At 59.7% G+C, this 112,206-nt stretch carries 115 protein-coding genes (1 of these 115 only partly in view); 61 read left to right on the top strand and 54 right to left on the bottom strand.

Annotation, left to right across the window (positions count from 1 at the left end; all coding sequences use genetic code 11):
• Positions 1-388 precede the first annotated feature (388 nt).
• The 6 genes from B5477_RS07195 to B5477_RS07170 all read right to left on the bottom strand — a co-directional run bounded on the left by B5477_RS07195 (position 389) and on the right by B5477_RS07170 (position 6,722).
• Positions 389-1,012 (bottom strand): flavodoxin family protein, encoded by a 624-nt coding sequence (locus tag B5477_RS07195; RefSeq protein ID WP_079699054.1) that lies wholly within the window; start codon positions 1,010-1,012, stop codon positions 389-391.
• Complete coding sequence (locus B5477_RS07190) at positions 1,009-1,854, bottom strand: carbohydrate ABC transporter permease (protein WP_079699053.1); 846 nt, start codon at positions 1,852-1,854, stop codon at positions 1,009-1,011. The genes B5477_RS07195 and B5477_RS07190 overlap by 4 nt, the downstream gene beginning before the upstream one ends.
• Complete coding sequence (locus B5477_RS07185) at positions 1,851-2,732, bottom strand: carbohydrate ABC transporter permease (protein WP_079699052.1); 882 nt, start codon at positions 2,730-2,732, stop codon at positions 1,851-1,853. Before B5477_RS07185 ends, B5477_RS07190 begins: the two co-directional genes overlap by 4 nt.
• A 128-nt stretch (positions 2,733-2,860) precedes the next feature.
• The gene (locus tag B5477_RS07180) at positions 2,861-4,222 is read right to left on the bottom strand and encodes an ABC transporter substrate-binding protein (RefSeq protein ID WP_079699051.1); all 1,362 of its coding nucleotides are present in this window, start codon (positions 4,220-4,222) and stop codon (positions 2,861-2,863) included.
• Between the two features lie 12 nt (positions 4,223-4,234).
• Complete coding sequence (locus tag B5477_RS07175) at positions 4,235-5,539, bottom strand: family 4 glycosyl hydrolase (RefSeq protein ID WP_079699050.1); 1,305 nt, start codon at positions 5,537-5,539, stop codon at positions 4,235-4,237.
• A gap of 232 nt (positions 5,540-5,771) precedes the next feature.
• Positions 5,772-6,722 carry an AraC family transcriptional regulator gene (locus B5477_RS07170; RefSeq protein WP_079699049.1) on the bottom strand — a complete coding sequence of 317 codons (951 nt, stop codon included), beginning with the start codon at positions 6,720-6,722 and terminating at the stop codon, positions 5,772-5,774.
• A 509-nt stretch (positions 6,723-7,231) separates the two neighbouring features.
• On the opposite strand from B5477_RS07170, the gene B5477_RS07165 reads away from it, so the two are divergent.
• From B5477_RS07165 to B5477_RS07135, 6 genes are all read left to right on the top strand, one after another.
• Positions 7,232-7,546 carry an ArsR/SmtB family transcription factor gene (locus B5477_RS07165; protein WP_079699048.1) on the top strand — a complete coding sequence of 105 codons (315 nt, stop codon included), beginning with the start codon at positions 7,232-7,234 and terminating at the stop codon, positions 7,544-7,546.
• Between the two features lie 95 nt (positions 7,547-7,641).
• Entirely contained in the window at positions 7,642-8,643 is a 1,002-nt protein-coding gene (locus B5477_RS07160) for a permease (RefSeq protein ID WP_079699047.1), read from the top strand.
• A gap of 16 nt (positions 8,644-8,659) precedes the next feature.
• Positions 8,660-9,001 (top strand): thioredoxin family protein, encoded by a 342-nt coding sequence (locus B5477_RS07155; RefSeq protein WP_015544478.1) that lies wholly within the window; start codon positions 8,660-8,662, stop codon positions 8,999-9,001.
• A gap of 3 nt (positions 9,002-9,004) precedes the next feature.
• Positions 9,005-9,415, top strand: a complete 411-nt coding sequence (locus B5477_RS07150) for an arsenate reductase ArsC (RefSeq protein WP_079699046.1) — start codon at positions 9,005-9,007, stop codon at positions 9,413-9,415.
• Between the two features lie 148 nt (positions 9,416-9,563).
• Positions 9,564-9,986 (top strand): RNA polymerase sigma factor, encoded by a 423-nt coding sequence (locus B5477_RS07140; protein WP_079699045.1) that lies wholly within the window; start codon positions 9,564-9,566, stop codon positions 9,984-9,986.
• Positions 9,979-10,176, top strand: a complete 198-nt coding sequence (locus tag B5477_RS07135; protein ID WP_079699044.1) for a helix-turn-helix domain-containing protein — start codon at positions 9,979-9,981, stop codon at positions 10,174-10,176. The genes B5477_RS07140 and B5477_RS07135 overlap by 8 nt, the downstream gene beginning before the upstream one ends.
• Here the strand turns inward: B5477_RS07135 and B5477_RS07130 are convergent.
• Positions 10,154-10,399, bottom strand: coding sequence for a hypothetical protein (locus B5477_RS07130; RefSeq protein ID WP_242942144.1), 246 nt, complete (start codon positions 10,397-10,399; stop codon positions 10,154-10,156). The two genes, B5477_RS07135 and B5477_RS07130, sit on opposite strands and share 23 nt — an antisense overlap.
• Before the next feature lie 3 nt (positions 10,400-10,402).
• Positions 10,403-10,900 (bottom strand): hypothetical protein, encoded by a 498-nt coding sequence (locus B5477_RS15040; protein WP_159448964.1) that lies wholly within the window; start codon positions 10,898-10,900, stop codon positions 10,403-10,405.
• A gap of 102 nt (positions 10,901-11,002) precedes the next feature.
• Between B5477_RS15040 and B5477_RS07125 the strand changes: the two genes are divergently transcribed.
• The 7 genes from B5477_RS07125 (at position 11,003) to B5477_RS07095 (ending at position 17,005) form a co-directional block, all read left to right on the top strand.
• Positions 11,003-11,401 (top strand): plasmid mobilization protein, encoded by a 399-nt coding sequence (locus B5477_RS07125; RefSeq protein ID WP_066522956.1) that lies wholly within the window; start codon positions 11,003-11,005, stop codon positions 11,399-11,401.
• Positions 11,373-12,989, top strand: coding sequence for a relaxase/mobilization nuclease domain-containing protein (locus tag B5477_RS07120; RefSeq protein WP_066522957.1), 1,617 nt, complete (start codon positions 11,373-11,375; stop codon positions 12,987-12,989). Before B5477_RS07125 ends, B5477_RS07120 begins: the two co-directional genes overlap by 29 nt.
• Positions 12,979-13,365 (top strand): cysteine-rich VLP domain-containing protein, encoded by a 387-nt coding sequence (locus B5477_RS07115; protein ID WP_079699043.1) that lies wholly within the window; start codon positions 12,979-12,981, stop codon positions 13,363-13,365. Before B5477_RS07120 ends, B5477_RS07115 begins: the two co-directional genes overlap by 11 nt.
• A gap of 15 nt (positions 13,366-13,380) precedes the next feature.
• The gene (locus B5477_RS07110; RefSeq protein ID WP_232818859.1) at positions 13,381-14,232 is read left to right on the top strand and encodes a replication initiator protein A; all 852 of its coding nucleotides are present in this window, start codon (positions 13,381-13,383) and stop codon (positions 14,230-14,232) included.
• On the top strand, positions 14,229-15,071 hold the full coding sequence (locus B5477_RS07105; RefSeq protein ID WP_066522962.1) for an ATP-binding protein: 843 nt from the start codon (positions 14,229-14,231) through the stop codon (positions 15,069-15,071). The genes B5477_RS07110 and B5477_RS07105 overlap by 4 nt, the downstream gene beginning before the upstream one ends.
• A gap of 14 nt (positions 15,072-15,085) precedes the next feature.
• On the top strand, positions 15,086-15,274 hold the full coding sequence (locus B5477_RS07100; RefSeq protein ID WP_066522963.1) for a transposon-encoded TnpW family protein: 189 nt from the start codon (positions 15,086-15,088) through the stop codon (positions 15,272-15,274).
• Between the two features lie 111 nt (positions 15,275-15,385).
• Complete coding sequence (locus B5477_RS07095) at positions 15,386-17,005, top strand: recombinase family protein (protein ID WP_079699042.1); 1,620 nt, start codon at positions 15,386-15,388, stop codon at positions 17,003-17,005.
• 73 nt (positions 17,006-17,078) lie between these two features.
• Here B5477_RS07095 and B5477_RS14860 read toward each other — a convergent pair whose 3' ends face one another.
• Positions 17,079-18,080 carry a Gfo/Idh/MocA family protein gene (locus tag B5477_RS14860; RefSeq protein ID WP_159448963.1) on the bottom strand — a complete coding sequence of 334 codons (1,002 nt, stop codon included), beginning with the start codon at positions 18,078-18,080 and terminating at the stop codon, positions 17,079-17,081.
• A complete protein-coding gene (locus B5477_RS07085; protein ID WP_079699041.1) occupies positions 18,077-18,865 on the bottom strand; it encodes an HpcH/HpaI aldolase family protein in 789 nt (262 codons plus the stop codon). Before B5477_RS07085 ends, B5477_RS14860 begins: the two co-directional genes overlap by 4 nt.
• A 181-nt stretch (positions 18,866-19,046) precedes the next feature.
• Between B5477_RS07085 and B5477_RS07080 the strand changes: the two genes are divergently transcribed.
• The 5 genes from B5477_RS07080 to B5477_RS07060 all read left to right on the top strand — a co-directional run bounded on the left by B5477_RS07080 (position 19,047) and on the right by B5477_RS07060 (position 25,102).
• Positions 19,047-20,117, top strand: coding sequence for a mandelate racemase/muconate lactonizing enzyme family protein (locus B5477_RS07080; RefSeq protein ID WP_079699040.1), 1,071 nt, complete (start codon positions 19,047-19,049; stop codon positions 20,115-20,117).
• Between the two features lie 349 nt (positions 20,118-20,466).
• On the top strand, positions 20,467-21,897 hold the full coding sequence (locus B5477_RS07075) for an aldehyde dehydrogenase family protein (protein WP_079699039.1): 1,431 nt from the start codon (positions 20,467-20,469) through the stop codon (positions 21,895-21,897).
• A 54-nt stretch (positions 21,898-21,951) separates the two neighbouring features.
• Positions 21,952-23,286 (top strand): ABC transporter substrate-binding protein, encoded by a 1,335-nt coding sequence (locus B5477_RS07070; protein WP_079699038.1) that lies wholly within the window; start codon positions 21,952-21,954, stop codon positions 23,284-23,286.
• Positions 23,287-23,343: 57 nt separating this feature from the next.
• Positions 23,344-24,243 carry a carbohydrate ABC transporter permease gene (locus B5477_RS07065; protein ID WP_242942143.1) on the top strand — a complete coding sequence of 300 codons (900 nt, stop codon included), beginning with the start codon at positions 23,344-23,346 and terminating at the stop codon, positions 24,241-24,243.
• Positions 24,244-24,274: 31 nt separating this feature from the next.
• Positions 24,275-25,102: a carbohydrate ABC transporter permease gene (locus tag B5477_RS07060; RefSeq protein WP_079699037.1), complete on the top strand. Its 828-nt coding sequence runs from the start codon at positions 24,275-24,277 to the stop codon at positions 25,100-25,102.
• A 69-nt stretch (positions 25,103-25,171) separates the two neighbouring features.
• Here the strand turns inward: B5477_RS07060 and B5477_RS07055 are convergent, their stop codons facing one another.
• Together B5477_RS07055 and B5477_RS07050 are read right to left on the bottom strand one after the other, a co-directional pair.
• The gene (locus B5477_RS07055) at positions 25,172-26,089 is read right to left on the bottom strand and encodes a carbohydrate kinase family protein (RefSeq protein ID WP_079699036.1); all 918 of its coding nucleotides are present in this window, start codon (positions 26,087-26,089) and stop codon (positions 25,172-25,174) included.
• Between the two features lie 72 nt (positions 26,090-26,161).
• A complete protein-coding gene (locus B5477_RS07050; protein WP_159448962.1) occupies positions 26,162-27,016 on the bottom strand; it encodes a class II fructose-bisphosphate aldolase in 855 nt (284 codons plus the stop codon).
• A gap of 265 nt (positions 27,017-27,281) precedes the next feature.
• Between B5477_RS07050 and B5477_RS07045 the strand changes: the two genes are divergently transcribed.
• From B5477_RS07045 to B5477_RS07035, 3 genes are all read left to right on the top strand, one after another.
• Positions 27,282-28,655 (top strand): L-fucose/L-arabinose isomerase family protein, encoded by a 1,374-nt coding sequence (locus tag B5477_RS07045; RefSeq protein WP_079699034.1) that lies wholly within the window; start codon positions 27,282-27,284, stop codon positions 28,653-28,655.
• A gap of 68 nt (positions 28,656-28,723) precedes the next feature.
• Positions 28,724-29,752, top strand: a complete 1,029-nt coding sequence (locus tag B5477_RS07040) for a LacI family DNA-binding transcriptional regulator (protein ID WP_159448961.1) — start codon at positions 28,724-28,726, stop codon at positions 29,750-29,752.
• A 247-nt stretch (positions 29,753-29,999) separates the two neighbouring features.
• A complete protein-coding gene (locus B5477_RS07035; RefSeq protein ID WP_159448960.1) occupies positions 30,000-31,253 on the top strand; it encodes a helix-turn-helix domain-containing protein in 1,254 nt (417 codons plus the stop codon).
• An 89-nt stretch (positions 31,254-31,342) separates the two neighbouring features.
• Here B5477_RS07035 and B5477_RS07030 read toward each other — a convergent pair whose 3' ends face one another.
• The 7 genes from B5477_RS07030 to B5477_RS07000 all read right to left on the bottom strand — a co-directional run bounded on the left by B5477_RS07030 (position 31,343) and on the right by B5477_RS07000 (position 39,399).
• A complete protein-coding gene (locus B5477_RS07030; RefSeq protein ID WP_079699031.1) occupies positions 31,343-32,569 on the bottom strand; it encodes a metal-dependent hydrolase family protein in 1,227 nt (408 codons plus the stop codon).
• 16 nt (positions 32,570-32,585) lie between these two features.
• Positions 32,586-33,812, bottom strand: coding sequence for a metal-dependent hydrolase family protein (locus B5477_RS07025; RefSeq protein ID WP_079699030.1), 1,227 nt, complete (start codon positions 33,810-33,812; stop codon positions 32,586-32,588).
• Between the two features lie 74 nt (positions 33,813-33,886).
• Complete coding sequence (locus B5477_RS07020) at positions 33,887-35,113, bottom strand: metal-dependent hydrolase family protein (RefSeq protein ID WP_159448959.1); 1,227 nt, start codon at positions 35,111-35,113, stop codon at positions 33,887-33,889.
• Positions 35,114-35,216: 103 nt separating this feature from the next.
• Entirely contained in the window at positions 35,217-36,065 is an 849-nt protein-coding gene (locus B5477_RS07015; protein WP_079699028.1) for a carbohydrate ABC transporter permease, read from the bottom strand.
• A gap of 5 nt (positions 36,066-36,070) precedes the next feature.
• The gene (locus tag B5477_RS07010) at positions 36,071-36,961 is read right to left on the bottom strand and encodes a carbohydrate ABC transporter permease (protein ID WP_079699027.1); all 891 of its coding nucleotides are present in this window, start codon (positions 36,959-36,961) and stop codon (positions 36,071-36,073) included.
• 86 nt (positions 36,962-37,047) lie between these two features.
• Positions 37,048-38,394 (bottom strand): ABC transporter substrate-binding protein, encoded by a 1,347-nt coding sequence (locus B5477_RS07005; RefSeq protein WP_079699026.1) that lies wholly within the window; start codon positions 38,392-38,394, stop codon positions 37,048-37,050.
• 414 nt (positions 38,395-38,808) lie between these two features.
• Entirely contained in the window at positions 38,809-39,399 is a 591-nt protein-coding gene (locus B5477_RS07000; RefSeq protein ID WP_079699025.1) for an MBL fold metallo-hydrolase, read from the bottom strand.
• Positions 39,400-39,531: 132 nt separating this feature from the next.
• Here B5477_RS07000 and B5477_RS06995 point away from each other — a divergent pair, with 132 nt between their 5' ends.
• Entirely contained in the window at positions 39,532-40,653 is a 1,122-nt protein-coding gene (locus B5477_RS06995) for a M20 metallopeptidase family protein (protein ID WP_079699024.1), read from the top strand.
• Between the two features lie 22 nt (positions 40,654-40,675).
• Positions 40,676-41,086, top strand: a complete 411-nt coding sequence (gene mscL / locus B5477_RS06990; RefSeq protein WP_079700416.1) for a large conductance mechanosensitive channel protein MscL — start codon at positions 40,676-40,678, stop codon at positions 41,084-41,086.
• A 79-nt stretch (positions 41,087-41,165) separates the two neighbouring features.
• On the opposite strand, the gene B5477_RS06985 is transcribed toward mscL, so the two are convergent.
• Genes B5477_RS06985 through B5477_RS06970 form a run of 4 tightly spaced genes read right to left on the bottom strand, consistent with a single transcriptional unit; the run spans position 41,166 to position 45,871 of the window.
• Entirely contained in the window at positions 41,166-42,050 is an 885-nt protein-coding gene (locus B5477_RS06985; protein ID WP_079699023.1) for a flavin reductase family protein, read from the bottom strand.
• 18 nt (positions 42,051-42,068) lie between these two features.
• Positions 42,069-43,229 (bottom strand): sugar ABC transporter permease, encoded by a 1,161-nt coding sequence (locus tag B5477_RS06980; protein WP_079699022.1) that lies wholly within the window; start codon positions 43,227-43,229, stop codon positions 42,069-42,071.
• Between the two features lie 3 nt (positions 43,230-43,232).
• Positions 43,233-44,738 (bottom strand): sugar ABC transporter ATP-binding protein, encoded by a 1,506-nt coding sequence (locus B5477_RS06975; RefSeq protein ID WP_079699021.1) that lies wholly within the window; start codon positions 44,736-44,738, stop codon positions 43,233-43,235.
• A 23-nt stretch (positions 44,739-44,761) separates the two neighbouring features.
• Positions 44,762-45,871, bottom strand: coding sequence for a sugar ABC transporter substrate-binding protein (locus B5477_RS06970; protein WP_079699020.1), 1,110 nt, complete (start codon positions 45,869-45,871; stop codon positions 44,762-44,764).
• Positions 45,872-46,100: 229 nt separating this feature from the next.
• Between B5477_RS06970 and B5477_RS06965 the strand changes: the two genes are divergently transcribed.
• From B5477_RS06965 to B5477_RS06935, 7 genes are all read left to right on the top strand, one after another.
• Positions 46,101-47,675 (top strand): response regulator, encoded by a 1,575-nt coding sequence (locus B5477_RS06965; protein WP_159448958.1) that lies wholly within the window; start codon positions 46,101-46,103, stop codon positions 47,673-47,675.
• Between the two features lie 13 nt (positions 47,676-47,688).
• Positions 47,689-48,723: a sensor histidine kinase gene (locus tag B5477_RS06960; protein WP_079699018.1), complete on the top strand. Its 1,035-nt coding sequence runs from the start codon at positions 47,689-47,691 to the stop codon at positions 48,721-48,723.
• A complete protein-coding gene (locus B5477_RS06955) occupies positions 48,713-50,176 on the top strand; it encodes an ATP-binding cassette domain-containing protein (RefSeq protein WP_079699017.1) in 1,464 nt (487 codons plus the stop codon). Before B5477_RS06960 ends, B5477_RS06955 begins: the two co-directional genes overlap by 11 nt.
• A gap of 175 nt (positions 50,177-50,351) precedes the next feature.
• The gene (locus B5477_RS06950; protein WP_079699016.1) at positions 50,352-51,062 is read left to right on the top strand and encodes a response regulator transcription factor; all 711 of its coding nucleotides are present in this window, start codon (positions 50,352-50,354) and stop codon (positions 51,060-51,062) included.
• Complete coding sequence (locus B5477_RS06945; RefSeq protein ID WP_143533559.1) at positions 51,025-53,298, top strand: sensor histidine kinase; 2,274 nt, start codon at positions 51,025-51,027, stop codon at positions 53,296-53,298. Before B5477_RS06950 ends, B5477_RS06945 begins: the two co-directional genes overlap by 38 nt.
• Before the next feature lie 285 nt (positions 53,299-53,583).
• On the top strand, positions 53,584-53,901 hold the full coding sequence (locus tag B5477_RS06940) for a hypothetical protein (RefSeq protein ID WP_079699014.1): 318 nt from the start codon (positions 53,584-53,586) through the stop codon (positions 53,899-53,901).
• Positions 53,898-54,332, top strand: coding sequence for an RrF2 family transcriptional regulator (locus B5477_RS06935; protein ID WP_079699013.1), 435 nt, complete (start codon positions 53,898-53,900; stop codon positions 54,330-54,332). The genes B5477_RS06940 and B5477_RS06935 overlap by 4 nt, the downstream gene beginning before the upstream one ends.
• Before the next feature lie 61 nt (positions 54,333-54,393).
• Here B5477_RS06935 and B5477_RS06930 read toward each other — a convergent pair whose 3' ends face one another.
• Positions 54,394-54,831, bottom strand: a complete 438-nt coding sequence (locus tag B5477_RS06930) for a bactofilin family protein (RefSeq protein ID WP_079699012.1) — start codon at positions 54,829-54,831, stop codon at positions 54,394-54,396.
• Positions 54,832-54,912: 81 nt separating this feature from the next.
• Complete coding sequence (locus B5477_RS06925) at positions 54,913-55,773, bottom strand: transglutaminase domain-containing protein (RefSeq protein ID WP_242942214.1); 861 nt, start codon at positions 55,771-55,773, stop codon at positions 54,913-54,915.
• Between the two features lie 282 nt (positions 55,774-56,055).
• Here B5477_RS06925 and B5477_RS06920 point away from each other — a divergent pair, with 282 nt between their 5' ends.
• Positions 56,056-57,291, top strand: a complete 1,236-nt coding sequence (locus B5477_RS06920; RefSeq protein ID WP_079699010.1) for a S1C family serine protease — start codon at positions 56,056-56,058, stop codon at positions 57,289-57,291.
• 85 nt (positions 57,292-57,376) lie between these two features.
• Here B5477_RS06920 and B5477_RS06915 read toward each other — a convergent pair whose 3' ends face one another.
• Positions 57,377-58,696, bottom strand: a complete 1,320-nt coding sequence (locus B5477_RS06915; RefSeq protein WP_079699009.1) for a transglutaminase-like domain-containing protein — start codon at positions 58,694-58,696, stop codon at positions 57,377-57,379.
• Positions 58,697-58,915: 219 nt separating this feature from the next.
• Between B5477_RS06915 and B5477_RS15035 the strand changes: the two genes are divergently transcribed.
• Entirely contained in the window at positions 58,916-59,089 is a 174-nt protein-coding gene (locus tag B5477_RS15035; RefSeq protein ID WP_159448957.1) for a hypothetical protein, read from the top strand.
• A 76-nt stretch (positions 59,090-59,165) separates the two neighbouring features.
• On the opposite strand, the gene B5477_RS06910 is transcribed toward B5477_RS15035, so the two are convergent.
• The gene (locus B5477_RS06910; protein ID WP_143533558.1) at positions 59,166-60,092 is read right to left on the bottom strand and encodes a hypothetical protein; all 927 of its coding nucleotides are present in this window, start codon (positions 60,090-60,092) and stop codon (positions 59,166-59,168) included.
• Positions 60,093-60,456: 364 nt separating this feature from the next.
• Here B5477_RS06910 and B5477_RS06905 point away from each other — a divergent pair, with 364 nt between their 5' ends.
• The 7 genes from B5477_RS06905 (at position 60,457) to B5477_RS06875 (ending at position 67,418) form a co-directional block, all read left to right on the top strand.
• Positions 60,457-61,545: a putative NPN-dependent ornithine cyclodeaminase gene (locus B5477_RS06905; RefSeq protein ID WP_079699007.1), complete on the top strand. Its 1,089-nt coding sequence runs from the start codon at positions 60,457-60,459 to the stop codon at positions 61,543-61,545.
• Positions 61,546-61,629: 84 nt separating this feature from the next.
• On the top strand, positions 61,630-62,784 hold the full coding sequence (locus B5477_RS06900; RefSeq protein ID WP_079699006.1) for an aldo/keto reductase: 1,155 nt from the start codon (positions 61,630-61,632) through the stop codon (positions 62,782-62,784).
• Positions 62,785-62,814: 30 nt separating this feature from the next.
• Positions 62,815-63,786 (top strand): PHP domain-containing protein, encoded by a 972-nt coding sequence (locus tag B5477_RS06895; RefSeq protein WP_079699005.1) that lies wholly within the window; start codon positions 62,815-62,817, stop codon positions 63,784-63,786.
• Between the two features lie 50 nt (positions 63,787-63,836).
• A complete protein-coding gene (locus B5477_RS06890; RefSeq protein WP_079699004.1) occupies positions 63,837-64,352 on the top strand; it encodes a GNAT family N-acetyltransferase in 516 nt (171 codons plus the stop codon).
• 182 nt (positions 64,353-64,534) lie between these two features.
• On the top strand, positions 64,535-65,473 hold the full coding sequence (locus B5477_RS06885) for an alpha/beta hydrolase (RefSeq protein ID WP_079699003.1): 939 nt from the start codon (positions 64,535-64,537) through the stop codon (positions 65,471-65,473).
• Positions 65,470-66,741 (top strand): hypothetical protein, encoded by a 1,272-nt coding sequence (locus tag B5477_RS06880; protein ID WP_079699002.1) that lies wholly within the window; start codon positions 65,470-65,472, stop codon positions 66,739-66,741. Before B5477_RS06885 ends, B5477_RS06880 begins: the two co-directional genes overlap by 4 nt.
• Before the next feature lie 11 nt (positions 66,742-66,752).
• Positions 66,753-67,418 (top strand): DUF6320 domain-containing protein, encoded by a 666-nt coding sequence (locus tag B5477_RS06875; protein ID WP_079699001.1) that lies wholly within the window; start codon positions 66,753-66,755, stop codon positions 67,416-67,418.
• A gap of 66 nt (positions 67,419-67,484) precedes the next feature.
• Here the strand turns inward: B5477_RS06875 and B5477_RS06870 are convergent, their stop codons facing one another.
• Positions 67,485-68,447, bottom strand: coding sequence for an SIS domain-containing protein (locus B5477_RS06870; RefSeq protein WP_079699000.1), 963 nt, complete (start codon positions 68,445-68,447; stop codon positions 67,485-67,487).
• 237 nt (positions 68,448-68,684) lie between these two features.
• Here B5477_RS06870 and B5477_RS06865 point away from each other — a divergent pair, with 237 nt between their 5' ends.
• Positions 68,685-69,443: a GntR family transcriptional regulator gene (locus B5477_RS06865; RefSeq protein ID WP_079698999.1), complete on the top strand. Its 759-nt coding sequence runs from the start codon at positions 68,685-68,687 to the stop codon at positions 69,441-69,443.
• Positions 69,444-69,585: 142 nt separating this feature from the next.
• Here the strand turns inward: B5477_RS06865 and B5477_RS06860 are convergent, their stop codons facing one another.
• From B5477_RS06860 to B5477_RS06820, 9 genes are all read right to left on the bottom strand, one after another.
• Positions 69,586-70,167: an ATP-binding cassette domain-containing protein gene (locus B5477_RS06860; RefSeq protein ID WP_079698998.1), complete on the bottom strand. Its 582-nt coding sequence runs from the start codon at positions 70,165-70,167 to the stop codon at positions 69,586-69,588.
• A gap of 4 nt (positions 70,168-70,171) precedes the next feature.
• Positions 70,172-70,939: an ABC transporter permease gene (locus B5477_RS06855; protein WP_341455986.1), complete on the bottom strand. Its 768-nt coding sequence runs from the start codon at positions 70,937-70,939 to the stop codon at positions 70,172-70,174.
• Positions 70,914-71,978 carry an ABC transporter substrate-binding protein gene (locus tag B5477_RS06850; protein WP_079698997.1) on the bottom strand — a complete coding sequence of 355 codons (1,065 nt, stop codon included), beginning with the start codon at positions 71,976-71,978 and terminating at the stop codon, positions 70,914-70,916. Before B5477_RS06850 ends, B5477_RS06855 begins: the two co-directional genes overlap by 26 nt.
• A gap of 124 nt (positions 71,979-72,102) precedes the next feature.
• Positions 72,103-73,383 carry a DUF6273 domain-containing protein gene (locus tag B5477_RS06845; protein WP_079698996.1) on the bottom strand — a complete coding sequence of 427 codons (1,281 nt, stop codon included), beginning with the start codon at positions 73,381-73,383 and terminating at the stop codon, positions 72,103-72,105.
• 218 nt (positions 73,384-73,601) lie between these two features.
• Complete coding sequence (locus B5477_RS06840; protein ID WP_079698995.1) at positions 73,602-74,414, bottom strand: energy-coupling factor ABC transporter ATP-binding protein; 813 nt, start codon at positions 74,412-74,414, stop codon at positions 73,602-73,604.
• The gene (locus B5477_RS06835) at positions 74,407-75,267 is read right to left on the bottom strand and encodes an energy-coupling factor ABC transporter ATP-binding protein (protein WP_079698994.1); all 861 of its coding nucleotides are present in this window, start codon (positions 75,265-75,267) and stop codon (positions 74,407-74,409) included. Before B5477_RS06835 ends, B5477_RS06840 begins: the two co-directional genes overlap by 8 nt.
• Positions 75,255-76,031, bottom strand: a complete 777-nt coding sequence (locus B5477_RS06830) for an energy-coupling factor transporter transmembrane component T family protein (RefSeq protein ID WP_079698993.1) — start codon at positions 76,029-76,031, stop codon at positions 75,255-75,257. Before B5477_RS06830 ends, B5477_RS06835 begins: the two co-directional genes overlap by 13 nt.
• Positions 76,032-76,206: 175 nt before the next feature.
• Entirely contained in the window at positions 76,207-76,815 is a 609-nt protein-coding gene (locus B5477_RS06825; RefSeq protein ID WP_079698992.1) for an ECF transporter S component, read from the bottom strand.
• Between the two features lies 1 nt (position 76,816).
• Positions 76,817-77,566, bottom strand: coding sequence for a nucleoside phosphorylase (locus tag B5477_RS06820; protein WP_079698991.1), 750 nt, complete (start codon positions 77,564-77,566; stop codon positions 76,817-76,819).
• A 225-nt stretch (positions 77,567-77,791) separates the two neighbouring features.
• Here B5477_RS06820 and B5477_RS06815 point away from each other — a divergent pair, with 225 nt between their 5' ends.
• The 3 genes from B5477_RS06815 (at position 77,792) to B5477_RS06805 (ending at position 81,251) form a co-directional block, all read left to right on the top strand.
• Complete coding sequence (locus B5477_RS06815) at positions 77,792-79,027, top strand: HD-GYP domain-containing protein (protein WP_079698990.1); 1,236 nt, start codon at positions 77,792-77,794, stop codon at positions 79,025-79,027.
• A gap of 95 nt (positions 79,028-79,122) precedes the next feature.
• A complete protein-coding gene (locus B5477_RS06810) occupies positions 79,123-80,439 on the top strand; it encodes a putative DNA modification/repair radical SAM protein (RefSeq protein ID WP_079698989.1) in 1,317 nt (438 codons plus the stop codon).
• A complete protein-coding gene (locus B5477_RS06805; protein ID WP_079698988.1) occupies positions 80,421-81,251 on the top strand; it encodes a TIGR03915 family putative DNA repair protein in 831 nt (276 codons plus the stop codon). Before B5477_RS06810 ends, B5477_RS06805 begins: the two co-directional genes overlap by 19 nt.
• An 81-nt stretch (positions 81,252-81,332) precedes the next feature.
• Here B5477_RS06805 and B5477_RS06800 read toward each other — a convergent pair whose 3' ends face one another.
• From B5477_RS06800 to B5477_RS06785, 4 genes are all read right to left on the bottom strand, one after another.
• A complete protein-coding gene (locus B5477_RS06800) occupies positions 81,333-81,674 on the bottom strand; it encodes a hypothetical protein (RefSeq protein ID WP_079698987.1) in 342 nt (113 codons plus the stop codon).
• The gene (locus B5477_RS06795) at positions 81,674-82,036 is read right to left on the bottom strand and encodes a PqqD family protein (protein WP_242942142.1); all 363 of its coding nucleotides are present in this window, start codon (positions 82,034-82,036) and stop codon (positions 81,674-81,676) included. Before B5477_RS06795 ends, B5477_RS06800 begins: the two co-directional genes overlap by 1 nt.
• A 64-nt stretch (positions 82,037-82,100) precedes the next feature.
• Entirely contained in the window at positions 82,101-83,969 is a 1,869-nt protein-coding gene (locus tag B5477_RS06790; RefSeq protein ID WP_207739311.1) for an OPT family oligopeptide transporter, read from the bottom strand.
• 307 nt (positions 83,970-84,276) lie between these two features.
• Entirely contained in the window at positions 84,277-84,660 is a 384-nt protein-coding gene (locus tag B5477_RS06785) for a M20/M25/M40 family metallo-hydrolase (protein WP_079698985.1), read from the bottom strand.
• Between the two features lie 144 nt (positions 84,661-84,804).
• Here B5477_RS06785 and B5477_RS06780 point away from each other — a divergent pair, with 144 nt between their 5' ends.
• From B5477_RS06780 to B5477_RS06760, 5 genes are all read left to right on the top strand, one after another.
• Positions 84,805-85,437: a hypothetical protein gene (locus B5477_RS06780; RefSeq protein ID WP_079698984.1), complete on the top strand. Its 633-nt coding sequence runs from the start codon at positions 84,805-84,807 to the stop codon at positions 85,435-85,437.
• Positions 85,438-85,691: 254 nt separating this feature from the next.
• Positions 85,692-86,324 (top strand): flavin reductase, encoded by a 633-nt coding sequence (locus tag B5477_RS06775; protein ID WP_079698983.1) that lies wholly within the window; start codon positions 85,692-85,694, stop codon positions 86,322-86,324.
• A gap of 211 nt (positions 86,325-86,535) precedes the next feature.
• Positions 86,536-86,844, top strand: coding sequence for a thioredoxin (gene trxA, locus B5477_RS06770; RefSeq protein ID WP_079698982.1), 309 nt, complete (start codon positions 86,536-86,538; stop codon positions 86,842-86,844).
• A gap of 83 nt (positions 86,845-86,927) precedes the next feature.
• On the top strand, positions 86,928-87,614 hold the full coding sequence (locus B5477_RS06765; protein WP_079698981.1) for a TlpA family protein disulfide reductase: 687 nt from the start codon (positions 86,928-86,930) through the stop codon (positions 87,612-87,614).
• Between the two features lie 37 nt (positions 87,615-87,651).
• The gene (locus B5477_RS06760) at positions 87,652-88,968 is read left to right on the top strand and encodes a redoxin domain-containing protein (RefSeq protein ID WP_079698980.1); all 1,317 of its coding nucleotides are present in this window, start codon (positions 87,652-87,654) and stop codon (positions 88,966-88,968) included.
• A gap of 110 nt (positions 88,969-89,078) precedes the next feature.
• Here the strand turns inward: B5477_RS06760 and B5477_RS06755 are convergent, their stop codons facing one another.
• On the bottom strand, positions 89,079-89,279 hold the full coding sequence (locus tag B5477_RS06755; protein WP_132084230.1) for a hypothetical protein: 201 nt from the start codon (positions 89,277-89,279) through the stop codon (positions 89,079-89,081).
• A gap of 194 nt (positions 89,280-89,473) precedes the next feature.
• Here B5477_RS06755 and B5477_RS06750 point away from each other — a divergent pair, with 194 nt between their 5' ends.
• Complete coding sequence (locus B5477_RS06750; RefSeq protein WP_079698978.1) at positions 89,474-89,719, top strand: hypothetical protein; 246 nt, start codon at positions 89,474-89,476, stop codon at positions 89,717-89,719.
• Here B5477_RS06750 and B5477_RS06745 read toward each other — a convergent pair whose 3' ends face one another.
• Both B5477_RS06745 and B5477_RS06740 read right to left on the bottom strand, forming a co-directional pair.
• The gene (locus tag B5477_RS06745) at positions 89,720-89,863 is read right to left on the bottom strand and encodes a molecular chaperone GroEL (RefSeq protein ID WP_079698977.1); all 144 of its coding nucleotides are present in this window, start codon (positions 89,861-89,863) and stop codon (positions 89,720-89,722) included. It abuts the gene before it with no gap.
• Positions 89,864-89,992: 129 nt separating this feature from the next.
• A complete protein-coding gene (locus tag B5477_RS06740; RefSeq protein ID WP_079698976.1) occupies positions 89,993-90,430 on the bottom strand; it encodes a hypothetical protein in 438 nt (145 codons plus the stop codon).
• A 195-nt stretch (positions 90,431-90,625) separates the two neighbouring features.
• On the opposite strand from B5477_RS06740, the gene B5477_RS06735 reads away from it, so the two are divergent.
• The 5 genes from B5477_RS06735 (at position 90,626) to B5477_RS06715 (ending at position 96,316) form a co-directional block, all read left to right on the top strand.
• A complete protein-coding gene (locus tag B5477_RS06735; RefSeq protein WP_079698975.1) occupies positions 90,626-91,429 on the top strand; it encodes an alkaline phosphatase family protein in 804 nt (267 codons plus the stop codon).
• Positions 91,426-92,223 (top strand): HAD family hydrolase, encoded by a 798-nt coding sequence (locus B5477_RS06730; RefSeq protein WP_079698974.1) that lies wholly within the window; start codon positions 91,426-91,428, stop codon positions 92,221-92,223. The genes B5477_RS06735 and B5477_RS06730 overlap by 4 nt, the downstream gene beginning before the upstream one ends.
• A 423-nt stretch (positions 92,224-92,646) precedes the next feature.
• The gene (locus B5477_RS06725; protein ID WP_079698973.1) at positions 92,647-94,311 is read left to right on the top strand and encodes a type 2 periplasmic-binding domain-containing protein; all 1,665 of its coding nucleotides are present in this window, start codon (positions 92,647-92,649) and stop codon (positions 94,309-94,311) included.
• Between the two features lie 98 nt (positions 94,312-94,409).
• Positions 94,410-95,408: an ABC transporter permease gene (locus B5477_RS06720; protein ID WP_079698972.1), complete on the top strand. Its 999-nt coding sequence runs from the start codon at positions 94,410-94,412 to the stop codon at positions 95,406-95,408.
• A gap of 17 nt (positions 95,409-95,425) precedes the next feature.
• Positions 95,426-96,316: a carbohydrate ABC transporter permease gene (locus tag B5477_RS06715; RefSeq protein WP_079698971.1), complete on the top strand. Its 891-nt coding sequence runs from the start codon at positions 95,426-95,428 to the stop codon at positions 96,314-96,316.
• Here the strand turns inward: B5477_RS06715 and B5477_RS06710 are convergent.
• Complete coding sequence (locus tag B5477_RS06710) at positions 96,313-98,634, bottom strand: AraC family transcriptional regulator (RefSeq protein ID WP_159448956.1); 2,322 nt, start codon at positions 98,632-98,634, stop codon at positions 96,313-96,315. The two genes, B5477_RS06715 and B5477_RS06710, sit on opposite strands and share 4 nt — an antisense overlap.
• Before the next feature lie 278 nt (positions 98,635-98,912).
• On the opposite strand from B5477_RS06710, the gene bilS reads away from it, so the two are divergent.
• Positions 98,913-99,416 (top strand): flavodoxin family protein BilS, encoded by a 504-nt coding sequence (gene bilS, locus B5477_RS06705; RefSeq protein WP_079698969.1) that lies wholly within the window; start codon positions 98,913-98,915, stop codon positions 99,414-99,416.
• Between the two features lie 46 nt (positions 99,417-99,462).
• Here bilS and rapZ read toward each other — a convergent pair whose 3' ends face one another.
• The 4 genes from rapZ to B5477_RS06685 all read right to left on the bottom strand — a co-directional run bounded on the left by rapZ (position 99,463) and on the right by B5477_RS06685 (position 102,115).
• Complete coding sequence (gene rapZ / locus B5477_RS06700) at positions 99,463-100,332, bottom strand: RNase adapter RapZ (protein WP_079698968.1); 870 nt, start codon at positions 100,330-100,332, stop codon at positions 99,463-99,465.
• Between the two features lie 84 nt (positions 100,333-100,416).
• Positions 100,417-101,118 (bottom strand): cysteine hydrolase family protein, encoded by a 702-nt coding sequence (locus B5477_RS06695; protein WP_079698967.1) that lies wholly within the window; start codon positions 101,116-101,118, stop codon positions 100,417-100,419.
• Positions 101,119-101,259: 141 nt separating this feature from the next.
• Positions 101,260-101,649, bottom strand: a complete 390-nt coding sequence (locus tag B5477_RS06690; RefSeq protein WP_079698966.1) for a metal-dependent transcriptional regulator — start codon at positions 101,647-101,649, stop codon at positions 101,260-101,262.
• A 91-nt stretch (positions 101,650-101,740) separates the two neighbouring features.
• On the bottom strand, positions 101,741-102,115 hold the full coding sequence (locus B5477_RS06685; protein ID WP_079698965.1) for a metal-dependent transcriptional regulator: 375 nt from the start codon (positions 102,113-102,115) through the stop codon (positions 101,741-101,743).
• A gap of 247 nt (positions 102,116-102,362) precedes the next feature.
• Here B5477_RS06685 and B5477_RS06680 point away from each other — a divergent pair, with 247 nt between their 5' ends.
• The 6 genes from B5477_RS06680 to B5477_RS06655 all read left to right on the top strand — a co-directional run bounded on the left by B5477_RS06680 (position 102,363) and on the right by B5477_RS06655 (position 106,100).
• Positions 102,363-102,572 (top strand): FeoA family protein, encoded by a 210-nt coding sequence (locus B5477_RS06680; protein ID WP_181966696.1) that lies wholly within the window; start codon positions 102,363-102,365, stop codon positions 102,570-102,572.
• 12 nt (positions 102,573-102,584) lie between these two features.
• Positions 102,585-102,806 (top strand): FeoA family protein, encoded by a 222-nt coding sequence (locus tag B5477_RS06675; RefSeq protein ID WP_079698963.1) that lies wholly within the window; start codon positions 102,585-102,587, stop codon positions 102,804-102,806.
• 96 nt (positions 102,807-102,902) lie between these two features.
• The gene (gene feoB / locus B5477_RS06670) at positions 102,903-105,062 is read left to right on the top strand and encodes a ferrous iron transport protein B (RefSeq protein WP_079698962.1); all 2,160 of its coding nucleotides are present in this window, start codon (positions 102,903-102,905) and stop codon (positions 105,060-105,062) included.
• Between the two features lie 26 nt (positions 105,063-105,088).
• On the top strand, positions 105,089-105,244 hold the full coding sequence (locus B5477_RS06665) for a FeoB-associated Cys-rich membrane protein (protein ID WP_079698961.1): 156 nt from the start codon (positions 105,089-105,091) through the stop codon (positions 105,242-105,244).
• A gap of 113 nt (positions 105,245-105,357) precedes the next feature.
• Positions 105,358-105,708: a DUF4234 domain-containing protein gene (locus B5477_RS06660; protein WP_079698960.1), complete on the top strand. Its 351-nt coding sequence runs from the start codon at positions 105,358-105,360 to the stop codon at positions 105,706-105,708.
• On the top strand, positions 105,705-106,100 hold the full coding sequence (locus B5477_RS06655; protein ID WP_079698959.1) for a DUF2752 domain-containing protein: 396 nt from the start codon (positions 105,705-105,707) through the stop codon (positions 106,098-106,100). Before B5477_RS06660 ends, B5477_RS06655 begins: the two co-directional genes overlap by 4 nt.
• Positions 106,101-106,177: 77 nt before the next feature.
• Here B5477_RS06655 and B5477_RS06650 read toward each other — a convergent pair whose 3' ends face one another.
• From B5477_RS06650 to B5477_RS06630, 5 genes are all read right to left on the bottom strand, one after another.
• Positions 106,178-107,236, bottom strand: a complete 1,059-nt coding sequence (locus tag B5477_RS06650; RefSeq protein ID WP_117507805.1) for a galactose ABC transporter substrate-binding protein — start codon at positions 107,234-107,236, stop codon at positions 106,178-106,180.
• Entirely contained in the window at positions 107,193-108,146 is a 954-nt protein-coding gene (locus tag B5477_RS06645; RefSeq protein ID WP_159448955.1) for a substrate-binding domain-containing protein, read from the bottom strand. Before B5477_RS06645 ends, B5477_RS06650 begins: the two co-directional genes overlap by 44 nt.
• Entirely contained in the window at positions 108,143-109,957 is a 1,815-nt protein-coding gene (locus B5477_RS06640; RefSeq protein ID WP_079698957.1) for a sensor histidine kinase, read from the bottom strand. The genes B5477_RS06645 and B5477_RS06640 overlap by 4 nt, the downstream gene beginning before the upstream one ends.
• A gap of 36 nt (positions 109,958-109,993) precedes the next feature.
• On the bottom strand, positions 109,994-111,604 hold the full coding sequence (locus B5477_RS06635; RefSeq protein ID WP_079698956.1) for a response regulator: 1,611 nt from the start codon (positions 111,602-111,604) through the stop codon (positions 109,994-109,996).
• A gap of 137 nt (positions 111,605-111,741) precedes the next feature.
• Positions 111,742-112,206: the end of a galactose/methyl galactoside ABC transporter permease MglC gene (locus tag B5477_RS06630; protein ID WP_079698955.1), read on the bottom strand. Its footprint extends 597 nt past the window's final position; only the last 465 of its 1,062 coding nucleotides appear in the window; its start codon lies beyond the right edge, outside the window; the stop codon is at positions 111,742-111,744.

The following is a 112,206-nucleotide window of genomic DNA, read 5'->3' as shown; positions in this document are numbered from 1 at the left end:
CATCGTACGATTCTGTTTAGTCGAATTGGAGGAATTACTGAACGAAAGAATAAATCTGCTTGATTGTGATTGTCTCAGTATGCTCTGCATGGAGTGTCATCGCTTCGGCTGCTTCGTTAATAAAAATCCCCCTCTTTATTCTTGTCTGACTATGGGAACGTCCTTTCGATTATTACTTGATCTTATCATCTCCGTTCCTCCTTTTACTTTTTCAGTACTTTTGTTTAAAGCTTAAAAGCCACGTCTGTTCAGACTGTACTTAAAAAAATTTCCAGGTTAGAATACATCTTACCTTTCCTATTTATAGCTTTAATGCAGACTATAGCAGCAAATCAAAGAATCCCCCAAGGGACCATACGTCCCTTGGGGGATTCCCGCGATCGGGCCATTACCGATAATGATTTCCGATCTCCCGTCCGCCGCTGCGTGCCAAATTACCACACAGGCCGACCATCCTCCGGGCAACGATAGGCAGGCGGGCAAGCAGAGTGGGATCATTGTCGGCCTCCGGTCCGCCATAGAGAGCATGGTGCCCCGGATCCGCTTCCCGGGCGCCGTCACCGATAATAATCATTCCATGCACAAGCATCATGGCATGCAGCGATGCAGCGGTATTCTCCTGTCCCCCGTAAGTAGCGCCTCCCGTGACGAGGACGGCGCCCAACAAGTCTGTAAATGCACCGGAGAGGCGCCAAAAGCGGGATTTGTCGAAAAAAGCCTTGAGCTGCGCACTGACATTGGAATAATACACCGGCGTGCCGATCATGACGGCATCGGAGCTGGCAAGCAATTCGTAGGCCTCTTCCAGTCTGGTGCCGCGGGTACATTGCCCGAGGCAAGGGGAAGAGCAGGCGGTGCAGAAGGGTACGCGCTGTTGACGCATAAGCGCTCCGACATGGAGAAGATGCGTTTCGGCCCCCAATTTTTCGCACTCATCCAGGAACCGCGAAAGCAGCTTGGCGGTAGCACCGTTTTGACGTGCCGAGCCGTTGACGGCGATAATCCGGCTCATCCCTTGATCCCGCTCGCGGCGATGCCCTGCACGAAAAAGCGCTGGAAGCAGGCAAATACCACAACCATGGGCAGGATGCAGACCAAGGACGCGCTCATTACGCTTGACCAGTCCACATACTGATAGCTCTGCATCACCTTGAGCCCCAGCTGTACGGTGTAATGCGCCTGATCCTTCACCACAATGAGGGGCCACAAAAAGTCGTTCCAGCGCCACATGAACGTGAAGATGACAAGCACGCCGATGAGCGCATGGCAATTGGGAACAATGACCGAGAAAAAGATGCGCAATTCCCCCGCCCCGTCCACCCGGGTGGCTTCAATAAGTTCGTCAGGAATTTCACTGATGAACTGGCGCGCCAGGAACAGCCCAAACGCTTCCGCACAGGAAGGGATGATGAGTCCGACGAGGCTATTGAGCCAACCCAGCTTTGAAAGAATGATGAAATTGGGGACCATGGTAATCTGCATTGGAATCATCAGGGTGGACAGAACGACCAAAAACAGCGCGTTCTTACCGGGAAACGAATATTTTGCAAAGGAAAACCCGGCCAGCAGATTGATAAATACGGTGATGATCACCGCGGTCACCGTGACAATCGAACTGTTGAGAAAGTAGGTGCCAAACGGGGCCATGGACAAGGCCTTGGAGATGTTCTCAAATTGCAGCGACGAGGGGAAAAACTTGGGCGGCACGACGAGAATCTCCGAGGCGGGCTTGAGTGCGGTGGTAATCATCCAGTAAAAAGGGAACAGCGTATACAGCGTGAAGAGCACCAGCAGCACGATGAGGAATACATCCACCACCCTGGAACCGTCGAGGGTCCTTCTGTGTTTTCTCATTTTGCTCCCTCCTCCCCGCGCAGCTGAAGCAGCGTAAATGCGACCATAAAGAGAAGCAGCAGCACTCCCACCGCGGAAGCGCGGCCCATTTCCCCCGTTTGAAAGCCCAGCTCATAAATATACTGTACCATGGTCGTCGTGGCCTTCGCGGGTCCGCCGCCGGTCATCACATAAATGATATCGAACGACTTGAAGCTGTAAATCATCGACATGATGAGCACGAACACATGGGTGTTGCGCAGCAGCGGCAGGGTGATATAGCAAAACTGCTGCCAGCCGTTGGCTCCATCCACCCGCGCCGCTTCATAAAAGCTGGGCGATAAGCCCTGCAGCGCGGACAGATAGATGATCATATTGTATCCCACCCTGAACCAAAGCGTGGCGACAATGATGGGGATCATGGCCGTGGCAGGCTCAATGAGCCACCCCACCGGATCGAGTCCGAGCAGGGAGAGGAGATAATTCAGTATGCCGTAGTCGGCGTTGAAAATCCATGACCAGAGAATACCGGTGACCACCATGGAGATAACGACCGGAATGAAAAGCGCACTGCGAAAAAAGACCCGAAACGGAATACGCTTATTCAAAATTACAGCCAGCCCGAGCGCCAGCACCATGCTGGTGGGAACAGTGCCCAGCGTATAATAAACCGTATTCCAAACGCTGCGCCAGAACACCTTGGACGTGAGCAGCTTCTGATAGTTTTCCAGCCCGATGAAAACCGGCGTACCCAGTATGTTCCACTTGGTCAGACTGATATAAATGGTGTAAAACAGCGGCACGATCATAAAGGTCAAAAACAAAATCATATTCGGCGCAATAAACAGATAAGGGATCAGAGAGATTTTTTTACGCCTCTTCAAAGTGGTAGCTGCCATTTTGCCTCCTGTCGCCGCCAAAACGGCGGCGGCCACCTCCTTTTGGCGGGCGGCTCGCCAGATTCCGGATGATTCAAGTGGCTCCCCCCTGCTCGCTGAGGGAGGAGCCACCAGTGGTGTTTGTATCCTTACTCGGCCAGCGCCTCCTCGACGGCGGCGTCAAAGTCGGCAGCGATGGTGGCGGTCGGGGTGTCCTCCAGAACGACGCGCTCGATGGTCTCGCTGAAGAGCTTGGAAACCTTGGAAAAACCTTTGCTCGTCTGGCAGGCAACCATAGCGGGGGCCATCGTACCGGCCTGCTTGACGAAGTAGTTCATTTCGTCGGAATAGGTCTGATAGGTGATCCCCTCCTCGGAAAGGGAGGTGCGCACCGGCAGGAAATTGGCGTTCTCACAGAAGTATCTGGAGCTCTCCTTGCTGGTCATGAACTGCACAAATTTTGCCGCTTGCGCGGGATGCTCGCCGGCGCTGGTGATGCACAGCTCGCCGCCGCCCAGATCGGAACCGATTTTCCCATCGCGCTGGGGCATATAGGTGACGCCCCATTTGTCCTTGAGGTTTTGATCATACTGGGACATCATCCAGTTGCCGGAAATAATCATCGCAGCCTGGCCGGTGGAGAAGATATCGTCCACCCCTTCGGAGCTCTCGGGGCTGATGGGTGCGAGGAGGCCGTCGCCGACCCATCCGTCGATCATATCGAGAACCTCCAGGCACTTCGGATCAGACAGGTTCCCGCGGGTGTAGTCCGCATTCACCACGCTTCCTCCATTGGCATAGATCCAGGGGAAAAGGGCGTAAGACTTCGTTTTGGTCCAGCGATAGACAAAGGAATATTTAACGCCGTTGTCCTCCTTGACCTTTTTGGCGATGTCGCCGAATTCCTCCCAGCTCCATGCCTCCTCCATCGTGGTGGGCGGCGTGATCTGGGACTTTTGGAACATATCCTTGTTGTAGAAAATGAGATAGGTATCCGTCTGCAGCGGGAACGCGACGAGCTTACCGTCTACCACCGCGGCCGCCTTGAACGCCGGCAGCAGGTCGTCGACCTCGCTCTGATCGATGTAAGGGCTCATATCGCCCAATATTCCGGCGTCCACATAGGTACCGGCCTGCTGATAGAGCATTTTGCACACATCCGGCGCCTGGCCGCCCGCAATCCGGGTATCCAGCGAGGTGTAGTAGTCAGCATAGGAGAGCATCTGTTTTTCGATCTTGATGTTTGGATTTTCCTCCATAAAGCGGTCGATCAGGGTATTGTAGGCGTCCTCCTCGGGACCCGCCCCCGCCCAGAAGGCGAATTCCAACGTAACGGGTTCCCCTCCCGCTTCACTGGACGGGGCCGTGGAGGAGGCCTCCGATGCAGGTTCGGACGTGGGAGCCCCGGCGGCGGAGCTGGCAGATCCACCCGAGCCCGCGCAGCCCGGCAACAGGCCGCAGAAAACCGACAGGGTCAGAAGAGCGGATAATGTCTTTTTACCGTGTTTCATGATTGTTCCTCCTTATTTTAACGTAACGATGTAGTCCCGGTCAGCCTCCAGGAGCTCCTCGAACATGCCGCGTATTTCAGCGGGCGAGCATACGGCCGCACTCAGGGGATCGAGCATCAGCGCATGCTCCGCCATGTCCCGGCTGCCCTCCAATACGGCGCCCACTGCCAGGGAAAAGAAATCCATGTTGGAACGGTTCAGCGCCGCCAGGTGTTCCGGCAGCTTGCCGAAGCGGCAGGGCGTCACCCCGTTGTGGTCGCACAGGCAGGCCACCTCCACCACGCCGTCGCTCCGCAGGTTTTCGATCAGGCCGCGGTTGGGAACGTTGCCGTAGATTACGGCCGGCTCGTCCTTGACGACGGCCCCAATGATAACAGGGGCATATTCCTCAGAGGACTGAATGACGATGTCCTCTTCACCCGCCAGCTGCTTTCTGATCATTTCGTCACGGTTTTTACGCCACTCGGGCCAGCCGTAGGCATAAAAGCCGGTACCGCCATTGTAGCCGAGCGAGCAATGCGCGTCGATGAGGTCCTGGCGCTTGCGGTAATAGGGAATGTATTCGGAGAAATGGCCTGAGGATTCTGTGACAAAATAGCCGCAATACCTAAGAAAATCCAGCCGGACCGGATCGTTTTTGACAAATTCCGGATCCTCGGCGCGGCGCTTGAGCTCGGGGTAAAGATCGCGTCCCCGATGGGTGAGCGTCGTATACCAGGACATGTGATTGATCCCCGCGCAGCTGTACTTTAGCTCCTCATACGGGACCTCCAGCAGTTCGGCCAGTTTGCGCGCGGTGTACTGGACGGAATGGCACAGGCCCACGACGGGAATATCGGTGACGAGCGAGGTTGCCAGCGTAACGGCCGACATCGGATTGGAATAGCTCAAAATCAACACCTCGGGACAAAGCTCCTCGATAACCTTTACGATCTTCAGCCACTGGGGCACGAGACGCAGCGTCTTGAAGAGGCCGCCGGGTCCCATCGTGTCGCCGATACACTGTTTGACACCGTATTTGAGCGGAATTTCAAATTCGTTTTTGACCGTTTGAAGTCCCATGACCTCGATCTCATTGATAACGAATTTTGAACCGCCGATCACCTCTCTCAGATCGGTGGAAGCGCTCACGCTCCATTTCCCGGTTTTTTTCGTCTTATCGATGGTCATTTCCACAATGCGGCGCGCCAGATCGAGCCGTTCGGCATTGGTATCCACCAGCGCCAGCTCGCCGCCCTCCAGGCCTTCGATACGCAGGATGTCAATGACAATTTTCTGAGTAAAAGCGCTTCCGGCGCCAATGATCGAAATTTTCACAGGCAAAGCCTCCCAACAAAATGTTGCATATTCAATAAATTAAAGCCGATCCATAGCTAAATTATAGTGCTATATGCAACACTGTTGGAGAGATGGGTTGACTGTTCATTCGGATATTTTGACTTCAAAATTCTGAAATCCAACACCAATTACTCAGAAATATTGATCTTTTCTCTCTTCCACCATATAAAAAAAGCAGCGCCGTAAGGCGCTGCCCGAAGTGCAATGAGCATTATTTTATAACAGGAGCCTGCGGCTCCAATACATAGTGACGGGCCTCTCCCAAAAGGTCGCCTTCCAAACTGGTGCCGTATGTGATATGCCTGAACTGGCGGCGGTAAGTGTTGGGGCTCATGTCCATGAGCTTCTTGAAGGCCCAGTGAAAGTTGGTGACATTGTTATATCCGCAAAGAGAGGCAATTTCTGTAACAGGGCGGTCGCTGTCCCGCAACAGGCTCCGCGCGGCGCTGATACGGCGCATCATAATAAACCTGTTGACAGAATAGCCCGTTTCTTTTTTAAATTCCCGGCTTAGATAAGAAGGATTGACAAAGACCTGGGCGGCAATGCCTCCCAGCGTCAGCGCATCCGTATAATTGGCGTTGATGTAGCTCATGGCGGACATGACTGCGCGGCGGAATTTGGCGCCTCTCGGAAGCTCAATGACGTCGCTGGCGCCGCTGTCCTGTACGGCAAAGAGCCGCGCCACCTCGATGAGCAGCGCATGCATGAGGCACGAGACGATCTCAACCGAATGGCTGTCTTCCATCGAATATTCATCGCGCAGCCGTTCCAAATAGCCGACAATCCGCCGGCGGGACTCGGGAAGCGTGCGCGCATGATGACAAAATCCAGACGACTGTACCGTCAACGCCGGAGGGATGAGGCTTTCGTTCTCGCAGGGCCGCATGAGCTCTAAAATCTTTTCATCAAACAGAATGACGAACGCCGCAAAGGGTTCGCCGTTAAACGACTGGCATTTATGCAGCTCGTCACTGCGAATAAAAAGCAGGTCCCCCGCTTCAAATGAATAATAACGGTTGGCAACAAAGTAAAATCCTCGTCCAGTAAGCGCATAAAAAAGCTCATACTCGCTGTGGAATTCCACCGGCATTTTCCAGTCGCCTTCATTGCGGTTGACAAAGAAGCGAAATCCATATTTGTCAATCCCAAGCTGATTCAAAGCACTCCCCCCTCTCTTAAAAGCATTCTATCATTACTTTCGATTAAAATCAACAAATTCCCCATTATTATGCGGTTTACAGGTTGAAACAAAAAATGGAATTCTTGCCCGAGCGAACCGTCCATAAGAATCCCCTGAGGAAACATTTGATTCCTCAGGGGATTCTTTTAAGACAGCCACTGCGATACCTTGACATTTCCAGGAGTGATATATAAATTACACCTCGACCCATTGTCCCGAGTAGGCGCTTTGGAAGGCGGCCTCGCAGAGCTCCATGTCCCGCGCCCCCGCCGCAAAGTCCGCGTAGTCCCGCCGCGCCCCGGGCTCCGACAGCGATCGGTAAAACTGCTTAAACCCCTGGTAGAAAGCTCATGTGCCGTAAAGTAACACAAGAAAACTTGATAGACATCAGTCTCCTATTCCGTGAAAATTTGCAGAATGGTATTGACAGATTGCGTAATGCGGCATATACTAAGTCGTATCAAAATAATTTGATATGAGGTGAGTACATGAGGACAGAGTATCAGGAGCAAGCGAAGGTGTTTAAGGCTCTCTGTGACCCCAAGCGTCTTTCAATCTTGGAACAGCTAAGAAGCGGTGAAAAGTGCGCTTGCGTCTTACAAGAGCCATTAGATTTAACGCAATCTGGTCTTTCATACCACATGAAAATCCTCTGTGACTCTGGAATTGTTGTCAGCCGTCAGGAGGGGAAATGGACACACTACCGCCTGAGCACTTCCGGCAGGGAGTACGCGGTGGAGCTGTTGAAAAAGTTGACAACCCCGGACACAGAGGAAAAACGCACTTGTCCAAAGTGCGGATAAAAAACGCCATCTACAAGGAAAAGGATGGCGTTTTCTAAGCCACATCATATCAAATATTTTTGATATATTGTTATAAATGAAAGTGAGGTTTTTGCATGGGAGTCTGGGACTTTATTCAAGACCAAGTGCTTGGCATGAAATGGCTAAACGGACTGATCGGGAGAGGTTTGTCTGTACTTGGTTTGGACGTGAATGGACGTATTGGTGGCAGTGTGCAATTTTTTATTTACGATGTTTTGAAGATCACAGTGCTGCTCTGCGTACTGATTTTTATAATTTCTTATATCCAAAGTTACTTCCCGCCGGAGCGTAGCAAGCGTATTTTAGGACGCTTCCATGGAATCTGGGCGAACATTGTGTCTGCCTTGCTGGGAACCGTGACACCATTTTGTTCCTGTTCATCTATACCACTGTTTATCGGTTTTACAAGTGCAGGATTGCCTTTGGGTGTAACATTTTCGTTCCTGATTTCATCTCCTATGGTAGATTTGGGAAGTCTCGTCCTGCTGATTAGTATTTTTGGCGCAAAAGTTGCCATTGTCTATGTGATTTTAGGGCTTATTATCGCCGTTGTCGGAGGTACAATCATCGAAAAATTACGCATGGAAAAGTATGTGGAAAGTTTTGTGCTGTCTGCGGGAAAGGTAGATATTGAATCTCCTGATTTGACGAAACGGGAGCGGCTTACTTATGCAAAAGAACAAATGCTTAGCACCTTCAAAAAAGTGTTTCCCTATATTCTGATTGGTGTCGGTATCGGTGCGTTGATACACAACTGGATACCGGAAAGCTGGATTGTTACGGTTCTGGGAAGCAACAATCCCTTTGGCGTAATCATTGCCACGATTGTAGGCATCCCCATGTATGCAGATATTTTTGGCACAATTCCCGTTGCGGAAGCACTTCTTTCCAAGGGCGCTCAGCTGGGTACGGTTCTGTCCTTTATGATGGCGGTTACAACCCTGTCGCTGCCTTCCCTGATTATGCTTCGCAAGGCTGTAAAACCCAAACTGCTGTCGCTGTTCATCGGAATTTGTGCGGTTGGAATTATTTTAGTGGGCTATTTATTTAATGCGTTTCAGATCATTTTGATTTAATAGGAGGTATTGAACTATGGGATTGTTTAACAAAAAGAAAGCGGAAAAAAATTGCTGCTGCGGAAGTAGCTGCACACCCGAAAAGATGGAGCAGGCAGAGACAGTCAAAACGGCTGCCGGCGTGAAAGTGCTGGGGTCTGGCTGTGCCAAGTGCCACGCACTGGAAGATGCTGCGAAAGCAGCACTGGAAGAACTGAACATGGATACAACCATAGACCATGTAACGGATTTCGCCCAAATTGCTGCATACGGCGTGATGACTACCCCTGCCCTTGTTGTGGATGGCAAGGTTGTATCCTATGGTAAGGTTTTGAAAAAGGACGAGGCAAAAGCCCTCATCCAAAAAGTCAGAGGGTAAAGTATGAAAGAAAAGCCAAAAGTAGCATTTATCTGTGTTCACAATTCCTGTCGCAGTCAAATTGCAGAAGCACTTGGGAAATATCTGGCCGCTGATATTTTTGAAAGTTACTCTGCCGGTACAGAAACTGTACCGCAAATCAATCAGGAAGCGGTTCGGTTGATGAAACAACTCTATAACATTGACATGGAAAAAACGCAATACAGTAAACTGTTGAGCGCACTTCCTCCTGTTGATATTGTTGTAACAATGGGGTGTAATGTAAACTGTCCTTATCTACCTTGCAAATATCGGGAAGATTGGGGGCTGGAAGATCCCACAGGAAAAGACGAGGGAGAGTATCGGGAAACCATATCAGCGATTGAGCAAAAAATAACAGCATTAAAGAAATTTATTCAGACTAATTTCAAATAGCAAAGCCAGCCGAGCCAGTCAACGGTCAAGATGAACGGCGCATACGCGCCGCCGTTGACAGCCCCGCCCGCTTTTGCAAACAGGCAATCAAGGGGCGACAGCAAGGAGTGCTGCCGCCCCGCACTATTATCAGAGAGGGGGAATTTCCATGACCGAAGATGAAGCCTACAAGGTGCATATCCAGTACACCTTTAACGCCTTTTGCAAGGTTGTCATTCGTCATGCAGCCATAGATAAAGTTATCAATCTGCGCCGGAGGTGGGAACGGGAAGTTTCCCTTGACTATCTGATGAATGAGAAGTTTGTCCAGTTTGCCGAGCCGGAGCAGCTTGAAGAATATCTTTTTACCGCCTGCGGACAGACCGCCGTTCTGTACCATGCGGAACTTGCCGCTGCCCTTGCCCTCTTGCCGGAGCAGACGCAGGAAGAAATTTTCCGCTACTATTTCATGCGCCAGCCGCAGCGCGTGATCGGCGTACATATCGGCCGGACACGCAGCACAGCGGGGCGGCATATCCAGCTTGCCTTGAAGCGGCTCCGGCGGCTTATGGAGGGAAAACGCTATGAGTAAACTTCTCCCCTATGAAACAATCGTCAAGGCGCATGAGGGCGACCCGGACGCAATCGACACCGTTCTTTCCCACTACGCCGGATATATCCGCTACTGTTCCAAAGTACACGGGAAAGTCAACGCCGAGGTTGAGGAATATGTGAAGCAGAAGCTAATTGCTGCTTTATTCAAATTTCGTTTTGACCGATAAACTTTACAACTGAATACCCGCCGCCCACCGGCGCGGCCAGTGAAAGCAGTAAGTCTGAAAAAGATTTGCTGCTTTTTTTGTTGCCCAGCTCCGTTTCCGGCCATTTTGCCCTGTTTGGATTGTAGTAGTAAGTGAGAGGGAAATTTTTTGCCCCGGCGTTTGGCATTTCTGATTTTTGTCCGTAGTAAGAAGCAAAGAGAAAATAAGCCGTTTTGTTTGGCAAATTTCAAAACGCGGTGGTGTAGGGAGTGAAAGGAAAAATTTTCTGCCCCGCCGGTTGCCAAAAACCTGTTGCCCGGATTACTAAGGCAAAAGAAATTTTGAAAAATCTTCTTTCAGCGGGTAGCTGGCGGCCTTTGAAATGTATCTTTAGCGAAAAGGAAAAAAGACCGTACACAGCGAGCCGGAAGCCCCGCCCTGTCCGTTCTATGTACGCAAAAACCAGACAGGGGCAGTTTGCGGCAGTTACAGAGCAAGTTTCTACCACGGTGCCAAAATCCGCAATTCTGCGGTTTTGCCCCTCGCGGGAAACTTGTTGGGGAGTGCCTTCCCCAAACCCTGCTTTGCGCCCTTGCGGGCGAAAAAACTGAAAACAGTTTTTGTTATTTTCCAAAAAGTTGCCCAATGGGAGAAGTAGAGAGTTTTTTACCCCAAACGCAAAAAAATTTTTGTTATTTCCCGAAAAGTTCAGCAATGAAAGGGGTAGAGAGATTTCTCCGCCCAAAGTAGAAAAAAGTTGCCCAATAGGAGGAGTGAGGGGAAAAATTCTCCGCCCAAAATCCGAAAAAATTCAGCAATAGGAATAGTGAGAGGAGGTTTTCAGCCTATGCCGAAGCGATACAACACACCCCACCGCAGCCGCGTTGTGAAAACCCGGCTGTCCGAAGATGAATACGCCGACTTCACAGCGCGGCTTGCGCCCTATGGTATCAGCCAGTCCGAATTTCTCCGGCAGGCGATACGGCGCACCGCCATACGCCCCGTTATCCATGTATCAGCGGTCAATGACGAGCTGCTTTCCGCTGTCGGGAAACTCACAGCCGAGTACGGCAAAATCGGCGGCAACCTTAACCAGATAGCCCGGTGTCTGAACGAGTACGGCGCACCCTACAACGCGCTGTCCGGCGAGGTACGCGCCGCCATAGCCGACCTTGCCGCCCTCAAGTATGAAGTCTTACAGAAAGTAGGTGACGCGGTTGGCAACACTCAAGCATATCAACTCTAAAAACGCCGACTACGGAGCCGCCGAACAGTATCTGCTGTTTGAGCATGACGAGTTTACCATGAAGCCCGTCCTTGATGAAACCGGCAGGCTTATCCCCCGCGAGGACTACCGGCTGTCCACGCTGAACTGCGGCGGGGAGGATTTTGCCGTTGCGTGTATGCGGGCAAATCTCCGCTATGAGAAAAACCAGCGGCGGGAAGATGTGAAAAGCCACCACTATATCATCAGCTTTGACCCACGGGACGGGCCGGACAACGGCTTGACCGTAGACCGGGCGCAGGCATTGGGCGAGAAGTTTTGCGCCGAACATTTCCCCGGCCACCAAGCCCTTGTATGCACTCACCCGGACGGGCATAACCACAGCGGCAATATCCATGTGCATATCGTCATTAACAGCCTGCGGATTGAGGAAGTGCCGTTCCTGCCCTACATGGACAGGCCAGCCGACACGAAAGCCGGGTGCAAGCACCGCTGTACCGACGCGGCCTTGCGCTACTTCAAGTCCGAAGTCATGGAGATGTGCCACCGGGAGGGGCTTTATCAAATCGACCTCTTGAACGGCAGCAAGAACCGCGTCACAGACCGAGAGTATTGGGCGCAGAAAAAGGGACAGGCCGCGCTGGATAAGCAGAACGCCCCCATGATTGCAGGCGGTATCACGCCCCGGCAGACCAAGTTTGAAACGAACAAGGAGAAGCTGCGGCAGACCATACGCGCCGCGCTGTCTGCGGCGGCCTCATTCGAGGACTTTTCCTCTCTGCTGCTGCGGGAGGGCGTGGCCGTCAAGGAGAGCCGGGGGCGGCTTAGTTACCTCACGCCAGACAGGACAAAGCCCATTACCGCCCGCAAGCTGGGCGACGATTTTGAACGCGCCGCTGTCCTTGCCGTTTTGGAACAGAACGCCGCCAGAACCGCAGAAAAGGCCGCAGCTATATCCAGTACGCCGCCCTCTATCAAAGACCAACTGCGGGCAGACAGAGCCGCCCGAACCGCCCCGAATGTGCAGCGGCTTGTGGACATTGAGCAGAAGAAAGCCGAGGGCAAAGGCCGGGGCTATGAACGCTGGGCGACCATGCACAACCTCAAACAGATGGCCGCGACGCTGAATGTGTATCAGGAATACGGCTTTACTTCCCCGGAGCAGTTAGAAGCCGCCGTTGATACTGCCTATCAGGAAATGCGCCAGACCAGCGGCGAACTGAAAGCACTGGAAACGAAGCTACAAGGGAAAAAGGAGTTGCAGCGGCAGGTGCTTGCCTACGCCAAGACCAAGCCCGCCCGCGACGGGCTGAAAGCGCAGAAATCCGAGAAAGCCCGCGCCGCATACCGGCAGGCGCATGAGAGCGACTTTATCATAGCCGACGCAGCCGCCCGGTATTTCAAGGCGCATGGTATTACCAAGCTGCCCGCCCGGAAAGCGTTGCGGGACGAGATCGAGCAGCTTGTTTCCAAGAAATCCGGCCTGTATAACACCTACCACGAACAGAAACAGCGGTATGCGGAGTTGCAGACCGTCAAGCGGAACATCGACCAGATTTTGCGCCGGGAGGAACCCCGCCGCAGAAAGGAGCAGAGCCATGAACGATAAGCTGCCCCGCATGGACTACCGACAGCACCGGCGGGCGCGGCGGCTGGTGCATGAGTGCTGTAACTACGATGGAGGGAACTGTCTGCTGTTAGATGACGGGGAGCCTTGCGTGTGCGTCCAGAGCATTTCCCTTTCCCTCATGTGCCGGTGGTTCCGTGTGGCTGTCCTGCCCCTTGACGGGGAACTGGCCGCAGCCCTCTTGTACCGGGGGAGCCGGAAACGGTGCGCCGTCTGCGGCGCGGCCTTTGTCCCCAAATCCAACCGGGGAAAATACTGCCCCGACTGCGCCGGACGCATGAAGAAAATCAAAGCCGCCGAGCGAAAACGGAAACAAAGGCATAAATGTCACGCTTTAGAGCCTTTCAAACCCGCATAAATCAAGGCTTTTTTCGTGGGTGTCAAAGGGTGTGCGATACATTTATCCTTTTCCTCCGGAAACGGCGTTCTAAATGCGTACAAACCGCCAAAATCAACCCGAACACAGGGAGGTGATACTATCGCTGATTATATCACGGCAGACACGAAGCTGCCCGCCTATCTGCCCTATCCCCGTTTCCTGTTCAAAATGGAGATTTCCCAGACCGCCAAGCTGCTCTATGCGCTGCTGTTAGACCGCTCCACCCTCTCCCAGAAGAACAAGTGGCAGGACGACGAGGGCAGGATTTATATTATCTATCCCATCGCGGAGATAGCCGAAATACTGGATAAAGGCAGCACCACCATAAAGGGGGCGCTTAACGAACTGGACATGGCGGGGCTTTTGGAACGGGAACGGGGCGGCTTCTCCGCACCGAACCGGCTATATGTGAAAGTGCCGCGTGTGCCACAGGTACAGTTTTCCGACCAACTGATGGCCGGAAATCCGACCCTCACAGAGCCGGAAAACCGACCTACTGATGGTCAGAAAACCGACCTTATGATGGTCGGAAAACCGTCCCCTAACCAAACTACTATAAACAACCTTACAGAGAACCAAACAATGGGAGCGAGTGGGGAGCCGCCCGCAGCTTTTGGCAGATACCAGAATATTTTTCTGTCACAGACCGAATACGACGAGTTGCAGGCAGAGTACCCCGACAGGCTGGAACGGTTCATCGAGGAATTGAGCCAGTATATCGCCGCCACCGGGAAAGATTACCGCAACTATGCCGCCGCTGTCCGTATGTGGGCAGACCGGGACAGAAAGGGAGCCGCAAAACAGGGCGTCCCCGATTACTCATTCAAGGAGGGAGAGAGCCTATGAACACCACATTTTCAGAAATGATTGACAGATTGACCGCCACCACCCCGGAGCAGGAGGACTACACCGGCGAGGACGGTTTACTGTACTGCGGCAAGTGCCATAAGCCGAAAGAAGCCTATTTTGCGCCGGACAAGGCCGCTATCTTTGGCCGTGACCGCCACCCGGCAGAGTGCGACTGCCAGAGAGCCGCCCGCGAGGAACGGGAAGCCGCCGAGAAACGGCAAAAGCACCTTGACACCGTAGAGGACTTGAAACGCCGGGGCTTTACCGACCCCGCCATGCGGGACTGGACTTTTGAGAACGACAACGGCCAGAACCCGCAGGCAATCCGGGCGCGCAACTATGTGAAGAACTGGGAACGGGCTTACGCCGGGAATGTGGGCTGCCTGTTCTGGGGGAGCGTCGGCACCGGCAAGAGTTACCTTGCGGGCTGTATCGCAAACGCCCTCATGGAGAAAGAAATCCCCGTCTATATGACGAATTTTGCCCTTATCCTCAATGACCTTGCCGCCAGCTTTGAGGGCAGGAATGAATATATTTCCCGTCTTTGCCGCTATCCGCTGCTAATCCTTGACGACTTCGGTATGGAGCGCGGGACAGAATACGGGCTGGAACAGGTTTTCCATGTGATTGACAGCCGTTACCGCAGCCGCAAGCCGCTGATCGTCACGACCAACCTCACGCTTTCAGAGTTGCAGCACCCAAAAGACACCGCCCATTCCCGGATTTATGACCGGGTGCTGGAAATGTGTCCCCCGGTGTGCTGTACCGGCGGCAATTTCCGCAAAAAGGCCGCACAGGACAAGCTGGGGCTTTTGAAAGAACTGATGAACGAGTGAAAGGAGTATTGCCTATGGCAGATAACAAGCAGCCCGACACCCGCACCGCCCGCCGCCCCGACTGTGTGACGGAAATCCGCATGGGCAATTCCGTCCTTGTCGTGTCCGGCTATTTCAAGAAAGACACTACCACCACCGCCGCCGACAAAATGGCGCGGGTACTGGAAGCGGAAGCCGCTGCTACACAAAAACCGGCGATTTGACAAGCTGTAAAGAAGCAGATTTGACACTTTTGCCGCTATACAACCAGCCCTGTTCCGTGGTACAATGAAACCACGGAATAGTGGGGCTGGCTGTCGGAAACGGAGGATTTTATGTTAAGACAAGCCACCCAAAACCTCATTACCGCCCTTTATCCGAGATTGTCCCATGAGGACGAATTGCAAGGCGAGAGTAATTCCATATCGAACCAAAAACGGATACTCGAAACCTTTGCAAAACAGAATGGCTTTACCAACCTGCGCTGGTACACCGACGACGGCTATTCCGGCGCGAACTTTCAAAGGCCCGGTTTTCAAGCCATGCTTGCAGACATTGAAGCCGGGAAAGTGGGTACGGTCATCGTCAAGGACATGAGCCGGTTAGGGCGTAACTACTTGCAGGTGGGATTTTACACGGAAATGCTGTTCCCTCAAAAGGGAGTGCGTTTTATCGCTGTCAACGACAATGTGGACAGCGCAAACGGCGGCATGGACAACGATTTTACCCCTCTGCGAAATCTGTTCAACGAATGGCTGGTGAGAGATACGAGCAAGAAAATCAAGGCAGTAAAACGAGCAAAAGGCATGAGCGGCAAGCCCGTTACCAGCAAGCCGGTGTATGGCTACCTCATGGACGAGGACGAGAACTATATCGTTGACGAGGAAACCGCGCCGGTAGTCCGGCAGATATACCAGCTTTGCCTTGCCGGGAACGGCCCGACCAAGATTGCCCGTATGCTTACGGAGCAGCAAATCCCCACGCCGGGGACGCTGGAATATCAGCGGACTGGCAGCACACGCCGCTATCACCCCGGCTATGAGTGCAAATGGGCGACAAATACCGTTGTCCACCTGTTGGAAAACCGGGAGTACACCGGCTGTCTGGTAAACTTCAAGACGGAGAAGCCCTCTTACAAGACCAAGCACAGAGTAGAGAACCCCATCGAGAAGCAGGCCATTTTCCCGAACCACCATGAGCCGATTATCGACACGGAAACATGGGAGCGCGTGCAGGAGTTACGCAAGCAGCGCAAACGCCCGAACCGCTATGATGAAGTGGGGCTGTTCTCCGGTATGCTGTTCTGCGCCGACTGCGGCCATGTGATGTACCAGCAGCGGTATCAGAACAAGAACCGCAAGCAGGACTGTTACATCTGCGGCAGCTACAAGAAGCGCACCAGCGACTGTACGGCGCACTTTATCCGCACCGACCTGTTGACCGCCGGTGTCCTCTCCAATCTCCGGCAAGTGACCGAGTATGCCGCCAAGCATGAGAGCCGCTTTGTGAAGCTGCTTATCCAGCAGAACGAGATCGGCGGCAAGAGAAAGACCGCCGCAGCCACGAAGCAGCTTGAACAGGCACAGGAGCGCATTTCTGAAGTGAGCCGCATAATCAAGCGGCTGTATGAGGACAATGTGAACGGCAAAATCAGCGACGAGCGTTTCATGGAACTGTCGGCAGACTATGAGCAGGAACAGCGGGAACTGAAAGACCGCGCCGCCGCTTTGCAGGAGGAACTTTCCAAGTCGCAGGCCGCCACCGTCAATGCGGAAAAGTTTATGGGTATCGTCCGAAAGCACCTTGCCTTTGAGGAATTGACCCCCACCCTCTTGCGGGAGATGATTGAGAAAATCGTCGTGCATGAGTGCAGCTATGACGAGAACGGCACCCGCAGGCAGGACATTGAGATTTATTACAGCTTTGTCGGCAAGATTGACTTGCCCGAAGCCTAACGCCCGACCTATCCGACACAACGCGCGAGTGCCGGATAGGAACGGCAAAATTTTTTACACTTCTATTACTTCTTTATCGCACATCAGTAAACGCCCCCGGAAACCCCTCGCCGTGCCCCGCAGGGTAGGAGATCAGCTCCGCCGTCTCCCTATCGCAGTCCGACGGGTCCTTTTGCAGCAGCAGATTGCCCCCCTCCCGGCGCCCCAGCTCCAGCTGGTCCGGCCGTTCCAGCTCCCACTGCGCCGACTGTTTCGTCCCCGAGACCTGCAGCCGCAGGCTGTTCTTCCTCCCCGCGCACATCTGCGAGAAGCAAGCGCTCCCCACCGCTCCTCCCTCAAAACGCAGCAGCACGCTCGCCAGGTCCTCCGTCTCGACCGGCTCCTCAACGTACCCGGTATCCGGCCCCGCCTTCGCAAAGGTCGCAAGCTCCCCCTTCGCCCGCTTTCGCACCGGGTACCAGGTTTTAAATTGCGCCATCACGCCCGTGATCCGCTTCCCCGTCACATACTCCGCCAGGTCCAGCCAGTGCGAGCCAATGTCCGCCACCGTGCGCGTGCACCCCGACTGCTCCTTCGACAGCCGCCAGCTGTAGTCCGTCTGGTAGAGCAGCCAGTCCTGCAAGTAGGCTCCGTCCACCGAGATGACCTCCCCCAGCTCCCCTCCCAGGCAGAGGGTGCGCAGCCGGTGGGTCATGGGATAGAAGCGGTTGTGGAAGTTGACCATGTTGCCGTTCCCCCGCTCCTTCGCCAGCGCGGCGAGCTCGCGGGCTTCCTCCACCGTGCGGGTGAAGGGCTTCTCGCAGACGACGGCGAGCGAGCGCTCAATCGCCGCCTTGGCGATGGGGTAATGCAGGTGGTTGGGGGTGCAGATATGCACCGCGTCTAAGGTCTCCTGCGCCAGCAGCTCCTCCCAGTCCTCGCACCAGAACGGGACATGGTACCGTTCGGCGATCTCCTGCGCCCCCACCGGGGCGCAGACGGCGGCCACCTCCACCCCGGGCAGGCGGCGCAGCGCGTCGATATGCGCCATCCCGACGAAGCCCAGGCCGATCACCCCGACTCGGCAGCGTTTCATCGCGCCACCTCCTTTTGAAACAGCTCCTTCATCCCTTTCAGGGTGGCGGTGCCCTGCTTGACCAGGAACTCCTCGTCGCCCCCCACCGAGATCAGCCGCGCGCCCCGCGCCATCCATTCCTCCACAATCTCCGGCATGTATCCCATCGACACCCCGAACGGCCGCCCGTCCGCGCGGCACTTCTCCCCGATCTCATCGAGCAGCCCCAGCAGCTGCGGATCGCGCAGCTGCCCGATCTTCCCGATCGAGGCCGACAGGTCCATCATCCCCACCACGAACGCGTCGATCCCCGGCACGCTGAGGATCTCATCCAGGTTGCGCACCGCGTCGATGTGCTCGAGCTGCGCGATCACCCAGGTCTTCTTCGCCTGCTCGAAGTACTCCTCCATCGGGGTGAGCCCGTACCGGATCGCCCGCCCCGGCGCATAGCCACGGATCCCCTCGGGCGGGTATTTGCAGGCCGCCACCGCGGCCGCCGCCTCCTTCGCCGTGCGGATGAAGGGGAAGATGACCCCGTCCATCCCGATCTCCAGCACAGGCTTTACCAGCACCGGGTCGTTCCAGGGCACGCGGTAGAAGGCCGCCGCGCCGTTCGCCTGCGCGGCGCGCACCTGCGCGGCCACCATGTCGAGCGTCAGGGCGCTGTGCTCCCCGTCGATCCAGATATAGTCGTACCCCTCCATCGCGAACAGCTCGCTGAAGCTCGCCTCCCGCCACTTCACATGCGTCCCGATGGCCAGGCCACCGTTTTCCAGCTTCTTCTTTAACTCGTCAATTCGGAACATTTCGTCCCCTCCAAAGTATATTAACGTTAATATAACTGATCATCTTTATCTTACCCACCCCTCCCCAACTTGTCAAGCACGGCGCAATAAATTTATTTTTTATCTTTACAGAATAGATTTTATCCACTATAATAGCAACAGAAGAGTATATTAACGTTAATATAATGGAGGTATTCCCAATATGAAAATTACCGATATAAAGTGCCACCGCCTCAAGGAAACCACTCTGCTGCCGGCCATCCCCCGCAACCTGATCGAATACACCCTGGTAAGGGTGCTGACCGACGAAGGGATCGAAGGCGATTACATCATCTGGTCCGAAGTCCCCTCATCCCGGCCCGGCGCGGTGGCCGAAGCCCTGCGCCAGATGCGCCCTTACCTGCTCGGGGAGGACCCGCTGCTCATTGAACGCCACTGGCAGCGCCTGGGCAAAATGTGGTATGCCGAAAAGGGGCCGGCCTTCGCCGCTATCGATTGCTGCCTATGGGACATCGCCGGCAAGAAAGCCGGGCTGCCGCTCTACAAGCTGCTCGGCGGCGCGCGGGATAAGATCCTCGCCTACGCCAGCGGCGAGCCGCCCAAGTCCCGCGAGGAGAAGGCCGAGCAGGCCGCCGAGCTGCGCGAGCGGGGCTACCGCGCCAGCAAGGTCCATCCCTTCAGCATGGAGGACTGCCGCGCGGTACGGAAGGCGGTCGGTGATGAAATGATCCTGATCCACGACGCGATCTTCGCCCTGGACGTGCCCGAAGCGCTGCGGGTGGGGCGGGTACTGGAGGAGCTCAGATTCCACTGGTACGAGGCCCCCCTCCCCGCCGAGGATATCGACGGCTACGCCTATTTGACAAAAAAGCTGGACATCCCGGTGACGGTGGAACTGCGCGGGGACTACCGCACCTATCTCGAGAGGCGTGCGGTCCGGATCTTCCGCACGATCAGCGATTTCACCGGCGGGATCACCGAAATGAGAAAGCTCGCCACCCTATGCGGAATGTACGGCCTCAATTTTGAACCGCACTCGTTCGGCGGGACCTATACGCAGGCCGCGAATTTGCATTGCATGCTCTCGATCACCAATTGCGAGTTCTTCGAGCTGCCGCTGGTGCGGGGAAAGGAAGGGGCCTTCGACGTCGGCGTGCAGAAGGGACTCCGCATCGACTCCGAAGGCTATGTCCATGCCCCGGAAGGGCCGGGACTGGGGCTAATGCTCGACTGGGATGTGGTCAAGGCCGGGGAAGAATATTGTCTAGACTGAGCCATGAGACGGGCCCGAAGCGTACGCTTCGGGCCTTTTTTGTCCCCTTCCCCTGTTTTTGAGAAGCAGTAATATGGATCATATCCCATGACCATCAGCTTCGTGACCGGTTTTTGTCCAAATTACGGGTTGGGCTTCTGCCCGATTTTATGAAGCGCTTTCGGCAAAGACAGGATAATTCATACTAATGTACAAAGATTTCTTGTTATCTTTGTATAGTTCAACATCGCTTTTCTCTTGACATTAACGTTAATATAGATTATATTGATATTAACGTTAATATACAACTGAAAATCAATATCCGCCCGCGCCTCGGTGCGGCGGAAGCAAAACAAAGGAGCCGTGAGAGATGGTCAAACAGTACATAGACGGTATGCTGGTGGACGGCCTCGGCGAACCCTTCGGGGTGTGCGACCCGGCCACCGGGGAGGAGATCGCCACGATCGGCGCGGCCACCGCGCAGCAGGCCGAGGCGGCCCTCCTGGCCGCGCAGCGCGCCTTTTCATCCTGGTCAAAAACCACCATGGACGAACGGGTGGCCTGGCTGCACAAATTCCGCGACGCCCTGCTGGCGGAGAAGGACTTCATCTGCGACCTCCTCTCCCGCGAGACCGGAAAGCCCTTCCGGGTGGCGGTGGAGGATTTCGACTGGTGCACCGACTGCCTGCAGTTTTATGCCGAGGAGGTGCGCCGGGTCTACGGCACCTCCCTCCCCTGCTACAACCGCCCCTACGGGAACACCTACCACATCGTGGAGAAACGCCCGCTGGGCGTGATCGTGGGGCACCTGGCCTGGAACTACCCGCTGGGCAACGCGGGCTTCAAAATCGGCCCGACAATCGCTTCGGGCTGCACCTGCGTGCTCAAGCCCTCCTCCGACGCGCCGCTGGCCACCCTGTATATGGGCGAAATCGCACATCGGATCGGGCTGCCGGCGGGAGTGCTCAACATCCTGGCGGGCCCGGTCGAGGAGCTGGGGCCGGCGCTCAACTCGAGCACCATCCCCAAGATGATCACCCTGATCGGCTCGTCCCGTTCCGGGCGGATGGTGATGGCCCAGGGCGCGACCTCGATCAAGCGCTACTCGCTCGAGCTCGGCGGCAATGCGCCGTGTATAGTGATGGAGGACGCCGACCTCGCGCTCGCGGCCAAGTCGATCGTCGACAAGAAGACCTCGAATTCCGGGCAGATGTGCACCGACTATAACCGCATCTATATCCACGAGAGCATCTATGAAAGGATGACCGGACTGGTGCTCGAAAACCTGCGGCAGGTCAAACTCGGCAAACACCGCGAGGAGGGCAACACCATGGGCCCGATGATCACACGGGCCGCCCGCGACCGGATGTTTGAGCTGCTCGCGGACGCCAAGCAGCGCGGCGCCAGGCTCCTCTGCGGCGGCGAAACCCCCGCCGGATACGAGCAGGGCAACTGGATCACCCCCGCCCTGCTGGCGGACGTCACCGAGGATATGCGCGTCTCCCGGGAGGAGATCTTCGGGCCGATCATCGCGCTGCGCCCCTACCGGGACCTCAGCGAGGTGCTGCGCCTGGCGGTGGACACCGAATACGGCCTGGCCTCCTATCTCTTTGGGCACGATGCGCGCAAGCTCTCACAGGCCTTTGAGGCGCTGGAGTTCGGCGAGGTCTTTGTCAACGACGCGGGCGGCGGCCCGCAGCTGCCCCATGTGGGGGTCAAGCAGTCCGGGATCGGGTGCGATTCCTCCGCCTGGAGCCTCGACGAATACTACGAGCTGCGCCGGATCGCCATGATCCCCTGACCAAAAATCAAACGGCCAAACCTTTAAGACAACAAAAAGGAGTGCATTCAAACGATGAAAAAGACACTTTCCTTCCTGCTGATCGCAGGGATGGTCCTCGCCTCTTTTGCGGGCTGCTCCGGCGGCCAGAGCGAAGCCCCCGCAGAGTCCCAGACACCCGCCTCCTCTGAAGCCGCCCCCTCCTCCGGGGCGCCCGCCCCGGGCGAGCAGACGGTGATCGAATACATCGACCACTTCAACGAGGAGACCAAGGTCAACGGCGTCACCGCGGTGATCGAAAAGTTTGAAGCGAAGTATCCGCAGTACAAGGTCGAAGCGGCCCATACCAGCTCGGACACCTTCCTCGACCAGATCCGCACCCGCGTGGCGGCGGGCGACCCGTACGATGTGTTCATGGGGATCCTGACCGACTTCTCCGAGCTGGTCGACAAGGGCGAAATCCTTCCCCTGGAGGACCAGCCCTTCACCAGCCGGATCAACGAGGCCACCCTGGAGCCCGAAACCAAGGACGGGCATATCTGGGCGATCCCGACCAGCACCAGTATCGGCGGGGTCTATTACAACAAGAAGGTTTTTGAGGAGCAGGGGATCAAGGCGCCGACCACCCGCAGCGAGTTTAAAGCAGCCTGTGAGAAGCTGCAGGCCGCCGGGATTATCCCGATCAGCGGCGGCTATATGCAGGGCAACGTGGTGTTGGACAACGTGCAGTGGGTCTGCCATCCGCTGTGGCAGACGATGGGCGAAAACGACATCAACCGCAAGATCATGGACGGGGAAGCCAAGTTCGCCGATTCCAAGGCCTACCTCGAGGGGCTCAAGGTCTGGAATGAGATCGAGCTCGATTTCATGGACGCCAATGAGCTGAGCGTCGACCGTTCCGAGCGGGTGATCCAGCTGGCCAACGGGACGCTGGGCATGCTCGCCTCGGGCAGCTGGTCGGTGGGCGACATCCGCACCGCCGCCCCCGACGGCGAGTTCGGCTTCATCCCGGTCTGCGTGTTCGAGGAGGCCGAGAAGAACGGCGTCATCCTCGCCAACGACGACGGCTTCATGATCTCCGCCAAGGCCAAGAACCTCGAGGGCGCGCTCGCCTACATGGACTTTTTGACCAGCGAGGAGGGCGCAAAGGCCTGGCTGGAGAAATCCAAAACCATCTCCTCGATCAAGGGCCTGACCATGGACGACGCCGACCCGATGGTCCAGGAGATGCTCGCCCTGGTCGACAAGGGACAGCGCTACTACGCCAAGGACGCGGTCCAGTTCGAGGGCCCGGCCCTGACCAAGGCCAGGACCGTGTTCCGCTCCTATGTCGCCCTCCCGCCCGAGCAGCGCAAGGACTATGAAAACGCGCTCAAATGGCTGGACGACGAGTTTGACGCGATGAGATAGCACGAAGCCCGGCGGGGCGGCGCACGCCGCCCCGCCTTTTATAAAGAAGGTGATGATATGAACAGCACGACCGCCGCCCCGAAGAGGAGCGCCCCCCAGCGGATAGCCCGCTATATGAGGCGGGAGGCGCCCTATCTCGTCATGATCCTGCCCGCCTTTTTGTTTTTCTTCCTGTTCGTGCTGCTCCCGCTCATCGAGGGGATCCCGATCTCCTTCACCGAGTGGGACGGCTTCTCGGACGTTCGGCCCTTCGTGGGCTTCCAGAATTATGCCAAGCTCTTTCACGACAAGTTCGTCTACAACGCCGTGGGCAACACCCTGGAATTCACCATCTACGAGGTGGTCCTCTGCAACGTCCTCGGCCTGCTGATCGCCGTCTGGCTCAAGAAGGCCTGCGCGCACAACAACCTCTTCCGCACCCTGATCTTTATGCCGCACGTCATCTCGCTGCTGCTTTCCTCCTATATGGTGCGGTACATCTTCAATGAATTTTACAACGTCACCGGCGTGGTCAACATCCTGGCCGTCCCCAAGACGGTCATCATCGGCCTGGCGCTGATCGCCATCTGGCGGGACACCGGCTACTGTATGGTTATCTATCTCGCGGCCATCCAGGGGGTGGACGAATCCCTCTACGAGGTGGCCAGGATCGAGGGCGCAGGCAGAATAACCCAGTTCTTTAAGATCACCGTGCCGATGATCATGCCCGCCATCACCGCCAACGTGACGCTGCTGACCGCCTGGGGGCTCAAGCTCTACGACTACCCCATGGCCGCCACCGGGGGCGGCGGGCCCGGACGCGCGAGCGAATCGGTGAACATCTATATCTACAACAACATCTTCCCCTACTTCAAGGCCGGCTACGGCCAGGCGCTGGCGATCGTCTGGGTGATCGTCATCTTCATCATCACGCAGTGTATCCAGGGCTATCTGCGCCGCAAGGAGGTAGAGCTGTGATGAACACGCTGAAAAAAGGAGGGTTTCCCGCATGAAGACCAATCCCGTTTTGCGGGGAGTCAACTTCCTGCTCAAATTCCTGGTGGTGGCGCTCATGCTCTCCCCATTTTACCTGGCGTTCTGTTATGCCTTTAAACCCAAGGAGGAGATTACCACCTCGGGGCTGAGCTTCCCCACCCACCTATATTTGGACAACTTCAAAAACGCCTTTGAGCGCACCAACTTCCTGGTCCCGCTGAGCAACACCCTGCTGGTGACCGTGCTGAGCACCGCCGTGCTGACGGTGGCCTGCTCGATGGCAGCCTATGCCATCGCCCGGCGCAAGAGCCGAATCTACCAGGTTTTCGGCGCGCTGCTCATGCTGACCATCCTGGTGCCGTTCCACGCCTACATGCTCCCGCTCTACATGCGGCTGCAAAGCTGGGGGCTGATCAACACCCTCACCGGCTTTTCGATCGCCAAGATCGGCGCGCAGGTCGGCTTCTCGGTCATCATCATCAAGGGGTTCGTCAAGACCATCCCCATCGAAATCGAGGAGGCCACCTACATCGACGGGGGCGGGGTCTTCCGCAATTTCTTCTCGGTCGTCCTGCCGCTGATGAAGCCGATCATCATGACCTCGGTCATCATCAACGCTTTGGACGTCTGGAATGAATACGTCATCGGCGTGGTGGTGCTGCAAAAGCCCGACAAGTACATCCTCTCCCTGCTGCAATACACCTTCTTTGGGCAGTATTTCGTCAACCTGGGGCAGGCGTTCGCCATCTTCACCATCTCAATGATCCCCATTCTGGTGCTCTATTTCATCTTCCAGCGCTTCATCATCAGCGGGATCGTGATGGGCGGCGTCAAGGGATAACCGCTTACCTCCATATATGGCTCATGGCCACCTCCTTGGAGGTGGCCATGAGCCTATACCCTATCTCGTCTATTCCCCGTCCAGCACCCCTTGCAGCTGCTCCCGGCTTTCGATCCCGGAGGTGGCCCCGGTCCTGCGCACCGCGAGCGAGGCCGCGGCGTTCGCCAGCCGGCAGCACCCGGCGAGGTCCTCCCCCTCGAGCAGCCCGGCAATAAAGCCGCTGGCAAAGCAGTCCCCCGCCCCGGTGGTGTCCACCGCCCCGGTCAAAAAGGCCGGGGATTGATGGGAGCCCTTTTGGTTTTTTGCAAGGCACCCCCGCTTCCCGGTTTTGACCAGCGCCGTCCCCACCCCAAAGCGCAGGATCATTTCGGCGGCCCTTTCGGGGTCGCGCTCGCCGGTGAGGGTCTCGGCCTCCTCGAGGTTCGGGAAAAAGTAGTCGACGAGCGGCCAGAGCTCGCGGTACTGCTCCATCACGGCCCCCGGCGGGCAGACCGCGTCGGTGCAGAGGACCGCGCCCATTTCCTTTGCCTGCCGCGCGCAGGAGAGCGCGAATCCAAGGTCCAAAAAGGGCGGCTGGTAGAGGCTCGCCAGAGTCACTACCTTCGCCTTTGGCAGCCGCAGCTCCCGCGGCAGGCGCGGCAGGCTTTCGGGCGGGGGGCTGACGAAGCTGCGCTGGCCGTCCGTGCGGATCATTACCACGCTCACCGGGGAAGGACGGTGTTGATCCCTGTGGCACATCGAGAGGTCCACTCCCGCATGAGAGAGCTGCCCGGCGATAAAGTCGGCGGCGTTCCCCTCCCCAAGGGCTGCGAGCAGACCGGCGCGCTTGCCAAGACGGGTGAGCACCACCGCCTCGTTGAGCGCGTCGCCGCCCACGCAAAGCTCCACCTGCCGCGCCGGGTTGATTTCCCTCTCCGGGTCGAACCGGCCGAGCCCCCGCACCAGGACGTCCACGCAGGCCGCCCCGATGGTCAATACATCCAGCATGAGGGTTCCTCCTTTCTTTTATAAAACGAGGGCGGGTGCAAATTGCTCCCCGCCCCCGCCACGGATATGGATTCAGATCCCTGCGAAGAGCTTCATCCGCTCCTCGACCACCTGCGCCACCGCCTCCTTGGCCGCGGCGAAGAGGTCCAGGTTGTGGCGGATGTCCGGATCATCGGCCTGCAGCTGGTAGATTTTCTGCTGATAGGCCGTCACCAGGTCGGTGGCGACGTTGATCTTGGCAATCCCCGCCTGCACCGCCTCGGCGATCTTGTCCTCGGGCGTGCCCGAGCCGCCGTGCATCACCAGCGGCAGGGACACCTTGGCGGCGATTTCCCTCAGACGCGGGATGTTGATTTCGGGCTTAAAGCCCTTCGGGTACGCCCCGTGCATAGTGCCGATCGAGACGGCCAGCGCGTCGATCCCGGTGCGCTCGGCGAACTCGGCGGCCTCGGCGGGGTCGGTCTGGAAGGCCTCGGCCACGGTGACCTCCTCGTCCCCCTCGTTGCCCGGCAGGCGTCCGATCTCCGCCTCGACGCTCACCCCGCAGGCGTGCGCGACCTTGACGACCTCTTTCGTGAGCTCGATGTTCTTTTCCAGCGGGAAGCGGGATGCGTCGATCATCACCGAAGTGAAGCCTCCCCGGATCGCACCGACGATCATCTCATAGCTGCGGTAGTGGTCGGCGTGCAGGGCGATCTCGACGTCCAGCTCGTCGGCGATCGAGCGGGCCATGGCCGTCACCCGTGCAAAGCCCCCCATGTCCAGGGCCATCTGATCCCCCACGATATAGATGGCCGGCTGATGGAGCTTCTTGGCGGTTTCGGCGATGGCACGGGCGCTGTCATAGTTAAAAGCCAGAAAGCCCCCTACCCCGCGATGCCCCGCGCGCGCCTTAATCAGCATTTCCTTCATCGATACCAGCGGCATAAATACTCCTCCTTCTTCGTTTTGAGATCTGTGGAAACGATTGACAATGTGTAACAAAAGGTGTACTATATGCATTATCAGGTATATTAACGTTAATGTCAAGCTATTTTTTAAGTTTTATGCAAGTTTATTTCAATTATTTTACGTTCTATGCAAATTATCTGCTGTAAATTTGGACAAAAGGCCAATTACTCTGTAAAATTAGTTTCAATTTATATGAACGATAATATTGCAGCAAAATTACATTGAGAAAGGACCAACCGCCATGCTGAATCATCCAGTCAAAATAGGCTTCGCCCCCACCAAGCGGGACGTTTTCACCAATCCGGAAGCCCTCACCATACGCCGGCAGATCAAGGAGCGGGTGCTCTCCCTCGGGATCGAGCTGGTGGACATCGAGGGGATCAACGAGGACAGCCTTTTGCAGTTCCCCTCGGACATCGAAAAAGCGGTCAAAATCTATAAGGAGGCCGGAGTGGACGGGCTCTTCTGCCCGCATTGCAACTTCGGCGCCGAATCGGTGGTGGCGCGAATCGCCGCCGCCGTAGGCAAGCCGGTCCTGCTGTGGGGCCCGCGCGACGGCGCCCCCGCCCCCTTTGACGGCAGGACCCGCGACTCGTTGTGCGGGCTGTTCGCCACCGGCAAGGTGCTGCGCCGCTTTAACGTCCCCTTCACCTACCTGACCAACTGCGGCGCCGAGGAGGAGTCCTTCGCCTTTGGGGTGCGCTCCTTCGCGGCGGTCTGTGCGGTCGTGCGCGACTTTCGCAGCACCCGGGTGCTGCAGATCAGCACCCGGCCCGAGCCCTTCTGGACGGTCATGTTTAACGAGGGCGAGCTGCTCGAACGCTTCGGGCTGCAGGTCTTCCCGGTGACGCTGCAGGAGGTGGTCTGCGAGCTGGAGCGCCTCGAGCGCGAGGAAGCGCCCGCCGTGGCCGAGGCCATGCGCGACATTCGCTGCCGCCTCAACTGCGGCGAGGCCGACGAGGAACAGCTACTGCGCATGGCCCGGCTGCTGGTGGGGGTGCAGAACCTCGCCGGCAAAAACGGCTGCAACAGCGTGGCCATCCAGTGCTGGGAGCCGCTGCAGCGCGCCGTGGGCGCCGCCTGCTGCACCGTCAACGGGATCCTGACCGAACGCGGGCTGCCCGTCGCCTGCGAGCGCGCCAGTTCGGTTTTCTTCGCCGACCTGACCATCCGCCATCCCGACAACGACAACAGCGTCCTGCTCTGGCACTGCGGCAACTTCCCGCCGAGTTTAGCCATCGACGCCAAGGCGCGAGCGCTCTCGGTGCTGCACAACCCCTTTGGGGACTGCGCCTCCCAGAGCAACTGGGAAATCCGCCATGGGGACATCACAGTCTGCCGCTTCGACGGCGACCACGGCGAATACCGCCTGATGATCGGCGAAGGCAAGGGCGTGGACGGCCCGCCGACCGTGGGGACCTATTCCTGGTTCGAGGTGGACAGCTGGCCGCGCTGGGAACGGCATCTCGTCGAGGGGCCCTATATCCACCACTGTGCCGGCGCGCACGGGCGTTTCGGGCACATCCTCTACGAGGCCTGCAAATATCTCGGCATAGAAGCCGACCCCATTTCCCCCCGCGCCGAAGAATTTCGCGACCGCTGGCTCGGCCGGTAGTGGACAAACTGAGGAAAATAAACTAAAATATGGTAGTATACAAATATCTTTCACATGGGGTTGGCAGAATGAACATGAATGGAAAGCAACGGGTCACCATGAAAGACATCGCCCAGCACACCGGGTATTCGATCAACACCGTTTCCCAGGTGTTGCGGGGGATCTACCCTTCCGGCCCTACCTGCGACAAGGTGCTCGCCGCCGCCAAGGAACTGGGCTATATCGGCAACTCGATCGCGAGCTCGATGCGCCTGGGGTCCACCAAGACCATCGCCATCATCCAGAGCGACATCTCCAACCCCTATTTCGGGCGGCTGATCCGCAACTTCGTCAACATCCTGTCCGAACGGGGCTACACCGCCACCATTTACAACACCGACAACGTCCTCTCCCACGAGAGGGCCGCGGTGATCTCGGCGATCCGCCAGAACGTCGACGGCATACTCTTCGGCCCGGACGACATCCATTCGGGCGAGAGCGTGGAGTTCCTTTACAATTCCCGCATCCCCTTCGTGGTCTTTGCCAACGACGTGAGCAATCCGAACATCTCTTCGGTGCGGATCGACGAGGTCAAGGGCGGGTTCCTCGCCACCAGGCACTTAATCTCGCAGGGCTGCCGCAACATCGTCATGGCCACCGCGCCCAAGGGGATCCTTTCCGCCCAGCTGCGGCTGGAGGGGTACCGTCAGGCGCTGGAAAAGAGCTCGCTTCCCTACCGCAACGCCAACATCCTTTCAGTGCCCAGCGTCTTCGCCTCCCAGGGCGGGCACCGCCGGGCCTGGAAGGAGGTCTGCGCCCAGCTTGCGCAGCTGCCCTTCGACGGGATCGTCGCCTTCAGCGACCAGGTGGCGCTCAAGCTCCTGCAGGGGCTGCGCGAGCAGGGCTTCGAGCGCATCGCGATCGACCAAATCCCCATCGTGGGCTTCGACAATATCCTGGAGGCCTTCCCGCTGCCGCTGCCGCTCTCCAGCATAGGCTGCGCGGGGGAGGACATCGCGCACGCCTCCCCGCGCCTGCTGCTCGAGATGATCGAAAAGGGGGAAGATTTCGTCCCCCAAAAGCTGGTGCTGGACGTCAAGGTCTATAAACGCCAATGAACCCATCCGTCGGAAAAACCCCCGGGGAAGTATCTGCTTCCCCGGGGGTTTTATACGATGCGCCAGAGGGAGAAGACGCATAAATTTGTCCGTTATTCCGTCACCCAATAACCGAACATCCGATGGGATTCGATCCGATTCGCCCTCCATTGCGATTTGGATGGGCGGGTGCTATAATTAAAACATGGCGTATGGTTTGTCTGCCCGCGGGCAGAACAAACGATAAAATTTTACCTTGGAGTATATGATGTCTGAATTTATATCCATCCTTCCCCCGTTTTGTTCCAGCCTCGACAAGCGCAAGCTCTACAGCTTTGATGTACAGATCATCGAGACGCCCACCCGTCCGGTTGTCTTTCAGCGCTCCCGCTTTTTCTTTTTCACCTCCGGCAAGGGGAAGCTGCAAATTCAGGACGTCGAATACGACGTCCTGCCCGGCGTGCTGGTCGCGCTCCATCCCTGGCAGGTCCTGCGCATAAGCCAGGTCGAAAAGCACCTGCAATGCAAGGTGATCGACTACTGCTTCGATACGCTGAATATGCTCCTGCGCAGCTACTACAATACCGAAAACAAGCCGCTTCAGATCATCGAAAGGATGTCCGTGCAGCCTATCGTCTACTGCGACAAGGAGCAGCAGGAGACGATCCGGGCCATCTTTGGCACCATCGAGCAGGAGACCGGCCGGGAATCTCTGCTGGTGTCGGAAAACACCCTCGAGCTCGCCGGAATCTATACCGTCAACAAGATTCTGGAGCTGATCGTCCTGTTCTGCCGCATGGTCACCCCCGCGAAGGAGCTGCCCGCACGCCAGGGCAGCGATGCGCAGAAGGTCGTGCTCTTCCAGTACATGTACGCGCACCTCAACGAAAACCTGACGCTCAAAAAGCTCGCCCAGAGCTTTTATCTGAGCGAATCCACCATCAGCACCTACATCCGCAACACCATGGGGCATTCCTTTTACGACCTGATCGACGAAATGCGCATCGGGCGCGCGAGCAACTTCCTGCTCTACACCGACCTGACGCTGGAGGAGCTCGCCGGAATCCTGGGCTATGTGGACCCCGCGCACATGTCCAAGCTCTTCTTCGCCAAGGTCAACATGAAAATCACCGAATACCGCAAGGCCTACCAGCGGGTGAGCGACATCTGCAAGATCAAGGAGACCCGCAAGAGCTATGAGATCGTGGCCTACCTCTACCGCCGCTACCAGGAGGACGTGCGTATGAAGGACCTGATCGAAAACTTCGGGATGGGCGCCGTCGAGATCAACCGGATCCTTTTGCAGTATGTGGAAAAGAACTTCGGGGATTTCGTCAACTACCTGCGGATCAACAAGTCCTGCCAGCTCCTCGTGGAGACCGACCATCCCCAGGTGGACATCGCCGTGGAGGTGGGCTATAACACGCTCAAGACCTTCCAGCGCAATTTCTACCGCTTCCAGGGCATGACCCCCAGCAAGTACCGCTCGACCGTGAGGCGGCCCGGAGAGGGAAAAAAATGAATCCGCGCCAGCCGGGCTGAATCAAGATAAAATAAGCCTCTGTGGAAAGGGTGTCTGCCCTTTCCACAGAGGCTTATTTAAATATTGGCTCAGTCAATCCGTTTTTTTACCTTGCCGTCCTGGAGCACCACCTTGATGTTCTCCTGGTCTGCCAGCAGCGCAATGTCCTGCAGCGGGTTCCCCTTGCAGACGACGATGTCGGCCAGCTTCCCGCACTCCAGGGTGCCGAGCTCCTGCTCGCGCATGACGATATGCGCCCCGGTCTTGGTGGCCGCCACGATCGCCTCCATGGGGCTGAGCCCCCCTTCGCTGACCAGCAGCGGGAATTCCAGCCCATCCAGACGAAAATCCGTCACCTCGCCCCCGCCGTAGTCCGCGCCGAAGCCGATGGTGACTCCCATCTCATGCGCCAGGCGCAGGGTCTCCCCCTTCTTGGCGCAGGCCGCCTTGAGCTTGGGCCCGACCCAGGGGGCGCGCTTGTCGAGGTTTTGCAGCGAGATATGGCCGGTGGCCAGGGTCGGAACGATCCAGCCGCCGATCTTCATCAAATCCTCGCAGGCGCGCTCGTCGATGTAGGAGGCGTGCTCGATCGAACGCACCCCGGCCCTGATCGCCGCACGGATTCCGTCGATCCCGTGCGCGTGGATCGCCACATAGCTGCCGTAGTTCTCCGCCTCCTGCACGAAGGCGCGCAGCTCCTCGTCCGAATACTCCCGGGTGAAGAGCTTATTGCCCTGGCAGGCTACGCCCGCGGTCCCCATCACCTTGATGAAGTCGCACTTCTCCCGGAAGTGCATGCGCACCGTGCGGCGCACCTCGGTGACCCCGTCGGCAATCTCGGAGGCGAAGTTGCGGTCGTGATGCTTGGTGAACTCGATCGGGAAGTCCTTGATGTAATCGAGGTGCCCGCCGGTCTGGATCACGCATCTGCCCGATGAGCAGATACGCGGCCCGTCGATCAGCCCCTCCTCCCAGGCGCCTTTCAGATAGTTGGTCATCCCGCCGCACTCCCGCAACGTGGTGAAGCCCCCGTCGAGCAGGACCTTCATCTCGCTCACCACCCGGCAGACCGCGTGGTAGGCATGCTCGCGGTAGATGCGAAAATAGTCGTCGCCCAGCCCCAAGTGGCAGTGCCCCTCGATGAAGCCGGGCAGGATGGTCCCGTCCCCGACCTCGATCACCTCGGCGTTTTCGGGGACCGGGTATTCCCACTCGTTACAGACCGCTATGATCCTGTTGCCCTCCACCGCCACCGCGCCCCGCTCGATGGGCGCGCCGCCGTTGCCGTCGATAACCCGGCCTTTCAGTACATACATGGCACGATTCTCCCTCTTATGAAATCTGCTTCTTGATCTTGCCGTCCTGGATTACCACCTTGATGTTCTGGGCCTTCCCGAGCAGGGCGATGTCCTCGAGCGGGTTGCCCTTGCAGACGACGACGTCGGCGAGCTTCCCGCGCTCCAGCGTACCGAGCTCGTCCTCGCGCATGAGCAGGCGCGAGCTGGTCCTGGTACCGGCAACGATCGCCTCCATCGGCGTCATGCCGGCCTCCTCCACCAGCAGCGGGAATTCCAGGCCGTTGTTGCCGTGCACCGTGATGGTGCCCCCGCCGAAGTCGCACCCGCAGGCGATGGTGACCCCCGCCTTGTGCGCTCTCTTGAGGTTCTCCCCCTTCATCGCCTTGATCTTGGTCATCTTCTCCTTGACCCAGGGCGCGCGCTCGTCGATGTGCTGCCAGGAGAGGTAGCTCGTCGCCAGGGTGGGCACCAGCCAGGCGTCCTTTTTGAGCATGAGCTCGATCCCCTCTTCGTCGATCAGGGTGCCGTGTTCGATGCACTTGATCCCGTTGTGGAGCGCCGCGTTGATCGCCACCGGCGCGTGCGCGTGGATGCACACATAGCTGCCGTAGTTGTCCGCCTCGGCGGCGAAGGCGCGCAGCTCCTCGTCCGAAAACTCGCGGGTGAAGAGCTTGTTGCCCTGGCAGGAGATTCCAGGGCCCCCCATCACCTTGATGACATCGCACTTCTCACGAAAATGCATGCGCACCGTGCGGCGCACGTTGTCCACCCCGTCGCAGATTTCCGAGGTGATGTTGCGGTCGGGGTGCATGGTGAACTCGATGGGATAGTCCTTGATGAAATCCCAGTGCCCGCCGCTCTGGGCGATCGACTTGCCGGCCGAGCAGATGCGCGGCCCCGCGATCAGCCCCTCCTCCCAGGGGGCTTTGAGATAGTTGGAGATCCCCCCCACCTCGCGGATCGAGGTGAAGCCCGCGTCCAGAATCTGCTTCATATCCCGGATGCACTCGCAGACCCCATGGTAGGCGTGCCGCTGGTAAATGCGGTAATAGTCGTCCCCCACCCCCATATGGACGTGGGTGTCGATGAAGCCGGGCAGGATGGTCCCGTCCCCGACCTCGATCACCTCGGCGTTTTCGGGGACCGGGTATTCCCACTCGTTACAGACCGCCGCGATCCTGTTCCCATCCACCGCGACGATCCCCCGCTCGATGGGTTCGCCGCCTCTCCCGTCGATGACGCGGCCCTTTAAAATCAGCATAATACCATCGCCTTTCCCAAATAGTTATTGATCTTGCTTTTTCCAGGTGTGTTTGGTCATCGGTGCGCACCCCCTTACGAAATATGCTTCTTGATCCTGCCGCCCTGCACGACCACCTTGATGTTCTCAGGTCTGCTCAGCTTCCAGATGTCGGCGAGCGGGTCGCCCTGGCAGACCACCACGTCCGCCAGCTTGCCCGGGGTGAGGGTGCCGATTTCGTCCTCCATCAGCAGCAGCTTGGAGCCGGTCTTGGTCCCGGCGACGATCGCTTCCATCGGGCTCATGCCGGTCTTCTCCACCAGCAGCGGGAACTCCAGGCCGTTGTTGCCGTGCACCGTGATGGTGCCCCCGCCCAGGTCCGCCCCGCAGCAGATGGCGACCCCCGCCTCATAGGCCATGCGCAGGGTGCGCTCCTGGCATTCGTCGGCCAGACGCTCCTTCTCCTTGACCCAGGGCGCGCGCTCGTCGATGTGCTGCCAGGAGAGATAGCCCGTCGCCAGGGTCGGGATCAGCCAGGCGCCCTGGCGGACCATCATTTCGATCCCCTCCTCGTCGATGAAGGTGCCGTGCTCGACCGAGCGCACCCCCGCGCGCAGCCCCGCCTTGATGGCCTCGGTGCCGTGCGCGTGGATGGCGACATAGGTGCCGTAGTTTTGGGCCTCCTGCACGAAGGCGCGCAGTTCCTCGTCGGAAAACTCCCGGGTCATCAGCTTGTTGCCCTGGCAGGAGGTGCCCGCCCCGCCCATGACCTTCAAAAAGTCGCACTTTTCCCGGAAATGCATGCGGGCCGTGCGGCGCACGTTGTCCACCCCGTCGCAGATTTCGGTGGTGATGTTGCGGTCGGGGTGCTTGGTAAACTCAATGGGATAGTCCTTGATGAAGTCGAAGTGCCCGCCGCTCTGGGCGATGCATTTACCGGAAGAGAAGAGGCGCGGCCCGTCGATCAGCCCCTCCTCCCAAGGCGCCTTGAGATAGTTGGAGATCCCCCCGCACTCTCTTATCGAGGTGAAGCCCGCGTCCAGGATCTGTCTCATATCCCGCACGCATTCACAGACCCCGTGGTAGGCGTGGCGCTGGTAGATCCGGTAGAAGTCGTCCCCGACCCCCATATGTACATGCTGGTCGATGAAGCCGGGCAGGATGGTCCCGTCCTCGATTTCGATCACCTCGGCGTTCTGGGGGATCGGGTATTCCCAGTCGTTACAGACCGCTGTGATCCGCTCCCCCTCGATGGCGACGAGCCCCCGCTCGATGGGCTCGCCTCCGTTTCCGTCGATGACCCGGCCCTTTAAAATGAGCATAAGAATCCTCCTAAAGATCGTTGTCTCGGTGTTTTTGGGCGCAAAATTACCCTGCCCCCAGGGCATAGCCGCCGCCGGCAGGGGCAGGGCGCATTTGGAAGGCTTATCCCTTCACCGCACCGACGGTCAGCCCGCGGACAAAATACTTCTGGGTGCAGATGAAGAGGATGATGATCGGGATGGACGAGATCGCCATGCCCGCCATCAGCTGGCCCCAGTCGGTGCCGCTCTCCCCCTTGAGGGAGTTGAGCCCATAGGGGATGGTCTTGAGCGCCGCTGATTCGGTGTAAATGAGGGAAAACAAGAAGTCGTTCCAGACGTAGCGCGCCGTCAGCAATATCCCGGTCGCCATGATCGGCTTGCTGATCGGGACGAGGATTCGCCAGAAGATCATGAAGCTGGTGCAGCCGTCGATACAGGCCGCCTCCTCGATGTCCTTGGGCACGGTCATGAAATACGACCACATCAAAAACATGGTGTACGGCACGCGGAACGCCGTATAGACCAGGATCAGCCCGAGATAGCTGTCATAGAGGTGCAGCGCCTGCAAAATCTTGTAGTTGGAGATCAGGCTGACCTGGGGGGCGAGCATCAGCCCGCAGAGCAGGAACAAAAACCAGAACCGCCGCGAGCGGAAGCGGTAGCGGCTCAACGGGAAGGCCGCCAGCGCGGACACCGTCGCCACCAGCAGCGACGAGGCCACGGTGATGAAAACGCTGTTGAGGAAGAAGCGGCTGATGCCGATCTTCCAGACGCCGAGATAGTTTTTGAGGCTCCACTCGGCCGGGAGCTTGAAGGGGCTGATCAGCAGCTCGGTCGTGCTCTTGAAGCCGCTGACGGCCACCCACAGCATGGGATAGAGCGCGCCGACGAGCATGACGACAAAGAGAAGGATCACTAAAAACCGCAGCACGATCTGGCCGGCCGTCAGCTTGATTCCTGAACTTTTCATCCCTGTCACCTCCCGGAAGGCTGGCTCGCGCTGTCGATCCCAAACATACGGATCTGTGCGATGGACAGCACGAAGGTAATAACGAAAACAACCGCCCCAACCGCCGAGGCGTAGCCCATGGCGTCCTCGCGGAAGCCCGAGCGGAACAGCAGGGTGCCCAGCACCTCCGACGCGCGGCCGGGGCCGCCGTTGGTCATGACGTACACCTCGTCGAACACCTTGAACGCGCCGATCAGGGTGGTGGTCAGGTTGAGCAGTAGCATCTCCTTGACGTTCGGCACCGTCACATAGAAAAAGCTCTGGATCGGGTTGGCCCCGTCGATCTCGGCGGCCTCGTAAAAGTCGTCGGGAATCTTCTGGATCGCCACCACGAACAGCATGGTGGTATAGCCGACGAACTGCCACTGGGAGGAGGCGATCACGCAGAAGATCGCGGTCGAGGCGTTGCCCAGCCAGTCGATGGCGATGGCCCCAAGGCCGATCTGCTGCAGTGCCTTGTTGACAAAGCCCATGTTGGGATTGAGCATCAGCTGCCACATGAGCGCCACCACCGTCATCGAGAGCAGGGACGGCACGAAGAACACGGTGCGGCAGAACCCGCCCAGACGGCGGATCCACTTCTGCTCGAGCATGGCGGCCAGCGCCAGGGCGATCCCGACCTGGAAGGTGACCGAGATCACCGCAAACAGGATGTTGTTTTTCAGCGCGATCCAGAAGCTGCTGTCCTGCAGCAGGCGGGTATAGTTGGCCAGCCCCACCCACACCTTGGCCGAATAGGTGTTCCAGCGGAACAGGCTGTAGTAAAAATTGAGCCCCACAGCTATGTAGATAAAGACCGATACCAAAACGATTGCGGGCAGCAGGTACAAAAATGCGCCGCGGGAATTCTTATACATCGGGGTCCCCCCTCATCTGAATATGAGCCCTTGGGCCGCCCGCCGGGCAACGCTGCCTGCGGGCGGCCCCGTTTAAGCTCTGGTGTTTATTGCTCCGCCTTCACGCGGGCCGCCTCGGCCTGCACCTCGGACATGATCTGCTCGGGCGACTTGGTGGTGAACAGCTCCTGGATGTCGGACTGGTAGACGCTGGCGACCGAGCCGTCCATCTCCAGGTCGATGACCGCGATGAAGCCCTTGCACTGGTTGATGATGTCCATCGCCTTGATCAGCTGCGGGAAGGAATCCTCCGGGCTGGTCGCGACCGCGGAGATGGTGGAGACGAAGCCGAGGTCCTTCTGCATCTGGAGCTGGTTCTCCTCGTTGTAGAAGTATTCCAGGAAGTCGATGACCGTCTCGGGGCTCTTGCAAGTCGAAGAGACCGCGAACTGGTCCACCCAGGCGACCATCATGTCGAGGTCGCCCTTCGCACCCTCGACGACCGGCAGGGCGAAGACGTCCCAGCTGCCCTCTTCCATCTTGTCGAGGTAGTAGCTCTTGAAGCTGGCGCACTGGTCGTAGATCATCGCGGTCTGGCCGGCGTTGAACATCTCGCGCGCGATGTTCTGCGAGGTGGAGGGCATGCCGTCCATGAAGTAGCCCTTGTCGTTCATCCCCTTAAGCAGGTTCAGCGCCTCGACATATCCGGGGTCGTCGAACGCGCCGGTGGTCAGATAGTAGTCGTCGTTGAGGGTGTCCCAGGGCACCAGCTGCACATTGAGCGCCGAGATGTAATGCGCCGCGGCCCAGCCCTCGCCGTTGCCCAGCGCGATCGGGGTGACCCCGGCGGACTTGAGCGTTTCGCAAACGTCCATGAATTCATTCCAGGTCTTGGGGATCGTGATCGAGTTCTCCTCGAAAATCTTGGTGTTGTAGAGCACGAAGTTGACGCAGGTGCGGATCGGGAGGCTGTACTGCTTGCCGTCCACCTGCCCGGTGGTCAGGATTCCCTGGTTGAAGGAGCCCTTGAACTCGTCGCTCATCAGGGAATCCAGCTCCAGGATCGCCCCGTTCTTCGCAAAACGGGAGACCCATTCGCCGTCCCAGGTGAAAAAGAGGTCCGGCACGTCGTTGCCGCCGAGCATGACGCGGATCTTTTCCTTATAAGGCTCGTTGGGCACGACCTCGGTCTCGATCTTCACGTTGGGGTTCTTCTCCATGTAGCTGTTGACCAGGTTGTCCCAGTAGGGCAGCCGGTCCTCTTCCGCCCACTGATGCATAAACTTGAAGGTCACCTGGTCCCCTTCGGCGGTGGAGGCCGCCGGGGTGCTCCCGGCCTCGGAGCCGGAAGCGGGCGCGCCGCTGCCGGAATCGGACTGCGTGCTGGAGCTGCAGCCGGCAAACACGCTCAAGGACAGCAAAGTGGCGAGAACGATACTACCTGCTTTTTTCATTTTGACCCTTCCTTTCAAACCCTCTTTTGTTTCCAATCATTTTCTCCAATCCGTGGTTATCTTGCTGTAAAATAACCGTAGTGGTTTCCCTACGCCAGGACATTTTGTGAAAATTGACCAGAATTCATTTTTAGTCTACCGCGATGTCCCTCTTTTTGAAGGACATTTTTTCTTCGGCGTTTGTATATTGCCCTGTTTTTTCTCCCGGTTTTTTCCCGGTTTCACGGCAAAAAAATGAACCGGGCGCGGCATTTCCTTCTCGTTAAAATACAAAAGCAGCCGCCCCCTGAGGGGTGGCTGTACAGTTGGAAAAGCGCTTCCCTGCGATCCGTTCGGCGCGCATAAATACAGGCTCTTACGCGCTTGGCAACAAAAAAGGGCCCGCACTTTCCCGTGCGGGCCCCTAAGGGCTTGTCAGAGCTCGATCTCCTCCCCCGGCTCGAGGATGATCCGGCCGGGCGCTGAAAAACGTTCGGCGCAGGCGCGCTCGAAGAGCGCGCCCGGCTTCATATGGACCGGTATGCTGTGCCGCGCCCCGATGAGCCTCGCACAGGCGGACGCTTCCCCGGGGCCCATGTTGTAAACCCCGTCGATGGGCAGCAGGGCATAGTCCAGCCTGCGCTGTGAAAGCGAGTGCATCTGGTCGGTGGTGGAGGTGTCCCCCGCCGCGTAGATGCTGATCCCGTCGAGCGTCAAAAGATATCCCACGCATTCGCGCGGGTCGTGATTGATGTTCTCGGCGCGCACCGCCTCAATCTGCGCCACGCCCACGGTGAAGGTGTGATAGACCCCGCCCGCGAGCGCCTCCCGCTCGGTGATCATTTGGCATCCCGGGGCCCTCCTGACCAGCTCGACCCGGTTGTGATCGCTGTGCTGATGGGTCACCAGGATCAGATCGGCGGGCTTCTCGTACCCGCCTCCGACAAACGGATCGACATAGATCACCATTCCATGGTTGGAGGTGATCCGGTAGCTTCCATGGCCCTGATAATATAGCCTCGGCATAGCGCTGCTCCTTTCACGTCCTTTTTCTGATTATAGCACCTCGCGCCCTCCGAAGCAATTTAACTCTGGAATTCATGCGCCATAGACGATATAATAGCCATATGATCCCGGATTGGACAGGAGGCAGGGAATATGCAAAGGGAGCATCTTGAGGAGATTACCGCGCTGCGGCACCGCCTGCACGAGCGAGCGGAGCTCGCGATGGAGGAGCGGCAGACCAGGGAAACGCTGATCCGCTTTCTAAAAGAGCGCACCGCTCTCGAAGTCGAAGACCGGGGGCGCTGGTTTTACGCCCATTACCGCAGCGGCAACCGGGCGGCCCCGGCGCTCGCCTTCCGCTCGGACTTCGACGCGCTCGCCATCGACGAGGGGCCGGGCCTCCCCTACCGCTCGCGCAACGCCGGCGTTTCACACAGGTGCGGGCACGACGGGCACAGCGCCGCGCTGGCCGGGCTGGCGCTGGAGGCCGATAAGCTGGGTGCCGGGCGGGACCTTTACTTCATCTTCCAGCACGCCGAGGAGATTGGCGGCGGGGGCGAGGAATGTGCCGGGCTGATTACGGAGAAGGGGATCGCGCAGGTGTACGCCTTCCATAACATGAGCGGCTACCCGCTGGGGAGCGTGATGGTATGCGACGGAGTCACCCAGTGCGCCTCCAAGGGGCTGACCGTCCGCTTTTTGGAAACGCCCGCCCATGCCAGCCAGCCGGAGGACGGAAGGAACCCGGCTGGGGCCGCCGCGCGGCTGGTGCTCAAATCCCAGGAAGCGGCTGCCGCCGACGGCTTTTCAGGGATGGTGATGGCCACCGTCGTGCAGGTGGCAGTGGGGAACAAAAACTTCGGGATCGCCGCCCACCGCGGGGAGGTCTCGATGACCCTGCGGGCGGATTACGAGCGGGACCTGGAACGGCTGGAGGAGACGATCCGCCGCTATGCCGGCCGTCTGGCCGAAAACGAGGGGCTCAGCGTCTCGTTCGGCGAGAGCGACGTCTTTCCCGAAACGGTCAACGATCCCGCCTGCGCGCGGCTGGTGCGCGAGGCGGCGCAGGCGTGCGGGTACCCCGTCGTGGCGATGAAGAAACCGTTTCGCGCCTCGGAGGACTTCGGCCATTACCTTAAGCGCTGCCCGGGAGCGATGTTCTACCTCGGCAATGGGGAATCCTACGCGCAGCTGCACACCAGCGGCTACGACTTCAACGACCGGATTTTGGAGCGTGCGGTGGAGCTGTTCAAAAAGATCATCGAATTGGCGTAAAATGACAGGGGGAATGATAAAAATGAAGAAGTTTTTACAGGAATTCAAGGATTTCGCGCTGCGGGGCAACGTCGCCGACCTGGCCGTCGGCGTCATCATCGGCGCCGCGTTCCAAGCGATCGTCAAGTCGTTGACCGACGACATCCTTTCGCCCATTATCGGGTTGTTCGCAAAAACGGATTTCTCCGATCTCATCCTTGTGGTGCGCGGCGTGGACATCCGCTACGGCGCTTTCCTGACCGCCATCATCAATTTCCTGATCATGGCCCTGCTGATCTTCCTGCTCGTCAAGGGGATGAACCGGCTGGCCGCGCTCGGCCAAAAGCCCGTATCCGCCCCCGAAGCGCCTCCGGCGCGCCTGTGCCCCTACTGCCGCTGCGAGGTGAACGAGGCCGCCACGCGTTGCCCGCACTGCACCTCGGCGCTGGAATGAAAATTTCGGACCCGCGCTCAGTAATAAAGCGCGAGAGAAGGGACGGCCTGCCGGATTTGCCGGCGGGCCGTCCCTTTTATCATTCTTTCCAGACCAGCTCGGTCAGCCTGGCGCTCAACGCCGCCTTGATCCCCCCATTCCCCACGGGGTCCGGATCCTCCATCCAGCGTTCATAGAGGCGCAGGATGTCCTCATGCTCCTTCGCGCTGATTCTGCCCCGGCGCTCCTCGCTCTCCATCCAGGAGCAGAAGCTCCCGGTCCAGGCAGAGTCGTCCCCCAGCTCGTCGCCGGTGCGGTACACCTGCTTAAGATCCATGCGCATATAGTTGATCCGCTCCGGCTTCCCGTTTAAGGACACCTCGTACATCAGGTCGGCCAGCACCATCCCGGGCTGGTACGGGTGGGCCCGGTCCTGCTCATAGATTTCCCGCGAGACGTTGACCGCCACGATCTTCAGGATGAAGATCGTCGTACCGGAGGCCTCGTACCGGTGGACCACCCTGCACTCCATGTTGTTCGGGCACTCGGCGATCCCGCAGGGAGAAACCTTGCTGGAGGGGACCGGCGTCAGGCGGGCCACCTCCAGCTCGCTGATCCCCGGCGGCAGCGGCAGGCCGGCTATGTGGCTTTCCTTCAGCAGCGAATAGGGATAATAGCTGATGACGCACTCCCCGCTGGCCCGCAGATTTTTTTCTGTCTGCCGGCTGCCCAGCACCCCCATGACGAAGTACCAGGCGGCGTCTGGCGCGCCGCCCCAGACCGCGCTGCCCATCGAAATGGGCGCGCAGTTGAGGTTGCCCCGCTCGTCTTTTGTGGTGACGAGATAGCAGACGATCGGCGGCTGCACGAGCCGGTGCGAAAAGTCGCAGCTGTCGTAGTCGATCAGCAGGTCCCCGCCTTGGCTGCGGGTCTTCTGCTCCACCTGGGAGATGATCTCCTCGACGTCGAAATATTTCCGTTCCATCCTTGTAACCCTTCCTTTCTATCCGTTTTGCGCGCGGCGCATGCGCACGTCGAACCAGACGGCGACAATCAGGATCAGCCCCTTGACGATATACTGCACGTCCGAATTGACGTTGAGCAGGCTCATCCCGTTGGTCAGGCTGGCCATCACCAGCGCGCCGATGACCGAATTGATCACCTTGCCGCTGCCGCCCGCCAGGCTCACACCGCCGATCACGCTGGAGGCCACCGCGTCCAGCTCCATCCCCATGGCGGCGCCGGGGGTGGCCGCGGCCAGCCGCGCGGTCTGCAGCACGCCCGCCATCCCGGCCAGGCCCCCCATGATGATGAAGGTGGTCATGCAGACCGCGGCGTTGTTGATCCCCGACATCCGCGCCGCCCGGGGGTTCCCGCCCACCGCGTAGACCTTGCGCCCGAACCGGGTCTTGGCCAGCACGAAGGTGAGCGCCCCTGCCAGCAGGAGCAGTACGAACACCGCGATCGGAATCCCTTCATAGGAGTTCATCACCACGACGAAGGCCGCGCCCACCAGCAGATACCCGGCGTACCGGCCGAACCTCTTAAAATAGGAGACCTGCTCCCCCAGCACCCGGCTCAGGCTGGATTGATGCCGTACGTCGAAGAAAACAAAAGCGATCAGCGTCCCGCCCGCCAGCAGGTACCCCAGCGCCGGAGGCAGGTACTTCTGGCCCAGTGTCAGAAAGAACGGGTCGCGCACCGGGATGGTGGTCCCTTGGGTGACGATATAGAGCCCGCCCTTGAAGATCAGCGAGCTGCCCAGCGTCGCGATGAAGGCCGGGACGCCGGCGTAGGCGATCCAAAAGCCGTTCCAGCAGCCGATCAGGCAACCGATCACGACCGCCAGCAGCACGGCGGCCATCGGGCTTTGCGAAAGCCCGGAGATCGACCAGGCCGCCACCGCGCCCAGAAAGCCTGTCACGCTGCCGACCGAAAGGTCGAAATTCCCCGCGATCAGGCAGACCGTCATCCCGATGGCTAGCACTCCGACCACCGACATCTGTCGAAACAGGTTCGAGATGTTGCGTATGCTCAAAAAGGTCCCCTGCGTCACGGCCTGGAAGATGATCCAGATAGAGGCCAGCGCCAGGATCATGGCGTAGGAGCGCACATACTTCTTTAGTTTCAGCCGGCCGCAAAGGCCGGTCTCTCTGCTTTCCATATCCTAATTCCCTTCCATCGTGGCGTAATACATGACCCGCTCCTGGGTGGCCTCCTGGCGGGAGAGCTCCCCCGTGATCCGCCCATCTTTCATCACCAATATCCGGTCGGACAGCCCCAACACCTCGGGCAGGTCGGAGGAAACGATCAGCACGGCGACCCCTTCCAGGGCCAAGCGCCGCAAAAGCTCGTAGATTTCATACTTCGCCCCCACGTCCACCCCGCGGGTCGGCTCGTCCAGAATCAGCACCCGGGGCTTTGGGAGGAGGAACTTGGCGATACACACCTTTTGCTGGTTTCCCCCGCTGAGGCCCTCTACGCGCTGGTAAAGCCCCGTGCAGCGGATCCCCAGCTTTTCGACGTAGTACCCGGCCTGCCGGCGCGCCTCCCCGTCGAGCATGACGCCGTGCAAGCTGAGCGGCCCAAGTCCCGCCATGGTGATATTGTGCATGACGTCCAGCATGCCGACGAGGCCCTCGAGCTTTCGGTCCTCGGACACCAGGCCGATCCCGCTGCGGATGGCCTCGCGTGGGGAGGTGACGGCCGCCGGCCTGCCGCAGAGCATGATCTCGCCGCTTATGCGTCCCGGCTGTGCGCCGAAGATGCAGCGCACCAGCTCGGTGCGCCCCGCGCCCATTAGCCCCGCGATCCCCACGATCTCGCCGGCGCGCACCGAGAGGGACACACCGTCCACCAGCCTGCGCCCGGCGCTGTCTTGGGCGCTCATGCCGCGCACCGACAGCACCTCCTCCCCGGGCTCGCAGAGCGCCGGCGGGAAGCGCCCACAGAGCTCCCGCCCGATCATGCAGGCGATCAGGCCGCCCTCGTCGAACCGGTCCGCCGGGCGGGTTTCCACCAGACGCCCGTCGCGCAGTACCGTGATGGTGTCGCTGAGCGCGAGCACCTCGCCGAGGCGGTGGGAGATATAGAGGATGGTGATCCCCTTTTCACGCAGCTCCCGCAGGATAAAAAAGAGCTTCTGCGACTCCGCCTCGCTGAGTGCCGCGGTGGGCTCGTCAAAGATCAGGACGTCCGCCTCCTTGACGAGCGCCTTGGCGATCGCCACCATCTGCCGCTGACCGACGCCCAGCCCCCCGACCGGCGCCAGCGGGTCGAGCGGGATGCCGAGCCGCCGGAACACCTTCATGGTCCTGTCGATCATCTCGCTCTCCGGGAGCTTTTGCCCGCTGCCCAGGAAGACGTTTTCATAGACGCGCATCTGCAGCACCAGCTCCAGCTCCTGGGCGATAATCTCGATCCCCGCGCGCTGCGCCGCCTTAATACCGTGGAAGCGGGCCTTGGCGCCCTTTAGGAAGAATTCCCCGCCGTATTCCCCAGCGGGGTAAACCCCGCTGAGGATTTTCATCAGGGTGCTCTTCCCGGCCCCGTTCTCCCCCACCAGCGCGTGTATCTCGCCGGAGCGCACCGCAAGGTCGATCCCGTGCAGCACCCGAACGCCGGAAAATTCCTTTTTGATCCCGCAAAGTTTTAAGATAACCTCGGCGGACATGTCCTCACCTTCCCATGCTGCCCTCAGGCGTTCAGGTAAATTTCCTCTTTCGTATGGATCCCCGAATCCACGCAGACCTCCATGATGTTCTCATTGGTGATCATGATGGTCGGGATCTCGCCGGTCGGGATTTCGGCCCCCTCGATCGTCGTTTTTTTGACCGCCAGGGAATCGAGCGGCTCCCCCTTCGCCAGGGCCTGCGCGGCGCGCAGGCAGATGTCCGCCGTGCCCTCATGGTCGAAGATGACGGTGGAATACTGCTTGCCCTCCACGATCCGCTGCAGCGCCGCGATCTCGGCGTCCATCCCGACGACCGGCACCGTTCCGGCCAGACCCTGGCCCTCCAGCGCCTGGATCGCACCGCCGGCCATGCCGTCGTTGTGGCAGAGCACCAGGTCCACGCCGTTTCCGAGCTGGGTGAGGGCGTTCTCCATTGCGCTCATCGCCCCGTCGGGCATCCAGTTGGTGATATACTGCTCGAAGACCAGCTTCATGCTGCCGTCGTCCAGACGGGGCTGTAGCACCGACATCATCCCTTCGGTCATCTCGGTGGGCACGGTGGAGCTCTTATCCCCGCCGATGAGCACCACATTGCCCGCGCTGCAGGCCTCCAAAGCGGTCTGGGCCATCTTTTTTCCGGTCTCGACAAAGTCGTTGATGATGAAGAAATCCTGGTCCGCCGTGTTCGCCTGCCGTCCCCAGACCACCACCGGGATCCCGGCGGCCTTGGCCTGGGCGAGCGCCGGAGTGATCGCGTCCGAATCGGTGGGTGAGACGAGGATCACGTCCACCCCGCTGGAGACGAGATTCTCGATCTGGGTCGCCTGGGTGGCCGTGTCGTTGGCCGCGTCCACCATCTGGAGACTCAGCCCCAGCTCGTCCGCCTTTTTTTGCAGGGCGTTGGCGTCATTGCGCCAGCGCTCCTCCTGGGTGGTGCACTGCGCCACGCCGACGGTGATGCCCTCTTCCTCCGGCAGCGCTTCCTGCTCCTCCTGTTCCTGCTGCGCCGCGGCGCCCGAAGGCTCGTTCGTGCCGGGGGCCTCGTTTTGTGCCTTTTGCGAGCAGCCGCACACACCCAGTATGAGTGCTGCGCACATGCAAATTATGGAAATCCTTATTTTGCTTCGTTTCATTTTCGTCTCCTCCTCATTTGATCGTTTCGTTCAAAACCGCCTGAAATCGTGCTTTGCACCCACAGTATAAGAGCGGGGGAGCGCCGCCGTCAATCATTGGCGGCCATCTTCTTGAATCCGTCCCCCCTTTTCTAAGGACTGTCCACCTTGTTTTGGCGCCCCTCTTTCGGTATGATAGAATTAAGGGATATTCTGTCGTTTTTGCCCTTTAGGAAGGATGGGAACGAACATGAGATCGGTACTGATTGTGGACGACGAAATCAACATCTGCTCGCTGATCCGGCATGAAATCGAGTGGGAAGCCCTCCGGCTTACGCTGTGCGGGGTGTGCAGCGACAGCCGCCAGGCGCTAGAGATGATCCGTCGGCAGCGCCCGGACATCGTGATCACCGACATCCAGATGCCCGTCCTGGACGGGCTGGAGCTGATCCGCCAGGCGCAGCTCGAGGAGCTGCCAGCCAAGTTCATCATCATCAGCGGCTATTCCTACTTTGAATACGCGCGGCAGGCGGTGCGCTACGGGGTGGACAGCTTCCTGTTAAAGCCGATCGACCACGACGAGCTCAACGATGCGCTGCGCAAGGCGCTCAAAAAGCTGGGGGCCGAGGACGAACAAAAACGGGGCTTGCTGCAGGCGGGGCGGGACGCGCTCTCCCTGCGGCGTCTCCTGCTCTACCAGCCCGACATACTGGGGCAGCGCGGGCTTTCTCTCCCACAGGTAAACGCCGAATTCCATTACCAGTTCGTCCCCGGCTTCTTCCTTGCGGGGGTGCTGCGGCTGGACCAGGAGGACGGGCTGCCGCCCGACCCGCTGGCGCTCGAACAGATCGCAAGGCGCTTTTGCCGCGCCGCCGCACCGCTGTGCGCCGAGCTCGAGCTTGCCGAGCTTTGCGAGCACACCCTGCTGCTGCTCATGAACGGCGCCGAACCGGACTGTCCCGCGCTGCTCGGCAAGCTGGAGTGTTTTTTGCTGGACAACTGCCAGGATTTTTTCTTGGGAGAGCGCCGGCACATCACGCTCGCCCTCGCCGCCCCGGTGCGCCAGCCCGGCCAATTGGGAGCCGCCTTTTCGCAGGCGCACAGCCTGCTCGCACAGCGCTCTGTGCGCGGGGTAGACCGGATGATCCTCCCGCAGGACAAAGAGCCCCTCCCCATAAAGGAGGGGGCAAGCCTGGAGTGCTTTCCCTTCCAGTCATTCTGGGAGCAGATCGAGCACCTGCTCTCTTTGATGAAAACCGTTGAAGCAGGCGGGGCGATCCGGCGCTTTCTGGAGCAATCACACCCTGTCCTGGAGCGGCATCCCGCCTCCCTCGGCCCGTTTTGCACCGAGCTGCTCGGCGGGCTCGCCGCGCGGCTTTGCAAGGAGCCGCCCGCCCTGTCCTTGGTGGAGCTTTTCTCCTTTGAACGGCTCTCTATAAAGATTACGGAATTATGCTCCCAGCTGCTGGCGGCGTATGAAGCCGAGCACGCCAACACCGAGCGCAAGGCCGTACAGGTGGTCAAAGAATATATCCGGGTGCACTACGCCGAGCATCTGGGCCTGGAGATCCTCGCGCAGCAGGTCTTCCTGGCGCCGCTCTATCTGGGCCAGCTCTTCAAGCGCGAGACCGGCGTCAACCTGAGCGACTACCTGCTGCAGGTACGGCTGGAAAAAGCCAAGGAGCTGCTGGGGGATCTGCACTACAACGTCTCCCAGGTCGCCGCCTTGGTCGGCTACCGGGACGATAAGTACTTCAGCCGCCTCTTCCGGCGGCATATCGGCGTCAGCCCGATGGAATACCGCAAAATCCATCGGATCGTATGAGGGGGGAAGGCCAATGAAGGAGCGTACCGTCCTGCGAAACCTGCGTCAATTCCGTTACTGGCGCCATTGGCTGCCCTGCCTTATGCTGCTGCTCCTCTCCGGGCCGGGGCTTTTTCTCCTCCCTTTCCTGCCCCTTGAAAGGGGCGGCATGGCGATGCTGCGGTTGCTCCTGCTCGCCGCGTTTTTCTATGGGGCCGCCGTCATGCTCTATCACTTCTATCACGACATCGTATTGACCGACCGGCAGCTCTCACGCCTCGGGCGCGACATCCCAAGCGTGCAAAAGGCGGTTGACCCCGCCTCCTTCGGCCGGACGCTGCAGCGCTCGATCGCCTATTTCGGCGAGTCGATGGAGCGAGAGTACACCCGGCAGATCCTGCAAAAGCAGGCGCTGCTGCACTCGCTGCAAAGCCAGATCAATCCGCATTTTCTCTACAACACCCTCGACTGCATCCGCGGCAAGGCGCTCGACGAAAACTGCCGCGAGACCGCCGACATGATTGGCGCGCTCTCGGCGTTTTTCCGCTATACCATCAGCAGCTCGTCCGAAACGGTCACGTTGGAGCAGGAACTGCGCAATGTTGACAACTTCGTAAAAATTCAGAATTACCGCTTCCCGGACCGTTTCACCCTCGTGCGGGAGCTGTCCGCCGGAAACCGGGATTACCTCTCCTACCGCCTGCCCAAGCTCTCGCTTCAGCCGCTGGTGGAAAATGCCATCCAGCACGGGCTGCGGGACATGCCCGTGGGCGGGGTGATCCGCATCCACCTGCGCACGGCCGGGGGAAGGCTGATCCTGGCCGTGGAGGACAACGGGCGCGGGATCGCGGACGAGGAGCTGCTGCGCCTCAACCTCGCGCTGTGCAGCGGCTCCGGGCGGGCGGAGCCGCCGGCCTCCCCCGGCTCCGGGATCGCGCTGCAGAACGTCAACGCGCGCCTGCGGCTGATGTACGGCGAGGACTACGGGCTGAATGTGTACAGCATCCTGGGCTATCAGACGAGGGTGGAGCTCTCCCTCCCCCTGACGGAGAACGCCCATGAAAGCTGAACTGCTGCGCCTATGTCGCCTGAGCCTCTCATCGCAGGGGAGGCCGCTGCTCGAAAATCTCAACCTCACCCTGTTGCAAGGGGAGCTGCACGGCCTTTTCTGCCGCTCCGACCGCTGCCGCGGCGCGCTCTTCGAGCTGTTGGGCGCGCGCGCCTTTCCCGAGGGCGGCAAGCTGTTCCTCTTTGGCAGGGAGGTTTCTTCCCCCGCTGCTTGGCGGCAGGCCGCCGGAGGGATGCTCTGCTGCCGGCAGGACGACCAGCTCTTTTTGCAGCTGACGGTGGCGGAAAACATCTGCGGCCTGCAGGAGCGCTTCTTCTCTTATCGCCGCCTCGACCTGCCCGCCATGTACGCCGAGGCGCAGAGGCTGCTGGGGGAGGCGGGGCTCCCCTTCGTCCGGGCGGATCAGCGGCTGGAGGAAATTCCTCCCTGGCAGCGCCAACTCGTCGCCCTGCTGCGCGTGTGCGCGCGCCAGAGCAAAATCCTGGTCCTGGAGGACAGCGCCGGCGGCTATACCCGCGCGCAGGCTGTCCTTTATAAAAATGTATTGCGCTACCTGCGGCAGGCGGGGGTTTCTGTACTGTTCATCACCGACCGCTTCAGTGAGCTGATCCTCGAATGCGACCGGCTGTCCGTCCTGCGTCACGGCACCATCGTCTCGGTCAGCGAGCCGCAGCACCTTCAGGGCGGCGAACTGCTCTCCCTGTTCCGGGGGGATGGCAGCGCCCCGCCGCGGGAGGACTCCCCCTTGGCAGGGGAAGGTGTCCCGGCCGCCGGCCGGTCTGTCCGGCTCGAGCTGCAAAGCGTCTGTGCGGGGGAGCATCTGCGGGGCTTTTCCCTTTCCCTCGCCTCGGGGGAAGCGCTGGGAATCTACGATCCGGACTGGACGGTCTGCGAAGAGCTCTCCCATATGCTGACCGGGCAGCTGCCCTACACCGGCTTCGCCGCGCTGGACGGCCGTCCCCTCCCCTCGAGGCAGGGCTCCCGCCCGAGCATAAAGGGGATCGCGCTGCTGGACGAATCCAGCGGCACGCAAGGGATTTTTCACAACCTGGGCCTCGTCGACAACGTCGGGCTGCTACTCGATCTCGGGCGGCCCTTCGGGATCGAAAACAGCCGGGTGACCTATTATACGGTTTTACAAGCGCTGGCGGCACTGGACCTTCTGGACCTGGCGCAGGAATATGGGCGCTGCGAGCGGCTGCCGCAGCTCGGCGGCAGCTTACAGCAAAGCCTGGTCATTGCGCGCTGGCTCTGTACCGGGCCGGCGGTGATGATCTTTCGCAATCCCCATATCGGTTATAACGACCTTTCGCTGCACGAGTTCGGGGAAGTTCTGCGCCGTCTGAGGCAGAGGGGGATTTCCATCCTTCTCCTTTCCCGCAGCCGCTCGCAGCTGCGGCGCCTGTGTTCCCGGATCATCGAGGTGGAGGAAGAGCTCTGCGCCAGGGACTGAGCCCTTCCCCGCCGGATGAAACTATGCTATACTGAATGATAGAAAAGACGTGTCAGTCTCTCTGACACGTCTTTTCTTTCGAGCTTATGGTTCGTAAGGAATCTGTAAGGATTTCCCTTGTGATTTTGTAAGAACCTTCCCTTAAGATAGAGACAAGCCTGAAGGAGGAGTTCCCATGAACGAATGTGTGCTTGTGGTCGACGACGACCGGGAAATTGTAAAAGCCATCGCGATCCTGCTGCGCAAGGAGGGGTACCGGGTGCTGGAGGCCTACGACGGCCTCAAGGCGCTCGAGCTTGCCGCCGAGCAGTCGGTCCAGCTGATCCTCATCGACGTGATGATGCCGAAGCTCGACGGGCTGTCCGCCGTCATGAAAATCCGCGAGCGGCGCAACCTGCCCATCATCGTGCTCAGCGCCAAGAGCGAGGAAACCGACAAGATCCTCGGCCTCTCAATGGGGGCCGACGACTACGTGACCAAGCCCTTTAGCCCCCAGGAACTGGTGGCGCGGGTGCGCAGCCAGCTGCGGCGCTACACCAGCCTCGGAGACATCAACACGGCACTCAGCAGCGGCGAGATCCACAACGGGCGGCTGAGCTACAACACCGAGGAGCGCCTCCTGCGCGCCGACGGCGACCCCGTCAAGCTGACCGCGACCGAGACCAAGATCGTCGACCTGCTCATGCGCAACCTCGGGCGGATCTTCCCCGCCGAGGAGATCTACCGCAGGGTCTGGGAGGAGGAGGCCTTCGCCCCGGAAAACACGGTGATGGTCCACATCCGACGCATTCGCGAAAAAATCGAACTCAACCCGAAGGAACCCGAATATTTAAAGGTGGTGTGGGGAATTGGATACAAAATCGAAAAAATGGAAAGCCATACTTAGTTTTCTTTGCTTTTCTCTCGGGGTGAGCCTCCTCCTGGGCGGGGCCGCTCCCTTCCTCTCGCTGGCGCTGCGCGGCTCCCAGGGCGTGCAGGAGCTGCGGGAGAGCTTTGAGACCGACTATCAGAATACCACCCAGTTTCGCCGGAACATCTCGGGCTACCTCGAGGATTTCCTCGCGATGGCCAGCGGCAGCCCGCTGGACTGGTACGGCTACCCCTACGACGGGGAATACACCTATAGCTACGCCCAGGAATCCGCCGAGGCGGCCATGGAGGGCCTCGGCCTGCAATGGGGCTGGCAAACCGAAACGAGCTACGGCGTGTCCGAGGATTCTTCCTCCGGGCCAAGCTACCCCAGCGACGAGGAGATCGAGGCGGCCGCAAAGCGCGCGCACGAGCGCTTCGCCAAGGACAAAAACATACTTTATACCATCTCCTACGACGGCAAGGAAAAGTACACCAACGCCGAGGGCACCGGGCTCGACGGCCCCTCCCTCGCCCAGCCCGAGGGGTACAACTTCCTGCTCTATTTCGACGGCAAGAAGGCCACCATCATAAAGGACGGCAAGAAGATCGACCCGTACGGCGACGGGTATTACCGGGAGGAGAACGACTGGTACCTCCCCGGCTACAATAACTTCACGGTGGATGAAAAGACCTCTCACGCCACCGTCACCATCGCCGCCGCCAAGGTGCCCATGCTCTACGTTTCGACGGACAACTCCAATTCGGCGTACCGCAGCAACGACCTGTACTACCTGGCGCGCAATCTCAGCCAGAACCGGCAGCGCTATATCGTCTGTGCCTTTGCCCTGACCGCCGGCGCCGTCTTCTTCCTGTTCTATCTCTTTTCGCGGCGGCAAAAGGCGCGCGCAGACCGCTTCCTGGCCAGGATCACGGGACGCGTCTACATCGAGTTCAAGGTCCTGATCCTGCTGCTGGCCCTTCTCTTCGCCCTGCTCGCTTCGAGCTACAATATGCGCGAGCTGGCCTATTATGTCTATAACGAAGGCTATCTCGACTTCTGGATGCTCTCCTCCTACCTCCAGGACGTCGCCCAGAACACCGGCGCCGTGCTGTTCCTGTTCTGGATGGGCTACCTGCTGGTCAACGACCTGCGCTATGGAGTGCACCCCCTAAAGCACAGCCTTCTCTCAAGGCTGCGCGCTTCCCACCGGAGAGCCGAGCTGCGTCTGCCCTTCCAGCAGCGCATGGAGCGCCGCCTGCGCCGGATCACGGCCTTTCAGGTGATCCTCAGCGCCGCGGCGGCGGTGCCCCTGTTCTTCTTCATGATCTATAATTCCCCCGGGGCCCTCGTCATTGCCATTCCCCTGCTCCTGCTGCTGGCGCTTGGGCTTTGGGCGCTGCACGACTTTAACAGGGACTGCCGGAGTATGAGCGGGGATGTCGGCGCGCTGATCGACCAGATCGGGACGGTGCGCGCGGGCAATCTGAGCATGCCGCTGACCCTCCCCGATGACGCGGACCTCTGCCAGGCGGCGCAGGACCTCGGCGACATCCAGCGCGGGATGAACGCCGCACTCGAGGAGCAGATCCGCAGCGAGCGCATGAAGGTCGAGCTGATCGCAAACGTTTCTCATGACATCAAAACCCCGCTGACCTCGATCATCAGCTACGTCGAGCTGCTGGACGAGGAGGAGGACCTGCCCGAGCATGTGCGGGACTATATAGAGATTCTTAAGGGCAAGTCCCAGCGCCTTAAGACGATGGTGCAGGACGTGTTCGAGGTGAGCAAGGCGACCTCGGGACAGCTGCCGGTGGACCAGGAGGAGCTGGACCTCGGGAAGCTGCTGCGCCAGACCCTGGCCGACATGCAGGAGCAGATCGCCGGAAGCCCGGTGCAGCTCAGGAGCGAGATACCCGAGGAGCCGGTGATGATCCAGGCTGACGGGCAGCGGCTCTACCGGGTCTTCCAGAACCTGCTGCAAAACGCCTTGCAGTATTCCCTCGAGGGCTCGCGGATCCACGTCTCGCTGCACGCCGACGGCAGCATGGCGGTGGCCAGCGTGAAGAACACCTCGAAAACCGAAATCGCCCCGGGCGTGGATTTCACCGAGCGCTTCGTGCGGGGGGATCAAAGCCGTACCGACGGCGGCAGCGGGCTTGGCCTCTCGATCGCCCGCAGCTTTACCGAGGCCTGCGGCGGACGCTTTTCGGTGGAGACCATCGCCGACCTGTTCGTGGTGACTGTGGAGTTTGCAAGGCTCCCAGAATAAAATCCAGCAGACAGGCCCCGCCGATCCGGCGGGGCCTGTCTGCTGGGCGGCTTCAACCTCTATCCTGAAAAAAGCCGCGCGCCCCTCCCCCAAAATATCATCCCGGGACTTGACAACAGATTCTGTAAATATTATAATTACAGTATAAGCTGTAGCATCAAACGATACATTCAGGAGGAGCCATGGATCAGGTTTTACGTTTCGCCGGAGTAGTTTTGGCCGCTGTACTGGTGGCTGTGCTGCTGCACACCGGGATCGGCTTCTGCGTTTAAGGAGGGGGACGCTTTGCATTTTATCCTATCGACCCTGCTTTTCTTTTGCGGGCTGGCCGCCGCGCTTTCGGTGCTGGCGGTCAGCTTGGTGCTGGTCGTGCGCAGCGCGCGGAGCCTCTTCCCGCTGCTCTACCTGGCCCTCTCCCTCTTCTACAGTGCGTCGCTGGTCTATGCCCTGGCCCGCCAGGGTACCGGGGTCGCCTGTGCGCAGGCAAGCGGCGGGCAGCTCGCCTTATACGGCGCACTGCTCGTCCTGCATCTTCTCTTCCTGCTCGATCTGCTGAAAAGGGCCAAGGTATCGTTTAAATCCGGGAAGGGGGCGTCACGATGACCGGGGAATTTACCATCGCGGTCCACGCGCTGGTCTACCTCAACCACAAGGGCACCACCCTCTCAAGTGAGGAGCTCTCGCAGAATGTCTGCACCAATCCCGCCCGGGTGCGCAAGGTGATGGCCATGCTCAAGAAGGGCGGGCTGATCGAAACCAAGGAGGGAGCCGAGGGCGGCTACCGCTTCTGCCTCGACCCGGGGGAAGTGACCCTGCGCCGGATCGACGAGGCGGTGGGCGTGCCGCTGGTGAGCGCCTCCTGGCGCTCGGGAAACGTGGACAAAAAATGCCTGGTCGCCTCGGGGATGGGGCGGATCATGGACGGCATTTACGGCGAGCTCGACGAGCTATGTAAGCAGCGGCTCGAGGGTATCACGATAAAAGATATCGACCGGATGATATTCAGCGGCAAAAGGACTGCGCAAGAGCGATAAACATACAAAAAGCCGGAGGCGCATAAATGCGCCTCCGGTTTTTTATCTGTCGAATCGTGAATCAGTGGTCGATCTGCAGCGTACCGCTGACCCGCGCGCCCTTTTTGACCTCGATGTTGCTCGCGGAAATGTCCCCCACTATGACCGCGGTGGAGCCCACCTCGACCTCGTTGGCAATCTTCATATTGCCTTTAACCCGGCCCTCAACCGTCGCGGCCCCGGCCGTAACGTCCCCGATGATGGCGCTGTCCTCGTCCGCCGAGAACTGGTCATGGCAGTCGATGTTCCCCTTGACGGCCGCGTTGCTGGCCACAAAGTTCTCGCTGCCGATGTTCCCCTCCACCTTGCCGGTGACGGCGGCGCGCTTCTCGCAGTCGATGTCGCCGATCACCCGGCCGCTGACCTTGATCGGGTCGGCCGTTTTGATGTTTCCGCGCACCGTGGTGCTCTTGGAAATCACCGTATAGTTGATTCCGGACGGATTGTCATAATCGAACATTTTGTTTGCCCCCCAATTTACGCTTTGTTGCTGTCATCAGGCGGCCCAAAAAGGAACGGGCGACCCGTTAAATTATAGCTGCTACTGCGCGCTGTAGTTTGCCTTGGAAAGCTCGGGATACTTCGAGCCGTCCTCCTTGTGGGAGGTGAGCAGCGCCATCCCCTCCACCGCGGAGTCGGTGCCGAGCAGGAACCACTTCTGCTTGTTGGCGCCGAGCGCGTTCCAGGTGCAGTCCATCAGATACCACTTGCCGTCGTCCATTTTGACATAATTCCACTCGTGGTCGTAGGTCGTGCCCCCCGTGGTGCCCTTGCCCGAAACGACCACGCACTCGATCCCGGCGTTGTCACAAAGGAATTTAAACGCCTTGGCATAGCCCTCGCAGGCACATTTGCGGTCCACCAGCGCGCCGGTCAGCTCGTAGACGTGGCTGTTGGAGTAGTCGAAGGTGTAGGCGACGTTCTGGGTCAGCCAGGAATTGAACTTCGTGACCGTTTCATAGGTCGTCTTGCCGGTGCCCACCGACTTGACCACCGCCTCAAGGCTTTGCTGGACCGACTTGATCTTCTCCTTGTCCAGCTTGCCACCGCTTTTGAATTCGGAGAAATAGTCCGGGCTCCAGGAAAGGGTATCCCCGCCCGTCACCTTGCAGGACTGATAGTCGTAGCTCAGCCAGAAAATTTCAGGGTTTTGCTTCTTGAGCACCTGCAAAATCTTGCTGAACTGGTCGAACGCCTGCTGGCTGGTGCCGCTGAAGTCGGAGGTCACCGTGCCCTGCATGTTGTGCAGGCCCTTGACAAAATCCTGGTAGATCCCCTGTCCCAGCTTGCTCAGGTCGGCCTGGGTCCAATCCTTGTCCTGCGTTTTGGCTGCCGCCGAAGCCGAAATCGCCGCGCCAAACAGCATAGCCGCCGCCAGTAATGCCGAAACGATCTTTTTCATTTTAAACACTATATACACTCCTCAAATGCTACTTTTCTTATTATAGCGTGAGAGACAAAAAATGTCGAGCTTTTTTCCCATTTTTGTTACAAATAAGGGCAATTCTTCCAAAAAAGCCAAAGGTAGCAAATTCTTCAAGATTCCATCGATTTTTCTTTACAAAGTACAAAATCTCTTCGTAAAAAATTAAAATCAAGGTTTCAAAGTCTTAAAACGGATCACACATCTGGCGGGTATTCTATAGACAGTTCAAAAAACAACCACCTGTAAGGAGGCATATATATGAATTACTATGATGATTTTAAAGGCAGTCAACTGGAAAACAGCTACTCCAGCAATCCGCAGTACGGCGGGGCGCCGCAGGAGGGACCGAAGAAACGGCATAACCGGGGCTTCGCAGTGGCGGTCGCCCTCGCCTGCGTGGTCTCCTCCTCGGCGATGGGCTTCGGCGGCGGCTATCTCGCCGCCAACCTCGCGGGAAACCAGAGCGCGGCTTCACAACCGGCGGACAATACCCCCACCGGCTCCACCGTTTCGAGCGCCCCGTCCTCCACGGGCGGCGTGATGAGCGTCTCGCAGATCGTCAGCTCGGTTTCCGACTCGGTGGTCGAGATCCGCACCGAGGTGCCCCAACAGAACTTTTTCATGCAGCCGGTCACCGCGCAGGCGGCGGGCAGCGGCGTGATCATCTCGCAGGACGGCTACATCGTCACCAACAACCATGTCATTGACGGCGCGCAGAAGATCACCGTGCGCCTCAAGGACGGAGAGGAAACCTATGACGCGACTTTGGTGGGGACCGATCCACAGACCGATCTGGCCGTCATCAAGATCGAGGCCGAAAACCTCAGCGCCGCCGTGATGGGCAGCTCGGATTCCTTGCAGGTCGGCGATGAGACGGTTGCCATCGGCAATCCGCTCGGCGAGCTGGGCGGCACCGTGACCAACGGCATCGTCAGCGCCTTGAACCGCGAGGTCACCATCGACGGCGAGACCCACACCCTCATCCAGACCAACGCGGCCATCAACCCCGGCAACTCGGGCGGCGGCCTCTTTAACGACAAGGGCGAGCTGATCGGGATCGTGGTGGCCAAATCCTCCGGTTCCGGGATCGAGGGGCTCGGCTTCGCCATCCCGGTCGACAAGGCCAAGACGGTAATCGAGGACCTGATCCAAAACGGCTATGTGACCGGCCGCGGGGCTTTGGGCGTCTCGGTGATCGACATCCAGGACGAGCGCTCGGCCTTTATGTACCGTGTGCCGCAGCTTGGGGTCTATATCGCGGGCGTGAACGAATCCTCGGCCGCCCAGAAGGCGGGGCTCAAGGTCGGCGACGGGATCGTGGCGGTGGGCGATGCCGAGATCTCTTCCTCCCAGGAGCTGAAAACCGAGCTGGAGAAATACTCGGCCGGTGAAACCATCAAGCTGCGCGTCCTGCGCGACGGCGAAACCCTTCCCATCAGCGTGACGCTGCAGGAGAACGTGCCGGAAAGTGTGCAGCAGACCGAGGAGGCCTAATCCGGCCATGCCGGTTTAGCGGCCGCGGCCCCCACCGCGGCCCATATAAAAAAGGAGCGGAATCATGGGATTCCGCTCCTTTTTTCTAGTTTTGTGGCGGGGCCCAGAAGGCCGCCGCGTTGGTGGTCACCCGTTCGGGACGCGACCCCGCGTAGGGAACCGGGTAGCCCTTGGGGACGAGCATCTGCGCCTGGTTATTTTCGCTTCCCTCCGAGCCGTAGGAAAAATCGGTCAGGCAGGAGAAGCGGAAGGTGTTCTTGGTCATATAGGCGCGGTAGAAATCCATATAAAAGGGCATGCGGTTGTGGCCGGCGTTGGAGTTGGCCACCAGCTTGGCGCCGCTGACCAGGCTCCGGCGCAGGGTGGGCAGATCGACATACCGGCCGGTCTCGTCCTTGAGCACCAGGCGGTAGGTCGGGTCCAGCATGATCCACTGGCCGAGGCTCTCCGAATAGGCGTGCACCACCACATGACACTCCTCGCAGGGATCGGTGGAGGGGATGCACATGATCGGCTTTGCCGGAATCCCGCTGTTGCGCAGCATCTCGCTGAGGATGATCGAGAGCCCACGGCACTCGATCCCGCCGTTTTGCCGGCAGAGGTTTATGACCGTCTGGGCGCTCAGTCCCGCCGCGTCCTCCCCTTCCGGGATGCCGTAGGAGCCGTCGTGCCTAAAGTTGTCGCATACCAGGTTCAGCAGCGCGATCATCTGGTCCACGTCGCTCTTTCCTCGGATCGCGTCGGCCATGCCGTAGTCACGCACCAGCGGAAAGGATTTATCCCATCTCCACAGCTCGTAGGTAAACGGGATGGTCCCAAAGTCTTTTTCGCTGCCGGGGTCGAAGTCGGGATACTTTGTGAGACGCTCGCGCCAGACGGAATACTCTTCATCCTCGAAAATGAACTGCGGCTGGGAGGAGTAGTCCGTCGGTTTCGAGGAAAGCTTTTCAAACTGCAGCTCGAACTCCTCGCCGTACTGCGCGTAGGTCCCGGCGAGGGTGTTTTCATCCGAGAAGTGCAGGGTGGCCATCGCGCTCCAATAGGAGTCGTTGAAGGAAAATACAAGCTCGCTGTCCTCGATCCGCCAGGCGGGCGTGAGGTAGTTCGCTTCGTAGGAATCGATTACCAGGAAGAGCCTGGGGTTCCCGGACGAAGCGATGAAGCTCATCTGCGCTTCATCCTCGGCATATTTGCCGGGCGCGGTGCGGGTATGGAAACTTCCCTTCCATACGCCGCCGAGATGGGAGAGCATCTCCTCCTGCGAATATTTCAGGAAGCTCTCCTCCTTTTTTGCGGGCTCCTCGCTCTTTTGTGAATTGACGTTCGCGCCAAAGACGGGACTGGCCGCTGCGAAGAGCATACAGGCTGTCAAAAGGACGGTGAAAAATTTCGAGAAGGGTTTCATTCCTGTCTAACTCCTGTTCTTACCGTGATTCTTACTATTGTGCCAAAATGGCTCGCCTCAATACAGGCGCCGCATGCGGCGGACGAATAATTCGGCCGTCCGCTTGTTTCATCGATTTTCCTTGTTTTAAATGTGGCCATGGCAGAAAAACTAGGAATGGGCGACCTCGCCCAATCAAACGGCTTTGGCAAACAAACGCCAAAGCGGAAAGGCAAAGCTATGCTCAAAGGAGAACACCTGTGCCTGTCGGACCTGCTGGACCAGGACCTGTCGAGCTACGAGTACTTCCAGGCGCTGCCGTCCGACATCAAGCGCAAGGTAATGGAATGCGACTTCCGCTCTCTCAGCGAGATGCAGGAATATGTTTCCAACATCATGCACTACAGCGACTAAGGCCTTGTTCCAGGAAAACGCCCGGCATGCCAACGGGCATGCCGGGCGTTTCTTTTATGCTGTGAAAGTTTCCCGATTAGTCGACACGGATGTAGATAGAACCGCTGACCTCGCGGTATTTTTTGGTATCGCGCGGGGTGAAGACAAAGCTGTACTCACCGCTCTTCTCGAGCTCTGTGCTGTTCTTTTTCTTCCACTTGCACTCACCCTTGACCTCAACTTCATCGTGATCATCGTCTTCCCAGTACGCATCGACTTCATTGTTCAAATCGTCAATCAGATCACGCAGCTCATCGCCGACAGAAGCCTCGAGGCGGCCGATGTCGAGATCCGGCTTGCGGCGGGCGACGTAATCGTCGTCGTCATCGTCATCATCATCGTCATCGTCCCTGTTGGAATCGTACTTACCGGCGTTGCCGACCAGTCTGAGGGTCGGGGTGTCGCTCTTGCTCGAGGAGCTCTTCACATTGGCCGAGCCGATCTTGGTCGAGGACTCGTTGGTGAGGGTGGCGCTCTTCGCGACCGAGGCGGAGGTAACCTTGCCGTCCTTGGTGACGGTGACCTTGGCCGCGCCGGTGATAGTCAGCTTATCAACCTTGCCGCTGATCTTCACACTGTTTTTAGAGGCCACGGACATGGTGCCGACCGACGCCGAGACGGAAAAGCTCAGACTATCGCTGAGCGACTTGTCCAGCGTCAGGGAGGTCATCGAGCCGCTCAGCGAGAGGGAGGTCTGCTTGCCGAGGGTGATTCTCTTATAGTTGTTGTTCGCATCATAGAAGCAGACCAGAAGGTCGCCGTCCTTATCGGTGACGAGCTTGAGCTTTGCGTCCTTCGAGTTGTAGGTGCCGATCGTCTTACCGTTCTGAATGAACGACACCTTGTTGTCCTCAACCTTGACGCTGTAATCGGTGGAGCTGGCCGCAGACGCCACCACTACGGTTCCCATCAGCATGGAGAGAGCGAGAACCAAAGCCATGAGTTTGCTACTGAGACTTTTCATTTTTCTTTCCTTCCTCTTAGTAAAATGATTGTTTGCCTGATTCCAAAATCATCCTAGCATAGAATTCTCTAAAAAACCTTAAAGGAAGCCAAAGACCAAGGTACCCATAAGGCTTCGATCCTTCCAGCGCACGGCAACCTTGAAATCAAAACCTGCCGGTGTTCTGATCCACCGCTGATATTCTCTATATGCTCTTCCATTCTAATCCATGTATGGTAAGAATACAAGTCCTCTGGATGCATTTCACAGAAAATTCATACACTTTTTGCTGTTCCGCCGGAAGGCTGGGATGCACCGGCAAGACAAGTATGCTATAATATTTCCAGTAGATATCGAGACGCCATCAAGACAGGAGGACTTATCCATGAGCTTTCAAATGCCAACCTATCAAGCGCCCGACTTTTCCAAGCCGGCCTTTACCGGCGCCCCCTGCGCCAAAAGCGCTCCGGCGCCCCGGGACGGGGTGGCGCCGGAGAATTACCACGCGACGAGTATCTATCCCGAGTATTTTAAGCTCGGCGGGACATGGATGCTCGCCGGGGAGAGCCGGATGGATTGCGTCGCCGTACTGGAGCCGGGCGGCGGGATCGCCACCAAGGAATTCCGCAATCTTAGGGGCGGGGACGAGGTCATCCTCGGGCGCACCGAGGACGGCTCGGAAGGAATCTACGTCCATTACGACGGCTTCTCGAAAGCGGGAGCGTCGGACGGCTCCTTCGCCTTCCGCACCGGGCGCTCGCGCGAAACGGCCTTCTCCAAGGATTACGACTCGCTTTATGAGCTGCTGAAATACGAGCGGGAACACGGCTTCATCGCCTGGGTGCTCGGCCCGGCCTGCTCCTTCGACGCCGACGCGCGCGCGGCGATGTCCGGGCTGATTGAAAACGGCTTTGCGAACGTCGTGATGGCGGGCAACGCGCTGGCCACCCACGACCTGGAGGCAGCACTCCTGCGCACCGCGCTGGGGCAGGACGTTTACACCCAGCAGCCTATGCCGAACGGCCATTACAACCACATCGACGTGATCAACAAGGTGCGCGGCTGCGGCTCGATCCCGCGGTTCATCGAAACCTATGGCGTCAAGGACGGGATCGTAAATTCCTGCGTCAGGAACGAGGTGCCCCTCGTATTGGCCGGCTCCATCCGGGACGACGGGCCGCTGCCCGAGGTGATCGGCAACGTCTACGACGCGCAGGACCGCATGCGCTCCTACATCCGGCAGGCGACCACCGTCATCTGCCTGGCCACCCAGCTGCACACCATCGCCACCGGAAACATGACCCCCTCCTTCCGGGTGATCGACGGGCAGGTGCGCCCGGTCTTCCTCTATTGCGTGGACATTTCGGAATTCGTCACCAACAAGCTGCGCGACCGCGGAAGTTTGGCGGTCACCTCGATCGTGACCAACGTACAGGACTTCCTGGTCCACCTCTGGCGGGGAACCGCAAAATAGTCCTATGCACCGCAGAACTTTTCGCTTGAAAGGCGGCGGCTTTGTGCTAGAATGAAAGCAAAAAGACAACGAGGAGGAGAGCATATGAATTACCGGACACTTGGCCGAACCGGCATGCAAGCGAGCGAGGTCGGGCTGGGGTGCGAGCATTTGCAGGGCCTGCCCTACAGCCAGGTCAAGGAGGTTGTGGACGCCGCGCTGGAATGTGGGATCAACATTTTTGACGTCTTCATGTCCGAGCCGCAGGTGCGCCTGAACCTGGGGCGCGCTCTCAAGGGGCGGCGGGAACAGGTGCTGATCCAGGGACACATCGGAGCCGCCTGGATAAACGGGCAATACGAGCGCACCCGGGACCTCGCGCTCTGTGAGCGGTTCTTCTTCGATCTGCTCGAGCGGCTGGGGACCGACTACATAGACATCGGGATGCTCCACTTTGTGGACACCGCCGAGGACTTCGAGCGGGTCTTCGCCCCGGGTGGGCTGATGGACTATGCCCAACAGCTCAAGGCCAAGGGTGTGATCCGCGCGATCGGGATGAGCTCGCACGATCCGCAAAGCGCCACGCGCGCGGTGGAGACCGGATGGCTGGACGTGCTGATGTTCAGCCTCAACCCCGCTTATGACCTGCTGCCCGAGGACACTCTGATCGACGACCTCTTCGTCCCCGCCTCGTATCAAAAGGAGGGGCTGTGCGGGATCAACCCGGTGCGCGAGGAGCTCTACCGCACCTGTGAGCGGCATGGAACCGCCATCACCGTGATGAAGGGCATGGCGGCCGGCTCGCTGCTCAGCGCCGAAATGTCCCCCTTCGGGATCGCGCTCACCCCGGCGCAGTGTATCCATTACGCGCTCACCCGTCCGGCGGTCTGCAGTGTCTTAGCCGGGGCCAAGACCGCGCAGGAGGTCAAGAGCAGCGCCGCCTACGAGACGGCGGGCGAGCGGGAGCGGGACTATTCCCTCATCCTCTCCTCCACCCCAAAATATTCGATGAAGGGCCGGTGCATGTACTGCAATCACTGTCTGCCCTGCCCGTCGCATATCGACATCGCCCAGGTGCAAAAGTACCTCGACCTGGCGCAGAGCGCAAAAGAGGTGCCGGACACGGTGCGCGCGCATTACGGGGCGCTGGAACGGCACGCCCAGGACTGTATCGCCTGTGGCAGCTGCGAGGGCAACTGCCCCTTCTCGGTGCCGGTCATCGAGCGCATGGAACAGGCAAAGGAAATTTTCGGCTTCTAGGCTGAATTTCCGGGAAAGGAACGATCTATCATGGAAAAACGTTTTCTGCTGCCCGAGGGCGGGCGGTTCTATAAGGCCAACCTGCATTGCCATTCCACCCTCTCCGACGGCGCGCTTACAATCGGGGAGCTCAAGGAGGCCTATAAAAGCCGGGGATATTCGGTGCTCGCCTATACCGACCACCGGCGGTACGAGGACCACCGCACGCTGAGCGACGAAGATTTTCTGGCACTGGCCGCGTATGAGATCAACATCGACGAATACGACTGGATGAGCGATCATGACCACTGCAAGACCTACCATCTCAACTTTTACGACACCGACCCGGATCAAAATACCGGGGAGAAACAGAAGAACCTGCTGCCCGGGCACCGCTATCAGGACGTCGGTTACATCAACGATTTTATCGCCAGGATGAACGAGCTGGGATTCCTCTGTTGCTACAACCATCCCTACTGGTCGCTGCAGACGGTGGAGGACTATAAAAACCTGCGCGGCCTGTTTGCGATGGAAATCTACAACCACGGCTGCGAGCACGACGGGCTCTACGGCTACAACTCGCAGGCCTATGACGAGATGCTGCGCGCGGGCCAGCACATCGGCTGCCTGATGACCGACGACAATCACAACGCCTTCCCCTTCGGCGACCCGCTGTGCGACTCCTTCGGGGGATTCACCATGATCAAGGCCCCTTGTCTCAGCTACCGCGCCATCATTGAGGCGCTGCAGGCGGGGGACTATTATTCCTCGATGGGGCCCGAGATCAATGCGCTCTGGCTCGAAGGAAGCCGTCTGCACATCTCCTGCTCACCGGTCGAAAAAATATTCGTTGTCACCGACGGCCGAAATACCTATAAGGCGCTTGCCCGGCCCGGCGAGACCATCACCGGGGCCTGCTTTGAGCTCAGCGGCCGGGATGCGTATATCCGGGTGGACTGCCGGGACGGCAGGGGCCTGCACGCCTGCAGTCGCGCCTATTTTGCCGATGAGCTCGGGGTTTGAGGCCAGGAGACTTGCAACCCACCTTCCCAGTGAAGAATAAGGAGAGCATTATGCATCTACGTTTGGCCGGGATGGATGACCTAACGCAGCTCAAAACAGTATACAAAGAGATCATCGGCAAGATGAACCGGGAGCATATACAAATCTGGGACGAGGTCTACCCCTGTGCGTTCTTTGAGGAGGACATCAAAAAAGGCCGCCTGTATCTTTTGACGCGGGGCCGGGACATCATAGCCTCGTTTGCCCTGTGCCCGTCAAACAGCGGCGAAGCCCATTTGAAATGGAAAGACCCGCGGGGCAAGGCGCTCTATCTCGACCGTTTCGGCGTCAACGTGGACTGCATGAGGCAAGGCGTCGGCAGCGCGGCGCTGCGGTACGCCATGGCGCTGGCCAGGGAAATGGATGCTGATTTTTTAAGGCTCCTGGTCGTGGACGTCAACCTGCCGGCGATCCGCCTATACGAAAAAAACGGATTTTGCCGGGTCGGCGGAATCTATGAAGAGAGCTTCGACGATGTAGTATTGCGCGAATATGGATATGAATCCGGGCTTTCGCAGTCCCGGTAGCTTTTCTGCCGGGCCGGTATGGTCCGGCGGCTTTCTTATAAGGGGAACCTCCGGCGTGCCGGGGGTTTCTATTTGGATACGGGTTATGCTATAATAATTATATATCATTTTCATGGCACGCCTGAGGCGATGGCCAATCATAACATCCCCAATCCGAATCAACCGAGAGGCGGAAAGAAAAAATGGCAATCAACAAAGCTATGCGCGCCGCGCTCAAGGCGCTTTCCTACCCAGACCTGGACGTCAAGAAAAATTATAAGCTCGAGCGGCAGGTGATTAGCGCCACCTCGCTGAGAGTGAGCAAGCTCTCCTACCGCATTTGGGATCACAAGGTCCCCTGCGGCGACCACGAGGTGCCTGTTCGGATCTTCAATCCTCCCAACGATCCGCCCCGGCGGCGCATGCTCCTCTTTTTCCACGGCGGCGGATGGGTGACCGGGAACATCGACAGCTACGACCGGGTCTGCGCCACCATGGCGCGCCTCACCTCCCACATCGTCGTATCGGTGGACTACCGCCTGGCGCCCGAGTATAAGTTCCCCGCGGCGCCCGAGGACTGCTACGCCGTGGCGCGGGAAGTGTTTTCAGACCCCTCTCTGCTGGGCGTGCAGCCGCAGGACATCACCCTGATCGGGGACAGCGCGGGGGGCAACCTCTCGGCCGTCGTCTCCCTGATGGCGCGCGCAAGCGGCGAATTTAGCCCAAAGCGGCAGATCCTTTTTTATCCCGCCACCTATTACGACCACAGCGAGACCTCCCCCTTCCCCTCGGTGCGTGAGAACGGGACGGATTATCTGCTGACCTCCAAGCGGGTCTGCGACTTCATCGACTTATATATGTCCGATCCAAAGGATTTGTGCAACCCCTATTTCGCGCCGCTGATGGCAAAGGATCTCTCCCATCAGCCGGACACCCTGATCATCACCGCCGAATACGACCCGCTGCGCGACGAGGGCGAGGCCTATGGCAGGCGGCTGCGCGAGGCGGGCAATGAGGCCCTGATCCACCGCATGCCCGACGCGCTGCACGGCTTTCTTTCGCTGCCGCCCACCTTCGTACAGGTCAGGCGCAGCTACGTGATGGTCAATCATTTTCTCAACGGGGAGGCGCTGTGCGAGTGAAGAGCCATCAGCCCGCGCCCTGGAGCAGGCTCGACAACGCCGCCAAAATATTCCCTCCAACCTCAGACCGGGAGGACACCAAGGTCTTCCGCTTCGCGTGCGAGCTTTCGGAAGAGGTGGACCCCGCCCTGCTGCAGCAGGCGCTGGACCGGACGGTGGAGGACTTCCCCCTCTACCTGTCGGTGATCAAAAAGGGGATGTTCTGGTACTACTTCGAGCGCAGCAACCTGCGCCCGACCGTCCATCTGGAGTGCAAATCCCCCTGCAGCCCGCTCTACGACGGGAACCGCAAGGGGCTGCTCTTCGAGGTGACCTGCTACAAGCGCCGGATCAGCCTGGAGGTCTACCACGCCCTCTCGGATGGGACCGGCGCGCTGCAATTTTTGCGCACCCTGGTGGCCCGCTACCTCGTGCTGCGGCACCCCGAGCGCTTCCCCGAGGGGATGCCGCCGCTCGATTACGACGCCTCGGGCACCCAGAAGATGGACGACAGCTTCCAAAAATATTACGGCGGCGCCAAGCGTTACCGCAAGGACCCGGCACCTCACGCCTTCCGCCTGCGCGGCGAGAAGACCGAGGACTACCGCCTGAAGGTGGTCTCGGGCGTAATGAGCGCTTCCTCGGTGCTCAAGGTGGCGCACAGCTGCGGCGCCACCCTGACGGTGCTGCTCGCCGCCGTGCTGATCGAAGCGATCCATGGGGAGATGCCCCTGCGCGAGGAGGGCCGCCCGGTGGTGCTCACCGTGCCGGTCAACCTGCGCAGCTACTTCCCCTCCGCCTCGGCGCGCAATTTCTTCGGCATCTTCAACGTCGGCTACAACTTCAAAAAGCAGCCGGGCACCTTCGAGGACATCCTCTCCCATGTGGGCGGCTACTTTAAGCGCGAGCTGACCGCCGAGCGGCTGGCGCTGCGGATGAACGAGCTGGCCGCGCTCGAGCACAATCTGATTGCCCGGGCGGTGCCCCTCGCCTTCAAGGATGTGAGCCTGCGCATCGCCAACCGCCTGAGCGAGCGGGGGATCACCGCCGCGCTCTCAAACGTGGGGCGCATCTCCATGCCCGTGGGGATGGAGGAGTATATCCGGCTCTTCGACGTGTTCACCAGCACCAACCGCCTGCAGCTCTGCCTGTGCTCCTTCGGGGATAGGCTGGTGCTCAGCTTCAGCAGCACCTTTGCCGGCGTGGACGTGCAGCGGCGCTTCTTCCGCCGGCTGGCGCAGCTGGGGATCGACATTGAAATCACCACCAACCAGCTCGACGGGCAGTAGGAGGGAATGTTATGCAATACTGTGAAGCCTGCAAGGTTTATATCCGCGGCGAACGCCGCCATTGCCCGCTCTGCCAGGGGCCGCTCTCCGGCGGCGGGGACGAGCGGGAGGAGCCCTTCCCTTTGCTCGCCATGCCGCCGCGGCCTTATCACCTTTTCTGGCGGCTGCTGCTCTTCCTGTCGGCGGCGGCTGCGGTGATCTGCGGGGCGATCAACGTGCTGCTTTGGCAGGGCGGGCCCTGGTCGCTCTATGTGCTGGCGGGGCTCGGGTCGATGTGGCTGAGCCTGGGGATCGCGCTCAACAAGCGCGGCAGCCCGACCAAGGGGCTCCTCTGGCAGGTGGCCATCCTCTCTTCCCTGGCGGCGCTGTGGGACCTGTGCACCGGCTGGCACGGCTGGTCGCTCGACTATGTGGTGCCCACCCTGTGCGTCTTCGCCATGCTGGCGATGGCCCTGCTCGCAAAACTTTTGCACCTGCGGGTGGAGGACTATATGATCTATCTGGTGATCGACGCCCTGTTCGGGATCGTGCCGCTGCTCTTTCTGCTGCTGGGCTGGCTGCGGGTATTCTACCCTTCGGTGATCTGCGTGGCGGTGAGCCTTCTTTCCCTGTGCGCCCTGCTGCTCTTTGAGGGCGAGCGCATGCGCATGGAGGTCAAAAAACGGCTGCATTTATAGCGCCAATCATCAAGCGGGCGGCAGATAAAATCTGCCGCCCGCTTATTTTTTTAATGTGTGCTCCGATCAGTAGGCGACCTTGCCCATGTAGCGGCGGGTCTCCAGCGGATGGTTGCGGTTGTGGGCCAGGGCGGCGCGGTACTCGCAACTCATGGCGTAGAAGAGGATGGGGTTAAAGTAGTCGACAACATCCTCGCTGATGGCGCCAAGGCCAAGCTCCACGGCGTCCACCACCACGTAGTCGTCGGTATGCTCCTTGATGAACTTGAGCGAACGCTCGTCCATCGGGCGGTTCTTGCCGGCGCTCATCATCTGATAATAGACGACGCCCTTCTCGGTGACCTCGAACGGGCCGTGGAAGTATTCGCCGGAATGGATGTAGCTGGCATGCATCCACTGCATCTCCATCAGCGAGCAGATGGCGAGGCCGTAAGCCTGGAACCAGTTGGCGCCCGAACCGACGGTGTAGATGATCGAGGCGTGATCGTACTTATCCGCAAAGGCGATGGTGCGCTCATGCACCGTCTCGCGGGCGGCCTTCACGATGGCGGAAATCTTGCCGAGGCCCTCCTTGACGTGCTCATAGCCCGCAAAGCCTTCCTGCTGCTGGACCAGCTCGGTCATCAGATCGAGGGTGATGCCCATCGGGGAGAGGACTAGCTCGTCGTCGTCCCAGGGATAGACCCAGACGATGAAGCGGTCGTTGTCGCAGCCGGAGCCGGCCGCATGGGTCAGGGTGATGACCGCGGCGCCGCGGTCCTTGGCCATGTGGGCCGCCTCGACGGTCTCGGGGGTGTTGCCGCTGTGCGAGCAGACGATGGCCAGGCTCTTCTCTCCGAGCTGCTTGGGGGGATTTAAGACAAACTCCTTGCTGGTATAAAACGAGGAGTGGATGGTGGAAGACTCCGCCTTGATGAAGTAGTCCGCGCCATACAGATCGACGAGCGAACCGCCGCAGGCGACGAAGTACACGTCCTTGATTTCTTTTTTCTCGGCCAGGATGTCGCTGATAACTTTCTTCGCGTCCATGCTATGTAGCCTCCTAATCAGATCATATTTTCCAGAGCTGCGCTCCGGTTCTCTACGAGACAATCATATCATAATATAACGTTATATACAAACGAAAAAACGACCAATTTTTTATATTTTTATCCGGAATCTTTCAGGCATTTTCCTCAGAGACTTGCCAAAATTCCCGCTTTGCTTTATGATAAGGATATATAATGATATGTCCGGGCCCTGTCCGGACAGAAACCGGGGGTCAGGATGAAACTCGATCAGAACATTCCCGTGCCGCTGTACCAGCAGCTGCGGGACGATATCCGCCTTTCCATCGAGACCGGGGCGCTCCCCTACGGGGCCAAGGTGCCCACCGAGACCGAGCTCAGCGACAGCTACCACGTCAGCCGGATCACGGTGCGCAAGGCCATCGAGGAGCTGGTGGAGCAGGGCTTTCTCATCAAGCGCCAGGGCAAAGGCACCTTCGTGTGCATGCCCCGGATTCAGCGCAAGATCGACTATCTGCTCAGCTTTTCCGAGAGCTGCCGGGCCTGCGGGATGGTTCCCTCCAGCCGGGTCCTTTCCCGGGAAATCCTGCCCGCAAACGAGGAGGAGGCCGCCATCCTGGGGATCGGGATCGGGGAGCAGATGCTCCATATCCGGCGCATCCGCTGCGGGGACGGCGTGCCCATCATGTGCGAAAACAACTATTACCCCTATGAGCGCTTCTCCTTTTTGATGGAGGAAAACCTCGAAGGCTCGCTCTACGAGCTGCTGAAAGACAAGCATGGGATCGAGGCCTCGGTCTCGGCCGAGAGCTGGATCGAGGCGCTCAAGGCCTCGGGCGAGCTGGCAAAGGATTTACAGGTGCAGAGCGGGGAGCCCCTCTTCTATATGTACACCCAGATTTACGATGAGCAGCACAGAATCGTCCACATCGGCCGGCAGTACATGCTCGCCGAGCGCTACCGCTTCTATCTCTCGGACAGCGACCGGGACTGGCGGGCGGTGCCGAATAGGCCTTGAGGGCTTCACCCTCAAACTCCCACCAAAGGGTACTTGTACCCTTTGGAAACCCAATTTTCTTACAAAGGCTTTGTAGTGCAGGAGTTTTGCAGCAGGTAAAGGGCCGCGGACTGAGTCCGCGGTCCTTTACCTGTCGCCCTTTTTATGCGTCCAACTCAATGATCTGCGCCGCCCCGAGCTGCCCCGCGTCCTCCCGGTCGTGGGTGACCAGCAGGACGGTGGCCTTCGGCGCGCGGCGCCGAAGATAGCCGATGGCGTCCGCCTTGGTGGCGGCGTCCATCCCCTTGAAGGGTTCGTCCAGCAGCAGGACGTCGGGGCGCACAATAACCGCGCGCACCAGCGCCACCCGGCGCTTCATCCCGCCGCTGAGCTCTCCGGCCGGCTTATATGCCGAGTCCCGCAGCCCCACCTCCTGAAGATGGGTCAGGATTTCTTCATCGGGCACTCCCTTCCGGCAGACCAGGCGGATGTTGCGCAGCACCGATAGCGTCTCGCAAAGCCGGTCCTCCTGGAAGACGGCCCCTATGCGCTGATCTCCTATCCCCTCGATCGCTCCGCCGTCGGGGGCCAGCAGCCCCATCAGCAGGTGGAGGAGGGTGGTCTTCCCCTGCCCCGACGGGCCGAAGATGCAGCTGACACTCCCCTCCTCAAAGCGGGCGGAGAAGTCCCGGAGCACCGGCCTTCCGCCGAAGGATTTGGAAAGTCCGGTGACGGTAATGGCCATACGCTCACATCCTTTCAATCCGGTTTTGCAGCAGGCGGATCACGTAGAGCACCGCCCGCTCGAAGAGGAGGCTGACCAGGATGATCACCAGCGTCCAGGCGAACATCTCCCCGGTTTGCAGGTAGATCTTCGCCTGGTAGAGGGCGCTGCCCACCGAGCGCGCGGGCAGGCCGATCACCTCGGCCGCGATCCCCGCCTTCCAGCAGAGCCCCACCGACAGCGAACAGGCCGAGACGAAATAGGGGCTGACCGCCGGGAGATGGATATAGAGCAGCCGCTTACCGAAGCTCACCCCGAAGACCTGCGCCATCTCCAGCAGCTTCGGGTCGGTCTCCTGAAGGCCGCTCAGGAGGTTGGTGTAGGCGATGGGAAAGGCCATCAAAAACGAGGTGAAGACCGAAAGGTTCTGCGACTTGATCCAGATCAGCGCCAGGATGACGAAGGAAGCCACCGGCGTGGCCTTGATAACCGTCACCAAGGGATAGAGCAGCTCCCGCACCACCCGGTTTTTATAGGAAAGCAGCGCGAACAGGCTCCCGCCCGCAATGGCGAGCAGGAACCCAAACGCGATTTTCACAAAGGAATGCAGCACGCTCTGCCAGAATTCCCCACTCCCCGCCAGCTGCCCGAGCACCGCAAGGGTGCGCAGCGGCGAGACCAGGAGGATGTCCTGGCCGATCAGCATGCTCATAAGCTGCCAGAGAAGCAGCCAAAAGGCCACCGCCCCGGCGCGGACGAGAAGGGTTTTACCTCTGGTAGTAGAACGCATCATCCGGCAGCTTGCCTCCCACCAGCTTCGGGTTTTGCTCGAAGAGCACCTGTAAATAGCCGGAAACCTTGGTCTTCATGTCCGCCCCGTCGATAAAGGTGATGCTGCACTTGGGGATGGCCTTCCCCGCCACCGCCGCGGGGGCGATCCCGTACTTTTCGACGAGGGCCGCCGCCTCTTCCACACTGGAATTGACCCACTCGGTGGAGGCCTTGTACTCGTCGAGGAAGCGCTCAAAAGCCTCCCCATGCTCCTGCAGGAATTCATTGCGCACGATCACCACGCCGGTGACCAGCGAGCTGCCGTCCCCGACCTTATCCCATTCCTCGGTCAGGTCCAGCGCCACGCGCAGCCTGTCGTTCTTCTGCATGGCGGTGGTCACGAACGGCTCGGGCAGCATGGCGACGGTCGCCCCGCCCTCGGACATCAAAGCCGCGACCTCGGTGGCCTCGGACTTATACTCGATGGTCAGGTCGCTTGCCGGGTCGATCCCGTTCTGGGAAAGCACGAAGTTGAGCGCCGCCTCGGGGGTGGTGTTCTTGCCGGTGGAGTAGACGGTCTTGCCCCGCAGATCCCCGATGGACTGCACGCTGCCGTCGGTGTCCACCACATAGAGCACGCCCAGGGTGTTGATCGCCGCGATGGAGATCTTGCCCTCGGTGTTGTTATAGAGCACCGAGGCCAGGTTGCAGGGGACGGCCGCAATGTCCAATTCACCCTTGGCAATCTGCGCCACGATCTCGTCGGCGGTGCCCGCCATGGTAAAGTGGTAGTTGTTGGCCGTACCGCCCGCTTCGCTCTGCTCCATCACCTGGACCAGGCCCATCGAGGTCGGCCCCTTGAGGGAAGCGATGTTGACGTCGATCTTCTCCGCCGGCGCTTCCTGGGAGGCGGAGCTCTCCGGCTCGCTGTCTTGCGAGGAAGGCGGCGCGCTTTCAGCCGGGGCGCCGGATGAGGCTTCGGACGAGGACGTACCGCCGGACGAGCAGCCGGCCAGCAAGGTGAGCGCCGCCGCAAGCAGCGCGCAAATCAGTTTTTTCATGGATAACACCTCGAAAATAGATTTTAGCTTACTTTATACACCAATATGGTATTATATCACATTCGGTTGCCGACTGCAAACCAGCGCAGTAAAAACGCCCCGGAAAATCCGGGGCGCTTGCCGCTCAGGGCCGCCAGGCCATGGCGGGACGCACGGACATATCGGTCCGGGCCTTATCATAGTCACGGTATGAAAGCATTCCCAGGGCATTGATGCAAGTCAACGTGGCCTTGGAGCTGGTAAACGGAGAGCGCAGCCAGCTGTTCAGCTTGCTGTTGCCATAGACCTCCTTCATCTGTGCCTGCGTCGTTTTCCCCGTAAACCACAGCAGCCTCTCCCGGTAGGCCCGCTCCCCGACCGTATGCCCGGCCGCCGCGTAGGATGAATAGCTTTGACTGGCAATCGGGATTTGGGAAGGGCAGCCCGCGACCTGCGCGGCGGTGGGCAGCCAGATATAATCCTGCAAGGAGCCGACTGCGCCCGCCGAAGGGGAATAGCCCGCCTCGCCATCGCAGCTGACCGGGACGACGTGCGCCTTCTCCTCCGCGCTCATTTTCTGATAGATCCCGTGAAAGCTGCTGCGCGCGGTGGAGGTGAACCAGTCGGAGGAGCCGCCGAAGTTTACCCCGCTAAAAAGCTCGCTCTTGCACAGCAGGGTGTAGTAGCCCATCTCCTCGTCCACGTCCACGATGTACCAGCTATAGCCGCCGACCGTATCCGGGTAGGTCAGGGGCCGCTCCCCGTCTCCCGCCTTCACCTGCTCGCTGGAGTGGATCACCTTGACCGTGCAGGCAGCGCTCTCGCTCCCGGCCGAGGCGGTAACCGTCGCCTCGCCCCCCGCCGCGTTCCCGGTGACGGACATGGAGCTGGTATTCCCCTGCTGCGGCTGCTCTACAGCCGTGATATTTCCCTGTGGATCGTTCACCGCCCAGGTGATGGGCGCCGTGGTGTAGGCGGGCAGCGCCGCCGCCGTGAGGACTAGCTCTTTCCCCTGCGGGACATAGAGCACCTCGGGCAGCTGCAGCTGCTGTACGCAGTAATACTGATAGACCGCCGTCGCCGTCCCGGGCAGGTTCAGCCCGAGATAAGCGGGCTTCGGCACCGGCTGGATCCAGATTTTATAGGTGGCGTCCGCCGACGGGGGCGTGCCGCCGGGGAGAAAGACCTCCTGTACCGCGCCGTAACGCTCCACCGGTACCTCCAGCGCAACCGGCGCGTTTTCAAAGCCCGGGTCGGCGGGCTCGCCCCCTTCCCGGTAAGGGGCCGCCCAGATGCGGCAGCCGCCGATCCTCGTGTCCCGAATGGTCACCGGTATGATGAACCCCCACTGCGCGCCCTGCTCCTGGGCGGCCGCCGGCAGCGCGAGGCTGAGCGCGCAGAGCAGCGCCATCCCCCATTTTTTCACAGTTCTTTCCTCCTCAAAATGACCGACAGCATAGCATGCTTGCGGCCATCGGAGGAACGGGCCACGTCCAAAATCACCCGATTTGCTTGCAAAAAGGCCCAAAACAGGATATAATTGGGATATTATCAAAAGAATAATGTTAATTATTCGAGTCAAACGAAAAAAACGGATAAATTAAGACCTATAGCATGCTATGCTATAGGTCTTTTTCTTACCTCTTAAACTGTAAACCCGTTTTCCTTTACATGGCTGACAAAATCCTCCGCCGTCAAGAACACTTCATTATAACCCAGGCTCTTACACAGCTGGGTGACGTGGGGTGGCTCGAGATAGGCCGCGCGCAGGCACTCCTCCTCGGCGAACACCTCCCGCGTGCCGCCGTCGAGGAGCACCCGCCCCTTCGCAAAGACGACGGTGCGCTCGAAATATTCCGCCACAAAGTCCATGTCGTGCAGGATGGCGATCACCAGCTTACCCCGCTCCCGCAGCCCCCGGATGATCGACCCGATCGTCCGGCGGCCACGCCAGTCCTGGGCGATGGTGGGCTCGTCAAAGATGACGACGCCGGTATCCATCGCTAAAATCGAGGCGATCGCCACCATCTTGCGCTCGCTGAGGCTCAAATCGTAGGGGTTCTCCTGTTCGAGCCCACAAAGGCCCACCAGCGCGAGCGCCGCCTCGGCGTGCTCCTTGGCTTCCCCCTCGCTCATCCCGATGTTCAGCGGCCCGAACATCACCTCGTCGAGCACCTTATTTTTAAAGATCTGGTCGTTGGGGTTTTGAAAGACCATTCCGATCCTGCCCGCCAGCGAGGCGACGGTGGCCTCCCTGGTGTTCTGCCCGTCGATCAGCACGTCACCGGCGGTAGGCTTTAAGAGTCCCTTGAGGAGCTTGACGAAGGTGGTCTTCCCCGCCCCGTTCTGGCCGATGATGGCCGTACTGCGCCCATCAAACGAGAGGCTGATCCCCTGCAAAACCGGCTTGCTTTCTGCATAGCCGAAGGTGAGCTCCTTCACCTGGATGTCAGCCATGGGCCGCACCTCCCTTGATTTGATCCAGCGCCTTATGCGCCTCCTCCAGCGTGACCGGATAGAGCCCGGTATCTCCATTTCGCAGCCCGAGCCCGCGGCAGATTTGGGTGAAGGCGGGCGGCTGGACCCCGCATGCCTCGAGACAATCGAGAGAGAAAATTTTCTGCGGAGTGTCGAAGCCCACGATCTCCCCCTTGTCCATCAGCATGACCCGGTCGCTGTAGGCGGCGATCTTTTCCATCTTGTGCTCCACCATCAGGATGGTGATCCCCTGCAAGCAGAGCTTCTGCACCGCCCTGAACACCTCCTCGCTGCCCTGCGGGTCGAGCTGGGAGGTGGGCTCGTCGAGGATGATGACCTGCGGCTCCATGGCGATAATCCCGGCGATCGCCATGCGCTGCATCTGCCCGCCCGAGAGGTCGAAGGGATTCTGCTCCCGCAGCGCCTGGATGTCCAAAAGCTCGAGCGCATGGTCAATCCGCCGGACCATCTCCTCCCGCGGCAGCCCGAGGTTTTCCAGCCCGAAGGCGATCTCCTCATAGACGGTCAGCTTGGAGCCGGTCACCTGGGAGAAGGGGTTCTGGAAAACGATCCCCACCTTGCGGCAGAGCTCGGCCACCGGGGTTTTTGCGGCCTCTTCGCCGTCGATGAGCACCTTCCCGCCGTAGGCGCCCTTATAAAAGCTGGGGATGATCCCGCACAGCGCCTGACAAAGGGTGCTCTTCCCCGCGCCGTTTTGCCCGATGATCCCGATGAACTCCCCCTCCCCGACGGTGAAGGAAATATCCCGCAGCGCCAGCTCGTCGGTGAGGGGGTACCGGTATTTGAGATGCTGCACCGCTATGTGAGCCATATCGTTACCCTCCCGATCAGCGCGAGGACGATCAGTACCGCCAGCAGGGCGTTTACCGCCTTGTCACGCCCGCGCGCTTTTCTCTCGCGCAAAAATGTCTTTTCCCGCCTGCTGTCGAAGCCCCGCACCTCCAGCGCGATGGCCCGCTCCTTGGTGATGATCAGCGAGTTCATCACCACCGGGGCGATCAGCGGCAGGAAGGCCTTAATCCGCACGAGCAGGCTGCCCTCGGTCTCCATCCCGCGCGAGCGCTGGGCGTCGGTGATGGTGCCCATGGTCGCGGTCATCTGGGGGATGATCTGGAAGACCGAGGCGAGCACGTAGCCGAGCTTTGGCGAGAGGCCCAGGCGCACCATCGCCTCCACCAAGTCGCTCGGGCGGGTGGTGAGCACCAGGATGGAGAAGCTCAGCAGGATATTGACGACGTTGAGCCCGATCCCCAGCGCGAAGCTGAGCCCTTCGCGGTAGAATACCACCGGGCCCAGTGCAAAGGCCACCGTCGTGTTCCCCGCGCGGAACAGCCCCTGGATGATCACCACCGTGATCAGCACGATGAAGGAAAAGCTGAGGATCGGCAGGGTGCGCCGCAGGACCCGCCCGGCGAGCAGGACCGCGATGCTCGCGGCAATAAAGGCCGCCATGGCGGTCCTGCCGCCGTAAAGCGCGGGCACCAGGATCGCCGCGAGGATGTAGAGAATCTTGGTCAGCGGGTCGAGCGCATGTATGGGGGTGTCCTTCTCCTCATACAGGCTGATCTCCTTCATAAAAACGACCATTCCTTTCTGGACGTTTTGTACCGGTTTCGCTGTGAGAAATTGCCGCCCATGACGGCAAAGGTGCAAAACTTAGTATTTGAAAGGTTCCTTTCAAACTATCCGTCCTGTCTATAAGGGACCCGGAGACGGAAAGCCGTCCCCGGGTCTTGGATTGTTTTTAAAGCTAGTCGAGGGACTCGACCTTTTCGCCGCTTTGGTAGAGCAGGGTGAGCTTCTTGGGCAGGCCCCTGAAAATCCCATAGGCGATCAGGATGGTCGCAATCTTGTCCGGCAGGTCCACCACGACCTCGTCGAGCGCCGAGCCGACCAGCGCGGGCATGCCCTGCGCCACGCACCAGGCATAGACCGCGTCGCCCCAGACATTCCCGGTCTGGCCGCCCCAGAAGATCATGTTGAGCGGGGTGGAGATGACCACCGCGACCAGCGCCACGACCACGCCGCCGAGGATGGCGCTCTTGACGCCGCGGATTTTGCCGCTGCGCGCGAGAAGGCCGACCGCGATGCCGATCCCGACGTTGGTCAGCGCATACACAAAGGAGATCGGGTCCATGGTCAACCCATAGATCACGTTGTTGATCAGCCCGCTGAGCGCGCCCACCACCGGGCCCGCCAGAAAGGCCGCCAGCATGGTGCCGATAGAATCCAGCCAGAGCGGCAGCTTTAAAAGCCCCGCGAACAGCTTGCCGATGTAGTTGATCCCCACCGCCGCGGGGATCAACACCAGCGAAGCGGTGTTCAGCTGAAAGGACCACAAATTCTTCTTTTCATTCATTTCAAAACACTCCCTTATCAAACTTTTTCAGTGCGTCCAGGGCAACCAGGATTTCCCGCTCCTCGCCGAGCGCCGCCTCCTGCCCGCCCCCGACGTAATCGTTGATGCCTTCCTCCAAATCGCCCTCGTAGGTCACCACCGTGTTGAGGATCGAGGCCGTCATAACCCCGCGCAGCGCGCCCACCACGAAGAGCGCCGCCGTCTCCATATCCGAGCCGAGCACGCCGCGCCCGGACCAGTAATGGTCGATCTCATTCTCCCGGTCGGTATAGAAGCTGTCATGGCTGCGCGCCGGCCCGATCCGGTGGCGGTATCCCCGCTCCTTTGCCACCTCGCGCGCGCAAAAGAGCAGCCCGGTATCCGGAATGGCCGGATAGATCCCCTCGACATAGGTTTTCGAGGCCCCGTCGTCGCGCACCGCGCCGCTGACCAGGATCAGCTCACCCAGCCGAATATCGCTTTGCAGTGCGCCGCAGCTGCCGACCCTTATCATCGCCTTTACCCCGATCTTATGTAGCTCCTCGACCGCGATCACGGTGGACGCGCCCCCGATCCCGGTGGAGACGGCCATCACCTCGATCCCCTGGTAGGTGCCGCGTATGCTGCGAAACTCCCGGTTATAGGCGATCTCGCGCACGTCGTTAAGATGCCGCGCAATATGATCGATCCGCCCCGGGTCCCCCGGCAGGATGGCATAGGGCGCCGCATCCCGCCTGCCGCAGCGGATATGGGCCCCAAGCTCTTCGGACATCGTTTCCCTCCTTCTCTTTTCCCTGCGGCCGCCGGTGAATCAAAAAGGTCAGCTGCGGCCGTTAGGCTGTATCACAGCCGATTCACCGTTATTATAGCACTCTTTGGCGGGGTTGAAAATCTTTTGTAACGATTTAGCACAGAAAAATCTTTTCCCCGCTTGTCAAAAACTTTTTGCAGTATGTTATAATGGAACGTGGAATATCCAGAAAAAGGAGATGACGTGTTGGAGCCCATTCTCGGAAAAAACATCTTCCCCATCCTGCGAAGCACCCTGAATCGGCTCGACGGGCGGCTCGTCGACCACGGCGAACGGGTGGCGTATCTCGTCTGCCACATGCTGCGCCAGATGGGCTGCCCGGCCCGCCGGATGCTGGATCTGTGTATCCTGGCGGTGCTGCACGACATCGGCGCCTACAAGACCGACGAGGTGGACGACATGATCCTCTTCGAGACCCGGAGGGTCTGGAACCACTCGATCTACGGCTATCTCTTTATCCGGGAATTCTCCCCCCTGCGCGACCAAGCGCAGGCGGTGCTCTACCATCATCTCGACTACGAGCGCTTTCCGGTGGGAAAGACCGAAAGCCGGGAGACCGCCCTGCTGCTCCACCTCGCCGACGGGGTCGATACCTGGCTGCGCGGCCACCCGCCCGAATCCCTGCCAGGCTTCCTGCGCGAGAACGCCGGAAAGCGGTTCGACCCGCGCCAGGTCGAGCTGTTCTTACAGGTCCAGGAGCAGGACCGCCTGCTGCAAAACCTCCAGAGCGGGCAGTACCAAAGCGAGCTGCACACGCTGCTCGAAGGCCTCGACATCACCCCGTCCGAGGCGCACCAGTACCTGCGCATGCTGGTCTACTCGGTCGACTTCCGCAGCGAGACCACCGTGGCCCACACCTTTATGATGACGGCGCTGAGCGTCCAGCTCGCCTGGCGGCTGGGGCTCCCCCTCGGGCAGTGCCGCAAAATCTATTACGGCGCCATGCTCCACGACCTCGGAAAGATCGCCATCCCGACCGAAATTTTGGAATTTCCCGGGACGCTGACCGCCCCGCAGATGGCCCTCATGCGCACCCATGTCAGTGTAAGCGAGGAGATCATCAAGGATTTCGTCGACCCCGAGGTTTGCCGGATCGCCGTGCGGCACCACGAAAAGCTCGACGGCAGCGGCTATCCGCGCGGGCTCAGGGCCGGGGACCTCACCCTCAGCGAACGGCTGGTGGCGGTGGCGGACATCCTCAGCGCCCTGATCGGGCGGCGCAGCTACAAGGAGTCCTTCAGCGAAGAGAAGGTGCGCCACCTGCTGCGGGGGATGAGCGAAAACGGCAAGCTCGACGGGCAGGTCACTGGACTGGTGCTTTCCCAGTACGACGACATTTTGCGCGCGGCCGACGAATACTGCCGGCCGGTCATCGAAGCCTATCAGCGGATGAAGGACGAATACCAGAGGCTGCACGGCTGATAAAGAAGCGTGCAGTCTATATTTTCCTGTTGACACGAACAAACGTTTTGTGATAGACTTATATCAAGAACAAACGTTTACAGGAGATGCGAATCATGGACCTCCTTCAAAAGCTGGAAATCCTATCGGACGCGGCGAAATACGACGTGGCCTGCACCTCGAGCGGGGTACAGCGCGACGGGGTCAAGGGAGCCTTAGGCAGCGCGGTCAGCTGCGGCATCTGCCACAGCTTCTCGGCCGACGGGCGCTGCATCTCGCTGCTCAAGGTGCTGATGACCAACAGCTGCATTTACGACTGCCAGTATTGCGTCAACCGCCGCTCGAACGACTCCCCCCGCGCCGCCTTCACCCCGCGGGAGCTGGCGGAGCTTACCATCCAGTTCTACCGGCGCAACTACATCGAGGGGCTGTTTCTAAGCTCTGGGGTCATCAAAAGCCCGGACTACACCTGCGAGCGGATGATCGAAACGGTGCGTCTGCTGCGGGAGGAATACCGCTTCTACGGCTACATCCACGCCAAGGCCATCCCGGGCGCGGACGAGGCGCTCATCAGGCGGCTGGGGCTGCTGGTGGACCGGATGAGCGTCAACATCGAGCTGCCCTCCCAGCAGAGCTTACAGCTGCTGGCGCCGGACAAGAAGAAGGAAGCCATCCTCGGCCCGATGGGACTGATCAAAGCGGGGATCGAGGAGCGCGCGGACCTTGTGCGCTACCGGCACGCGCCCAGCTTCGTCCCGGCCGGGCAGAGCACCCAGATGATCATCGGCGCCACCCCGGACAGCGACTATCAGATCCTCTCCCTCACCGAGGGGCTTTACCGCAAGTACCGGCTCAAACGGGTCTTCTACTCGGCCTATCTGCCGATCAATGAGGGGGCGCTGCTCCCGGCGCTGGACACCCGCCCGCCCCTGCTGCGGGAGCACCGGCTCTACCAGGCGGACTGGCTGCTGCGCTTTTACGGCTTCCGCGCGCACGAGCTGCTGGACGAGGAAGGGCAGAACCTGAGCCTGCTGCTCGACCCCAAGTGCAGCTGGGCGCTTGCCCACATGGAATTTTTCCCGCTCGAGGTCAACTCGGCCCCCTATGAAATGCTGCTGCGGGTGCCGGGGGTCGGGGTGAAGAGCGCGCAGAAGATCGTCGCCGCACGCCGCACCGGGCGGCTGGACTTCGACGCGCTCAAGAAGATCGGGGTGGTGCTCAAAAGGGCGCAGTACTTCCTCCTCTGCTCGGGCCGGCGGCGGGAGGGGCTGCGCTTCACCCCCAGCGGCGCGCTGCGTGCGATGATGTCCGAGCGCTGCCTCGACATGCTGCCCGGAGAGAAAAACGATCAGCTCTCCCTCTTTGAGGACTCCAACATTGCGGAAATACAGGCCATGCGAAAGGAGCTGACGTCATGCCTGGCGAGGATATAGCCTACCTCTACGACGGCAGCTTCGACGGGCTGCTCTGCTGCGTGCACGAAAGCTACTACGCCCATGAGCTGCCGGTGCTGATCTTCTCCCCCGAGACCTATGTATACACCCTCTACCCCACCAAGTCGATCGAGACCGACCCCGAAAAGGCGGGGCGGGTCTGGCGCTCGGTGGGGGCGAAGATCTCCCCCATGGCGCAGGAGCTGGCGCTGCACGGGTACTACTCCTGCCTGGAAGGCAAGGAGCTCGTTATTCTCAAATTCCTGCGCCTGGGCTACCGGGTGGGGGCGGCGGCGTGCAGCATGTTCGGCAATGAGACGGTGCACGCGCTGCAGGGCGGGGTGCTCCACCTTAAAAATGAGCTGCAGCGCATGCTCCAGTTTCTGCGCTTCGAGGAGCGCGGCGGCTCCCTCGCCGCCATCGTCGAGCCGAAAAACTTCCTGCTCCCCCTCATGCAGCCCCATTTCTGCTCGCGGTACCCCGAGGAGCACTTCCTCATCTACGACGCCACCCACGGCGCGGCCCTCTTCTATCAGCCCTATGAGTGGAAAATCGCCCCGGTGGAGCACTTCGAGCTCGCCCCCGCCGACGAGCGGGAGCTGCGCTACCAGCAGCTCTGGCAGGGGTTCTATAACGCCATCTCAATCGAGAGCCGCTACAATCCCCGCTGCCGGATGAACCATATGCCCAAGCGCTTCTGGAATCGGATGGTCGAGTTCTACCCCTCGGCGCTCGCAAACAGGGAGGCGCGTGCCTCGGTGGGCGCCGCGCACGGCTCCCTCCCCCAGGGCGATGGGCAGGGCGGCCGGTAACACGGCTTTTTGTGCAATAAAAGAGGCCTCAACCTTTCGGTTGAGGCCTCTCAATCTGTAAAGTCATTTCCCTTCACATGGTCAGGGAAGGCGGTAATAGTCGCTCCCGCCCTTGCGGCCGGCAACGATCAGCTTTTTATCGCACATGGCGCTCAGCAGATTGTCGGCAAAGGCCTTGGGGTCCTGGACCTGCACCCGGTTCTTGCTGTAAAAGAGGGAGGCCTTGATCCCGCCGAGGGCCTGGGTGAGCTCCTTTTTCGAGCGCTCTCCCTTTTTCAGCTCGCGCAGCACCAGGCGTTCTCCCTTGCCGTAGAGCACGTCGAGCAGGTCGCGCTCCTGCCGGCTCGAACGGTAGAGCCCCCAGGCATAGAGCACGGCGGTCACCGCCGCGATGAGCAGGACGTAGGGCAGATATTTCAGCATTATTCCTTGCCCTCCCGATAGGTGACGAAGCGGTGCTCGCGCAGGATCGCAAAGTATTTGACGACCCTATTCAGCATACTCCGCTCCTCCTCCCCGAAGTGTCCGGCGGTGAGCCCTGAAATCTCATATACCGTGCGGCTCCCGTCGATCGCCTCCCAAACGAAGGTGCCGATCTCGTCGAGCTCGATGTCGCTCACCTTTGGGGTCTTAAAAAACTTCTGCGCGATCTTGTCATAAAACCCCTTGTGGCCGATCTGCACCACGGCCTTCCCCTGCTCGTTCTTGTGCCAGGGATAGGCGGGGTTCTTCGCGGGGATGAATTCGAGGAAATTCTTTTTTTCCTTCTTGGGAGACAGCGTCATCACGTCCTTTGCAAAAGAAGCATGGGGCGCCAAACATTTACGTCCGGCGCCCCCGATTTACCGCTTACTTGTTTTTCGCCTTGTGCCAGATGGAAAATTTGAGCAGGGAGAGGATCAGCAGCGCGAAGAAGAAGAGCGAGCCGATGTTCCCCAGCGAGAAGCCGCGCGCGGACAGGTCGATAAACGCACCGAAGTTCGCCGCCGCGCCCTTCATCGGGATGATGGCAAAGACCGCCAGCAGGATCCCGACGATGCCCTCGCCCGCGATCATGCCGGAGGTGTAGAGGATCCCGCGGTCGATCGCATCCTTGCGCTCGGCCTCGGTGCCCTTCTTGCGGCGCTCAAAGAACCAGCGGATCACGCCGCCGACCATGATCGGAACGCTCAGGTGGATCGGCAGATAGAGCCCGACCGCGAAGGGCAGCACCGGAATGCCCAGCACCTCGACCACAACCGCAATCCCAACGCCGGCGATCACCAGGGTCCAGGGCAGGTTGCCGTTCATGACGCCCTCGACGACCATCTTCATCAGCATGGCCTGCGGGGCGGGCAGCTCGGGTGTGCCGTAGCCCCAGGCCGCGTTGAGCAGGTAGAGCACGCCGCCGATGGTGATGGCCGAAGCCACGACGCCGATCAGCTCGCCGTACTGCTGCTTCTTGGGGGTGGCGCCCAGCAGGTAGCCGGTCTTGAGGTCCTGCGAGGTGTCGCCCGCGATGGCGGCCATCACGCAGATGATCGAGCCGATCGCAATCGCGCCGAGCATGCCGGGCTCACCGATCATGCCGGTCGCCTTGAGCACGATGGTGGAGAGCAGCAGCGTCGCGATCGCCATACCCGAAACCGGGTTGTTGCTGCTGCCGATCAGGCCGACCAGCCGCGAGGAGACGGTGGCGAAGAAGAAGCCGAACACGGTGATGATGACGGCGCCCAGGAGGTTTACCGGGATGACCGGAACCAGCCAGATGGCCAGCACCATCACGACGACAATGGAAATCAGGATCGGCATGGGCATATCCTGATCGGTGCGCTCGCCGCTCGAGGCCATCTTGTCGGTGAAGCTCTTCATCGCCTGGCCGAAGGTCTTAACAATCAGGGGCAGGGACTTGACCAGGCTGATGATGCCGCCCGCCGCGACCGCGCCCGCGCCAATATAGCGCAGGTAGTTGCCCCAGATTCCGAAGGAATCCAGCTCGCTGATCGGCACGGTGGCCGGGAACATGACCATGTCGCCGCCGAAGAGGCTGATCAGCGGCATGATGATCAGCCAGCTGAGGATACCGCCGGCGAACATGTAGGAGCTGATCTTCGGCCCGCAGATATAGCCCACGCCCAGCAGCGCGGGGAGCACATCCACCCCGAAGCCGGAGCCCTTATATGGGGTGATCTCGTAATGTACCTCGCTCGGGAAGACCTTGAAGCCGTCGGTGATGAGCTTATAGCCCGCCGCCAGGCCGAGGCCCGCGAAAACGGTGGTGGCCTTCGAGCCGCCCTCCTCGCCCGCGAGGAGGACCTCGGCGCAGGCGGTGCCCTCCGGGAAGGGAAGCACGCCGTGCTCCTTGACGATCAGCGCCTTTCTCAGCGGGACCATGAAGGCCACGCCGAGCACGCCGCCGGTCAGGGCGATCAGGGCGATCTCAACGACCGACGGGGCGCCCTCGCCCCATTCCTTCATCCACATAAAGATGACCGGAAGGGTGAAAATCGCGCCGGCCGCGACCGATTCACCCGCCGAACCGATGGTCTGCACCATGTTGTTTTCCAGGATCGAATCCTTTTTGAGAATCATCCGGATGATGCCCATCGAGATGACCGCCGCCGGGATCGAAGCCGATACGGTCATGCCCACGCGCAGACCCAGATAGGCGTTTGCCGCGCCGAAGAGGACGGCCAGCAGGATACCGAGCAGAATCGACGTTACGGTAAATTCCGGCATAACCCTGTCCGCGGAGACAAACGGTTTGAAGTTTTTCTCTTCACTCACTCTCTACCACTCCTTTTCTTTCTTATAGGTTTACCCAGCCCCAAAAACGCCACACAATTTTGTGCAGGTCCCCCAAACGGGGACCTGCATTTTTATATGCTAATTCTGAAAAGGACTGCCGTTGATAAACCTATAGATTAAGAACTTTTCATTCTCGAACAATATTATATCATTTTTGCTTTAGCACGCCAACATAAAATGTCCATTTTTCACATTTTTATGAAACAATTGTGAATAAAGGAGATTTTTCATGCCATTTTTACAATTCTTTAATGGCATTTGCCATGATTTGGAAGTTGGTCCGGATCGAATCCAGGGACCAGTACTCGTCCACCTTGTGGCACATATTCTCTTCCCCCGGCAGGAATATGCCGAAGGCCACCGCGCTCTGGAAGGCTCTGGCATAGGTTCCCCCACCGGTGGAAACCGGCTCGCGGGAATCCCCGGTGATCTCCCGGTAGACTTTTTGCAGGGTGGTCACCAGCTTCGAGTCCTTCTCCACATAGAGCGGGCCGACGTGCTGGAACTCCTCCACCGTAAAGCCCAGCGGCGCGCCCTCGTCGCAGCCGCCGTTGACGCTCTGTATCTGCAAAAGCCCCCTGATATCCTCGATCAGGCTTTTTTCATCCAGTTTGAATTCCATAGCGTTCACTCCTTTTTCTTTTCCTTATTATATTGGGTTTTATGGGGTTTGTAAATGCACCCCTCCTTGTAAGGGGCCGGGATGCGTGGTAAAATAATGGGTATCCGCTGGGCATGCTTCTTCCGGCGGGGACAGGAGGTTAGCATGAAAAAGACGATCTGCCTGCTGCTCTGCGCCGCGTTTGCCCTGTTCGGGGCGGGCTGCAGCGATAAGGGCTCCAACCCTGTTTCGATTTCCTTCCCCGCCTATCAGGAAGGGCAAAACGAATCGAACGCGCAAATCTACGGCACCGCGCCATTTATCGCGGCGCTGTCACTGCCCGACGGCTGGGAAACCCGCCTGCCCGAGGAACAGGACCGGGAAGGCGCCGGCCCGTTTTATACCAAGGTGGATTTCTACCGGGACGGGCGGTACATGGGGTTCATCGGCTTTAACACCTTCACCCCGGTGGAAGGCGAGGTGCCAAGGGAGGACTACTATAAAACAGTCTACCCCGAACTGCGCCTGGGCAGCCTCTGTCAGTGGGAGCCCTATAAGCCGGTCAAATCGGATGGAACCGGCGAAGCCGCGGTCTGCACGGTGAGCTATAAGGACCCGCAGGAGATCGACAAGCATCCGGGCGCGCTGGCGGAGGTGCCGGTGGTCGAGGTGCCGGGCGTGCTCTGCTATGACAAGGAGCTCAAGGTTTACGTCGGTATTCAGTTTGCAGAGGATTCGCTCACCGACGAGCAGGCCCGGCAGGTCGCCATGAGCCTGGAGCTCCAGGCGGCACCGTGACAAAAAGCGGCTTTTATCAACTTTTTATGTCTTGCTCCGGACAATTACCCATAATTCTACAAAATATTACAGACCTGTTTTGCTAAAATATGATTGTTGGGGATTCCCATATCCCCATATTTTATTTTCCCAAACCGTCCGCGGATTCGTGGACGGTTTTTTCTTTTCAAAGTGCCGGTTGTGTGGTAAGATGCTTACATATTCCATCCGCAAAGCACAAACAATAAAATGAATCACAAGGAGGTAACTCTGCCATGAATCTTGATCTGGACGCCCTGTTTAAAATCTCCTACGGACTTTTTGTCGCCGGGGTCGAGCAGGACGGCGTGTTAAACGGATGCATCATCAACACCGCCTCGCAGGTGACTGCCGAGCCCCCGCGCCTGGTCGTCACCATGCAGAAAAACACCTATACCAGCGAGCTGATCCAAAAAAAAGAGAGCCTTTCCCTCTCCATCCTCTCGCAGGAGTGCACCATGGAAACCATCAAGCGCTTCGGCTACCGCTCGGGGCGCGAGGCGCCCAAATTTGAGGGTATCGCCTATGAGACCGACGAGAGCGGCAACCCCTATCTGAAGGACGGGGTCAACGCCGTGGTGCGCCTGCAGGTCGCGCAGACGGTGGATGTGGACACCCACCTGCTCTTTATCTGCCCCGTCCTCGGGGCCGAGAGCCGCTCGGAAGCCGCCAGCCTGACCTACGACGATTACCGGGTCCTCAAGTCCGGCGGGACGCTGGGCTCCGCCGAGCGCCCGAAGGCCCCGAAGAAATGGACCTGCGCCGTCTGCCACTATGTCTACGACGGGGAGATTCCCTTTGAAGAGCTGCCGGACGACTACGTCTGCCCCATCTGCGGGGTGGGCAAGGAGAACTTCATCCTCGCTTAACAGCAGCATATGGCCGGGGCCGCGCGCCCCGGCTTTTTCTTTTGCAGCCGCCCGCGGGCGCCGCGTACCCTGTGACAAGCCGCCGGCCTCGGGACAAGCCGGCTTTGGTGATAAATCGCCTTCTGTGACTTAGTCACAGAAGAAAATGAAGGAAATGCGTATAATGAAACTGTAATCAAAATAATAACATATAGTGAAGGGAGAAATTCATATGTCTGTTACGACCTTAACCAAAGAAAACTTCGATGCCGAGGTGCTTTCCTCGCAAAAAACCGTGCTGGTGGACTTTTGGGCCCCCTGGTGCGGGCCCTGCCGGATGGTCTCCCCCATCGTGGACGAGATCGCAAAGGAACATAACGAGGTCAAGGTGGGCAAGGTGAACATCGACGAGCAGCCCGAGCTGGCCGCCCGCTTCGGGGTGATGAGCATTCCCACCCTGATGATCGTCAAGGAGGGCGAGACGGTCGCCACCTCGGTCGGCTTCAAACCCAAGTCCTCCATCCTGCAGATGCTCAAATAAGCAGCCGGAAAACGGGCGGTGGATTGCCAAACCGCCCGCGTTCCTTTATAATAGGGAGGCTGCCTGCACAGAAAGGAACTATTATGAAACGCATTTTGTCCGCCCTGCTGGCGGCTTTTCTGCTCGCCTCCTGCGCTCCTGCCCCAGGCGGCGGGGCGAAGGAGCCGGACTCCTCCTCTTTGCCGGAGTCCACCATCTCGGCCGCTCCGGGCCTGCTTGCGCAGGAGGACGGCAAGCTCAATCCCGGCTGCCGCAGCGAGCTGGATTATCAGCTCATCCCCTTGCGGGAGGACGGGCCGGACGACTTCAGCCGCTTTGTGGCGCAAGACACCGCGGGCAACGAGGTGAACGAGAGCGTGCTCGAAGGGCGCCTGACCCTCTTCCACCTCTGGGCGAGCTACTGCGGCACCGAGGTCGAGGACATGCGGGTCCTCGGTGAGCTCGCCGCGAAGTACGCCGGCGAGGGGCTTCAGGTGATCGGGGTGCCGATGGATGCGGTTGATCCCTACGGCGAGCCGGTGGAGAACGCCGGGGCGCTGGTATCCGATATCCAGAAGCTCTCGGGCAGCAGCGATTTGCAGCTCTTCCCCTCGCAGGATTTGATCTCGATCAAATTAAAGGACGTTACCACCGTCCCCACCGTCTTTTTCGTGGGGGAGGACGGCAAAGTGCTTTCGGAGCAGGATTACACCGGCCCGCGCGGCGAGGCTGAATGGGAAGCGATCATCAAGGCCGAGCTGGAACGCTACCGGCTCGCCCAACATTCATAGCAAACCGGCACGAAACGCCCAGAGAGGAATGATTCATATGTCAAATCTTATCGATGCGGGACAGGTTAATTTCCTGCTTGTCTTTCTGGAGGGGATTCTCTCCTTCTTCTCCCCCTGCGTCATCCCGCTGATCCCGGTCTATATCGGGTACCTGGCCGGGAATGCCAAGCACACCGATGAAAACGGGGTTATCCGCTACGAGCGCAAGAAGGTGTTCTTCCACACCGTCTTCTTCGTGCTGGGAATTTCCTTCGCCTTTTTCATCCTGGGGCTCTCGTTCACGGCGATCGGCAGCTTCTTCGGCGAGCACCGCACCCTGATGACCCGGCTGGGCGGTATCCTGATCGTGCTGCTGGGGCTCTTCCAGGTGGGCTTCCTCGATTTCAAATTCCTGCAGCGCGAACACAAGCTGCACCCCCGGCTCAACATCAAAGAAGTCAACCCGCTGATTGCCTTTGTGATGGGCTTCACCTTCAGCTTTGCCTGGACTCCCTGCGTGGGCCCCGCCCTCTCGTCGGTGCTGATCATGGCCTCGGGCGCCAAGAGCGCGATGACCGGAAACCTGCTGGTGCTGGTCTATGCGCTGGGCTTCGTCATCCCCTTCCTGCTGCTGGGGCTCTTCACCACCCAGGTGCTGGAGTTCCTGCGCGGCAAGCAGAAATTGCTCAAATACACCGTCAAGGCGGGCGGCGTGCTGCTGATTTTAATCGGTATCATCACCTTCACCGGCTGGATGAACGGGGTGAGCGGATATTTGAGCTCCCTGAGCCTCGGCTCCGCCAGCTCCTCGCAAGACGCCTCCGAGCCCTCCCCGAGCGCGCCGGACGTGCAGGAGCCCTCAGGCGGGTCCTCTGAAAGTTCCTCCGGCTCCTCTTCCGAGCCTCAGACGGTGCCCGGGCCCGACTTCACCCTTTCGGATCAGTTCGGCAACGAGCACACCCTCTCCGACTATCAGGGCAAGGTGGTGCTGCTCAACTTCTGGACCACCTGGTGCACCTACTGCAAGAAGGAGATGCCCGACTTGCAGGAGCTGTATGAGGAATACGGCAACAACGAGGGAGACGTCGTCATCCTCGGGGTGGCGAACCCCCGCACTGGCGACAATCCCAACGCCCACGACAGCGAAACCCTGGAGGGGATCACCAAGTTTTTGGAAAACGGCAGCTACACCTACCCGGTGGTGATGGACCTCGATGGAGAGGTGTTTTACAACTACGGCGTCAACTCCTACCCCACCACCGTGCTGCTCGATATGGAAGGGAACCTGCTGGGCTACGCCCCCGGGGCGCTGACCAAGGACATCCTCAAAAACGCCCTTGACCAGGCGGTGTCCGACGGCAAAAAAGACAAGTAACACAAAAGCCATCCATATGTAAGTATTGAAAGCAAAGCTTCCAATACTTTGAAGGGGGCGCAACGCATACCTCCGCCCTAATGAAATGAGAGGGCCCCCTTCACTTATTTTTACAGGCCGGAAATTCCATCCGCCTCCAGCAGGTTCTGGGCATACCGCTCGAGCTTCGCCACCGTCTGGATTCGCTCGCCATTGCGGGCCACCAGCTGGCGGATGTGTTCGGGCAGGGTATTGTAATAGGCCCTGGCTCCCGGACACTGCTGGAGCAGGGACTGAAGACTGACCGGCGCATTCCGCTTGACTCTCGGCACTAAAATCGCCTCCTTGCCGTCCATCTTTGGGAGCTTCCTCCCGCGCTTAGTGTGCACAGGCGGACAGAAGGCATACTTGCCGTTTTTTGGTCAGGGGCTTGGATTCCCATCTCAAAATGTGATACACTGGTAGCAGGCATCATGCGCCTCGGGCGCACCGCGACAAACGCAATAACAAGCAAGGAGGGAGCGCCTTGGCGCAGCAGGACAGGATGTTTGACATCCCGGGCTTCACTTATTTTTCCAGCGGGAACGACTATACCGGCGGCTGCCATGGTTTCCGGTATAAGCTCTATTTAAAGGACGATCTTCACGCCGCTTGGTGGGAGGACGACCTCTGTTTTGAAAAATGCACCATCCGCGAGGAGGAGACCTTCCCAGCCGATGCGGACGGCCTTACGGCCGCTATCGCTTGGCTGCGCGAGCGAGCGCCGTTTTGATCAGCCCTCGTCCACGATCGTTTCAAGGCACTTGATCAGGTCGAGCAGGGTGTTGATCTCGACATTCCTCTTGAGGATTTCATTCTTGAGGTCGATCGACAGGTTTTCAAAATAGGGACGGACCTTTTCGGACACATGGGACATGCAAATTCCCCCGTTTTTAAAAGTTTGCGCCCTTGCGGCGCTTCTTTTATTAGCATGGCCCTTTCCGCTGAGATTATGATTCTTTCATGCAAAGTCATGGCCGCGTCCCCGGAGACGCGGCCATGACTTTTAAATAATTTCCTTTTCTTTGTTTTCCTCAATCAGCCGCCCGATCGCCTCATCGGTATAGGAGAGCAGCCGCCCGAAGCCCTCGGCAATCTCCCTGCGCGCTTCATCCCGGTACGCTCCGGCGGCGCAAAGCCGCGCCTTTTGCGCCTTCAGCGCCAGGTATTCTTCCAAATCCGATTCGTTTTTGTAAAAAATCAGGTTATAGGTTCCCCGGTTGAGCGTCACCGGAAAGAGATCGGTGAGCAGCGGCTCGTCCTCGGCGTAGCAACGCGTGCCATACTGGCTGCAAATCTTTTCGGCAAACGGGAGGTAGGAGTCCCGCTCCTCCCGGCTAGGGCAAGGATGGGCGAGCGCCATCCGCTTGACCCCGGCGCGCACCACCTCGTTGAATGCGTCGATCACCCCGCAGGCATAGGAAAACCGGTCCAGCTCCTTCATGCCAGCCCTCCATTCTCTGTCGGGCATACGCCCGGCAAATAGATTTCCGCCCCTATCATAGCGCAAAACCGGCGGACAGGCAAGGGAGGCAAAAGCTGTCCTCCGGGGCAAAATTATGCTATAATAGCCGCATAACGGCCATTTAGCATCTATTGGCCCGCCTGCGGCTATATCAATGACAAAGGGGGACTTATCATGTTCAACACTCTGCCTCTGACCGGTCTTGCGGCTTCCTGGTGCCGCTGCATGGACGTACCGCCGCCCGGTTCGGCCGGGCCCGCGCTCGACGCACTCTGCCGGCCCGTCCTTGCGGGACGCGCTTCTTGTGACCGGCTGCTCATCTATAACCCCGACGCGCTCGGGATGTGGCTCTGCCAGAAGTATGCCGGGGATTTCGCTCCCGTGCGCGCCTGGGCGCCCATCGAGCTGGAGCTCGCAACCGTCATGCCCGCCGTCACCCCGGTCTGCTTTGCCAGCATGTACACCGGCGCTAGGCCCCAGGTACACGGGATCCAGAAATACGAAAAGCCGGTGGTGAAGACCCCGACCATCTTCGACGCGCTGTCCGCCGCCGGGAAGCGGACCGCGCTGGTCGCGGTGCAGGGCAGCAGCCTGGCCGTCATCTTCGGCGGGCGGGAGATCGACTATTACATCCTGCCGGACGACGGCGCGGTGGTCGAGAAGGCGCTGGAACTGATCGGAGAGGACCGTTACGACTGCATTGTAGTCTACAACCAGGACTACGACGACGCCATCCACGACACCGTGCCCGAGAGTACCGACAGCCTCGCCGCCATGCGCCGGCACATCGCCGATTTCGACCGCCTCGCCGCCAGGGCGAAGTCGTGCTGGAGCGCGCATGACACGCTGCTTTGCTTCGCGCCCGATCACGGCACCCACATCGACGAAACCGGGCACGGCAACCACGGCGACTACATCCCGGAGGACATCAACATCCTGCACTTTTACGGGGTCCTGGCAAAGGAGGCGGGCCGATGATACGGTTGATCGCCTCGGACATGGACGGCACCCTGCTCGATGGGCAGGACCAGCTGCCGCCCGGCTTTTGGAGCCTGCTTGCCCGGCTGCGGGAGCAGGATATTCATTTTGTCGTGGCCAGCGGCCGCCCCTATATCGGGCTGCAGGACATCTTCCAGGACAGCCCGGTGCAGCCCGACTTCATCTGCGACAACGGCGCTTACCTGGTGGAGGGCGGCGAGTTGGCCGCGGTGCACACCATTGAACGCGAAAAACTGCTGCGGCTGCTCGGGGTGCTGGGCTCGCTGCCCGGGGTTTTCGTCAGCCTGTGCGGGCTGCAAGGATGCTACGTGCCCCCCTCCGTCGAGAACCTGCCGCCCGAGATCCTGAGCTTTTATCAAAAAAGCAAGATCGTGAGCGACCTGACAAAGGTGGAGGATGAAATCTTCAAGGTCAGCGTGGACGACATACACGAGCCCCAAAACAACTCCTACCCCGCCCTGCAAAAGGTATTCGGGGACGGGTTGTCCCTCCAGATTTCGGCCGGCACCTGCATGGACGTCATGGACGCCGGAATCAACAAGGGCGTCGCCTTGCGGGATTTGCAGCGACGCCTCGGGATCACCTCCGACGAGACGATGGCCTTCGGGGATTATTTCAACGACGTCGGGATGCTGCAAAGCGCCAAATACAGCTTCGCCATGGAGAACAGCCACCCCGACATCTTTCAGCATGCCGCCTACCGCGCCAAAAGCAACCGCGAATACGGCGTAATCCAGGCGATCGAGACGTACGTCTTTAGCCCGGAGGGATAACCGGAACAATTGCCAAAAAACGAAACGGACCTGTATTGTGTGACAAAACCGCAGCAATACAGGCCCGTTTCTCTTCATTTTCTGAATCTTTTGGTTCCAAAAATGATAATTGTTCATAAATTGATAACAAATTCGTTAACTTGTTCACAATCAGGCCATCCGCTTGCTTCCGACAAAAATGCCACACGACCGGCGGTCCCGTTCGGATATTGATAATCCAAAGCCGCAAACTGTCACTTGCGACGGGGAGGGAGCGAATGATACTCTATATATAGACAAAATCACCAAGCGCACTGCCAGGGGCGGCACAATCCTTGTGGCAGTTGCCCTGTTTTTTCCAGCAGCTTTGAGGTGTGTGTAGCCCGGCCCTTCTTATTATATTAGGAGAGGCTGGGTGAAATAAATTTGCAAAGGAGTATTAAAATGAAAAAGGCAAGCAGAATATCCGCGGCCCTGATCGCCATGGCAATGCTGCTCTCGTCTCTGGCCGGCTGTGGCAGCAAGACCGAAGCAGAGCCCGCCGAGAGCGCGCCGGCCGGTGAGAGCTCCGCCGCTTCGCAGGCTACCCCTGAGGGCGAGCCCGCCGCCGAGGGGATCACCGAGACCCCCCTGCCGATCAGCGCGGAAAAGATCGAACTCAACTTCTGGTGGCCCTATGCCGAGGACCTGGCCGAGCTCAAGGACCCCAACGACGGTGAGTTCTATCAGGCGCTGGAGGAGAAGACCAACGTACATATCAACTGGATCATTCCCGCCGAGGGCAGCGAGACCGATGCCTATAACCTGCTGTTCGCTTCCGACGATATGCCCGACATCGTCATGCAGCTGCTGAGCAGAAACATGCTCTACCGCGGCGGCCAGGACAAGGCCATCGACGACGGGTTCTTCGCGGAGCTCAACGATTACACCCAGTATATGCCCAACTACATGGGCTTCCTGGACAAAAATCCGTCGCTTAAAAAAGACGTCGTGACCGACAGCGGCAAGCGCTACGGCATGTACCAGCTCTTTGACCGCGTGTGCATCACCGAGAGCGGCCTGGCCGTGCGTCAGGACTTCCTCGACAAGCTCGGCCTCGAGCGCCCGGTCACCTATGACGACTGGCACGAGATGCTCGCCGGCTTCAAATCCCTGGGCTGCCAGGCTCCCCTCTATCTGCAGAACACCGGTATTCCGCAGTTCGGCGAGCTGAGCGCAGGATTCGGCGTTGCGCCCGAGTTCTTCCAGGTCGACGGCACCGTCAAGTACGGCCCGGTCGAAGCCGGCTACAAGGAGTACGTCACCCTGATGAACCAGTGGTACAGCGAAGGCCTGATCGATCCTGACTTCATGGCCCGCACCGGTTCCTTCACCTCGATCGACAACGAGATGATGTTCAACGACAACATCGGCGCCTGCGTCACCTGGACCACCCGCTGCGACAAGAACTATGTCGAGCGCGGCGCCAAGAACGAAGACCTGCGCCTGGTCGGCGTTGCGCCTCCCGTGCAGAACGCGGGCGACACCACCCACATCCGCAGCGACGACTTCCAGACCGGCTCCGTCTACTCCTTCTCCGCCAACAGCGAGCACCTCGTCGAGGCGATCGAGTGGATGGATTACCACTACAACTATGACGTGGCTCTGGACGCCAACTACGGCCTCGACGACGGCAGAAGCTTCAACATGGTCGACGGCAAGCGCATCCTCAGCTACGACTTCCGCTACAGCAATCCCGAGGGCGTTTCCCCGACCGCGTTCTTCATCAAGTACGCCGTCAAGGATGCTCCTCTGAAGATTCCGGATTATCAGACCGACATCTTCCTGCCGCTGCAGAAGGAGTCCATGGACGCCTGGTGCAGCCAGCCGGATGATTGGATGATGCCGATCAACATCACCATGACCGCGGAAGAGAACACCACTTACTCCTCCCTGATGGCCGACATCAAGACCTTCGTGGACGAGAACACCGTGAGCTTCATCTCCGGCACCAAGAGCCTGGATGAGTACGACGCCTTCGTCGAGCAGATCAAAGCAATGGGCATCGACGACGCCATCGCCATTCAGCAGGCCGCCCTCGACCGTTACAACAACCGTCCCGGCGAATAAGGGATTCCTTTGTGAGAAAAGGGAGAGGGTTCGCCTCTCCCTTTTCCCCTATTCTTTTTGACTCACCCACAACCGTTTTTTGTAAAGGGGGCCATACCATGCCAACTGCAACCGCGGCAAAGCCAAAAACCATCCAGACCGCAAAAGCGGCTGACGAGCTCAAGGCCCGCAAGGAGCTGGAAAAAAAGGACCGCAACCGCCTTATCCGGCGGGATTTAAAACAGAACTATGCGGTCTATCTCATGCTTCTTCCGGTCATCGCCTATTTCATCATCTTCCACTACCTGCCCATGGGCGGTATCGCCATGGCGTTCCAGGACTTCTCCTTCCGCCTTGGCTTCTTAGGCAGCCCGTTCGTCGGGTTCAAGCATTTTCTCGCATTCTTCAATTCCATCTATTTCTTCCGTCTGCTCAAGAACACCCTGCTGCTGAGCATGTACGGACTGCTCATTTCCTTCCCGGTTCCGATCATTCTGGCGCTGCTGCTCAACGAAGTGCGCAACCAGCGCTTTAAAAAGACGGTCCAGACCATCTCCTACCTCCCCTACTTCATCTCGGTGGTGGTCGTGGTCGGTATTTTACAGGACTTTACCAAAAGCCAGGGCCTGCTCACCCAGCTTTCCGTCCTCCTGGGCGGCGACGGGGGCAACCTGCTCGGCAAGCCCGAAGCCTTCCGCGCGCTGTTCATCGGCTCGAACGTCTGGCAGCACATCGGCTACTCCTCGATCATCTACATCTCCGCTTTGAGCGGGATCGACCAGGAGCTCTACGAGGCGGCCAAGATCGACGGCGCGGGCCGCTGGAAGCAGACGCTGCACGTCACCCTGCCGGGGCTCATGCCTACCATCGTCATTCTCTTCATCATGCGCCTGGGCGAGGTCATGACCCTGGATTATGAGAAGGTGCTGCTGATGTACGGCCCCTCGACCTATCAGACGGCCGACATCATCCAGACCTACGTTTACCGGATCGGTTTGCAAAACGGAGATTACAGCTACGCCACGGCGGTGGGGCTCTTCAACTCGCTGATCAATTTCATCGTGATCTTTATTGCCAATAAGATCAGCCAGAAGGTCGGCGAAACCAGCCTGTGGTAGAAAGGAGGAAGAACACGATGGGAGACAGACGTACGACCGGCGAAAAAATCTTCGCCGTATTCAACACCATTTTCCTTGTCATTCTGGCGGTGGTCTTCATCCTCCCGGTCTGGCATGTGGCCATGAGCTCGATCAGCGACCCGGACGTACTGCAGGCAAACAGCCAGCTGGCGCTCAAGCCCCTGGGAGAGGCCACCCTGGGCGGCTTCAAGTTTGTGCTCGACAACCCGAACATCCTGCGCGCCTATGGAAACACCGTCATCTACGTGGCGGGGGCCACCCTCTTCGCGATGGCGATCACCATCCTGGCGGCCTATGGGCTTTCGCGCAAGGACCTCTTTTTCCGTAAGCCGCTGCTTTTCCTGCTGACCTTTACCATGATCTTCAGCGGAGGATTGATCCCGACCTACATGATCGTGCGCAATCTGAACCTGATCGACACCATGTGGGCGCTGATCATCCCGGGCACCGTGTCGGTGTACAACATCATCGTCATGCGCACCTCGTTCGCCGCCATCCCGGACGCGCTGACCGAGGCGGCCAAGATCGACGGCGCGGGGCACCTGCGCATCCTCTTCCAGATCGTGCTGCCGGTTTCCAAGGCGGTGCTGGCGGTCATCGTGCTGTTCTACGCGATCAAAAACTGGAACGCATGGTTCAACGCTTCGATCTACTTACAGAGGAGAAGAGACCTTTTCCCGCTGCAGCTGACCCTGCGCGAGATCATTTTGCAGACCTCGAACAACTCGATCGTCAGCGAGAACTCCGACCCGACCGCAATCGACCGCTTCCGCCCCTTAGTCAAGTACTGCACCATCATGATTTCGATCATCCCGATGCTCGTGATCTATCCCTTCGTGCAGAAATACTTCGTCTCGGGCGTCATGATCGGTTCGATCAAGGGTTAATGCCCGGCCGTGATCTTGCGGTAGGTCGCGGGCGTGACCCCCTCCAGCTTTTTGAAGGCACGGATCAGGGCGAGGGAATTGCTGTAGCCGACCGCTGCGGCAACCTCGCCCACAGTGCCGGGGGTCCCCTTGAGCAGCAGCTTCGCCTCGTCCACCCTTTTTTGGCTGATGTATTCCAGCACGCCGGTGTGGACCGACTTCTTAAACAGCCGCAGCAAATAGCTCTGGCTGACCGAGAACTGCTCGGAGATCGACGCGACGCTCAGATTTGGGTCCGAATAATTTTGATCGATATATTCCATAATAGAGACCACCTGGACCGGCGACGAGCCGGCTTCGGTGTGCTGCGTGAGGGCACGGTGGATGGATGCGAAGGTATCCTCTGCCAGTGCCCTTAATTCGTTCATGGTCCTCGCGCCCTCCACCGCGGCGGCCAACGCATGGAGCTGCTCGCCCGCCGGCAGGTGCAGCACCGAGCGGTAGACCTCGCCGAGGGTGGAGAAGGTGTACAGCCGCGCATAGAAGAAGGAGCGCTCCTGCCCGGCCATCTGCTCGCCCAGGATGGCGCCGAAGAGGGAGAGCGCCTCGGCGCGCTCCCCGGCGGCGACCGCCGCGCTCAGCTGCTGGCTCATCACCGAAAGCGGCGCCTCCGGCTCCTCGGGCGCCTCATAGCGGATGTCCTCCCGGCTGGCGGTACGCGTTTCGATGTGGAAGCTCTCCATCTGCTCGAGCCCCCAGCTGACCTCCTTGTAGGCCTCGTGGATACCGCGCATCCCCTCGCAGACCGCGCTCAGATAGCACTGCATACGGATGTCGAACCGGCTCTCGGTGAAGCTGACCGCCTTGCGGCAGATTTCCTGCAGCTGCGCGTCGGTCCCCTCCCCAGGCTCGCCGTGCAGGTTCACCACGCAGTAGAGGGTCCCGGCATAGTCGCAGCAGTAGCCGGCATAGTCCTGCTGCAGCAGCTCCTCGAGCACCGAGGCGACCATGAAATTGACCATGGTCAGCGTATCCTCGTCCTCCGAAATGGCCTTCTCCTCGAAGAGCGCGCTGCTGTCCTCGATGATGACCCCGATCACCAGGAAGCGTTCGCTGGTGAAGTCGAGCTGGTAGTCGGTGCAGACCGCCCGGAAGGTCTGCTCGCTGTGGATTTTCCCGCGCAGCATCTGCACCAGCCAGAGCTGGCGCAGGTCCTTCTTCTGGTGGTCAAGCTGCTCCTCGTAGTCCTTGTTTTGTTTGAGCAGCTCGCCCAGACCCTGCTCGAGGATCGAGAAATCGTCCCCCGAGCGCGCGGGCGCGCTGGAGAGGCGCTTGAGGAACATATCGGTCATCCGGCGCACCGGGGTATAATTCTTCTTGGAAAAGTACAGCGAAATGGCCGCCCCCGCAAAGAGGCAGAAAATCAAAAAGGCGAAATAGATGTAGCGGATCTGCCGCAGCTGGGCGGCATAGTGCTCCACCGAGCTCAGGGAGAGCAGCTTCCAGCCGGTGATTGCCGAGGTGGAGACCACGACCGCCTGCTTGCTGCTTCCGATGTTCACGATCTCGGTCCCGTCGTGCAATCCGACATCGTAGAGGATTTCCCCGGGCAGCACCTGGCCCGCGTCCGGCGCCAGATACCGCCCGTCCGGCGCGATGGCCCAAACCTGTTGGTTGAGCCCGGGCTCCCCCACATGGTAGCTCTCGAGAAGGTTTTCGATCGAACGCGCGTCCAAGATGAACATACAGACCGCGTCCGGCTCTCCGGTATAGAGCCCGTCCGAAAGCAGCACCGCGACCTTCTGTGCCCCGCCATCCGATGACTGCGGGTCGCGCAGCAGCTTGACGGTCAGCCTTCCCTCGGCTCCCGACCAGGAGGCGAAGGTGGAAAAATCGGTCCAGAAGCGTTCCTTCAGCGTATGCTCAAACGATTCCTGTTTGAGGATCCCGCCGGTCGAGGCCGCCACCTGCGCGGCGGGGAAATAGACATAAATCTCCTTGATGTAGCTGCCGAAGGCGCTCTTCTTGGTCAGCTCGGACTGCAGGGTGCCGATCCGCTGCAGCTTGGCCGGAGTCAGCGGCGAGGGGGCGTACATCAGCGAGAGCACCTTCTCGTCCGAAAGGATCTGACGCCCGGTGCTCATCAACTCGCCGAACACCCGGTCGATCGACTCGTTGGTCTGCGCCAGGGTGATCTGGTTGATCTTGGAGATGTTTTTTTCTATGATGCCATAGGCCGTATGGTAGACCATCCAGCTAAACAGCAGCGGAAGAAGCAGGACCGCCAGATAGGATACGACCCAGGTTGTAAACAGGCTGTTTCGCTTCTTGCTCTCCAAACAGCTTTCCCTCCCGTATGCTTGCCGCATGTGCGCAAACTATAGTTTTAATGATGCCGCCATCCCGAACGAATTTTTGTGCAGGCCTCTGAAGCAGAGCCTGTTTTTTTATTGCTTTCCGACAAAAATTCCGTATATTACAAAATGTATAATTTTCCCAATCGCATTCCAAAAATTTTATACAATACTATTATTTTATCACGCACACCCGCAAAACGCAAATGAGTTTTTCTCTTGACCCATGCAGTATACTGTTAGTGGAAAGGAGATTTCAAGCCATGACCTATTCCATCGTTTATGTGAGCCGCACCGGGAACACCCGCCTGATCGCCGAGGCCATCCGGGACGCGCTGCCAGGTAAAGACTGCCTCTACTTCGGACCGCCCTCCCCCGATGCGCTGGAAGCCGGGCTGATCCTCGCGGGCTTCTGGACGGACAAGGGAAGCTGCGGCGAAGCCTTCACCCGCTTTCTTGCCACCCTCTCCGGCAAGCGGGTGGCTCTGTTCGGCACGGCGGGTTTCGGCGGCGCACCGGAATACTTCGAGCAGATCCTCGCGCGGGTGCGCTCCCTGCTGCCCGAAGACAGCAGCTTCGCCGGGGGCTTTCTGTGCCAGGGGAGGATGCCGGAGGCGGTCGGGGCGCGCTACCGCGCCGCCCTTGCCGAAAAGGCGGAGGATACGCGAAGCCGCGCCCTGCTGGAAAACTTCGAGCAGGCGCGCTCCCATCCCGACTCCGGCGACCTCAAAAGGGCCGCGGCCTTTGCCGCGGGACTGACGAACTGATCAACAAGGGCCCGCAGACTATCATCTGCGGGCCCTTGCCATTTTCTCAGTATTGATTCGGCTTGTCCTTGTCCCGGTGGCTGGTCACCACCCGCAGGCCCTTCTTTTGCAGATGCCCGCTCAGGCGCTCGGCAAAGGCAACCGAGCGATGCCGCCCTCCCGTACAGCCGATCGCCACCACCAGCTGGCTCTTCCCCTCCTTGAGATAGAGCGGGATCAGAAAATCGAGCAGGTCGCACAGCCGCTGTGCCAGCTGCTGGCTCTGCGGCCACTGGAAGACATAGTCGCGCACCGGCGCTTCCAGCCCGGTGTGCTCCTTGAGCTCGGGGACGTAAAAGGGGTTGGGCAGGCAGCGCACGTCAAAAACCAAGTCTGCCTCGGCCGGGAGCCCGTTTTTGAAGCCGAAGGACATGCAGCGCACCAGCATGGCCTGATGGGTGCTCTGCAAAAAGGTGCCGATCAGGTATTCCCGCAACTGGGAGGGGGCCATCAGCGAGGTGTCGACAACATAGTCCGCCCGCTGGCGCGCCTCATGCAGCAGCTCCCGCTCGGCGGCGATCGCCTCCTGCAAAGTCAAGGTATCCCCGCCCAGCAGCGGATGCTTGCGCCTGCCCTCCTTGTAGCGCTTGAGCAGCACGCCGTCCGACGCATCGAGAAAGAGGATTTTATAGCCTTCCACCGTCTCGTTGAGCGACCGCAGCGAGGAGAGAAAGTCGCGGAACATCTCCCTGCCCCGCGCGTCCACCACCACGGCGATCTTATTGATCGTCCCGCCCGAGAGCTTCTGCAGGTCGGCAAACCGCCCGAGCAGCTGCGGAGGGACGTTGTCCACGCAGAAAAAACCGATGTCCTCCAACACGTCGATGGCTTTGGATTTCCCGGCGCCCGACATTCCCGTCACAATGATAAATTCCATAGGGTCCCTCCCGGCCTTACCTTTGTCGCTTCCCCTTATCATGGCCTATTGGCCGCGGCGTCATTCAAAAATCCGCCGCCCGTGCTACCACAGATCGCAAAGCGCCCTGCCCTGCGGCGTGTCGGCATATGCCTCGGGCGGCCGGGGGCAGCCTTCGATTTCGGCGCATAGCTGCTCCTGCGGCGACGGCAGGGTGGTTTCATCATATCCTGAAAACTCTTCGCAGGTGAGGATCACGGCCCCCATCCGGCGCATGTCCTCAATATTCGCCTTTTGAATCTGCGGGGTCTGGGAGGAGGTGCAGTCCTCGAGGACCACCACCTGATAGTCCAGCGCGTTCGCATCATAGGCGGTGGTGCGCACGCAGTTGGGGGTGGTGGTCCCGGTCAGAATCACCGTGCGCACCCCCAGCCGGCGCAGGATCAAATCCAGCTCGGTCATGAAAAACGCGCTCCAGCGCGGCTTGATGATGGTGTAGTCCCCCTCCTGCGGCCTAAGGCCGGCGGGGACCGTGGCGCCGTGCGCCCCGGTGCTGCCGTGCGCCATCATCCGCTCCCCCCGCTGCCAGGTGCGGTAGCGGGTCAGCTCCACGTCGCTGCCGTTTGCCCGGTAAATCCGTTTGACAAAAAAGACCGGGATTCCCTTCTCCCGCGCCAACCGCACCGCCCGCTCACAGCGCCCGACGGTCTCGAGCGCCCCCGCGATACAGCAGGGGGAGGACGGGTCCAGAAAAGCGTTTTCCATGTCGATGACGATCAATGCGCTCTTGGTAGGGTTTTGGGGCATGTCGGTTCCTCCTCGTTTTTGCGGGAATACTCCGGTATCCCGTCGGCTTTGCTACCGACAGTTTACCACAAAATCTCTCCTGTGTCGAACCCGCAAGGGATAAAAAGGGCCGGGACTTTTAATCCCCGGACCTTCCGCCGCCTATTCCCGCCCGGCGCGCGCATGGCGGCAACGCAGCGCCAGCTCGATCATACGCTCCTTGCCCTCCCGGGTGAGCGCGCACAGGCAGGCGGCCGCGTCCCTTTCGGCGGCCTCGCCGCTGATGTGCAGATAATCGCGAAAGAAGGCGCACAGCAGCGTATTCTCGGTGTAGATCCGGTTGGATTCCCGCACCCCCAGCGCGGTGAGCTGCACATTGCCGTAATACTCCTTTTGGATCATCCCGGCTTCTGCCAACAGCTTAAGGCTTTTGACCACGCTGGCCCGGCTGACCTGCAGTCTCCGGGCGATGTCGACCGAGCGCACCGCCGCGCCCCCGTCGCTGAGCTCGTAGATTGCCAGCAGATACCGCGCGGCACAGGCCGAACGCATATGAGCCACCCCTTTCTAAGTTAGCAATAGCTAACCTTCGGGCATATCATAACACCGGGAGGACTAAAATGTCAACCCCCTCCGTTTCCGGTCATTCCTGGGCGGCGCGGCCGATGTGCTCCTTGAGCCGCACGAAGGTTTCCTCGCTGATGTCGTGCTCGATCCGGCAGGCATCGGCCTCGGCCACCTCGGGGGTGACGCCCAGGCGGATGAGCCATTCGGTCACCAGGCGGTGCCGCTCATAGATGCGCTCGGCGATCTCCAGGCCCCTGTCGGTCAGCTCGAGAAAGCCCTCCTTGTCCATGGTGACATAGCCATTCTGACGCAGCAGGCTCATCGCCCGGCTGACGCTCGGCTTGCTGAAATTCATCCGCTGCACCACGTCGATCGAGCGCACCGCGCCCTTCTCGCGCCGCAGCACCAAAATCGTCTCCAGATAGTTTTCAGCGGATTCCTGAATCTTCATGCCACAACCATTCCTTTCCCGCGCGTAACCTGAAAGCGAGTGTCCGTATCTGTAATGTTAACCGGATTCAACAATTTTATCGCTTTTCGCCAAATTGATCCGGCTGCAATTTTCTTCATTTTAGCATAGTTCCGTTTTATTCTCAAGTCTCTTGACTTTTTTGGTTAGCAATGGTAAACTGCAACCGTAGTAAAAAGTTAGCAACCACTAACCACATGCCGTATGAAAGAAAGGAAGGATTCCTATTATGCCGCTGACAATGGCACGTTCGGGAGAGCCCGGCACCGTGAAGGAAATCCATGGGAAGGAGGAGACCCGCCGGTTTCTGGAGAGCCTGGGGTTTGTGGAGGGCGGCGCGGTCACCGTCATCTCGCAGATGGGCGGGAACCTGATCGTAAACGTCAAGGATACCCGGGTGGCGCTGAGCAGGAGCATGGCCAGCCGGATCATGATTTGAGGAGGAAACAGCATGAAAACATTGCGAAGCACCAAATGCGGCGAGACCGTCACCGTGCAGAAACTCGGCGGCGAGGGCCCGCTCAAACGCCGGATCATGGACATGGGGATCACCAAGGGTACGAGCATCTATGTGCGCAAGGTGGCTCCCTTGGGCGACCCGGTCGAGATCACCATCCGCGGATACGAGCTGTCCATCCGCAAGAACGAGGCGGAAAACATCCTGGTGGACTGAGGTATTTTTACCGCCATAAGTTAGCAAACACTAACCATCGACTTCAAAGGCTTCACAGGCCAGCGGGCAATCCCCGCAGAGGAGGTAACACAGAGAATGGCTATTAAAATCGCGCTTGCAGGAAATCCAAACTGCGGCAAAACCACCATGTTCAACGACCTGACCGGGTCGAGCCAGTATGTGGGCAACTGGCCGGGGGTCACGGTCGAGAAGAAGGAGGGCAGGCTGCGCACTCACAAGGATGTGGTCGTGACCGACCTGCCGGGTATTTACAGCCTCTCCCCCTACACGCTGGAGGAGGTCGTCACCCGAAATTACATCCTGGACGAACACCCGGACGTGGTGATCGACCTGGTGGACGGCTCGAACATCGAGCGCAACCTCTACCTGACCACCCAGCTCACCGAGATGGGGCTACCGGTGATCATCGCGCTGAACATGATCGATATTGTGCAAAAGAACGGCGATAAGATCGACGTCGAAAAGCTCTCACAGGCGCTCGGGTGCGAGGTAATCGAGACCTCGGCGATTAAAGGGACCGGCTCGCGCCAAGTGGCGGAGCGCGCGGTGCAGATGGCGCTCACCGGGGCCAAGACCCACCCTGGACACACCTTCTCAAAGCCGGTCGAGGAAGCGCTCAGCGGGATCGAAAGCCTGATCGACGGTACGGTCCCGCAGGAGAGGCTGCGCTGGTACTCCATCAAGCTGTTCGAGCGGGACGAAAAGGTGCTCGAAAAGCTGGAGCTGGACGCGGACGGCAAAAAACGCCTGGAGGAGATCGTCTCCGGGCTCGAGGCCGAGCTGGACGACGACAGCGAAAGCATTATCACGGGCGAGCGCTACCAGTTCATCGGTAAGCTGGTCAGCCAGTGTGTGCGCAAAAGACAAAGCGGCCTGACCACCTCGGACAAAATCGACCGGGTGGTAACCAACCGCTGGCTAGCGCTGCCCATCTTTGCTGCCGTGATGTATATCGTCTATTTCGTCTCGGTCTCGTGGCTGGGCACCATCGTCACCGACTGGACCAACGACACCCTGTTTGCCGAGACCATCCAGCCAGCCGTCGGCGGGTGGCTGGAGGCGGTGGGCGCCGCCGGCTGGCTGCAGGGGCTGATCGTGGACGGGATCATCGGCGGCGTGGGCGCGGTGCTCGGCTTCGTGCCGCAGATGTTCATCCTCTTCTTCTTCCTCTCCATCCTGGAGGACTGCGGCTACATGGCGCGCGTCGCCTTCATCATGGACCGGATCTTCCGCAAGTTCGGCCTCTCGGGCAAGAGCTTCATCCCCATGCTCATCTCCTCCGGCTGCGGCGTGCCGGGGATCATGGCCACCCGCACCATCGAAAACGAGAAGGACCGGCGGATGACCATCATGACCACCACCTTCATCCCCTGCGGCGCCAAGCTGCCGATCATCGCGCTGATCGCGGGCGCGGTCTTCCCGAACATCACCTGGATGGCCCCGGCGACCTACTTCTTCGGGATCTTTATGGTCGTCATTTCCGGGATCATCCTCAAGAAGACCAAGATGTTCGCCGGCGACCCCTCCCCCTTCGTCATGGAGCTGCCCCAATACCACTTCCCCGCTCCCAAGGGCGTACTGCTGCACATGTGGGAGCGCGGCAAGGCCTTCATCATCAAGGCCGGCACCGTCATCTTCGTGGCCTGCGGGATCATCTGGTTTTTGCAGAGCTTCGGCTTCGGCCCCGAGGGCCTTTACATGGTCGAGGATGAAAACGCCAGCCTGCTGGCCGCGATCGGGGGCGTGATCGCCCCGATCTTCCTGCCGCTGGGCTTCGGCAACTGGCAGGCGGCCGTGGCCAGCGTCTCCGGGCTGGTGGCCAAGGAGAACGTGGTCGGCACCTTCGGCGTGCTCTTCGGCCTGGGCGAGGTCGGCGAGGACGACCCGGCCCTGCTCAGTATGGTTCCGACGCTCTTCGCCACGAGTGCCAGCGCCCTGGCTTTCATGGTCTTCAACCTGACCTGCGCGCCCTGTTTCGCGGCCATCGGCGCCATCCGCCGGGAGATGATGAGCGCCAAGTGGACCTGGTTCGCCATCGGCTACATGACGGCCATGGCCTACGTGATGGGCTTCATCATCAACCAGCTGGGCGGCTTCCTCTTCTATGGCGTGTCCTTCGGAATCGGCCAGGTCCTGGCCCTGATCTGTGTGGCAGCGCTGCTCTGGGGGCTGCTGCGCAGCTACAATCCCAATAAAACGGCCCGTAAACCCGCCGTCGCGGGGGCGCATGCATAACCGCCCCGCAGAAAGAAGGAATCCTTATGGTAACCTGGATCATATTCGGTCTTTTGCTGCTGGCCATGTTTTTCGCCATCCGCTACGCCTTTCGCAAGGCCAAGCGCGGTGAATGCGTCGGCTGTCCGGGCGGCAAAAGCGGTGGCTGCTGCCACTGTCAGCGGCAGATGGATACAAAGTAACCGACTTACCCCCTGCCGGAAGCGGCAGGGGGTAAGTTTTGTTTTCATTGGCGATTGACAAAGCCGCTGGGATTTTATACAATCAATTCATACTATACATAAGGGGAAGCGTTATGCAAAAGAGAAGTATTCCAGTGTGCATCATTCTATCCATCCTCACCTGCAACCTCTACGGGATCTATTGGTTCATCTGCCTGACCGACGAGGCAAACGCCCTTTCAGGGGATCACAAAACCTCCGGCGGGATGGCCTTCCTGCTGACGCTCATCACCTGTAACATCTACGGAATATACTGGGCCTACAAAATGGGCGAAAAGCTGGATATGGTGAAAAGGGCGCGGGGCATCCCGAGCAGCGACAGCGGCGTGCTCTACCTGATCCTGGAGCTGATCTTCCCCCTGGCCGGCTGGGCGCTCATGCAAAATGAGATCAACAAGCTGATCGACGGCCCCATCTATCAATGAGAGACCGGCTGCAAAACCTGCTGAAAAAAGCGTCCCTGCTCTGCCTGTGCGCGGCGGGGTACGCTTTTTTGCTGCTGTATACCCCCGTTTCGATCCCCTGCCCCTTTCATGCGCTCACCGGGCTCTACTGTCCCGGCTGTGGGGTTTCGCGCATGTCGCTGGCCCTGCTGCGCCTCGACCTTGCCGCCGCCCTTCGCGCGAATGCGGCGCTCTGCCTCCTGCTCCCGGCGCTGGCGCTGCTCTTCCTGTGGCGCGGTGGGCACTACCTGCGCACCGGCGAGTGGGCGACGCCGCGGTGGCTGTCCTCCCTGCTCTGGGTGATGATCGCGCTGCTCCTCCTGTTCGGAGTGCTGCGAAACCTTCCCGCCCTGTCCTTCCTCGCGCCCCACTGAATCCCTCAAACATGCAAAGTCCCTGCGCGCTCCCGCAAAGCGGGAGCACGCAGGGACTCTTTTATCAAGCTGTGCGGTCATTCCTCCCGGGAGAGGTCCTTCGCTTCGATCCGGCGGTAGGGCAGCCAGATATAATGCCCTTCCTCCAGCTTCGCCGCCGATGCGGGGTCCTCCCCGCGGCTGAGCGCCAGCGACAGGTCGATCATGGTCTTTGCCATCCCCTCGCTGTCGTTGAGCACGGTGCCCTTGAGGGTCCCGGCCCGGATGGCCTCGAGCGCCGGCGGGGTTGCGTCCACCCCGACCACCAGAGGCATGCTCTCGGCGCTAAGGCCGGCGGAGAGGCAGGCGTCGATCGCGCCCAAGGCCATGTCGTCGTTGTTGGCGAAGACCGCCTCGATGTCCCCGCCCTGCTCCTCCAGCCACAGCGACATCTTCTGCGCGGCCTGCGCACGGTTCCAGTTGGCCGACTCGCTGGCCAGCTTGCGCACCCGGATTCCCACCGAGGTCAGCGCGTCTATGGCATACTTGGTGCGCAGCAGGGTGTCCTGATGGCCGGGCTCACCTTCGAGCATGACATACTCGAGCACGTCGTTGCCGTTGCGGTCCACCTGACCGCGCTCATTCTGCCACAGGTCGCGCACGATCTGCCCCTGCAGCCGCCCCGATTCGGCGGCCTTGGCCCCCACATAGTAAACCTGCTCCCAGCGCTCCATGTCCTCCTCGACCGGCTGGCGGTTGAAGAAGATCAGGGGTACTGCGGCCTCCTCGGCCTTGTCGATCAATACGGCGGCCGCCGTGCGGTCCACGATATTGACGCAGATCACGTCGCACCCCTGGTCGAGGAAGCGGTCCATCTGCTCAAGCTGCACCGTCTGGTTGCTGCGCCCATCGGTGATGGTCAGGCTGATCTTGATATCCTTTTCCAGTTCCTCCTCCCGCGCCAGGCGCTCCATATGCTGCACCACGGTGGAGATGAAGGTGTCCTCCTGCTGGTAAACCGCGATCCCCAGGCGCAGGACGCTCTCCTCCCGCTCGCTGCCTCCCGTGCAGCCGCCCAGCAGGATGGCAAGGAGCAGGAGTACTGCCAGCCCTTTAATACATAACCGGGAAAAACAGCTTTTGATTGTCCGGTTCATACAGATTCTCCCCTCGCACAATTCGGAAGCCCAGCTGCGGCGTATTCAGGCTCCTTTCGCCCCTTGAGCGGCGGGCCGCCTCCTGCACCGACGAATACCCTGCCGCGTAGTCGCTCCAGGCGGCCGCCGCCGCGATGGTGCCCTTTTCCAGGCAGGCCGCGATCGCCCCGGTGGCTCCCACCCCATAGAGCAGCGGCTGCTCGGGCAACTCCTGTGCCACCGAGGCCAACGCCTCGGTGGCGGCGTAATCGAAGGCGATCACGGCGCCGGCGCCGGTCTGCCCGAGCAGACCGGGCAGATCCCGCTGCAGGCTCTGCGCCTCGGCCTTCTGCACCTCGAAGGGCACCCCCGCCTCCCGCAGCGTCTGCAGGCAGGCTTGCAGACGCTGCGCGACCCCGGTGCTGCGTGAGGCGGTATCCAGCAGCAATACCCGCTCCCCGCGGCGGTCCTCCAGAAACGCCCCGGCCAGCGCCCGGCCCATCTCCCCGTTCTCCGGCGTGAAGCAGGCCCTGCCTCCGGGCATGGGCGACTCCATGGTCACCACCGGCAGCTCGATGGACTGCTCCTCCAAAAACGCGGCGAGCCCCTCGGGATCGGCGGGGACCACGATCACGGCGTCGGCCCCGCCCTTCGCCTCCCGCTGGAGCAGCGCCGCCTGGGAAGCGTAGTCGTTGTCCTGCGCCAAGGGCAGGAAGCGCAGCTCCGCCCCAAGATCCACGGCCGCCTGCTCCATCCCCAGCCTGGCGTTGGACCACAAAGCGGTATCCGCCTCGCGGATGAGCACCGAAATTTCCAGCGTGCGGCGGCGGCTCTCGATGCCGGGGAGCTCGGGCAGCACCAGGGTGAGCGCCACCGAGACGCCCAACAGGCAGAGGATCACCAGCTGGATCAGATTGCGTCCTATCTTCACGGCTGTGCCTCCTTCCACCGGCCGGCTGCCGACTCGTCCAGGGCCGGCTGGCGAATGCGCACGGTGGTACCCATATCCGGCTCGCTCATGATGACAAGGCCGTAGCGCTCCCCGAAGGTGAGCCGGATCCGGCTGTGCACGTTGCGCACCCCGATCCCCGAGCCCTTGCCCCGGTTGGGGACCGGCTTGCTGCCGTCCAGCAGCTGCCCGGCCACCTCGGGGAGCATGCCCAGTCCGTTATCGCTCACGTCGATGAGCAGGTCCTCCCCCTCGCGGTAGGCGTGCACGGTGATCAGCCCGTCCCCGTCGGCGGCGGCCATCCCGTGGTAGATGGCGTTCTCCAGAATCGGCTGGACGATCAGCTTGAGGGAGTAGAGCCCCTCGGTGTCCGCGTCGGCATGAATCTGCACCTCGAAACGGTTCTTATAACGCATTTTCTGGATGGTCATGTAGTGCCCGGCGTGCTCGAGCTCGTCGCGCAGGGGGATGATGCTGCTCCCCCGGCTGAGCGAAATACGGAACAGCCTCGCCAGGGAGGTGACCATCTGGATGGCCTCGGGGTACCGCCCCGCCTCGGTCATCCAGATGACCGAATCCAGGGTGTTATACAAAAAGTGGGGGTTGATCTGAGACTGGAGCACCTCCAGCTCGGAGCGGCGCTTCTCGCCCTCCTGCTGGATGATGTCCTCCATCAGGTGGCGCATGGTCGAGGTCATCGAGCGGATGGCGTGCCCCAGCCGGCGCACCTCGTAGCAGCCGTCCTCCTCGATCTCGACCTCCTTGCCCGCCTCGAGCTGCTTGACCGTCTGCTCGAGATTGCGGATGGGCTTGGAGATGTGCTCGGAAATGCGGAAGTTGAGGAAAGCCAGCAAAAAGACCGAAAAGAGGATCAGCGACGCGCCGAAGAGGATCATCTGGTAGGAGTTGGACGCAAGCCCCGCCACCGGGACCACGCCCACCAGCTTCCAGCCGGTGTAGCCCACCGTCTTGACGGTCACCTGCCGCTCCCGCCCGCCGAAACTTTCGCGGTGGCTGCCGTCGCGGTAGCCGGCGGCGGCGAGGTTGTTTTCCTCCTCGAGCCCCGCGTAGATCATCTGCTGCTTGGGGTGGTAGATCAGCTCCCCGTTCCCGTCGATGAGGTAGAGGTAGCCGCCGCCCGGCAGCTCCACATCCCGGCAGATCTGCTCGATCCCGCCGAAGCTCATGTCCACGAGCAGCACGCCGTTTTCGGTGCTGCCCGCCCTGGTCAGCTCCACATGGCGGCTCAGTGACACCACCCAGCGGTAGGAGTAGCTGGGGTCCTCAAAGAGGTTTTGCACCTGCGGGGTGAAAAAATGCAGGTTTTCAAGCCTCTGGGTGGCGGCGGTGAACCAGGGCTGCTGCGCGGGGGCAGCCTGGGGCTTGAGGGAGCCCAGCGGCGTGGCGCTCACCAGTGAACCGTCGCCGCCAAAGAGGGCGATCGAAACGAGCGCGTCGCGGTTCTCCTCATACAGCAGGTTCATCTGCTGGGAGATGTCCCCCCGCTCGAGGTCGGTGGACTTGATCACCCGAAAATACATGGTGTCCGAAATGCGCATCATCCGGCGCAGATAGCCATCCAGGTTTAAATTCACCTGGGCGAGCACCCGCTGGCTGCCGTCCTCCTGGAGGCGGTTGGTGGTTGTGGAGAAGCGCCAGAACAAGGACAGGCCGATGAAGAGGATCCCCACCACCGCCACCGCCGTGAAGGAGAGGGAGATGACCATCTGGATGCTCATCGAGCGGTACCAGCGTGACACCCTGCTTGCCAGCGAACGGATCAATTTTCGCATATTCCCGGCGCTCCTTCCCCATTTGATTCAGTGGTTTCAGCCGTCCTTGAGCCCCGCGCGGAACTTGGAGGGCGACATACCGAAATGTTTTTTGAAAACGTAGCTGAAATAGTTCGGGTCCTGATAGCCGGTCCTCTCGGCGATCCGGTAGGTCGTTTCCCCACTCTCGCGCAGCAGCCGTACCGCCTCCTCCATGCGCACATCGGTTACATAGGCGGTAAAGCCCATGCCGGTTTCACGCTTGAAGAGGGTGGAAAAATAAGCGGGCGACAGGTGCAGGTGGGCGCACAGGGCATCCACCCCCAGGTCGCTGTCGGCAAAGTTTTGGGCGATGTAGGCCTTGGCCGCCTCGACGGTGCGCCCGGCGGAATCGATCCGCCGCCTGCCCAGCAGCTCCTGAAGGCGCAGGCAGCGCTCGCAGCACCAGCGCCCGAGCTCCTCGGGCGAGCGGAAGTCGGTGAGCTGCACCATCCCGGTGAAGCCCTCGCCGAAGACCTCCTCCGGCTCCACCCCGCCGCTGCGCGCCAGCTTGATTAAGGAGGTGAGCAGCTCGAGGAAAAAGATCTGGCACTGCGGCAGCGCGAGCCCCGCCTCCCGCACCCTGGCGATCAGGGATTCGATCAGGGGCGGGAGCTGCTCCCGGTCGCCGAGCTTGATCGCGGCTGAGAGCTCGCGCTCGTCCGCCTCGTCGAAGGAGAGGCGCACCGATCCGTCCGGCTCCAGATCGCCGATATAGAGCACCCGCCCCGGCCCGGCGAGCACCCGGTAATCCAGCGCCCAGCGGGCCTCCTCGACCGAAAGATGGAGCTGCTGCGGCCCGAAGCAGGGCCGGCCGACCCCCACCGTGAGAGTCAGGTCCAGATAGCTGCGCGAAAGGGCGCAGACCCGGTCCAGCTCGGCGATCAGCGGATAGGGGTTTTCAAACCTCGGCAAAGTGGTCAGCAGGGCCACCGTGTCGTTGTAGAGGATCAGATGGGAGGTGCAGTCCTTTAGCGAGAAATGCTCCTCGAACAGCGCGCGCACCGAGACGAGGAGCAGCTCGTCCCGGTTGACCGGGTCGTCCTCCCCCGCGCCGTCCACCTGGATGAGCGCGGCCGCCCAAACCCCCTCGGGCAGACCGATCTCGAAGCGGTCGGCCCGCTCACGGACCTGGTCGGGGCGCACCCGTCCGTCGAGCAGCCGGGTGAAAAACAGCTCGCGCAGCACCGGCAGGCTCTCCTCATATTGCCGGCGCAGGGTCTCCATATCCCGGCGCTCGGCCCGCTCGCGGTCCAGCTGGCCGCGCAGCTTCTGCAGCACCTGTCGCAGCTCGGGGGCGTTGATCGGCTTGAGGATGTACTCCGAGACGTTCATGCTGATGGCCTGGCGGGCGTATTCAAAGTCGTCGAAGCCGGAAAAGACCACCGTCCTGGCCGCGGGCAGCTGGGTGCGCAGGCGGCGGCAGAGCTCCAGCCCGTCGATGAAGGGCATCTTGATGTCGGTGAGCACCACGTCGGGGCGCAGCTGCTCGCAGAGCTCCAGCGCCTCGGCGCCATTCTCCGCCTCGCCGACCAGCTCGAAGCCCAAGGAGGCCCAGTCGATCTTGCGGCTGATCCCCTCGCGGATCTCCTCCTCGTCGTCCACCAGCAGAACCCGGTATGTTTCCATACGCAATCCCCTCCCGTATGATGATTAGTATACCAGTAGTTTCGCAGTTTCTGCAAGAGATAATCAAAATTAGCCCCCATACAGCATGAGGCTGCCGGTTTATCCGGCAGCCTCATGCGCACGAATCCCAAAACGGATTACTTCTTGACCAGGTATTTGCGCATATCCAGCGCGCAGGCGAACAGGATGATCCCGCCCTTGATGAGATAGAACAGGTCCTGGTTGATCCCGATCATATTCAGTCCCACGAAGATCAGGCGCAGCATGAGCACGCCGACGAGGATCCCGCGGATCTTACCGATACCGCCGACGAACGACACGCCGCCGATGACGCAGGCCGCGATCCCGTCCAGCTCGTAGTTGAAGCCGGTGTTGGCGGTGTTGGAGGCCACGCGCGCGCCCTCCACAAAGCCGGTCACCGCGTACATGGCGCCCGCCAGGGCGAAGACCAGGATGGTGGTGGCCATCACGTTGACGCCGGAAACCCGCGCGGCTTCCTCATTGGCGCCCAGGGCAAACATGTTTTTCCCCAGGGTGGTCTTGTTCCAGATAAACCACATCAGCGCGGTGGCGATCACGGCGATAAGCACATAGTTGGGGAT

Origin of the sequence: Provencibacterium massiliense (genome assembly GCF_900169495.1) — a bacterium.
GTDB classification, from domain to species: Bacteria; Bacillota; Clostridia; order Oscillospirales; family Ruminococcaceae; genus Harryflintia; species Harryflintia acetispora.
Note: the sequence above shows the minus strand (reverse complement) of the source record. Positions and strands in the feature narration are given on the sequence as shown.

Bases quoted from the DNA above. Each gene is read 5' to 3' on its own strand.
- B5477_RS07085 (WP_079699041.1), bottom strand. From the start codon at position 18,865: ATGTTCCGAATTGACGAGTTAAAGAAGAAGCTGGAAAACGGTGGCCTG.
- B5477_RS07035 (WP_159448960.1), top strand. From the start codon at position 30,000: ATGTCTGAATTTATATCCATCCTTCCCCCGTTTTGTTCCAGCCTCGAC.
- B5477_RS06920 (WP_079699010.1), top strand. From the start codon at position 56,056: ATGAATTACTATGATGATTTTAAAGGCAGTCAACTGGAAAACAGCTAC.
- B5477_RS14860 (WP_159448963.1), bottom strand. From the start codon at position 18,080: ATGAAACGCTGCCGAGTCGGGGTGATCGGCCTGGGCTTCGTCGGGATG.
- B5477_RS07080 (WP_079699040.1), top strand. From the start codon at position 19,047: ATGAAAATTACCGATATAAAGTGCCACCGCCTCAAGGAAACCACTCTG.
- B5477_RS06865 (WP_079698999.1), top strand. From the start codon at position 68,685: ATGAAACTCGATCAGAACATTCCCGTGCCGCTGTACCAGCAGCTGCGG.
- B5477_RS06895 (WP_079699005.1), top strand. From the start codon at position 62,815: ATGGAAAAACGTTTTCTGCTGCCCGAGGGCGGGCGGTTCTATAAGGCC.
- B5477_RS06740 (WP_079698976.1), bottom strand. From the start codon at position 90,430: ATGAAGGAGCTGGACCGGTTTTCCTATGCCTGCGGGGTGATCGACGCA.
- B5477_RS06805 (WP_079698988.1), top strand. From the start codon at position 80,421: ATGCCTGGCGAGGATATAGCCTACCTCTACGACGGCAGCTTCGACGGG.
- B5477_RS06685 (WP_079698965.1), bottom strand. From the start codon at position 102,115: ATGAAGATTCAGGAATCCGCTGAAAACTATCTGGAGACGATTTTGGTG.
- B5477_RS06715 (WP_079698971.1), top strand. From the start codon at position 95,426: ATGGGAGACAGACGTACGACCGGCGAAAAAATCTTCGCCGTATTCAAC.
- B5477_RS06780 (WP_079698984.1), top strand. From the start codon at position 84,805: ATGAAAAAGACGATCTGCCTGCTGCTCTGCGCCGCGTTTGCCCTGTTC.
- B5477_RS06835 (WP_079698994.1), bottom strand. From the start codon at position 75,267: ATGGCTCACATAGCGGTGCAGCATCTCAAATACCGGTACCCCCTCACC.
- B5477_RS06910 (WP_143533558.1), bottom strand. From the start codon at position 60,092: ATGAAAAGTCTCAGTAGCAAACTCATGGCTTTGGTTCTCGCTCTCTCC.
- B5477_RS07190 (WP_079699053.1), bottom strand. From the start codon at position 1,854: ATGAGAAAACACAGAAGGACCCTCGACGGTTCCAGGGTGGTGGATGTA.
- B5477_RS06870 (WP_079699000.1), bottom strand. From the start codon at position 68,447: ATGGACGCGAAGAAAGTTATCAGCGACATCCTGGCCGAGAAAAAAGAA.
- B5477_RS06810 (WP_079698989.1), top strand. From the start codon at position 79,123: ATGGACCTCCTTCAAAAGCTGGAAATCCTATCGGACGCGGCGAAATAC.
- B5477_RS06665 (WP_079698961.1), top strand. From the start codon at position 105,089: ATGGTAACCTGGATCATATTCGGTCTTTTGCTGCTGGCCATGTTTTTC.
- B5477_RS06850 (WP_079698997.1), bottom strand. From the start codon at position 71,978: ATGAAAAAACTGATTTGCGCGCTGCTTGCGGCGGCGCTCACCTTGCTG.
- rapZ (WP_079698968.1), bottom strand. From the start codon at position 100,332: ATGGAATTTATCATTGTGACGGGAATGTCGGGCGCCGGGAAATCCAAA.
- B5477_RS06785 (WP_079698985.1), bottom strand. From the start codon at position 84,660: ATGGAATTCAAACTGGATGAAAAAAGCCTGATCGAGGATATCAGGGGG.
- B5477_RS06800 (WP_079698987.1), bottom strand. From the start codon at position 81,674: ATGCTGAAATATCTGCCCTACGTCCTGCTCATCGCGGCGGTGACCGCC.
- B5477_RS06825 (WP_079698992.1), bottom strand. From the start codon at position 76,815: ATGAATGAAAAGAAGAATTTGTGGTCCTTTCAGCTGAACACCGCTTCG.
- B5477_RS07125 (WP_066522956.1), top strand. From the start codon at position 11,003: ATGCCGAAGCGATACAACACACCCCACCGCAGCCGCGTTGTGAAAACC.
- B5477_RS06735 (WP_079698975.1), top strand. From the start codon at position 90,626: ATGTTCAACACTCTGCCTCTGACCGGTCTTGCGGCTTCCTGGTGCCGC.
- B5477_RS07195 (WP_079699054.1), bottom strand. From the start codon at position 1,012: ATGAGCCGGATTATCGCCGTCAACGGCTCGGCACGTCAAAACGGTGCT.
- B5477_RS07100 (WP_066522963.1), top strand. From the start codon at position 15,086: ATGGCAGATAACAAGCAGCCCGACACCCGCACCGCCCGCCGCCCCGAC.
- B5477_RS06720 (WP_079698972.1), top strand. From the start codon at position 94,410: ATGCCAACTGCAACCGCGGCAAAGCCAAAAACCATCCAGACCGCAAAA.
- B5477_RS07045 (WP_079699034.1), top strand. From the start codon at position 27,282: ATGCTGAATCATCCAGTCAAAATAGGCTTCGCCCCCACCAAGCGGGAC.
- B5477_RS06745 (WP_079698977.1), bottom strand. From the start codon at position 89,863: ATGTCCCATGTGTCCGAAAAGGTCCGTCCCTATTTTGAAAACCTGTCG.
- B5477_RS06885 (WP_079699003.1), top strand. From the start codon at position 64,535: ATGGCAATCAACAAAGCTATGCGCGCCGCGCTCAAGGCGCTTTCCTAC.
- B5477_RS06640 (WP_079698957.1), bottom strand. From the start codon at position 109,957: ATGCGAAAATTGATCCGTTCGCTGGCAAGCAGGGTGTCACGCTGGTAC.
- B5477_RS06650 (WP_117507805.1), bottom strand. From the start codon at position 107,236: ATGAACCGGACAATCAAAAGCTGTTTTTCCCGGTTATGTATTAAAGGG.
- B5477_RS07150 (WP_079699046.1), top strand. From the start codon at position 9,005: ATGAAAGAAAAGCCAAAAGTAGCATTTATCTGTGTTCACAATTCCTGT.
- B5477_RS06840 (WP_079698995.1), bottom strand. From the start codon at position 74,414: ATGGCTGACATCCAGGTGAAGGAGCTCACCTTCGGCTATGCAGAAAGC.
- B5477_RS07015 (WP_079699028.1), bottom strand. From the start codon at position 36,065: ATGAAAAGTTCAGGAATCAAGCTGACGGCCGGCCAGATCGTGCTGCGG.
- B5477_RS06730 (WP_079698974.1), top strand. From the start codon at position 91,426: ATGATACGGTTGATCGCCTCGGACATGGACGGCACCCTGCTCGATGGG.
- B5477_RS06765 (WP_079698981.1), top strand. From the start codon at position 86,928: ATGAAACGCATTTTGTCCGCCCTGCTGGCGGCTTTTCTGCTCGCCTCC.
- B5477_RS06660 (WP_079698960.1), top strand. From the start codon at position 105,358: ATGCAAAAGAGAAGTATTCCAGTGTGCATCATTCTATCCATCCTCACC.
- B5477_RS06915 (WP_079699009.1), bottom strand. From the start codon at position 58,696: ATGAAACCCTTCTCGAAATTTTTCACCGTCCTTTTGACAGCCTGTATG.
- B5477_RS15035 (WP_159448957.1), top strand. From the start codon at position 58,916: ATGCTCAAAGGAGAACACCTGTGCCTGTCGGACCTGCTGGACCAGGAC.
- B5477_RS07140 (WP_079699045.1), top strand. From the start codon at position 9,564: ATGACCGAAGATGAAGCCTACAAGGTGCATATCCAGTACACCTTTAAC.
- B5477_RS07000 (WP_079699025.1), bottom strand. From the start codon at position 39,399: ATGCCGAGGCTATATTATCAGGGCCATGGAAGCTACCGGATCACCTCC.
- B5477_RS06935 (WP_079699013.1), top strand. From the start codon at position 53,898: ATGACCGGGGAATTTACCATCGCGGTCCACGCGCTGGTCTACCTCAAC.
- B5477_RS06905 (WP_079699007.1), top strand. From the start codon at position 60,457: ATGAGCTTTCAAATGCCAACCTATCAAGCGCCCGACTTTTCCAAGCCG.
- B5477_RS06970 (WP_079699020.1), bottom strand. From the start codon at position 45,871: ATGAAACGAAGCAAAATAAGGATTTCCATAATTTGCATGTGCGCAGCA.
- B5477_RS06855 (WP_341455986.1), bottom strand. From the start codon at position 70,939: ATGATGCGTTCTACTACCAGAGGTAAAACCCTTCTCGTCCGCGCCGGG.
- B5477_RS06980 (WP_079699022.1), bottom strand. From the start codon at position 43,229: ATGGAAAGCAGAGAGACCGGCCTTTGCGGCCGGCTGAAACTAAAGAAG.
- B5477_RS06890 (WP_079699004.1), top strand. From the start codon at position 63,837: ATGCATCTACGTTTGGCCGGGATGGATGACCTAACGCAGCTCAAAACA.
- trxA (WP_079698982.1), top strand. From the start codon at position 86,536: ATGTCTGTTACGACCTTAACCAAAGAAAACTTCGATGCCGAGGTGCTT.
- B5477_RS06775 (WP_079698983.1), top strand. From the start codon at position 85,692: ATGAATCTTGATCTGGACGCCCTGTTTAAAATCTCCTACGGACTTTTT.
- B5477_RS06695 (WP_079698967.1), bottom strand. From the start codon at position 101,118: ATGCCCCAAAACCCTACCAAGAGCGCATTGATCGTCATCGACATGGAA.
- B5477_RS07030 (WP_079699031.1), bottom strand. From the start codon at position 32,569: ATGTATGTACTGAAAGGCCGGGTTATCGACGGCAACGGCGGCGCGCCC.
- B5477_RS07185 (WP_079699052.1), bottom strand. From the start codon at position 2,732: ATGGCAGCTACCACTTTGAAGAGGCGTAAAAAAATCTCTCTGATCCCT.
- B5477_RS06790 (WP_207739311.1), bottom strand. From the start codon at position 83,969: ATGCCGGAATTTACCGTAACGTCGATTCTGCTCGGTATCCTGCTGGCC.
- B5477_RS07060 (WP_079699037.1), top strand. From the start codon at position 24,275: ATGAAGACCAATCCCGTTTTGCGGGGAGTCAACTTCCTGCTCAAATTC.
- B5477_RS07115 (WP_079699043.1), top strand. From the start codon at position 12,979: ATGAACGATAAGCTGCCCCGCATGGACTACCGACAGCACCGGCGGGCG.
- B5477_RS07180 (WP_079699051.1), bottom strand. From the start codon at position 4,222: ATGAAACACGGTAAAAAGACATTATCCGCTCTTCTGACCCTGTCGGTT.
- B5477_RS07160 (WP_079699047.1), top strand. From the start codon at position 7,642: ATGGGAGTCTGGGACTTTATTCAAGACCAAGTGCTTGGCATGAAATGG.
- B5477_RS06950 (WP_079699016.1), top strand. From the start codon at position 50,352: ATGAACGAATGTGTGCTTGTGGTCGACGACGACCGGGAAATTGTAAAA.
- bilS (WP_079698969.1), top strand. From the start codon at position 98,913: ATGACCTATTCCATCGTTTATGTGAGCCGCACCGGGAACACCCGCCTG.
- B5477_RS06955 (WP_079699017.1), top strand. From the start codon at position 48,713: ATGAAAGCTGAACTGCTGCGCCTATGTCGCCTGAGCCTCTCATCGCAG.
- B5477_RS06680 (WP_181966696.1), top strand. From the start codon at position 102,363: ATGCCGCTGACAATGGCACGTTCGGGAGAGCCCGGCACCGTGAAGGAA.
- B5477_RS06795 (WP_242942142.1), bottom strand. From the start codon at position 82,036: ATGACGCTGTCTCCCAAGAAGGAAAAAAAGAATTTCCTCGAATTCATC.
- B5477_RS07005 (WP_079699026.1), bottom strand. From the start codon at position 38,394: ATGAAAAAAGCAGGTAGTATCGTTCTCGCCACTTTGCTGTCCTTGAGC.
- B5477_RS07165 (WP_079699048.1), top strand. From the start codon at position 7,232: ATGAGGACAGAGTATCAGGAGCAAGCGAAGGTGTTTAAGGCTCTCTGT.
- B5477_RS06690 (WP_079698966.1), bottom strand. From the start codon at position 101,649: ATGCGTTCGGCCTGTGCCGCGCGGTATCTGCTGGCAATCTACGAGCTC.
- B5477_RS07070 (WP_079699038.1), top strand. From the start codon at position 21,952: ATGAAAAAGACACTTTCCTTCCTGCTGATCGCAGGGATGGTCCTCGCC.
- B5477_RS06960 (WP_079699018.1), top strand. From the start codon at position 47,689: ATGAAGGAGCGTACCGTCCTGCGAAACCTGCGTCAATTCCGTTACTGG.
- B5477_RS06900 (WP_079699006.1), top strand. From the start codon at position 61,630: ATGAATTACCGGACACTTGGCCGAACCGGCATGCAAGCGAGCGAGGTC.
- B5477_RS06820 (WP_079698991.1), bottom strand. From the start codon at position 77,566: ATGTCCGAAGAGCTTGGGGCCCATATCCGCTGCGGCAGGCGGGATGCG.
- B5477_RS07155 (WP_015544478.1), top strand. From the start codon at position 8,660: ATGGGATTGTTTAACAAAAAGAAAGCGGAAAAAAATTGCTGCTGCGGA.
- B5477_RS07095 (WP_079699042.1), top strand. From the start codon at position 15,386: ATGTTAAGACAAGCCACCCAAAACCTCATTACCGCCCTTTATCCGAGA.
- B5477_RS07105 (WP_066522962.1), top strand. From the start codon at position 14,229: ATGAACACCACATTTTCAGAAATGATTGACAGATTGACCGCCACCACC.
- B5477_RS06725 (WP_079698973.1), top strand. From the start codon at position 92,647: ATGAAAAAGGCAAGCAGAATATCCGCGGCCCTGATCGCCATGGCAATG.
- B5477_RS06930 (WP_079699012.1), bottom strand. From the start codon at position 54,831: ATGTTCGATTATGACAATCCGTCCGGAATCAACTATACGGTGATTTCC.
- B5477_RS07135 (WP_079699044.1), top strand. From the start codon at position 9,979: ATGAGTAAACTTCTCCCCTATGAAACAATCGTCAAGGCGCATGAGGGC.
- B5477_RS06760 (WP_079698980.1), top strand. From the start codon at position 87,652: ATGTCAAATCTTATCGATGCGGGACAGGTTAATTTCCTGCTTGTCTTT.
- B5477_RS06965 (WP_159448958.1), top strand. From the start codon at position 46,101: ATGAGATCGGTACTGATTGTGGACGACGAAATCAACATCTGCTCGCTG.
- B5477_RS07010 (WP_079699027.1), bottom strand. From the start codon at position 36,961: ATGTATAAGAATTCCCGCGGCGCATTTTTGTACCTGCTGCCCGCAATC.
- B5477_RS07050 (WP_159448962.1), bottom strand. From the start codon at position 27,016: ATGCCGCTGGTATCGATGAAGGAAATGCTGATTAAGGCGCGCGCGGGG.
- feoB (WP_079698962.1), top strand. From the start codon at position 102,903: ATGGCTATTAAAATCGCGCTTGCAGGAAATCCAAACTGCGGCAAAACC.
- B5477_RS06995 (WP_079699024.1), top strand. From the start codon at position 39,532: ATGCAAAGGGAGCATCTTGAGGAGATTACCGCGCTGCGGCACCGCCTG.
- B5477_RS07025 (WP_079699030.1), bottom strand. From the start codon at position 33,812: ATGCTGATTTTAAAGGGCCGCGTCATCGACGGGAGAGGCGGCGAACCC.
- B5477_RS06860 (WP_079698998.1), bottom strand. From the start codon at position 70,167: ATGGCCATTACCGTCACCGGACTTTCCAAATCCTTCGGCGGAAGGCCG.
- B5477_RS06875 (WP_079699001.1), top strand. From the start codon at position 66,753: ATGCAATACTGTGAAGCCTGCAAGGTTTATATCCGCGGCGAACGCCGC.
- B5477_RS06975 (WP_079699021.1), bottom strand. From the start codon at position 44,738: ATGTCCGCCGAGGTTATCTTAAAACTTTGCGGGATCAAAAAGGAATTT.
- B5477_RS07040 (WP_159448961.1), top strand. From the start codon at position 28,724: ATGAACATGAATGGAAAGCAACGGGTCACCATGAAAGACATCGCCCAG.
- B5477_RS06655 (WP_079698959.1), top strand. From the start codon at position 105,705: ATGAGAGACCGGCTGCAAAACCTGCTGAAAAAAGCGTCCCTGCTCTGC.
- B5477_RS07075 (WP_079699039.1), top strand. From the start codon at position 20,467: ATGGTCAAACAGTACATAGACGGTATGCTGGTGGACGGCCTCGGCGAA.
- B5477_RS07065 (WP_242942143.1), top strand. From the start codon at position 23,344: ATGAACAGCACGACCGCCGCCCCGAAGAGGAGCGCCCCCCAGCGGATA.
- B5477_RS07020 (WP_159448959.1), bottom strand. From the start codon at position 35,113: ATGCTCATTTTAAAGGGCCGGGTCATCGACGGAAACGGAGGCGAGCCC.
- mscL (WP_079700416.1), top strand. From the start codon at position 40,676: ATGAAGAAGTTTTTACAGGAATTCAAGGATTTCGCGCTGCGGGGCAAC.
- B5477_RS06830 (WP_079698993.1), bottom strand. From the start codon at position 76,031: ATGAAGGAGATCAGCCTGTATGAGGAGAAGGACACCCCCATACATGCG.
- B5477_RS06675 (WP_079698963.1), top strand. From the start codon at position 102,585: ATGAAAACATTGCGAAGCACCAAATGCGGCGAGACCGTCACCGTGCAG.
- B5477_RS06925 (WP_242942214.1), bottom strand. From the start codon at position 55,773: ATGAAAAAGATCGTTTCGGCATTACTGGCGGCGGCTATGCTGTTTGGC.
- B5477_RS06635 (WP_079698956.1), bottom strand. From the start codon at position 111,604: ATGGAAACATACCGGGTTCTGCTGGTGGACGACGAGGAGGAGATCCGC.
- B5477_RS06985 (WP_079699023.1), bottom strand. From the start codon at position 42,050: ATGGAACGGAAATATTTCGACGTCGAGGAGATCATCTCCCAGGTGGAG.
- B5477_RS07055 (WP_079699036.1), bottom strand. From the start codon at position 26,089: ATGCTGGATGTATTGACCATCGGGGCGGCCTGCGTGGACGTCCTGGTG.